The 113,600-nt window shown below is 55.0% G+C and carries 84 protein-coding genes; 50 read left to right on the top strand and 34 right to left on the bottom strand.

The genetic code is table 11. From position 1 onward, the window contains the following. Positions 1–1,221: 1,221 nt before the first annotated feature. On the bottom strand, positions 1,222–2,022 hold the full coding sequence (locus CHB83_RS20810) for an alpha/beta fold hydrolase (RefSeq protein WP_045690575.1): 801 nt from the start codon (positions 2,020–2,022) through the stop codon (positions 1,222–1,224). A gap of 872 nt (positions 2,023–2,894) precedes the next feature. After that, entirely contained in the window at positions 2,895–3,719 is an 825-nt protein-coding gene (locus CHB83_RS20800) for an alpha/beta fold hydrolase (RefSeq protein WP_055562898.1), read from the bottom strand. A gap of 376 nt (positions 3,720–4,095) precedes the next feature. Here CHB83_RS20800 and CHB83_RS23640 point away from each other — a divergent pair, with 376 nt between their 5' ends. Further along, on the top strand, positions 4,096–4,482 hold the full coding sequence (locus CHB83_RS23640) for a hypothetical protein (RefSeq protein WP_143437226.1): 387 nt from the start codon (positions 4,096–4,098) through the stop codon (positions 4,480–4,482). 149 nt (positions 4,483–4,631) lie between these two features. Here the strand turns inward: CHB83_RS23640 and CHB83_RS20795 are convergent, their stop codons facing one another. Beyond that, a complete protein-coding gene (locus CHB83_RS20795) occupies positions 4,632–5,105 on the bottom strand; it encodes a hypothetical protein (protein ID WP_089334095.1) in 474 nt (157 codons plus the stop codon). 11 nt (positions 5,106–5,116) lie between these two features. Beyond that, positions 5,117–5,860 (bottom strand): ParA family protein, encoded by a 744-nt coding sequence (locus tag CHB83_RS20790; RefSeq protein WP_089334094.1) that lies wholly within the window; start codon positions 5,858–5,860, stop codon positions 5,117–5,119. Between the two features lie 789 nt (positions 5,861–6,649). Here CHB83_RS20790 and CHB83_RS20785 point away from each other — a divergent pair. The 6 genes from CHB83_RS20785 (at position 6,650) to CHB83_RS20760 (ending at position 14,278) form a co-directional block, all read left to right on the top strand. Continuing rightward, positions 6,650–6,922, top strand: a complete 273-nt coding sequence (locus tag CHB83_RS20785; protein WP_089334093.1) for a hypothetical protein — start codon at positions 6,650–6,652, stop codon at positions 6,920–6,922. Between the two features lie 282 nt (positions 6,923–7,204). Beyond that, complete coding sequence (locus CHB83_RS20780) at positions 7,205–9,694, top strand: TonB-dependent receptor (RefSeq protein ID WP_089334092.1); 2,490 nt, start codon at positions 7,205–7,207, stop codon at positions 9,692–9,694. 135 nt (positions 9,695–9,829) lie between these two features. Beyond that, positions 9,830–10,537 carry an ABC transporter ATP-binding protein gene (locus CHB83_RS20775; protein WP_317044811.1) on the top strand — a complete coding sequence of 236 codons (708 nt, stop codon included), beginning with the start codon at positions 9,830–9,832 and terminating at the stop codon, positions 10,535–10,537. 8 nt (positions 10,538–10,545) lie between these two features. After that, complete coding sequence (locus CHB83_RS20770) at positions 10,546–11,964, top strand: ABC transporter permease (RefSeq protein ID WP_089334091.1); 1,419 nt, start codon at positions 10,546–10,548, stop codon at positions 11,962–11,964. A 4-nt stretch (positions 11,965–11,968) separates the two neighbouring features. Continuing rightward, entirely contained in the window at positions 11,969–13,351 is a 1,383-nt protein-coding gene (locus tag CHB83_RS20765) for an ABC transporter permease (RefSeq protein WP_089334090.1), read from the top strand. 39 nt (positions 13,352–13,390) lie between these two features. Beyond that, the gene (locus tag CHB83_RS20760) at positions 13,391–14,278 is read left to right on the top strand and encodes a M14 family metallopeptidase (protein ID WP_089334089.1); all 888 of its coding nucleotides are present in this window, start codon (positions 13,391–13,393) and stop codon (positions 14,276–14,278) included. Positions 14,279–14,644: 366 nt separating this feature from the next. On the opposite strand, the gene CHB83_RS20755 is transcribed toward CHB83_RS20760, so the two are convergent. Then, on the bottom strand, positions 14,645–15,868 hold the full coding sequence (locus CHB83_RS20755; RefSeq protein ID WP_045690705.1) for a replication initiation protein: 1,224 nt from the start codon (positions 15,866–15,868) through the stop codon (positions 14,645–14,647). 1,065 nt (positions 15,869–16,933) lie between these two features. On the opposite strand from CHB83_RS20755, the gene CHB83_RS20745 reads away from it, so the two are divergent. Further along, entirely contained in the window at positions 16,934–18,013 is a 1,080-nt protein-coding gene (locus CHB83_RS20745; protein ID WP_089334087.1) for an NAD(P)-dependent alcohol dehydrogenase, read from the top strand. A 109-nt stretch (positions 18,014–18,122) separates the two neighbouring features. On the opposite strand, the gene CHB83_RS20740 is transcribed toward CHB83_RS20745, so the two are convergent. Next, on the bottom strand, positions 18,123–19,355 hold the full coding sequence (locus tag CHB83_RS20740; RefSeq protein ID WP_045690308.1) for an isocitrate dehydrogenase (NADP(+)): 1,233 nt from the start codon (positions 19,353–19,355) through the stop codon (positions 18,123–18,125). Positions 19,356–19,782: 427 nt separating this feature from the next. Between CHB83_RS20740 and CHB83_RS20735 the strand changes: the two genes are divergently transcribed. Further along, the gene (locus CHB83_RS20735) at positions 19,783–20,076 is read left to right on the top strand and encodes a hypothetical protein (RefSeq protein ID WP_045690309.1); all 294 of its coding nucleotides are present in this window, start codon (positions 19,783–19,785) and stop codon (positions 20,074–20,076) included. Positions 20,077–20,216: 140 nt separating this feature from the next. On the opposite strand, the gene CHB83_RS20730 is transcribed toward CHB83_RS20735, so the two are convergent. After that, the gene (locus CHB83_RS20730; RefSeq protein WP_052695441.1) at positions 20,217–20,642 is read right to left on the bottom strand and encodes a hypothetical protein; all 426 of its coding nucleotides are present in this window, start codon (positions 20,640–20,642) and stop codon (positions 20,217–20,219) included. A gap of 594 nt (positions 20,643–21,236) precedes the next feature. On the opposite strand from CHB83_RS20730, the gene CHB83_RS20725 reads away from it, so the two are divergent. The 9 genes from CHB83_RS20725 to rpiA all read left to right on the top strand — a co-directional run bounded on the left by CHB83_RS20725 (position 21,237) and on the right by rpiA (position 35,452). After that, positions 21,237–21,755 (top strand): hypothetical protein, encoded by a 519-nt coding sequence (locus CHB83_RS20725; RefSeq protein WP_045689766.1) that lies wholly within the window; start codon positions 21,237–21,239, stop codon positions 21,753–21,755. Further along, positions 21,740–22,876, top strand: coding sequence for an HTTM domain-containing protein (locus CHB83_RS20720; protein ID WP_089334086.1), 1,137 nt, complete (start codon positions 21,740–21,742; stop codon positions 22,874–22,876). The genes CHB83_RS20725 and CHB83_RS20720 overlap by 16 nt, the downstream gene beginning before the upstream one ends. 112 nt (positions 22,877–22,988) lie before the next feature. Continuing rightward, positions 22,989–24,857: a beta-N-acetylhexosaminidase gene (locus CHB83_RS20715; protein ID WP_089334085.1), complete on the top strand. Its 1,869-nt coding sequence runs from the start codon at positions 22,989–22,991 to the stop codon at positions 24,855–24,857. A gap of 273 nt (positions 24,858–25,130) precedes the next feature. Further along, positions 25,131–26,288: an Lnb N-terminal periplasmic domain-containing protein gene (locus tag CHB83_RS20710; protein ID WP_179225589.1), complete on the top strand. Its 1,158-nt coding sequence runs from the start codon at positions 25,131–25,133 to the stop codon at positions 26,286–26,288. Positions 26,289–26,702: 414 nt separating this feature from the next. Then, positions 26,703–30,002: a SusC/RagA family TonB-linked outer membrane protein gene (locus tag CHB83_RS20705; protein ID WP_245855398.1), complete on the top strand. Its 3,300-nt coding sequence runs from the start codon at positions 26,703–26,705 to the stop codon at positions 30,000–30,002. A 15-nt stretch (positions 30,003–30,017) separates the two neighbouring features. After that, positions 30,018–31,400, top strand: a complete 1,383-nt coding sequence (locus CHB83_RS20700) for a SusD/RagB family nutrient-binding outer membrane lipoprotein (protein ID WP_089334082.1) — start codon at positions 30,018–30,020, stop codon at positions 31,398–31,400. Positions 31,401–31,838: 438 nt separating this feature from the next. After that, on the top strand, positions 31,839–34,052 hold the full coding sequence (locus tag CHB83_RS20695) for a PAS domain-containing protein (protein WP_089334081.1): 2,214 nt from the start codon (positions 31,839–31,841) through the stop codon (positions 34,050–34,052). A gap of 71 nt (positions 34,053–34,123) precedes the next feature. Then, a complete protein-coding gene (locus tag CHB83_RS20690) occupies positions 34,124–34,525 on the top strand; it encodes a response regulator (protein ID WP_045689314.1) in 402 nt (133 codons plus the stop codon). Between the two features lie 177 nt (positions 34,526–34,702). After that, positions 34,703–35,452 (top strand): ribose-5-phosphate isomerase RpiA, encoded by a 750-nt coding sequence (gene rpiA / locus CHB83_RS20685; protein ID WP_089334080.1) that lies wholly within the window; start codon positions 34,703–34,705, stop codon positions 35,450–35,452. 10 nt (positions 35,453–35,462) lie between these two features. Here rpiA and pgl read toward each other — a convergent pair whose 3' ends face one another. The 3 genes from pgl to gndA are packed head-to-tail and all read right to left on the bottom strand — an operon-like array spanning position 35,463 to position 39,261. Then, positions 35,463–36,215: a 6-phosphogluconolactonase gene (pgl, locus tag CHB83_RS20680; RefSeq protein WP_089334079.1), complete on the bottom strand. Its 753-nt coding sequence runs from the start codon at positions 36,213–36,215 to the stop codon at positions 35,463–35,465. Further along, on the bottom strand, positions 36,202–37,719 hold the full coding sequence (zwf, locus tag CHB83_RS20675) for a glucose-6-phosphate dehydrogenase (RefSeq protein WP_045689316.1): 1,518 nt from the start codon (positions 37,717–37,719) through the stop codon (positions 36,202–36,204). The genes pgl and zwf overlap by 14 nt, the downstream gene beginning before the upstream one ends. 39 nt (positions 37,720–37,758) lie before the next feature. Next, the gene (gndA, locus tag CHB83_RS20670) at positions 37,759–39,261 is read right to left on the bottom strand and encodes an NADP-dependent phosphogluconate dehydrogenase (protein WP_089334078.1); all 1,503 of its coding nucleotides are present in this window, start codon (positions 39,259–39,261) and stop codon (positions 37,759–37,761) included. Positions 39,262–39,534: 273 nt separating this feature from the next. On the opposite strand from gndA, the gene CHB83_RS20665 reads away from it, so the two are divergent. After that, a complete protein-coding gene (locus CHB83_RS20665; RefSeq protein ID WP_218823213.1) occupies positions 39,535–40,077 on the top strand; it encodes a gluconokinase in 543 nt (180 codons plus the stop codon). A 95-nt stretch (positions 40,078–40,172) separates the two neighbouring features. Here CHB83_RS20665 and CHB83_RS20660 read toward each other — a convergent pair whose 3' ends face one another. After that, positions 40,173–41,906 carry an alkaline phosphatase D family protein gene (locus CHB83_RS20660; protein ID WP_089334077.1) on the bottom strand — a complete coding sequence of 578 codons (1,734 nt, stop codon included), beginning with the start codon at positions 41,904–41,906 and terminating at the stop codon, positions 40,173–40,175. 319 nt (positions 41,907–42,225) lie between these two features. Between CHB83_RS20660 and CHB83_RS20655 the strand changes: the two genes are divergently transcribed. Beyond that, positions 42,226–44,349: a prolyl oligopeptidase family serine peptidase gene (locus CHB83_RS20655; protein ID WP_089334076.1), complete on the top strand. Its 2,124-nt coding sequence runs from the start codon at positions 42,226–42,228 to the stop codon at positions 44,347–44,349. 420 nt (positions 44,350–44,769) lie between these two features. Here CHB83_RS20655 and CHB83_RS20650 read toward each other — a convergent pair whose 3' ends face one another. After that, entirely contained in the window at positions 44,770–45,732 is a 963-nt protein-coding gene (locus CHB83_RS20650; RefSeq protein WP_089334075.1) for a tyrosine-type recombinase/integrase, read from the bottom strand. 733 nt (positions 45,733–46,465) lie between these two features. Here CHB83_RS20650 and CHB83_RS20645 point away from each other — a divergent pair. Beyond that, positions 46,466–49,102 carry a beta-mannosidase gene (locus CHB83_RS20645; protein WP_089334074.1) on the top strand — a complete coding sequence of 879 codons (2,637 nt, stop codon included), beginning with the start codon at positions 46,466–46,468 and terminating at the stop codon, positions 49,100–49,102. Between the two features lie 73 nt (positions 49,103–49,175). Next, the gene (locus CHB83_RS20640; protein WP_055562862.1) at positions 49,176–50,447 is read left to right on the top strand and encodes a sugar MFS transporter; all 1,272 of its coding nucleotides are present in this window, start codon (positions 49,176–49,178) and stop codon (positions 50,445–50,447) included. A 144-nt stretch (positions 50,448–50,591) separates the two neighbouring features. Here the strand turns inward: CHB83_RS20640 and CHB83_RS20635 are convergent, their stop codons facing one another. The 3 genes from CHB83_RS20635 to CHB83_RS20625 form a co-directional block, all read right to left on the bottom strand. Further along, positions 50,592–51,467 carry an EamA family transporter gene (locus tag CHB83_RS20635; protein ID WP_089334073.1) on the bottom strand — a complete coding sequence of 292 codons (876 nt, stop codon included), beginning with the start codon at positions 51,465–51,467 and terminating at the stop codon, positions 50,592–50,594. A 240-nt stretch (positions 51,468–51,707) separates the two neighbouring features. Continuing rightward, entirely contained in the window at positions 51,708–52,766 is a 1,059-nt protein-coding gene (locus tag CHB83_RS20630) for a LacI family DNA-binding transcriptional regulator (RefSeq protein ID WP_218823211.1), read from the bottom strand. A 43-nt stretch (positions 52,767–52,809) separates the two neighbouring features. Next, complete coding sequence (locus CHB83_RS20625; protein ID WP_089334072.1) at positions 52,810–55,089, bottom strand: GH92 family glycosyl hydrolase; 2,280 nt, start codon at positions 55,087–55,089, stop codon at positions 52,810–52,812. Between the two features lie 595 nt (positions 55,090–55,684). On the opposite strand from CHB83_RS20625, the gene CHB83_RS20620 reads away from it, so the two are divergent. From CHB83_RS20620 to CHB83_RS20595, 6 genes are all read left to right on the top strand, one after another. Then, positions 55,685–58,822: a SusC/RagA family TonB-linked outer membrane protein gene (locus tag CHB83_RS20620; protein WP_089334071.1), complete on the top strand. Its 3,138-nt coding sequence runs from the start codon at positions 55,685–55,687 to the stop codon at positions 58,820–58,822. 22 nt (positions 58,823–58,844) lie between these two features. Further along, positions 58,845–60,380, top strand: coding sequence for a RagB/SusD family nutrient uptake outer membrane protein (locus CHB83_RS20615; RefSeq protein ID WP_089334070.1), 1,536 nt, complete (start codon positions 58,845–58,847; stop codon positions 60,378–60,380). A 250-nt stretch (positions 60,381–60,630) separates the two neighbouring features. Then, the gene (locus CHB83_RS20610) at positions 60,631–61,329 is read left to right on the top strand and encodes a basic secretory protein-like protein (RefSeq protein ID WP_179225588.1); all 699 of its coding nucleotides are present in this window, start codon (positions 60,631–60,633) and stop codon (positions 61,327–61,329) included. 153 nt (positions 61,330–61,482) lie between these two features. Next, positions 61,483–63,774, top strand: coding sequence for a GH92 family glycosyl hydrolase (locus CHB83_RS20605; RefSeq protein ID WP_089334068.1), 2,292 nt, complete (start codon positions 61,483–61,485; stop codon positions 63,772–63,774). A 97-nt stretch (positions 63,775–63,871) separates the two neighbouring features. Further along, positions 63,872–65,290, top strand: a complete 1,419-nt coding sequence (locus CHB83_RS20600) for a glycoside hydrolase family 125 protein (RefSeq protein WP_089334067.1) — start codon at positions 63,872–63,874, stop codon at positions 65,288–65,290. Positions 65,291–65,406: 116 nt separating this feature from the next. Further along, entirely contained in the window at positions 65,407–66,444 is a 1,038-nt protein-coding gene (locus CHB83_RS20595; RefSeq protein ID WP_089334066.1) for a glycoside hydrolase family 43 protein, read from the top strand. A gap of 172 nt (positions 66,445–66,616) precedes the next feature. Here the strand turns inward: CHB83_RS20595 and CHB83_RS20590 are convergent, their stop codons facing one another. Then, entirely contained in the window at positions 66,617–67,522 is a 906-nt protein-coding gene (locus CHB83_RS20590; RefSeq protein WP_089334065.1) for an NAD(P)/FAD-dependent oxidoreductase, read from the bottom strand. Positions 67,523–67,590: 68 nt separating this feature from the next. Further along, on the bottom strand, positions 67,591–68,151 hold the full coding sequence (locus CHB83_RS20585; RefSeq protein WP_089334064.1) for a TetR/AcrR family transcriptional regulator: 561 nt from the start codon (positions 68,149–68,151) through the stop codon (positions 67,591–67,593). Between the two features lie 243 nt (positions 68,152–68,394). Between CHB83_RS20585 and CHB83_RS20580 the strand changes: the two genes are divergently transcribed. Together CHB83_RS20580 and CHB83_RS20575 are read left to right on the top strand one after the other, a co-directional pair. Continuing rightward, the gene (locus CHB83_RS20580) at positions 68,395–69,015 is read left to right on the top strand and encodes an alpha/beta hydrolase (protein ID WP_089334063.1); all 621 of its coding nucleotides are present in this window, start codon (positions 68,395–68,397) and stop codon (positions 69,013–69,015) included. 50 nt (positions 69,016–69,065) lie between these two features. Continuing rightward, entirely contained in the window at positions 69,066–70,001 is a 936-nt protein-coding gene (locus CHB83_RS20575; protein WP_089334062.1) for a ring-cleaving dioxygenase, read from the top strand. A gap of 97 nt (positions 70,002–70,098) precedes the next feature. Here the strand turns inward: CHB83_RS20575 and CHB83_RS20570 are convergent, their stop codons facing one another. The 6 genes from CHB83_RS20570 to CHB83_RS20545 all read right to left on the bottom strand — a co-directional run bounded on the left by CHB83_RS20570 (position 70,099) and on the right by CHB83_RS20545 (position 79,939). After that, positions 70,099–71,616, bottom strand: a complete 1,518-nt coding sequence (locus CHB83_RS20570) for an HTTM domain-containing protein (protein ID WP_143437225.1) — start codon at positions 71,614–71,616, stop codon at positions 70,099–70,101. A 372-nt stretch (positions 71,617–71,988) separates the two neighbouring features. Next, positions 71,989–72,576 (bottom strand): DUF4269 domain-containing protein, encoded by a 588-nt coding sequence (locus tag CHB83_RS20565; protein ID WP_089334060.1) that lies wholly within the window; start codon positions 72,574–72,576, stop codon positions 71,989–71,991. 116 nt (positions 72,577–72,692) lie between these two features. After that, on the bottom strand, positions 72,693–73,589 hold the full coding sequence (locus tag CHB83_RS20560) for a glycerophosphodiester phosphodiesterase (protein WP_089334059.1): 897 nt from the start codon (positions 73,587–73,589) through the stop codon (positions 72,693–72,695). 95 nt (positions 73,590–73,684) lie between these two features. Continuing rightward, positions 73,685–75,169, bottom strand: a complete 1,485-nt coding sequence (locus CHB83_RS20555; protein WP_089334058.1) for a calcineurin-like phosphoesterase C-terminal domain-containing protein — start codon at positions 75,167–75,169, stop codon at positions 73,685–73,687. A 56-nt stretch (positions 75,170–75,225) separates the two neighbouring features. Beyond that, positions 75,226–76,671 carry a SusD/RagB family nutrient-binding outer membrane lipoprotein gene (locus tag CHB83_RS20550; RefSeq protein ID WP_089334057.1) on the bottom strand — a complete coding sequence of 482 codons (1,446 nt, stop codon included), beginning with the start codon at positions 76,669–76,671 and terminating at the stop codon, positions 75,226–75,228. Between the two features lie 79 nt (positions 76,672–76,750). Beyond that, positions 76,751–79,939, bottom strand: a complete 3,189-nt coding sequence (locus tag CHB83_RS20545) for a SusC/RagA family TonB-linked outer membrane protein (RefSeq protein WP_089334056.1) — start codon at positions 79,937–79,939, stop codon at positions 76,751–76,753. A 359-nt stretch (positions 79,940–80,298) separates the two neighbouring features. Here CHB83_RS20545 and CHB83_RS24470 point away from each other — a divergent pair, with 359 nt between their 5' ends. Next, the gene (locus CHB83_RS24470) at positions 80,299–80,442 is read left to right on the top strand and encodes a chryseobasin-related MNIO class RiPP peptide (RefSeq protein WP_449404520.1); all 144 of its coding nucleotides are present in this window, start codon (positions 80,299–80,301) and stop codon (positions 80,440–80,442) included. 225 nt (positions 80,443–80,667) lie between these two features. Here CHB83_RS24470 and CHB83_RS20535 read toward each other — a convergent pair whose 3' ends face one another. Next, positions 80,668–81,903 carry a carbohydrate-binding family 9-like protein gene (locus CHB83_RS20535; protein WP_089334054.1) on the bottom strand — a complete coding sequence of 412 codons (1,236 nt, stop codon included), beginning with the start codon at positions 81,901–81,903 and terminating at the stop codon, positions 80,668–80,670. 756 nt (positions 81,904–82,659) lie between these two features. On the opposite strand from CHB83_RS20535, the gene CHB83_RS20530 reads away from it, so the two are divergent. The 8 genes from CHB83_RS20530 to CHB83_RS20495 all read left to right on the top strand — a co-directional run bounded on the left by CHB83_RS20530 (position 82,660) and on the right by CHB83_RS20495 (position 94,697). Continuing rightward, positions 82,660–83,745: an efflux RND transporter periplasmic adaptor subunit gene (locus tag CHB83_RS20530; protein ID WP_089334099.1), complete on the top strand. Its 1,086-nt coding sequence runs from the start codon at positions 82,660–82,662 to the stop codon at positions 83,743–83,745. Between the two features lie 86 nt (positions 83,746–83,831). Beyond that, a complete protein-coding gene (locus CHB83_RS20525; protein ID WP_089334053.1) occupies positions 83,832–87,020 on the top strand; it encodes an efflux RND transporter permease subunit in 3,189 nt (1,062 codons plus the stop codon). Beyond that, positions 87,013–88,461, top strand: coding sequence for a TolC family protein (locus CHB83_RS20520; protein ID WP_089334052.1), 1,449 nt, complete (start codon positions 87,013–87,015; stop codon positions 88,459–88,461). The genes CHB83_RS20525 and CHB83_RS20520 overlap by 8 nt, the downstream gene beginning before the upstream one ends. A 582-nt stretch (positions 88,462–89,043) precedes the next feature. Continuing rightward, the gene (locus CHB83_RS20515; protein WP_089334051.1) at positions 89,044–90,636 is read left to right on the top strand and encodes an FAD-dependent oxidoreductase; all 1,593 of its coding nucleotides are present in this window, start codon (positions 89,044–89,046) and stop codon (positions 90,634–90,636) included. Between the two features lie 57 nt (positions 90,637–90,693). Continuing rightward, entirely contained in the window at positions 90,694–91,272 is a 579-nt protein-coding gene (locus CHB83_RS20510; RefSeq protein WP_045690737.1) for an OsmC family protein, read from the top strand. 72 nt (positions 91,273–91,344) lie between these two features. Then, on the top strand, positions 91,345–92,571 hold the full coding sequence (locus CHB83_RS20505; RefSeq protein ID WP_089334050.1) for an FIST signal transduction protein: 1,227 nt from the start codon (positions 91,345–91,347) through the stop codon (positions 92,569–92,571). Between the two features lie 34 nt (positions 92,572–92,605). Beyond that, positions 92,606–94,126 (top strand): sensor histidine kinase, encoded by a 1,521-nt coding sequence (locus tag CHB83_RS20500; RefSeq protein ID WP_245855397.1) that lies wholly within the window; start codon positions 92,606–92,608, stop codon positions 94,124–94,126. 133 nt (positions 94,127–94,259) lie between these two features. Continuing rightward, positions 94,260–94,697, top strand: coding sequence for a BLUF domain-containing protein (locus tag CHB83_RS20495; RefSeq protein ID WP_089334049.1), 438 nt, complete (start codon positions 94,260–94,262; stop codon positions 94,695–94,697). A 125-nt stretch (positions 94,698–94,822) separates the two neighbouring features. Here CHB83_RS20495 and CHB83_RS20490 read toward each other — a convergent pair whose 3' ends face one another. The 4 genes from CHB83_RS20490 to CHB83_RS20475 form a co-directional block, all read right to left on the bottom strand. Then, positions 94,823–95,941 carry an alpha/beta hydrolase gene (locus CHB83_RS20490; RefSeq protein ID WP_089334048.1) on the bottom strand — a complete coding sequence of 373 codons (1,119 nt, stop codon included), beginning with the start codon at positions 95,939–95,941 and terminating at the stop codon, positions 94,823–94,825. Between the two features lie 176 nt (positions 95,942–96,117). Continuing rightward, positions 96,118–96,924 carry a LytR/AlgR family response regulator transcription factor gene (locus CHB83_RS20485; protein WP_089334047.1) on the bottom strand — a complete coding sequence of 269 codons (807 nt, stop codon included), beginning with the start codon at positions 96,922–96,924 and terminating at the stop codon, positions 96,118–96,120. Positions 96,925–96,945: 21 nt separating this feature from the next. After that, the gene (locus tag CHB83_RS20480) at positions 96,946–98,004 is read right to left on the bottom strand and encodes a sensor histidine kinase (protein ID WP_089334046.1); all 1,059 of its coding nucleotides are present in this window, start codon (positions 98,002–98,004) and stop codon (positions 96,946–96,948) included. Between the two features lie 179 nt (positions 98,005–98,183). Beyond that, positions 98,184–98,429 (bottom strand): DapH/DapD/GlmU-related protein, encoded by a 246-nt coding sequence (locus CHB83_RS20475; protein WP_055562828.1) that lies wholly within the window; start codon positions 98,427–98,429, stop codon positions 98,184–98,186. Between the two features lie 29 nt (positions 98,430–98,458). Here CHB83_RS20475 and CHB83_RS23935 point away from each other — a divergent pair, with 29 nt between their 5' ends. The 6 genes from CHB83_RS23935 to CHB83_RS20450 all read left to right on the top strand — a co-directional run bounded on the left by CHB83_RS23935 (position 98,459) and on the right by CHB83_RS20450 (position 103,741). Beyond that, positions 98,459–98,620, top strand: a complete 162-nt coding sequence (locus tag CHB83_RS23935) for a hypothetical protein (protein ID WP_179225587.1) — start codon at positions 98,459–98,461, stop codon at positions 98,618–98,620. 191 nt (positions 98,621–98,811) lie between these two features. After that, positions 98,812–99,363 carry a hypothetical protein gene (locus CHB83_RS20470; protein WP_089334045.1) on the top strand — a complete coding sequence of 184 codons (552 nt, stop codon included), beginning with the start codon at positions 98,812–98,814 and terminating at the stop codon, positions 99,361–99,363. A gap of 757 nt (positions 99,364–100,120) precedes the next feature. Then, positions 100,121–101,185 carry a chemotaxis protein CheB gene (locus CHB83_RS20465; RefSeq protein ID WP_089334044.1) on the top strand — a complete coding sequence of 355 codons (1,065 nt, stop codon included), beginning with the start codon at positions 100,121–100,123 and terminating at the stop codon, positions 101,183–101,185. 221 nt (positions 101,186–101,406) lie between these two features. Further along, positions 101,407–101,613: a hypothetical protein gene (locus CHB83_RS20460; protein WP_089334043.1), complete on the top strand. Its 207-nt coding sequence runs from the start codon at positions 101,407–101,409 to the stop codon at positions 101,611–101,613. A gap of 223 nt (positions 101,614–101,836) precedes the next feature. Continuing rightward, positions 101,837–102,943: a sensor histidine kinase gene (locus CHB83_RS20455; protein WP_089334042.1), complete on the top strand. Its 1,107-nt coding sequence runs from the start codon at positions 101,837–101,839 to the stop codon at positions 102,941–102,943. Positions 102,944–103,069: 126 nt separating this feature from the next. Further along, a complete protein-coding gene (locus CHB83_RS20450; RefSeq protein ID WP_055562960.1) occupies positions 103,070–103,741 on the top strand; it encodes an LEA type 2 family protein in 672 nt (223 codons plus the stop codon). Positions 103,742–103,857: 116 nt separating this feature from the next. Here the strand turns inward: CHB83_RS20450 and CHB83_RS20445 are convergent, their stop codons facing one another. Both CHB83_RS20445 and CHB83_RS20440 read right to left on the bottom strand, forming a co-directional pair. Beyond that, on the bottom strand, positions 103,858–104,697 hold the full coding sequence (locus CHB83_RS20445) for an alpha/beta hydrolase (protein ID WP_089334041.1): 840 nt from the start codon (positions 104,695–104,697) through the stop codon (positions 103,858–103,860). Between the two features lie 258 nt (positions 104,698–104,955). Beyond that, on the bottom strand, positions 104,956–106,449 hold the full coding sequence (locus CHB83_RS20440; protein WP_218823210.1) for a pectate lyase family protein: 1,494 nt from the start codon (positions 106,447–106,449) through the stop codon (positions 104,956–104,958). Positions 106,450–106,604: 155 nt separating this feature from the next. On the opposite strand from CHB83_RS20440, the gene CHB83_RS20435 reads away from it, so the two are divergent. Then, positions 106,605–107,288 (top strand): Crp/Fnr family transcriptional regulator, encoded by a 684-nt coding sequence (locus CHB83_RS20435; protein WP_245855396.1) that lies wholly within the window; start codon positions 106,605–106,607, stop codon positions 107,286–107,288. A 102-nt stretch (positions 107,289–107,390) separates the two neighbouring features. Continuing rightward, on the top strand, positions 107,391–107,780 hold the full coding sequence (locus CHB83_RS20430; RefSeq protein WP_045690693.1) for a RidA family protein: 390 nt from the start codon (positions 107,391–107,393) through the stop codon (positions 107,778–107,780). Positions 107,781–107,853: 73 nt separating this feature from the next. Here the strand turns inward: CHB83_RS20430 and CHB83_RS20425 are convergent, their stop codons facing one another. The 3 genes from CHB83_RS20425 to CHB83_RS20415 are packed head-to-tail and all read right to left on the bottom strand — an operon-like array spanning position 107,854 to position 110,433. Next, positions 107,854–108,696, bottom strand: coding sequence for an SDR family oxidoreductase (locus CHB83_RS20425; RefSeq protein WP_245855395.1), 843 nt, complete (start codon positions 108,694–108,696; stop codon positions 107,854–107,856). 43 nt (positions 108,697–108,739) lie between these two features. After that, positions 108,740–109,741 carry an NAD-dependent epimerase/dehydratase family protein gene (locus CHB83_RS20420; RefSeq protein ID WP_089334038.1) on the bottom strand — a complete coding sequence of 334 codons (1,002 nt, stop codon included), beginning with the start codon at positions 109,739–109,741 and terminating at the stop codon, positions 108,740–108,742. Further along, positions 109,741–110,433 (bottom strand): TIGR04283 family arsenosugar biosynthesis glycosyltransferase, encoded by a 693-nt coding sequence (locus CHB83_RS20415; RefSeq protein ID WP_089334037.1) that lies wholly within the window; start codon positions 110,431–110,433, stop codon positions 109,741–109,743. Before CHB83_RS20415 ends, CHB83_RS20420 begins: the two co-directional genes overlap by 1 nt. A gap of 331 nt (positions 110,434–110,764) precedes the next feature. On the opposite strand from CHB83_RS20415, the gene CHB83_RS20410 reads away from it, so the two are divergent. Both CHB83_RS20410 and CHB83_RS20405 read left to right on the top strand, forming a co-directional pair. After that, positions 110,765–111,562 carry a DUF547 domain-containing protein gene (locus CHB83_RS20410; protein ID WP_245855394.1) on the top strand — a complete coding sequence of 266 codons (798 nt, stop codon included), beginning with the start codon at positions 110,765–110,767 and terminating at the stop codon, positions 111,560–111,562. A gap of 32 nt (positions 111,563–111,594) precedes the next feature. Further along, the gene (locus tag CHB83_RS20405; protein ID WP_089334036.1) at positions 111,595–112,209 is read left to right on the top strand and encodes a DUF6134 family protein; all 615 of its coding nucleotides are present in this window, start codon (positions 111,595–111,597) and stop codon (positions 112,207–112,209) included. Between the two features lie 244 nt (positions 112,210–112,453). Here the strand turns inward: CHB83_RS20405 and CHB83_RS20400 are convergent, their stop codons facing one another. Then, positions 112,454–112,681, bottom strand: a complete 228-nt coding sequence (locus CHB83_RS20400; protein ID WP_045690690.1) for a hypothetical protein — start codon at positions 112,679–112,681, stop codon at positions 112,454–112,456. A 193-nt stretch (positions 112,682–112,874) separates the two neighbouring features. On the opposite strand from CHB83_RS20400, the gene CHB83_RS20395 reads away from it, so the two are divergent. Further along, on the top strand, positions 112,875–113,300 hold the full coding sequence (locus CHB83_RS20395; RefSeq protein ID WP_089334035.1) for a DUF1810 domain-containing protein: 426 nt from the start codon (positions 112,875–112,877) through the stop codon (positions 113,298–113,300). The last annotated feature ends 300 nt before the right edge of the window (positions 113,301–113,600 follow it).

The raw sequence follows: 113,600 nt of genomic DNA, 5'->3' as shown, positions 1-113,600 counted from the left end.
GCTAGTTTCCGGTTGAAACTAACCCTGTGCCGCGCTGAGCGTGGCGGCTGCAACTCCTTCGAGCCGTAGCGGGCTGCAAAGGTACGAAGCATTTTGCTGTTCGCAAGAAAAAGAAGGAAAATTTTTCTCTTTCTTTTCTGCTTACCCCCTTCCGATTGAAGCGGGCTGCAAAGGTACGAAGCGTTTTCGTTTGTGCAACTAGTAGTAGAAAATATTTTCTGTTCTCTTAGTTGCTGTCCCCCCTTCCTGCTGAAGCGGGCTGCAAAAGTAGAAAGGTTTTTTTACAATGCAAGCGCTGGCAAAAAATTTACGTTTTTCTTCATCGCACATCCTTCTTCTATTGCTAGCTGGATCTTGTTAACCAAGTCTTGTTGTTACAAGTTCACTGCTCCGCAAATTTTATAGTATGCCGTTTAGTAATTGTACACACCTATAGTTCGCACAAGGGGCTAGCCTAGTACACACTATATAGAGTATGGGTGCAAATCGACTATTACATTACTCTTGATGTACATTACTCTTGATGCCTGGGAGTGCCGAGATTTTATGGCAGCAGCGTTTCGTCTACTAATTGCTCATAGGACCTATGCAGTCCGCTCCCCGCACTGTTAGGCTGCGAAACCACTTTCAGAAAAGAACCTATCATACAACCAAGTCCCGATTGGGATTGGAAAGGATGCTGGCTAGTCTATGGAGATGATACAGCTTGCTGTCAAAACAACGGATGTGGACAGCTATTAACTGGATAGTACAGAGTATAGACTTTCTCGGTAAATGCTCGTGAAAGTGAATGAACTTATAGCAGAGTAGTATCTGTAATAAGCAGCGCCATATTGTAATGCGTAAGGAAAGCAGAACTATTACGGCGTAACTAAACTATCGAGGTTAGGGTAAATATAGGTATGAATACTACACCCACTTCTTACTGCCATGAACCAGCAGAGTTACTGTTGGATGACGATGTGCTCTTGAGCTTCGAGCTTGTTGAACAGCTTGAATGTGAGTTTCACCCAGCAACTGATGAGCAATCTGGGCGCTTAGCCGCTTAGTTGCTAACAGGCTAAGAGGATGTCACCTATTTTCCAAGCATCCTAATAACTAAAGGATAGAGCAAGCTGCTCGTTTCTTTCTAGCCTCTTGCATTCCGCTGGGCTTCTAAGTACTTCACTAGGTACTTTGTTGTTAGCACCACTCTCACATCCTACTGTCTCTACTGGGCTGCTATGAGGTAGCACTCAGATAACGCTCCATTGCTGAAATAGTAGCAACTGGCGCATTTAGATGAGGATAGTGCCCGGTAACATCCAGAACGGCGAGAGTACTTCCTAGCAGGTTCTTGTGTAGATATTCGCCTACTGCCGTGGGAGCAATTGAGTCCTGCGCGCACTGTACAATGAGAGTAGGCACCTTCAAATTCTGCAGATCATCTCGATAATCGGAGAAGAAGGTAGCACGGGCAAATTGGCGAGCAATTGCCGGATCCAACTGAGAGAAGCTGGCTAGGACTTCATCAACCAACTCAGTCCGCATCTCTCCTCCTACTAAGGTCGGCACAACTGCACGCGACCAAGCGAGGTAATCACGATCAAGAAAACCGACGAGTTCTTCTAAATCTGCTAACTCAAAGCCCCCTATATAGTCTCCATCATTCATATAACATGGGGAGGCGGCCAATAGAACAAGGCGGTCAAATAACTCTGGCTCCCGAATAGCGGCCAGAACGCCAATAATTCCACTTACGGAATGACCGACGTACACAACTTTTGACACATCCAGTGCGTGCAGTAAGGTTAGCAAGTCTGTTACGTAGCCATCTAGCGTACGGTAGCGCGTGAAGTCATACGCTGTCCTGTCTGACTGGCCGGCGCCCATCAGATCGAAAAGAACTACCTTATGTTTTGCCGCGAAGGCGGGAGCTACATAATGCCATATGTGCTGGTCGGTCCCAAATCCATGAGAGAATATGATAGGCTGCGTACCAGAGCCATAAGTGGAAACATTGTGGCGGCTAAGGATATCCATTAAGATAGAGAACTAGGGAAGGCAGTTACCCAGTAAGTGTAAGAAATGAACTGCCTTTGGGGGGAGGTGGGGAATAAAACTGCTGAGATTTTGAATCTGTAGCAAGCTGTTCTCAACATAGCATACCCTTCCCATTATGAGGCAACTCGGCAACTACTGTATTATCCAAATAATACAGAATAACAAGTAGCTATATCGGCCTTCGCAGGCCTATAAAACGGAATATTTTTGATATAGTGCAATTATCTCCAATGGGGCTGTACTATCACTTCCCATATTGGTTTTACCGCTATACGGAGTAACAGCCTTGCTTCTTGTTCCTAATTAGAGCAAAGTGCTCCGTTTACCTAATAGGACAGCTAGCCACACTTACAGAAGAGGCCTCCGGTGCTGCATTTGCTCTAGTGTTGATGAACATGAGTTGCTTGGGCTATACTTCCCACTGATGTCACCTGGCTACTTGAACCTACAACTAGCTGATGTCTCTGGGCTGATGCCAAGTGCACTGGTTTGCATCTACCTACTAGCGTAGTGCCTGAGAATAAAGCAACATCCTGCACTGTCGAGCGTCTTTTGCCGTATAGCCGCTCGTACTCCCACCCCTTCACATTTTTAATGGATCCGCTTCGCTATTTGGGGCCCACTACGGTTCAATGGCAGCATGGCCAGCGCTACGCTGTATCAATTATTTTTTCTCGCAGTCAATACTGCATCTACTTCGCCAATAAGCCCCAGCAGCAGTACCAAACACTTCAAGAATTACTGTCTTGCTGGGAAATCAGGGGTTTCGCCTCCAAAAACCGACGCTAAGTTCACTTCCTTCGGTGAGCTACACCGAAGGAATAGGAATTCGTTAACGCAGTTATACTCTTTTATAGTGCCATAGCAGGCAAGAAGCGCTCCATAGCCGTGAGTGTTTCCACGGGCGCGCTGAGGTGAGGGCAATGCCCAGTAGCTCGTAAGGTTACGAGTGTAGCGTCGGGTAGGTGGTGAAGTAGATAGTCTCCCACCTCCCGGGGAGCTACTACATCTTCAGAGCATTGTAATACCACGGTCGGCACAGATACTTGGCTTACCTGCGGCCGGTAATCAGACAGGAAAGATACGCGTGCAAACTGCTTGGCAATAGTAGTGTCCATGCTGCAGAAATAGCCGGCTAGGTCCTCCCCAATGGAAGGCGGGTTGCTAGGCCCCATGAGGAGATTAGCAAACATATTTGCCCAACTGTTGTAATCAGCGTCCATTAAAGTAAGTAGCTGATTTACGTCGTCCCGCTCGAATCCGCCCAAGTATCCGGCATCATTGATAAAGCAAGGAGAGGGAGACAGCATCATTACCTGCCTGAAATACGTGGGCGCTTGAATGGCCGCTAGCATTGCAATAGTAGCGCCAATAGAATGACCGATTACGACCACATCGTGCAAATCGAGAGCAGCACAAATCTCCACTACATCTTGAGCGTATCCTTCTAGAGAAGCATATTTGGTGGGATTATAGGCACTCAGATCTGACCCACCCGCCCCTACGTGGTCAAATAGGATGAGCTGGTAGTGAGCAGCCAGGGCAGGTGTAAGGTATTGCCAGATGTGTTGGGTGCAACCAAAACCATGACAAAACAGCAAGGTGGGCTTGTTATCACCAATTATGCGAATGTGGTTGCGTTGGATTACTGCTTGCGAAGTAGAGAGCTGATGCATAGCAGAAGGCTATGATAACAAAATGTGGTACGCAAAAGGCTGATAACTACAAGTGCTACCGCTAAGCGAAATAGTGCAAACTGTAGTATCTAAAAGACAAAAGTAACACGTTATTTTTCTTCTTTGTTAAGTCCAACACACTTGCAACAGTACAAGCACAACACTACTCGGCAACTACTTGGGTTATTATTTGATTAATTATCTAATTATCAATGATTTATTTAACCGTTCTATTACGTGATAAAAACGACACCTTTCCTCATAGAATTACCCACCGAGAATGAAAGATGAGGGTGTCTTGGCTTCTTAGTAGCAGAAAGTCAGTTCCTCTAGTGGCTGCCGAAACCTGTACGCCCTTGTCTACGTCTGTAGCGAGGTGAAAACGCCCAAGAAAGCCCTTGTAGCGGAGCTAACTACTGCCTTAGCTCCCATTCTCTCCCCTACTGCCGCACCGGCGGCGCTACCTAAAAGTGTAACAAGTGCTATTGACGAGCTTGCGGAAAGTATCCTGCGCTGGCGCGCTCGGGAGGCTCGGCCCACCCGTACTGGTTCCTCCCTACGACCCGCAAGTTCTGAGTCTGATGCGCTGGCCCGCTTGATGGACACGCATTTGCACGAGGAAGAAGGGTCAGAGGAACCGGTTGCTACCTTACCCGTTACTCCTACGCCTCGCCAAGCCCCTGCCGCACCTGTTGCGTCTACATCCCCTACCTCGCCCACACCAGCCCGTAAGCGGCGGCCTCGACTAGGGTCGGCTTCGTAGCTCGCTATTGTAATTAGGTGCACAAACTATCGGGCCGTAGTGGTTGGAAGAGTGTCTTACTCTTCCAACCACTACGGCCCGATAGTTACATACTCATTGTCTTACTAGGCAACAACAAACCGTTTTTAAGCTCGGTGAGAGTATATTACCTATTTGGGGATGCCCCGACGAATCCGCTGCTTACGTGTTTCTTCTTGCTGCCGAATGTGTGCTGGCCGCACCTCAATAGTGGCACCCTCAAACAATTTATCCAGGGCGTCGTGCAAGGCCTGCTTTTGCGTGTACTCGTACTGACCTGCTACGCGCTTGGTGTGGACGTAGTCCTTGAGGCGGTCAAGGTATTGTTGCCCAATAATGAACGTCTGACGAACATCGGACTCAACATCAGTAACAATAGTATCATTAGTAACACTAGTATCATCGGTAATACTGCTGACAGAAGTATTCTTGGTCTTACCTAAATCATCGGCGCTGCTGAATTTCTGCTCAGTGGTAGGATGCTGAGGAATTGCGGTAGGAACTGGACGCTCGTCCTGTTCTTCCAAGAAGTCCAGAATGTCTTTTTCTGACGTTCGTTTTTGCCCGTCTGGCTTAGCGGCAAGTTGCTTGAATGATTTGGCCATAATGCTGCGAGTTAGCGGGTAAGAATTTCCTGCACTAAGTGCTCATAATCGGCAGCGCCGGCACTATTGGGGGCATACCGAAAGATATCTTGGCTCAGATGAGGAGCTTCGCCCAAGGTGATAGTTTCGCGAATAGTGTGCTTGAGCACTAGGTCCGGGTATTTGTCGCGGATTATCTCGGCTGTTTCACGGCGCAATACCTTGCGCGGGTCAAAGCGAGTAAAGAAGATTCCACCTACCGTTAAGGCCGGATTTAAACGGCGCTTTACGCGGGTCACCATTTCCAGTACTTTCTCAAGTCCATCAGTTGCGTACATCTGCGCCTCCAGCGGAATGTAGAGGGTATCGGCGCAGGCATACGCGTTGAGGGTAATAAGACCCAGGGCGGGAGGGCAATCTAACAAGATGAAGTCGCACTTCTCCTGTAGGGGTTCTAGCAAGTCCTTCAGCAAAAACTCCCGGTCTACCTCGTCGCCCTTGACTTTCTCGAAACTAGATAATGCCGGAGCACCAGCAACCAGCCCCAGGTTTTCCTGTACTGGATAAGCCTTGATGGGGTACTCTTGAAGCAAGGCACCGTAAACGTTGAACTCGGCCCCAATTAGGCCTAAGCCATGCGTCAAATTGACCTGAGGATCTAGGTCCACTAGGAGCACTTTGTAGCCAGCACGCGCTAGCCCGGCACCGATGTTTGCCGTGGAAGTGGTCTTGCCTACTCCCCCTTTCTGGTTGGTGAAAGCGATGATCTTGCTCATACTGCAATACTACATAATCGTTATGTTATTTATGTTATAGAATCAAACTCCTGTTACCAGTGTTTTTTATGTTATTAGTGTTACTACTCTAATTTAAAAGGGTATTTTGTTGTGCAATTCGTTTATGATGAAGCTGTTATATGAATAAATTGTGTTACTAGTGTTACTAAAGACAAGAATTGTTGGCACTCTGTTATTAGTGTTACTACATAACACCTGAAATACTCTAACAACTTCCGTGCGTTTTTAGAATACAATAACAGCCTAGTTAGATAACTCTACTGCCATGCAGAGTATAACCATCTTGCACTACTCGTGCTTGCTTTAGCAACGTCCAAGCGTGCGTGATTCCGCTATACTCATGACTTCAAGTCAACCCTTAGACTTAAGAGGATATTTAGCTGATCATATCGAAATGATCGAGACATACCTCCTACTATGAACACCTCATTACGGTGGTGATGTAACACTCTTGACAGGACCTAAAGTGCATAACTCATACCCTAGTAGTAACACTAATAATATAGGTAACACCAGTATCATATACCCTATCTGACACAGCAGTTCTTGGGATGAGTAAAGCACTAAGACGTGCATTACTCACCTCCACTTACCAAGACGAACCCAATCAGTAGCTGAACATTATTTACATGCAACTTTGTGTCATAAATGTAAAAGCTTCTACATTTGTTCTTCCTGGCAAATAGTTAAGTGACGAGTAGAAAGCGGAAATATATTGCGTGGTGGCTCCTGCTACTATTCACCCGGTTACTTATACCCGAGGCTACTTTGTTGCGTCTGCATGCTCACCAGCATACCGAAACTGACGTTGTTTTCCAAGTAAAGCCACGGGAGGTTGCCAAGCTCCTTCTGTCTTCCCAACACCAGCACTGCCACGTTGAACAGTTCTACAATGTGGCGTTTCAGCCGGGTGCCGAGGTAACCGTCAATACGCCGGTGCGGGTTCTGGTATATGCTTCTTACCGGGTGCGGGCAACGGTCGCTCGCACAGCTCACCTGCTAGATGGCGCCTCCTTAAGGGGCCCTCCTTATAACGCCTAACGAACGGCAGCGGGCCGAGGGTAGGGGAGAAGTAAGTGCAGCGCGAGGTTACACGAACCCAGCAGAGTTGGGACACCCAGTGCCCGCAGGAAAAGCCTTTCGGCTGGTAGTGGTTTAGACTACTAAACCAGTAGTTGCGCCCGTCCGGTCCGCTCAAGAATCCCATTCAAGGCCTACGCATAGGCCCATTCTTATCCGCAAAGGTCGGCTAGGCAATGCGGCTCTAAGAACTCAGTAGGTTGGGCTGCACTGGCTTGGTGAAGTGCCCGACCCCATCTCATCATGCTTCATTTTTCTGCTTTGCTGCGGGCCTATATGGCCGGTGGTAGGGTAGCCCATTTCCGTATGGCGCGCATTTTTCTACTCTTACTTTTTTTGTTTCCTGGGCTGCTCTCAGCTCAAAGCACTAGTCACATTGATGGCCACATTACCAGCTCCAAGGGCGAAGGGCTGGAAGGCATTTCGGTGGTGGAACAAACCGGGCGCTTTGCCGCGCTAACCAGTGCTGACGGGCATTTCTCGCTGGACCTGCCTTTCGGCGAGTACACCCTTATCACGCGCAGCCTTAGCCACCAAGAAGCCCGGCGGACCGTGGTACTCAGTGCCAGCACGCCTACCCTAACGGTAGATTTCGTTCTGCAGCCTACTACCACTTCCCTGCAAGAAGTAGAAGTATTGGGCCGCAAGGAAACTACTTACAAGAGCGACTACAGCTTTGTGGGTACCAAAACGGCCACTCGCCCCATCGACGTGCCGCAGTCTATTTCCACGGTAACCAAGGAACTGATAGAGGACCGGCAAGCCCTGCGCCTCACGGAAGTGGTAAAGAACGTGGCGGGCGTTACGCAGTACTCGCACTACGACGACCTCACAATTCGGGGCTTCCGCAACGGCTACGAAAGTGGCTTTCGCCTATTAAATGGCTTGCGCTCCGGCTTCAGCTACGGCAACTCGTTTACCCAAGCTCCTCTAACAGTGAACCTGGAGCGTGTGGAGGTGCTGAAAGGTCCCGGCGCGGCCTTGTATGGCGATATCAACCCCGGTGGCACGGTGAATATGGTAACCAAAAAGCCCCTGGATGTGGCGCATCAGGCCCTGACGTTTTCAACGGGTAGCTTCAATACCATGCGCGCCACCGCCGACCTGACGGGGCCGCTTAATGAGCAGAAGAATGTACTGTACCGTTTCAACGCGGGCTTCGAGAAGTCGAATACCTTCCGCAACGTGAACGACACCCGCTCCGTGATGGTGGCGCCCACCGTCACCTTCTTGCCTACCGATAAGACGATCATCAATGCCGAGCTGGTGTACACCCATATCGACGGCTACCTGGACCGCGGCTTACCCATTCAGGGTGGCAACTTGTACGCCCTGCCTCGCTCGTTTACCCTGAGCCAGCCCAGCGACTATTTCCGCACGAGCACCTACTACCTCAACGCCTCACTCAATCACAAATTCACCGAGTGGCTGTCGTTCAATGCGTCCTACCTCGACTTCACCTACAACGAAAACCTGAGTGAGCACCGCACCCTGAACACCTACGCCGACGCGCCGGCCAACACGGTGATGAACCTGCGCTACTTCGACCGCCGGGCCGAGGAATACACCAAGAACCTGGCCTCCTATTTCGTGTTGAACGTGGCTACCGGCCCGGTGCAGCACAAAGTGGTGGCGGGCGTGGACTACATCCGCTTCACCACGGATCCGCAGAGTACCATGTTTGAGGCCCGGAGCAAGCTGGTGAATGGCGTGACCACTCCGTTAACCTTCGACCTGAAAAAGCCGCTCTACGAAATTCAGGACCCTACCAAGTACATCCGCCGCCCGCTGCCGCAGTTCTTCGTCGATTACATCAACTCGGTGTACCACACCACTGGCCTTTACGTGCAGGACCAGCTAGTCGTGACGCCGCGCCTGAATGTGCTGCTCGGAGCCCGCTACGAGCTATTCGCCGATGAACGGGACTATGGCAACGGGTCGGAGACTATTCCGCAGCGCCGGGTGCTACCTCGCGCTGGCCTCACCTACGCCCTGCGCGACAACTTGAACTATTTCGCCTCCTACAGCGCCGGTTTCCGACCGCTCAAGCCGGAGTTTCTGCGCTTTCCAGAGCGCTACGGCCGCAGCACGCCCTTTGATACCGAAACCAGCTACCAACTAGAAACCGGCCTGAAAGGCGAGTTCTTCAATAAAGGCCTGCTGGCTACCGCGGCCGTGTACCAGATTGTGAAGTACAACCAGTTGGTACCCACCAATGCGCTGATGCCCGATGGCACAACGATATACCGCCAGAACGACTTGGTCCGCTCACGCGGAGCGGAACTGGAGCTGGTGGGCAACCTGCTCCCAAATCTGAATCTGAACGCCAATTACGCCTTCAATAGCTCTGAGGTGCTGGATGCAGCCCTACCAGTAGAGGAAGGCCAACCCCTAGCCAACGCCCCCCGCCACTCGGCCGGCCTCTGGACCAAGTACACCTTTGTGACACCAACCCTGCGCGGATTGGGCGTGGCCGTAGGTGGCAACACCATTGGCCGCCGCCGCACCGAGAACCAGGTACAGAATACTACCACGGGGGAGCTGTACTGGGCCTACTGGCCTTCCTACACGGTACTGGACGCGGCCTTGTTCTACACCACGGGCAAGTTCAACTTCCACTTCAACGTAAATAACCTGCTCGACAAGTACTACTTCGTCGGCGGTTACGACTTCTTCCGCACCAGCCCTGGCGCTCCTCGCAACTTCATGGCAACGGTGGGCTACACCTTTTAGCGCGCAGGACCTTACCCAAGATGCACCGGGCCACGCGCAGGTGGAGCGTGCGGCCCTTGCTATTCGTCAGTAGGCAAAGTAGGAGCGCTACCGCGACTACGCTCCGCCTTGACGCTCTTTAAACTCACTCGTACTATGACTTACATTCTCGAAGCCAAGGAATTGCGCAAGCAGTACGCCGATAAGTTGGCCTTGCGCGGGCTAAACCTGCAGATTGCCCCGGGCGAAGTATTTTGCCTGCTGGGCCAGAATGGAGCGGGTAAATCCACGACCATTAACCTCTTCCTAGGCTTTGTGCAGCCCACTGCGGGCGCCGCTTTCGTCAATGGGCTGGAAGTAGCAACCAACCCGATCAAGATCAAGGAATACCTGGCCTACATTCCCGAGCAGGTAATGCTTTACCCGCACCTCACGGGCCTAGAAAACCTGGCGTTATTTAGCAGCCTGGCGGGCTATAAGTACCCGCAGTGGGAGCTTGTTCAATACCTCACCGATGCTGGCCTACCGGCGGAAGCAGTGCAACGGCGGGTGGGCACCTACTCCAAGGGCATGCGCCAGAAGGTAGGCATTGCCATTGCGGTGGCCAAGCACGCGAAGGTGCTGCTGCTCGATGAGCCTACCTCTGGCCTCGACCCCAAAGCCTCCAACGAGTTTTCGGAGTTGCTTCGCCGGCTCAGCGGACAGGGCACGGCCGTGCTTATGGCCACCCACGATATTTTCCGGGCCAAGGAAGTAGGCACGCGGGTGGGCATTATGCGGGAAGGTGAGCTGGTAGATGTGCGCCCGACCGCCACTTTAAACGCCCAGGAGTTGGAGCAGCTCTACCTCACCTTCATGAACTAGCCCCGCCGATGATGCATAGTATTGCCCAAAAAGAATTTATCAGCACCCTGCGGGACCGGCGGTTTGGGGTGCTGAGTGCCCTAGTGCTGGCCTTGCTGCTGGCAGCCACGCTGGTAGGCCGTGCCTCGTACCGTACGCTGCAACAAGAGCGCCAGCTGGCCCAAGCCACCGTCAACGAGCAGTTTCGCAACCAGCCTGCCCGGCACCCGCACCGGGTAGCTCACTACGGCTCTTTTGCGTTCCGACCTAAGTCGGGCTTGAGCTTGCTGGACGCTGGCGTCGACTCGTTTACGGGCAGCGCCGTATTTCTGGAAGCCCACCAGCAGAACAGTGTCAACTTCAGCCCAGCCCAGCAGTCGGGCTCTCTGATTCGATTTGGCGAAATGACCGTGGCCTTCGTACTCCAACTGCTGGTGCCGCTGCTCATCATTTTTCTGTGCTTTGGAGCTTTCACCCAGGAGCGGGAAACCGGCACGCTGAAACTACTGCTCAGCCAGGGCGTAACGATACGGCAAGTAGCTTGGGGCAAGATACTAGGATACAGCCAAGCCGTGGCGTTGGTTGTGGCACCGGCCTTGGCCTTGGCGGCGGTGCTGTTGTTTACGGGGGAAGAGTTTGCGTCCGGCGTTGATCTGGCGGCGCGCCTCACCTTGTTTGTCGTCAGCTATGCGGTGTATTTCTTTCTGTTCGTGGTGGGAGCCGTGGTGGTATCGGCTGGGCAGAGCAGCTCCCGCGCGGCGCTGGTTACGTTGCTAGGTTTCTGGATTCTGAGTGGCATCATCCTGCCCAAAGCCACCGCCAACTTGGGTGCTTCGCTGTACCCTACTACCACCAAGGCACAAATGGACGCCGAAGTGCACGAGCAGGCCCAGCATGGGCTCAACGGTCACGACCCGCAGGACAAGCGGGCCGCTGCCTTGAAAGCCGACCTGTTGAAAAAATACGGGGTCGATTCCGAAGACAAGCTACCGGTGAGCGTAGCCGGGCTGCAAATGGCCGCCGGAGAGGAATACTCTACCCGGGTGTATCAGCAGCACTTTGCCGCTCTGAACGCCACTTACCAACGCCAAAACCGCCTTTCCGATTGGGCTGGCCTGCTAAACCCCTACCAAGCTATTCGGCCTTTGTCGATGGGGCTGGCTGGCTCCGATTTCGCCCACTACGTGCACTTTCAGCAAGCAGCAGAATCCTACCGCTACGACTTGGTACAACGCCTGAACGGCCTGCAAGCCAGCATGGGCTACGGCGACAAGGAACGCCGGCTAGATGCCAGCACGTGGCGCGCGGTACCGGTCTTCATGTACCAGGCCCCCACGCTAGGGTGGGCCTGGCCGCACTTGTTTTTGCCCATGGCGGCCTTGCTGCTCTGGGCAGGCCTGCTGAGCTGGATAGGCCTACGGCTGATTGCTACCACTCCCGTTGCTTAATCTCATGCACCTATTCCGAATTCTGTTTTTCTACGAATGGCGGCATTTCCGGGCCGCTCGGGGGCTTGTACTGTTGTGCTGCCTGCTGCTGGCTACTGGCCTATACGGCATCTACTACGGCACCACGGAAATTGAACGCCAGCGCCAGCACTTGGCCAATCTGCCGGAGCTTACCCGCCGCAACGTGGACGAGCTTAAAGTGAAGTTTCCTGGCCCCGCCGATGCCGGCGACATTGGGTACTACCATTCTACCTTCGCCATGCACCACCCCGACCGGTGGGCCGCCCTTTCCCTGGGGCTGCGTGATGTGAATCCCTCGTACGTGAAGCTGCGCCTGCTAGGCCTCCAAAACCAGCTATATGCCACCGACAACACCAATCCCATGAAGGTGCTCAGCGGCAATTTCGACCTGGCTTTTGTGCTGGTATACCTATTGCCGCTGCTCATTATTGCCTTGTGCTTCAATTTGCTTTCTAGTGAGCGGGAAGAAGGCATTTTGGTAGTGCTGCTGGCCCAGCCGGTGCGCCCGGCGGTGGTAGTAGGGGCCAAGCTCGCGTTCCGCTTAGTGGTAGTGCTAGGGCTGGCGGGCTTGCTTTCGGTAGTCGGAATGCTGTGGGCTCAGGTGCCGCTGGATGGTCGGGTGATTATGTGGCTGAGCCTGACGGTGCTCTACTGCCTGTTCTGGTTTGGGGTGAGCCTAGTCGTGACGGCCTTGCAGCGTCCCTCAGCCGTGAATGCCGTAGCCTTGCTGGGGGTATGGCTCTTATTGGTGGTACTGGTCCCAAGCTTACTGAATTTGAGTGTAGCTACTGCCCGCCCCGTGCCCCAGGGCATTGCCCTCACTATCAAGCAGCGCGAAGAAATTCACGGCGGCTGGGACCGACCCAAAACCGAAACCATGAACCGCTTCTTCGCCCTCTACCCGCAGTGGCGCGATACGGCCACTATCCGGGAGCGGTTTGTGTGGCGCTGGTACTATGCCTTTCAGCACCTCGGCGACCTAGCCGTGGCGCCCCAGGCTGCCGCCTACGCCCACGGCCTCCAACAGCGCTACGACCTGGTAGAGCAATTAAATCTGCTCTCGCCGGCTATCAATGCCCAAACTAGCTTCAACGCCCTGGCCGGTACCGACCTGCCTACCCACCTACAATTCCAGCGCAGCGCTACCCGCTTCCACGACTCATTGCGGGCGTTTTACTACCCCTTCCTGTTTGGGAAAGTCGAATTCACGCACGCCGACTATGCCCGGGAGCCTACTCATTCCTTCACCAGCCAACCGGAGCTACCAACCCTCTACCGGGGGCTAGTGAAGCTGTTGTTGAGCGTAGCGGCTGTCTATGGACTGGGGGCCGTACTCTGGCGGGTGCGCCCCATTATCCCTCGCTAAGCCCAGCTTACCGCTTTGTTTGACTGTCATTTCCTGCTTATGCCGCTTCGTTTTTTCTTCCTGCTTTCGGCGCTGTTTTTCTTTACCCAAGTACTTGCAGTAGCACTTCCAAAGCCCTTTTTGTTTAACGGACAATCAGTAGCACCCGGGCGTAAGGTGGCTACGCTGCTTTACGTAACGGCGGGTCAAGATACCGCCGTAGTACCCGTAACGGTCTTTCATGGCCGCCGGCCGGGCCCGGTATTGGGCATCATTGCTGGGGTGCACGGCTACGAATACCCGCCTATTCTGGCGGCGCAGCAGCTAGCTCAAGAACTCGACCCTGCTCAACTGCGTGGCACGGTCATTTTGGTGCATCTAGCCAACGTATCTGGTTTCCTAGGGCGGCGCATTCAGGTAAACCCTCAGGACGAGAAGAACCTTAACCGCGTGTTTCCTGGTAAAGCGGACGGAACCATCACCGAGCGCCTGGCGTGGCGGCTGGGCAACGACGTTATGGCGCGTTGTACCCACGTCATTGATGTGCACGCCGGCGACGCCCTCGATGACTTGCGTCCCTATGCCGGCTACTACAACTACTTCGACACTCCGGCGCTATCCGAAACCGGGCGGCAAATGGCTACAGCGTTGGGGTTTCCCTACGTGGTGCAGTTCGGTAATGAAGCCAGCTTACAAGACCAAGCTGCCGTGTACTGCTCCCGCGAAGCCATCAAGCGCGGCATCCCCGCCGTTGATATTGAATGCGGCCGCTTCGGCTTGCCCGAGGTAGATGCCGTAGCGCAAATCAAACAGGCGCTCTATCGTCTGCTTGGTCATTTGGACATAATCGGCGACAAACCGCTTGCGACCACTCCGCTGCTAATCGCGCAGCGAACTACCGTCACTAGCTCTCACACGGGCTTTTTCTACCCGCAGGTAAAAGCCTGAGAGCTAATTCACAAGGGCCGCAAGCTAGGCTACCTCACCGACCTGTTCGGAACCCCGGTTGCCGATGTAGTAGCCCCCGTTGATGGGGTAGTGCTTTACATGACAGCTACCCCACCCATCAGCAAGGGAGAAAGCTTGCTAAATATTGGGCATGTGCCACTAACTACCCGCCTGTAGCCTCCAGGGCCGTAGTTACCCTAATCATGCCTTGTACCCCCCTAAAAAGGGCTAGAAAGCTGCTTGTACTTCTGTCCTCCTCTGATATTGGGCGTACGAGCAGCCTTCTAGCCCTTTTTTAATAGGGTATAGTTCGTAGGTGTGCTTCCAAAGTATGCTCGGCGCCTAAGTGCTAGGGTAGGAGAGAGGCTAGGCTTCTTTAATCAGCCACTCAATACCCTGGGCATCCTTCTCCTGGCGAAACCCTTGCGACAAGTACACCAACTCCAAATTCTCCTCGAAAGTGGTGCCCTTAGCCGTTTTCTTGTGCTGCATCACCTCAAAGGCTTCCCGAGCTTCCTGGAGCCGGATGCGAATGAGCTGGTGGGAAGACGAGGCCGGCTTGCGGCCGGACGTCTTTTGCCGCTGCTGAACCATTTTGTGGTAGTCTTCCACCAAATGCCCTTTGGTAATAGACGTGAACACAGCCCCGGCTAAGCTCTTAATCTTTCCCTGGCTACTCTTGCTGCGTTGCTGGTGCACCACGTACTGCACGTAGCCTGGCTCTATGTCGCCTTTGTCGATAAGTTCTCCAACGGCTGCAATACTACTGGCCGATACGCCTACTTCCAGCAATACCTTTTGCCATTCGGTGGTGGCCGGTAGGGAAGGGAGCAGCACTTCATTGGTCACGGGCTCGAAGCGGAAGCGAATTTCCTCCACACTGTTGCTTTTTCCCCGAATCAGGTCGTACTGGAAGGCTAGGTTCGTTTGAGCCAATTCTTGCTGAGCCCGGTCGAGGACCCGCAGCTTAAACAGCGGAAACTGCTTGTATTGGCCCTCCAGGTCGAGTACCCTCTTTAACTCATCCACGCGGATTGTGCGCGTACCAAAGCTTCCGTACTGCTTCAACAGCCAATAAATGCGGTAGGAGTGGGCACTCTTCAGCTTCAACAACTGCATGAGCTGGGCCTGGGTAAAGTTTCCCTCGTTGAGCTGGAGCAGGTGCTCCCGAACCCGATCATTAAACCGCACCACCAGGGCGCGCTCCTCGCTATTGTAGTCGGCGTAGGCCATCAGGGGGGTATTGGAGAAGCTGGGTGCCTCTTCAATACCCTGACCTGCTCGTTTCGACTTCTTCTTGCTAGGGCGCTCAATGTACAGCACGCGGGAAGCCAGTAAGGCACACATATCCTTTAGCTGCTGGTAGTCGTTGCTGCTAGGGCGACGCCCGGAAACGGCTACTACTTCCGTCACGGGAATATGGAGTTCATGAAATTCCGTGTCTTCCCGCTCAATGCGGGATAGCATGGCCATGAACAAACGCATTTCCAAAGTGGTGAGGGCAAACCGCGCGTTGACTAAGTCGTTACGCTGGACAACCAATTTGCTGTCGGGCTCGGGTTTCTCATGAGCAAAAAGATCTCCCTGCATGGCAACTGGTAAAGCGGTTCAGACAGGAAAGGTATTACAAAAAAATAAGTTGTAATAGGCATTCGTGCTTTTTGTAATAGGGTAGCCCGCATATTTCGTGCTTTTTGTAATAGGCAATTCGTGCTTTTTGTAATAACCTTTCGTGCTTTTTGTAATAGGCAATTCGTGCTTTTTGTAATAGAGTTTGCTTGCAACCATATGTTATTCAAATAGTTATGGACCCTATAATATTAGGTAATATTATAAATAAGGAAAACTACCGTTTAAAAGGGGTGGTCTTTTTTTGAGTGTTTAGGGCTAAAAATGGCGGATAGCATCGAGTTTAGATGCTGAGCTAGCGTAAGGTTGGTTAATTGGGCGGCGGCGCGGAAATTCGTGCTTTTTGTAATAGGGTTAAGAGAATAATAAATGGTTAAATCATTGCTTTACAGCAGATTGTGTGTAATATATATTTACTATTGAATACACGATATAACGGTTTGCCCTATTACAAAAAGCACGAAAGCAAGTGTACTATCTTACCTCGCTAGGCAGCCTATTACAAAAAGCACGAAAACAGTCATGCAGTTAAGCAATTAGCATGGAAGGGAGCCTAGTTGAATTCGTGCTTTTTGTAATAGGTACACGTCTTGCGAGCTGCTGTTAAATTCTAAGCGGTGCCAATGAGCGTATAGAACTTTTCCAGTAAGATGAAGTCTGCTTTAGATAAGTAGCATAGATGCAAAAACTAACAGTATATGATTATAGAACGGTTTGTACTAGGGAAAAAAGGCTGGTATTTTGCCTCAACTAGAAGGTAAATAATAGTAAAAAATTTATACCAGTTTTAGTACTATTATTTACCTTGAAGTTAGTAGAAATTGGCGTCTACCCCCTTGTAGATCAGAGGATAGCATGATGACCATTAGGAGCACGGAGCTAGCATAAAGTCATAGTTTTATAGGTAGAATGCTTCTCCCTTTAAGCTGGAAAACCGTTAGGAACATCACAACCCTAAGCAAGCCACTATTGGCCTGTTAAGTGCTGCTGTTTTTCTTTCATCCTCTTGCTCACAGCCACTCCACAATGGACGTATTCAAAACCAAAGCCTACGGTGCTACCAACTCTATTTTCAATGGTTTATCGGAAATGGAAATTGAGCGGCATGCTCCTAAAGCCGACGAAGTTCATATCGATATTTTGTACTGCGGAGTATGCCACTCCGATTTACATCAGGTGAAAAATGACTGGCACAATACCATTTACCCATGCGTACCCGGCCACGAAATCATCGGACGAGTTATTGAGGTAGGCAGTAGTGTGTCTAAGTTTCAGGTGGGCGACGTGGTAGGAGTAGGATGTATGATAGATTCTTGCGGCACTTGCCCAGCTTGCCAGGAGCAAGAAGAGAACTACTGCGAGGGTCCCGTTAGCTGGACGGCTACTTACAACGGCTACATGAAACCTCAAAACAAGGACTTCAACACCTTTGGTGGCTACTCCACCAACATTGTGGTGAAGGAGTCATTTGTGCTGCGCATTCCAGAGGCACTAGACATAAAAGCGGCGGCTCCCATTCTCTGCGCTGGCATCACTACCTACTCGCCGCTGAAATACTGGCAGGTAGGGCCCGGTCAGAGCGTGGCAGTAGTAGGGCTCGGTGGGCTGGGCCACATGGCAGTGCAGTTGGCGCGGGCCCTGGGAGCTACCGTCACGGCCATTACCACGACTAAGGAGAAACAGGCTGCTGCCGAGAAGCTGGGAGCCCACGAGGTGCTACTCTCTACTGATGCGGACGCCATGAAGGCTCATGAGTTGAAGTTCGACTTCATTCTCATTACCATTCCAGATGCGTTCGATGTGAACGAGTATGTGAAGCTAGCCAAGCGCAACGGCGTAATTACCACGGTGGGCTTGATAGGACCTTATAAAGCGCCCCTCAACAACCAAGAAGTAGCCATGCACCGCCGTTCCGTGTCGGGCTCCATCATTGGTAGCATTGCCGAAACTCAGGAGGTACTTGAGTTCTGCGCCCAGCATCAGATACTGCCCGAGGTGGAGATGATCAATATTCAGGACATCAACAAAGCCTACGACAAGATGCAGGACGAGGAAGTGCGCTTCCGCTATGTCATTGATATGGAATCACTCAAACAGGAAGCGTAGTGCATGGTCACGGCGCAAGCTTCAGCCGCTAACTGCTGGCAGTATACTTCCCAACCAAAAAGCCCATCCGAGACTCGGATGGGCTTTTTGGTTATGGAAATCCGTTGGCTTACTTGCTCAACTTGGCTTTTAGGTTCTCGTCGAGGGCTTCGAGGAATTCCTCCGTGTAGAGGTAGTCGCGGCCATGCTCCACCTTGTTGCCGTGGATGCATACAGCCAGGTCTTTAGTCATTTTGCCGCTTTCTACGGTTTCAACGCACACAGCTTCCAGTGCCTTGCAGAAGTCAATCAGCTCCTGGTTGCCGTCGAGGATACCGCGGAACTCCAGTCCGCGCGTCCAGGCGAAGATGGAAGCAATGGGGTTGGTAGAGGTAGGCTTGCCCGCTTGGTGGTCGCGGTAGTGGCGCGTCACAGTGCCGTGCGCTGCTTCCGCTTCCATCGTCTTGCCGTCGGGCGTTACCAGCGTCGAGGTCATCAGGCCCAGGGAGCCAAAGCCTTGCGCTACGGTGTCGCTCTGCACGTCGCCATCGTAGTTTTTGCAGGCCCACACGAAGTTGCCGTTCCACTTCAGGGCAGAGGCTACCATATCGTCAATCAGGCGGTGCTCGTAGGTAATGCCGGCTTCCTTGAACTTAGTCTGGTAGTCCTGCTCGTAGATTTCCTGGAAGATGTCCTTGAAACGACCATCGTACTTTTTGAGGATGGTGTTTTTGGTGGAGAGGTACAAGGGCCAGCCTTTCATCAGGGCCTGGTTGAAGCAGGCGTGGGCAAAGCCGCGGATCGACTCGTCGGTGTTATACATGGCTAGGGCCACGCCGTCGCTCTTGAAGTTGAACACTTCAAACGACTGCTCTTCGCCGCCATCCTCGGGCGTGAAAGTAATCTTGAGTTTACCCTTGCCTTTGGTTACAAAGTCTGTAGCGCGGTACTGGTCGCCGAAGGCGTGACGGCCGATGCAGATAGGAGCAGTCCAGTTTGGCACGAGGCGCGGCACGTTGCTGGTCACGATGGGCTCACGGAATACGGTGCCGTCTAGGATGTTGCGGATAGTGCCGTTGGGCGACTTCCACATCTGCTTCAGGTTGAACTCCTTTACGCGGTCTTCGTCGGGCGTAATGGTAGCACATTTGATACCTACCCCGTACTCGCGGATAGCGTTGGCCGCATCAATGGTTACCTGGTCGTTGGTTTCGTCCCGGTACTCAATGCCCAAATCGTAGTACTTGATGTCCAGTTCAAGATAAGGGGTAATGAGTTTGTCTTTGATGAACTTCCAAATGATGCGCGTCATTTCGTCGCCATCGAGTTCTACTACGGGGTTTGCTACCTTAATTTTTGTCATTACCTGTGGGGGGTCTGGTATGGGATGGTCTTTTTCGTCACTCGTGTGACCCCCAATAATACGGACTCTGGCTTGTCGAATCTAATATGCCGCTTGGTTGGCCCATGCAAAGGCCTACTAGTTCGGCCTGCCGGTCTTTGGGCAAGGCAAGCACAGGCTCGGCGGTAGGCTAGGGCGGCGTAGCTAGTAGCGCAAGCCTAGGCAAGGCTAGTGCATTTCAAATGAGCTATTTCTGCTCAATCAGTACGACTATCCGCAATGCCCTCTGCCAGCCGCCACTACGCGCGCACCTGCCCGTAGTACTAGTGGTATTCTGGGAGCGTACATTTTTCTGTGCTATGCCTGCCTCGGGCGTAGTTAGTGGGCAGGTGGGCTAACGCTACCTGCTGCTATTCGTAAAGCAGTACTGTATCCTTTCTCCTGCCTTATGAAATCTGCCTTCCTACTTGCCGCTCTTCTCGGCTGTGCAACTCTCAGCTACGCGCAAACTACTCCCAACGCAACGCCTACCGGCGCTACTACCGGCGCTAACCCCACCGTATCGGGCACCAAGAACGTAGGAGCCGACCGCGCTGACGCGCCTAAAACAACCGGCGTAGAAACCTCCACGGCCTCACCTGCTCCTAGAGGCCGTACAACGTCGTCTAGGACCAAGCGGCAGGCTCCCAAGCGCGCTACGTCAACCAAAACAACTTCGTCTAAAAGCCAGATCAACCCCTAAAAGCTAGTTGCGCAGAGTACAAGCCGCGCAAAAGGCCAAATGCTACGACGGCCCGGACTATACAGTCCGGGCCGTCGTAGCATTTGGCCTTTTGCGGCGCTGTAGAAGCACAGTGCTGACGCATTGAAAGCAGATCTAGATTATCCTTGGGTTGCTTGTTGATGAGCCTCGCGGAGCCACGCTTGGGCTTCCTCAATGGTACCAAACATGCGCATTTGCAGGCGGTTGCTAAGGCCAACGCGCATTGCTTCCGCTGAAATAGCGGCTAGCTCCTCCTGACTGATGACGTTGGCAAAGTGCGTCAGGCCTTGCGCCGTGGCGCGCGGAGCCCAATTGCTTATAATCCACTCAACGGCGTGGTCCCAGTGGCCCACTACCTGCCGGTTGTCGTTGAGTAGGTAGGCGCACTCGTGCTCACGTAGGGGGTGCAGGCAGGCATCGGCCCCACTGATAATGCCCGTATATGTCTGAGGACCAATCCAATTATTGTACACCCACGGGCCGGTGGCATCGTAGTCAATGGTTAGATAGACTTCGCCGAATCCGTTGATTAATTCTGTAGGCATGGATGGTTGCTGAGGGGGCGAGCAGGAGGCGGAAACTCCAGTAGTGCAGCTAGCTACACACCTAGAGTACGGCTAGAAATATACCTAGCCAACTGGCTTAGTACGGATTCTAGTTCTGCATGGCTAACTGTTGTGCTGAAAAGTGACAAGCCACCTTAAAGTAACCGATGGTAACACGTTTGTAATCTGCGGGTAGAGTTTATCTATGATGGGATACCTATGCGTTTCACCGCAAGGCCTTTGGACGCTAGGCGGGGCTCAATATGAGCTATGGATTTGGGCGCCGTCGTCAATACATCATCCAATTCCAGTAGGCCGATCAGGTCAGACGCTGGACAGTTCTCAATCGGGGGCGAAACCAGGCGCAGAAAACGCGAATTAAAGCCGACGAACTCGAGTCATTGCTAGTACAGAGCATACCAAAGAATATGCAGTGAGATAGTATGTATGCAAAATATAATTTTGATATTCATATATTGACTGGCAAAGTACTGCTATTGCCATGATCTATTGGCACTTACCTGTCCTGCATAGTAGTCTTCTACTGCTTCCGCGGGCCACTGCTTCTGATAAGATTACTTACTACTCATTGCTATGAAACCAATTCAAAAGGCGGCCGCAGTTGGCGTCATGTGTGCCTTCATTGGGCCCAATTTGTGCTCCATCGTTCAGGGGAAGGAGTCGTTTCCATTTACACCCGCGCCCATGTTTGCGCACTACATTGGCGACGACACGAATTTCTACGACATTGACTTTGTGGGCACAAAGGGCCAGACGGAGAAAGCACTGTACCCGGGGCTAAACAAGAACGATGCGCACGCCAGGAACTACGCCACCATGCGCTTCTTCCTCAATAAGATCTACGGGTCGGCGGAAGCCAAGTCGCCCCTGGGCTACTTTGAGCAGGACACGAAAGCGCAGTTCGAAAACCGAATGAGTACGTTCTTCACCCACTACTTTGCTACCGACCTAGCCACCGGTGCAGCACCAGTAGACACCATCCGACTAGAAATAAGCCGCTACAACCGGCGCTATAAGCTGCAAGAAAAGCATGTAGTAGGGTATTACGCAGTTCAAGCTCAAAAATTCACGCACGTATGGAAAAGCAACTAGCCTCCCGTAAGTGGACGTCAGCCTTGAACGCTTACTTCTTCGAGAAAAGCCGCTTCCAACCCCTCGGCCTGATTCGCATTGTATTGCCCATTTTGTGCGCCTACCAGGTATTTCGGGATTATGAGTGGATGCAAGGGCTAACCTTTATCAACCCGGCCCTAGACAAGCTGCACGAGCCCAGCATGCTCATCAAACTGCTGGGCCTGCCATTCCCGCTGGCCCCAGAGTACGCGCAGCCGTTTGCCGTGCTCTACTACGTGGTGGCGGGGTGCGCGGCACTAGGACTTGGTACCCGCCCGGCCTTGTTCATCTTCGGGCTGGCTACTATCTACCTTGTGGATATTGACGTTTCCCGAGGCTTTTTCAATCACGAGGCCAGCCTGATTTCGCAGGTGCTATTGGTTCTATCCGTAGCTCCGGGCTCCACCAGCTTCTCCGTTGACCGGCTACTGGGCACCCTCAGCAAGCAACCCAGCGGCCCGCAGAAGCCGTTGTGGCGGGTGCTAGCGGGGCCACCCGTGCCCGCGTGGGGCTACAAGCTCATCCTTATTCTGCTAGCCTGCACGTACTTCACAGCGGGCGTTTCCAAGGTGCGCTACGGCGGAATGGAATGGCTGGATGGTCAGACCCTAACTCATTACCTGGACGGCAGCGCTAACCCCTACACCCCCGGCAACAAGCCGATGTATATTGGCCCCCCCGATGTGCCCCAGCAGGAGAAGTGGAAGGACGGATTCGGCATCTATACTTACTCCTACGGCAACCGCCAGGGTAGCCCTTTTTGGCAGAAGGTAGGCCATTTCATTACGGCTACCCCGCTCTACATTCAGGTGTTCGCCATTGCAGCTACCTTGTTTGAGCTTTGCGCCTTCACGTTGCTGCTGAGCGGCTGGCCCCGCGTGCTGTACCTTCTCGGCGCCATTCTGATGCACAAGTCCATTGGCTTCCTAATGAACCTGCCCTTCATTGACTATCAGGCCTTGTGCTTTCTCCTTATTGACTGGCGCTGGGTGTTTGCACAGGTGCCGGCCGGAGCGAAAACCCTGGTGAAGCGCCAACTAGTGCGGGTAGTACCTGGCTTCAGGGCCGTGCCCGAGGGTGCTACTTCCGTGGCGCAGTAAGTCAGCGCGAGAAGGAATAGGAGCAGGGCAGTAAGCAGTTGACCGGCAAGATGCTTACGTTAGGGGCTCAAATTGTTCTTCCCCGGCCTCTCTACTGTCCTTCCCAACCGTCATGCCCGTTCTTTCATCGTTTGCTGCCCGCTGTGTGGGCGTATGTGGCCTAAGCCTCTTGCTGAGTAAGCCTGGCCTGGCTCAGCAGGAAGTACCCACCCAGCGCCTGGGCCTAGTGCCCTTGCCCCGCGAAGTAAAAGCCTACGCTGCTACTTATTCCTTGCCGCAAACGGTGCGCGTATTTGCTACCACCCCCGACGCGCGCAACGTGGCTACGCTGCTGCGCGGGCTGTTGGCCCCGCTCGGCAAAACGGTGGCGCTAACCACCACCAGCCAGGACGCTCACATCCGGCTGCGCACGGCCACCATGGCCAACCCCGAGGGCTACCAACTGGTAGTTGATAAAACGGGCGTGGGCATCACGGCCGCTACCGGAGCCGGGTTGCTCTACGGCAGCCAGACGTTTCTGCAACTGCTCCCCGTGCAGTCAGCAGCTACCACACCGGTACCCTACGTGCGCATCACCGACCAACCCGCGTTCCGGTGGCGGGGGGGTATGCTCGACGTTTGCCGGCACTTCTTCCCGGTAGCGTTTGTGAAGCGCTACATTGATTTTCTGGCGGCCTATAAGCTCAACACCTTTCACTGGCATCTTACTGATGACCAGGGCTGGCGCATCGAAATCAAGCGGTATCCGAAGCTAACCCAAATCAGTGCCTTCCGCAAGGAAACCCTGCTGGGAGCCCAACAGACCTTTAAAACGCCCGCCGATTTCAAGTACGATGGCCAACCCTACGGCGGCTTCTACACTCAAGAGCAAATTAAGGAAGTAGTAGCCTATGCTCAGCAGCGCTACATCACCATTGTACCCGAAATAGAAATGCCGGGGCACTCCGTGGCCATTCTAGCGGCCTACCCCGAGCTGGCCTGCAAGCCCGGCCCCTACGAAACCTGGACTCAGTGGGGCGTGAACGAAGATATTGTGTGCCCGACGGAGCCCACGTTTCAGTTTTTCGAAAACGTCCTGACGGAAGTGGCCGCCCTGTTTCCGGGCAAGTACTTCCACATCGGCGGCGATGAAGCGCCGAAAGCACGCTGGAAGGAGAGTGCGGCGGTACAGGAAATCATGAAGCGCGAGAACATCACGGATGTAGAGAAGGTGCAAGGCTGGTTTAACCGCCGCATTGAGGCCTTTTTGACTTCAAAAGGAAAGAAGCTCATCGGCTGGGACGAAATTCTGGAAGGCGGCATTGCCCCTACGGCCACCGTAATGAGTTGGCGGGGCGAGCAAGGTGGTATTGAGGCCGCCAAGCGCGGCAACGACGTGGTGATGACGCCCGCCGGATTCCTCTACCTTGATGCCGGCCAGAACCCCGTGCCGCACAGCCCCCACGAGCCGCTCATGATTGGGGGCTACGTGCCACTGGCGAAGGTATACGGCTACAACCCTTTGCCCAAGGAGCTAACCCCCGAGCAGCAGCAGCACATCCTGGGGTCCCAGGCCAACTTGTGGACGGAGTACATTACCACTCCTGAAAAAGCAGAGTACATGCTATTTCCGCGCCTGCTGGCCGTGTCTGAAGTAGCCTGGACACCCGCCGCCCAAAAAAACTACGCCGATTTTCTACCCCGCTTGGGCAAGCAGTTTGCCCGCCTAGATCAGCATAAGATCAACTACCGGGTGCCTGAGCCCCTTGGCCTGGATGCGGCCAGCATGGTCAAGCAAGATGGGAAAGCCGTTTTTACGCTCCGCTCCGTAGTGCCCGGAGCCCAAATCCGCTACACCCTCGACGGCAAGCTGCCCGACGAAACCACGGAGCTGTATACCAAGCCCATCACCGTACCGCTAAATCGCCAGCTTACCGTGCGCGCCATCACCATTGCCCCCAACGGACGAAAAAGCCCCCCGGCAGAGGTGGTTGTGAATTGATTTTAGGATACCCAGGATAGAAGTTGACAAGCACTTTCGTACTCGTTAAGAATGATGCTGGTGTGGTTTAGGCTGCGTAGGAGCTTCTTATGCGGCAACGCGTTCGGCTTGAATACATTACGTCGTCTGTATGATTACTGGCACTATGCCAACTGCGGTTTTCGGCATCATTTCCCCCATAGACTACTCCCGTCCGTTACCATGCAATGGCTAGCTTCCTGTCGGTGGTGGCTGGTATGGTGCCTGGTGTGCATAGGAAACGGGATATCCTGCTTGGCCAAGCCCGTCCGCTTGTCTGAGGCAGCTACCATTAGCTTGATAACCTGCGCGCCAGGCACTGAAACCTACGCCTTATTTGGTCATTCGGCCCTGCGCGTAGCGGATCCAGTACGGGGCCTAGACCAGGTTTACAACTACGGAACTTTCAATTTTCAAACGTCGCATTTTTACTGGCGCTTCCTGCGGGGCGATTTGCGCTATTTTCTATCTGTAGTACCCTTCAGGAACTTCCAACGAGCCTACGAGCAAGAAGGCCGGGCCGTATCGGAGCAAGTGCTGGCCTTAGAGCCCCGGGAGGTGCAACGGGCATACTCGCACCTGGAAAGTACCTTACACTCTCCGGCTAAGTACTATCAATACCAGTTTTTTGCGGATAATTGCTCCACTCGCCTCTTCGAAGTACTCAATGCCAGTGTAGATACTCCACTACGTCTGGATTCATCCCAAGTAAGCCCTGCTGCTACGTACCGTCAGCTGTTAGTATCTTACCTGCGGCCCGCTCCATGGGTGAAACTGGGTATGAACATCGGTTTAGGCTGGCCTGCTGATCGAGCTACGCACTTCCGCCAGCGCCTCTTCCTACCCTTGGAACTACAGCGCGCCCTGGCAAAAGCTACTCGAAAAGGTCGGCCATTCGTAGCCCGGCAGCACCAAGTAGTAACGGCCAGCAGCCGTACCGCTTCCCACGCCGCCTTTGCCCCAATGGGGCTACTTCTAGGCTGGATGGCGTGGAGCTTACTTATGTGGCGATGGACTCATTGCCCTACCTGGCTGCGTCGCCTTCATGTGCAAGTACTATTCGGTGCTACTGCATTGCTTGGCGGCTTACTTACTGCACTTAGCTTAGCCTCCTTGCATACACCCGTGCAAGCTAACTATCAGCTGCTATGGCTACTGCCAAGCCACCTAGTGCTGGTTGCGCGCCCGTGTTCCTGGTGGCGTACCTATATAGTCATTTCTTTAGCCCTACTTATAATCGGCAGCTTACTAACCCTTGTAACAGGATACGTGCAACTGCTACCAGAAGTGGGAGCCCTACTCGCCTTATTGGCAGGCAACCTACTATGGCTACGTACTTGGGGCAAAGGCTCAAAGCAGGAAGGCACCAACGGTTGGGAGGATTCCTTCAGCGTAGTACATAACACCGGGTAGCTTACTAGCTATAGAGCTACTATCTGTGATAGAAAAGACTTGTTGACTATAGTAAAATAGGTGCAGAGCTACACTGCCGTAGTTTGCAGCATACGTGCGCCTCTACCTTTAGAAGCACTTGCATAAGGCAGCGGGTGTGCAAGTTTTATCATTGTGCTTGCCCTTGGGGTAGTTTTCCGGAGGCACAAGCAGACCCGGAATTCATTGGCGCGTCAATCGTGATAAGCGCATTTTACTTGCTAATCACTACCCCACGTACGGCATCAACGGCTAAGCTTTTCTTCCCAGAAAAATTATAAATTATTGATTATAAGATCAAATTGACTATGTTAGCCCATACTTCTAATTTTTGTTAGAAGTGTAATATAGTTCACTATTCACCTTTACTGTTTATCCATGAATAAAGCTTTACTCATGAGTCCCATACTCATGGTTGGTCTGTTGCAGCAGGCCGTAGCACAGAATCGTCAAATTTCCGGGCGGGTTACTGATCGTAGCACAGGGCAAGGCCTTCCTGGGGTAACGGTTCTAGTGAAGGGAACTACTACTGGTGCCACCACCAACTCCGATGGAGCTTACCTTATCAATGTCCCTACCGACGCTGCTACCTTAACTTTTAGCTCTATTGGGTACGTCAACCTTGAGCGAGCAGTAGGCTCTGCTGCTACCATCGATGTAGCGCTGGCAGCTGATACCAAGCAGCTTGGGGAGGTAGTAGTTTCGGCGCTTGGCCTGGAACAAAGACGTGATGAACAAGGCACCGCAACTTCTCGCGTAAGCGGTAATGCCGTGACCCAATCGGGAGAAACGAGCGTTATCACCGGTTTGGCTGGTAAAGCCTCCGGGGTACAAATTACCCGCTCTAGCGGTGACCCAGGGGCTGGCGCTTACATCCAGATTCGAGGACAGAACACCATCACCGGTAACGTTCAGCCTTTGATAGTAGTTGATGGCACACCCATTAGCAATTCTACCTTAGGTGGTGGAGTAGACGGCGTAACGCAGCAGTCGCGCTTGAACGACATCAACCCCAATGATATTGCTTCCATTCAGGTTCTAAAAGGAGCCTCCGCGGCTGCTTTGTGGGGCTCCAGAGCTGCTAGTGGGGTACTTATTATTACCACCAAAAAAGGTAGTACGGCTGCCGGGAAGCTTAGCGTAACATATGGTGCTACCTACTCACTAGATAAGATTTCTTATCAGCACGACTTGCAGCAATCGTATGGACGTGGCTCAGGCGGGGTAGCAGCCATCGGTACAACCAACCCAACTACTGGCTTCACAGGCACCAACAACAACGCTAACTCCTGGGGAGACAAGCTTTCCTCACGGGCCGGCGGACCAGATGATGTAAATACGACCGGCGCTTACTTTCAGGCTGCTGATGGTACCCGGTATTATCCTGTTACCAAAAAGAATGACCGCACTTCCTACCTAGACAAAAACTTTGATGGAGTATTCCAGACGGGTCATTTCCTAGAGAATAACCTAAGCCTCAGTGCTGGTGATAAGGATGGGAATATTTTTATTAGTCTCTCCGACCTTAATCAAGAAGGCATTATTCGCCAAGGGAGTGACTACCGTCGCTCCACGGCGCGGGTGAATGCAGAAAAGCGCTTCAACAATATTGTGCGCTTAGGAGGCAACTTCACTTATTCAAAGATTAACTCCAACCGCATACAGCAAGGCTCCAACACGTCAGGGCTCTACTTAGGTTTTCTTCGCCAAGCCCCTGATTTCGACCAGGAAGATTTTATTGGCACGTACTTCGACGCCTCTGGAGCTCCTTTTTTGAACCGACAACGCTCTTACCGTCGCCAACTCGGGGAAACGGCTAGCCCTGCTTACAATAACGCGCTGTGGACCACCCGCGAGCAGAAAAACCCAAACGAGGTAGACCGCTTCCTGGGCACCGTAGAATTGGGGCTAGATCCGCGTCCGTGGTTAAACTTCACTGCGCGGGTAGGTGCCGATGCATATACCGATTACCGCACTAGCTTTTTCCCGAAAAACTCAGCGCAGAACAATGCCAACGGGGAGGCGACGGAACAAACTATCACCGAGACTCAATACAATGCCGACTTCTTTGGGCGGGCCTCTCACTCCTTTGGCGCCAAGTTCAGCGGTAACATCTTGGCTGGTATCAATTTTAACCAACGCCGATTCCAAAACCTGGGAGCTACGTATCGTAACTTTATCTTAGATGAGCGGCAAGGGCAGAGTTACTTCAACAACTCTACAAATGCCAACCGGATTGCTTTTGACAGCGAATCGAAGCGTCGTAACTCACGCGGCTATGCTACAATAGGGCTTGTTTTCAACGAGCAACTATTCTTGAATGGCACCGCCGCAGCGGAGGCTGCTTCTACGTTCGGCCCCCAGACAGAAAGCTTATTCTTCTATCCATCGGTCGATGTTGCCTGGCAGTTTACCAAGCTGGGACTACTGTCTGAGAACAGAATCCTGAGTTTTGGCAAGCTGCGTGCAGCCTACGGAGAGGTAGGGGTTGAGCCGGGCGTATACGTGGTAAATGACATTTACCAAGCCGCTAGCTTCACAGAGAGCTATGGCCCTTTCCTGGATGCGTCGGCCTACGCCGGTAGTTTCGCTCGCAATGATGTTCGGCGTAATCCTTTTCTAAAGCCAGAACGGAAACGCGAAGCAGAACTAGGCCTTGATCTACGCTTTATCCAAGACAGAATTAGCCTGAGTGGCACCTACTATCAAACTAAAACCGTCGATGCCATCTTCGATGTGCCAGTTGCCACTTCCTCAGGGTATTACCAGGAAACTAGCAATGCTGGTACCATCCAGAACAAAGGCATTGAAATAGATCTGGGAGCAGATATCATCAAAACCGACAACTTTGTCTGGAACGTAGGCGGCAACTGGACGCGCAATCGGAACAAGGTGCTTTCCTTAGCGGGAACGGAGTCACTGTTCCTGGCTGGCTTCACCGGAGTTTCCTCCCGCGCCGTAGAAGGCCAGCCGCTGGGCGTGCTTTGGGGTGGGCGCTACGAGCGTAACGAGGATGGCACCATTGTAACTGACACGGATGGCTTCCCGGTAAACGCCGACACCGAAGGCATTATTGGTGACCCAAATCCTAAGTGGCGCTCAGGGTTAAACACCACGCTGTCTTACAAAGGCTTGCGCTTGTTCGCCCTCCTTGAAACCTCTTTTGGTGGAGATATCTGGGCGGGTACGGAAGGGGTACTGCGTACGTTCGGCACGTCTAAGTTTACGGATGTAGAAACTACTCTTTCTGCCGTTGATGCAGCCGCTATCAAAACCTACACTGGTCAGACGGTTGCTCAAGCTTATCGGCCAAACAGTGATGGTAGCTATACTTTCCGGGGGCGGGTAGATCGTTTCGGCAATGGCCCTCAGGTTGCCCTTGATGAAAGCTGGTACACCACGGATGGTGGCGGATTTGGGGTAAATGGCGAGCAGTTCATTCAGGATGCTACCTGGACGCGTTTGCGGGAGCTAACACTGGGATACACTCTGCGCTCTGAGAAATTCCGTAGCCTGACCCGGCTGAGCAATATAGAGTTGACGCTGACAGGTCGTAATCTGTTGCTCTTCACCAAGGAGTTCAAAGGAGTTGACCCTGAAACCAACCTAACGGGCCCTACAAACGGTCGGGGCCTGGAATACTTTAATAACCCTGGCACCCGTTCCTTCCTGATCGGTCTGCGTGTAACGTATTAATTGCCTTATCTCTCGATGAAAAAGTCTTTAAAATATATTTCTGCAGCAGTAGTAGCTGTTATGTTAGGTGCCTGCCAAGATTTCGTTGAAGATCTTGACGTCGACCCAAACAGCCCAGCTTCGGCGGATGCTACCAACACTATTCAAGGAGTAATGTTGGCCGACATAGTTTTTCATGAAGGTGATGTATCGCGCACCACAGGCATGTGGGCTGGTCAGTTCACAGGTTCTGACCGCCAGTATCTGAGTACTGATATTTACAGCGTAACAGCCGGCACGTTCGATGACTTGTGGGCTACTGCGTATGTTGGTACAATCACGCAGGCTCGTTTAACTGAAGCTACGGCGGAGGCTGGTTTCAACTTGAAACTGAAAGGCGTTGCTCAGATTCTGGAAGCTCACGCCGCGGGCACTACTACCTCCTTGTGGGGGGATATCCCGTTCCGGGAGGCGGGACAACGCGCTACTTTTCCTTCGCCGAAATATGACCCGCAGGCACAGGTATATGCTGATGTGCAGGCATTGCTAGACGACGCCATTAAGAACTTGGCAGCCGGAGGCGTCATCCCAGCTACCCAGGATATCTTCTATGCGGGGAACGCAACGAAATGGACTGCCTTGGCTTACAGCTTGAAAGCACGCTACTACCTGCACACGAAAGAGTATGCGGCAGCAAAGGCTGCCGCAGCCAGAGGAATTTCGTTGGCAGCTAACGACTTCGTAGCGCCCCATGCGAATCTATCCGGAGCTCAAAACCTCTACTACCAGTTCTTGGGGAACCGTAATGGGTATCTCACTGGTGATAATGCCTATGCGCCCAAGCTGCTTGACCCCGCGCAGAAGAGCTTGATTGCGAATAACCGCAACAATGCAAAGACGGACGAAGGAGCACGCTTCTCTTATTTTTATGAGCCTGCCTCTACCCCAGCTGCTGCGGATTACGAGTTACGACAAGGACTAACGGCAACGGCAAAGGAATTCTCTGATCCTGATGCTTCCTTCCCACTGGTTACGTATTCCGAAACGCAGCTTATCATAGCCGAAACCAGTGCACGGACTGGTACTCCTGTTGATGCCTTAGCTGCTCTCAATAGACACCGTGCGGCACTCGCCGTAGCCTACCCAACTGGTAAGTACGAGCCCCTGCTGCTCTCAGACATTGCGGGCGGTGACTTGCTAAAGGAAATTCTAACGGAGCGATACGTGACCCTTATCGGACAAGCCGAGGCATTTACGGATGCTCGTCGGACGAATAACATTGTTGGAATACCCATAAAAGGAACGGGAAATACTACTCTACCACAGCGTTTCCTATATCCTCAGTCGGAGGTAAACGCCAACGCCAATGTTCCGAACCCGATTCCTGGGCTTTTTGTGAAGACGCCTGTCAACAATTAGGCAACCGTCTTCGGTCTAGGTAAGAGAGCCTGGGTCGTGGCGCTACCTATAAGCCGTAAGTATAGAGAACCCGCTTAGCCGTAGCTGAGCGGGTTCTCTATTATAGAGGATTCTGTGCTCAATGTTTACCTGAGAAGAAGGAACAAATAACACCATACATCCTTATAAGCCGCGGGAGCATCAGCATGCAACTTCCCATAGCACCTTATAGCTGACTAGCTCCAGCCCAAACAGCTATAAGGGGCTGTTCGCAACTGGTACGCCCAACTTATGCTACCCGGCATGCGTTTACCGTCGGTGAAGCCGAGCAACTCTCCGCGTCGGCACACACCGACTTACGACTAGGTCCGACCCAACGGGCAACTTCACCGCCTACCAGCGGCTACTTCCCTCGTATCTTCGTGGTTCACTGGCCCCTGCCTCTCGCCGCCGATTTTCATGTCTGATGTTTCCCTTCTGGCACCTAGTGCCTTACCTGCGCCTTTTCTGCCTGCGCTGCTCGACATGCTCTCTAACGGGGTATTGTACTACCTACCCCTACGGGATGCAACTGGGACCATCGTTGATTTTCGTTTCGGCTACTTCAACTCTGCGGCCCAGCAGTTGCTGACGCTGCCCGCCGAGCCCGCAACAACGTATCTGGAACAGTGGCCTGGGGCAACTGATTCTGGGACTTTCGCTTTTCTGCGCGACGCCATCTTATCGGATACCCCAACTCACCGCAATGAGTTCTACCCAATAGAAGACCGCACTATTTGCCTGCGCGTTCAAGCCCGCCGCCTAGATGCTGGTTTGCTAGTCACCTTCACTGAATGCCATGAGCAGTCTAGTGCGCTAGCCGAAGAAACCTTGCGCCAGAGCCGCACCCGCGAACAAGAGGCTCGTGCCGAAGCAGAGCGCCAGCGGGGAGAACTACAACGAGTGTTTGAGCAGGCGCCAGTAGCCATTGCCGTATACCGCGGCCCCACACATATCATCGAGTTTGCCAATACCAGCACCTACGCCATTTGGGGGCGGCCCTACAAAAAAGGCTTAGGAAAACCCTTGCTTGAGTTGCTACCCGAAATAACAGGGCAGGGCTTCGATGAGCTTCTGGACCAGGTTCGCACTACCGAGGAGCCCTACCGGGGCTACAGCATGCCCTCCCAAATTCAGCGGAACGGCCAACTTGAAACCGTTTATTGGGACTTCGTCTACGTACCTATGTACGACGCCGATGGCACTGCATACGGGGTGCTGACGGTAGCTATGGAGGTCACCGAGCAAGTACTGACCCGCCAACTGGCGGAAGAGAAAGAGCGGCAGACCAACTACCTCAATGAGGAGTTGCAAGCTGCCAACGAGGAAATTCTGGCGAACAACCAAGAGCTGGAGCGCACGCAGGCAGAACTTCGCCTGCTCAACGAGGACCTGGAGGCCCGAGTGCTGGAACGCACGTATGAGCTACGCCACGCCCAGGCTAACGAACGAATAGCTCAGCAGCAGGCAGAAGCACAGCATCAACTTTTGCACCGTGTCTTCGAGCAGTCGCCGATTGCGCTTTGCGTGATGCGCGGCCCCACTCACATCATAGATGTGGTGAATCCGCTAGCGGCAAGAATCATTGGGCACCCGCGCAAGCAGCTCCTGGGCCAGCCCTACGCAGATGCGGTGGCGAAAGGCCCAGCGCAAGAGTCCCTGAATTTGCTTCAGCAAGTGTGGAAAAGCGGCGAGGCTATTACACTCCAAGACTACGCTATTCGCTTAAGTAACTCTCCGAGCGAGAAAGTAGGGTACTATAATCTAGTGTACCAGCCTTTACGGGATGATCAGGGCCAGGTCGCCAGCATTGCCTGCGTAGCCATCAACGTGACCAGCCAGGTTATTGCCCGCGAGCAGGTACAGAGCCTAAACGAGGAACTGGCGGCCATTAATGAGGAATTGCAGGTAACGAATGAGGAGCTGAACGACACCAACACCCGCCTGCTGCGCACCAACGCTGACTTGGATAACTTCATCTACACCGCTTCTCACGACTTAAAGGCGCCCATTACCAACATTGAAGGTCTGCTACGACTGCTCGAAGATCTGTTGCCGGCTTCCGTGCGGGGTGATGAGCTACTTATGCCCGTGCTGACGCGCATGCAGGAATCCATTGAACGCTTTACGCGCACCATTGCCCACCTCACCGACGTGAACAAGCTGCAACTTGAGTTTGCTCATCCTGCCGCCACCACCGCCTTGTTCCCTGTCCTGAACGATGTACAACAGGATTTGCAGCCCCTTTTCGCCCAGACTGGCGGGGAAATGAGTATTGATGTGGACGGCTGCCGCACTCTGTTTATCTCCGAAAAAAACCTTCGCTCAGTACTTTACAACTTGGTGAGCAACGCCCTCAAGTACCGGCACCCAGCCCGCCCGCCCCACGTGCGCATCAGTTGCCGGCGCGAAGATGGCCGTAGTATACTGCAAGTAGAAGACAATGGCATGGGCCTGACGCCGCGCCAGCAAGGCAAACTGTTTCAACTTTTTGAGCGCCTGCACACCCACGTTGAAGGTACCGGCGTGGGCTTGTATATGGTCAAGAAAATGGTGGAAAATGCGGGTGGCACTATTATCGTGCAAAGTCAGGAAAACCAAGGCACCTCCTTCATAATGTCCTTCCCGCGGTAGGCAGCGCCGTAACTCTGCGCTAGCCCCGCCGTACCATCCGCACCTGCCTCTTATTTAGGGGTGCTATTTACATGCCACAGCTTTCGAGCATTCTCTTGGTGGACGACGACGCCACCACTAACTTTTTAAATCAAGCCCTTATCACGCGCATGGGCGTTGTACAGCACACGCTAGTTGCTGAAAACGGTGCTGAAGCCCTACAGATACTGGCCCAGACGTGCGTAGCCCCGAGTGCTAGCTGCCCGAACCTCATTTTGCTGGATATGAAAATGCCCATCATGAACGGCATCGAGTTTCTGGAGGCATACACCCAATTGCCTTTTGAGCAGCAGCAAAGCATTATAATCGTGATGCTTACTACCTCCTTGTTGTCGCAAGATCTGGAGCGGGTGCAGCAGTTGCCCGTGGCCGACGTCCTGAACAAACCCCTCACCAAGGAGAAGGTGCAAGGCCTCCTGGAAAAGTACTTTTGAGCGGCCTCGGGAGTACTTAGCTCATAGATGCGGCGCCAGCGTGACTTCGGCTGCGTGGGCTTAGGGTAGAATGCGGACAACGCGGACGGGACAGGCGCGTTATACCCTTGTCGGTGCTTGATGGGCAATGCGTGTTGCATTGCTCTTTGCTCACTGGCTGCTTCCTGCTACTTGCCCATGAAAGCTACCCCCTCACCCCAACAACTAAAGCACGAAAAACAGCTGGCTGCCGAAGCGGCTTTACGGTGGGTTCGGAGTGGGATGCTTTTGGGCCTGGGGAGTGGGAGTACTGCCGCCCTTTTTATCTCCCAGCTGGGAGCGGCAGTTCGCGCTGGTCAGTACCAAATTCAGGCCGTAGCTACTTCCCTGGCAAGTGAAGCACTAGCCCGCGAAGCCGGGATTCCGCTGGTAGAGCCCCGGCGGGGTATGCGCCTAGACTTAACCGTAGACGGCGCCGACGAACTGAATACCGAATTGCAACTCGTGAAAGGCGGCGGTGGAGCTCTCCTGCGCGAAAAAGTACTAGCCACGGCCGCCGACTACCTGCTTATTCTAGCAGACAGCACCAAGCTCGTGCCCCAGCTGGGGCGCTTCCCTTTGCCCTTGGAAGTGGTACCCTTTGCCTTACCCTGGATTTTGGATGCGGTGGCAGAGTTAGAGGGCAAGCCCGTGGTACGCATGAGCCGGCAGCAGCCCACGGAGCCCGCCCGCACCGACCAAGGCAACCTGCTAGTAGATTGCCACTTCCAATCTATTCCCGATGCGACAAGCTTAGCTCGTCACCTCCAACAGATTCCGGGATTGGTAGAACACGGCTTGTTCTTAGGCTTGGCTCGCGCGGCGCTAGTAGCGCAGGGAGAGCAGGTGCTGGTATACACGCCGGGCGCAGAGCCCCAATCCCTCCCCGGTTTTAGCGCGTTTCCGTAGTTGGCTGATTTTACTGCCTACCCGCCGGCAGTAGCGAAGCGGCGGCATCGTCGAGAAACCAGTGTAGCTGTCCGGAGGTGGGCGCAATTAGCTGAGCCGGGAACTGTGCTATATCCTGCTCGCCTGCTACTACGTGTTGCACTGCCACGGCCTTGTCGGCTCCGTACACCAGAAACGCCACCACTTGGGCCTGGTTTAGCAATGGGGCCGTTAGGGTGATGCGGTACGCCTGCTTTTCCTCCACGTACACTTCCCGGGCACCTGCTACTGACTCCGCAAGAACGGGGGTGTGAGGAAACAATGACGCGGTGTGGGAGTTGTCGCCCAGCCCTAGCAACACCAAGTCAAACCGAGCCTCACGTTGGCCGAAGAACTCGGTGATGCTTTGGGAGTAGCGTTGCGCTGCTTCTGCCGGGGCTAGTGCCGTATCCACCGCAAATACCTGCGTTGGAGCAATACCTAGCGGACCAAGTAGCGCTTCGTGGGCCATGCGGTAGTTGCTCTCGGTATCCGTGGGTGGCACGTTACGCTCATCACCGAAAAAGAAGAACACCTCCTCCCACTGTACGCGGCTGCGGTACGCGGGAGAGGCCAGCAACTCGTATAGTTTCTTAGGCGAGCTGCCGCCAGACAATGCTACCGAAAATGTGCCGTGCCCAGCAATAGCGCGCGTTGCTAGTTCCACGAAGAAGTCGGCTAGTTGCTGCAGGACTTCCTCCGGCGTCGGGAATACGTGCAGGGTGGGAACGTTATTTCTTGCCATTGTTGAGGGGTAGCGTAAACCAATGGTATCCGTCGCGGGCAATTAGGGCTTCGGCCAGTTCAGGGCCCCAGGAATCGGCCGAGTAGTTGGGGAAGCTCTGGCTGGTTCTACCCTGCCAGGCGTTCAGAATGGGCATAATCAAGTCCCAAGCCGCCTCTACCTGGTCGCCGCGCATGAACAGGGTTTGGTCGCCTAGCATGGTATCCAGCAGCAGAGTTTCGTAGGCTTCCGGGGCCTCCGTGGTATAGGTACCCTTGTAGTCGAAAACCATGTCTACGGTGTTCAACATCAAGTCCAGGCCAGGGCGCTTAGCTTGCACTTGCAAGCGAATACTCATTTCGGGCTGAATGCTGATGATAAGCCGATTCTGCTGCCAGTTTTCCGCCGTTTCGGGTGGAAAAATGCAGTGGGGCACGTCCTTGAACTGAATGGTGATGACTGAGGACGAGCGGTGCAGGCGCTTGCCAGTGCGCAGGTAGAAAGGCACGCCCTGCCAGCGCCAGTTGTCCACGAAAAACTTGACGGCCGCAAAGGTTTCCGCGTTGGAAGTGGGGTTGGCTCCGGGCTCTTCCCGGTAGCCAGGCACCTGCTGGCCCTCAATCCAGCCCGAGCCATACTGGCCCCGTACGGTTGATTCGCGCACGTCCTCGGGTGAAAACCGGCGCATGGCGCGCAGCACATCTACTTTGCGGTTGCGCACATCGTCGGCCGTGAAGTTGATGGGCGGCTCCATCGCCACCAAGCATAGGAGTTGCAGCAGGTGATTTTGAATCATGTCGCGCAGGGCGCCGGCCCCATCGTAATACCCACTTCGCTCGCCCACTCCTAGCTGCTCGGTCACGGAAATTTGCACGTGCTCGATGTAGTTACGGTTCCAGAGTGGCTCGAACAGAGCATTGGCAAAGCGGAAAGCCATGATATTCTGCACGGTTTCCTTGCCCAAGTAGTGGTCGATGCGGTAAATCTGCTGCTCACTAAAATTGCGGGCCAGCAACTGGTTTAGCTCCCGCGACGACTCCAAATCGTGCCCAAACGGCTTTTCAATAACAATGCGCGTGCGCTCCGGATCGGCCGCCAACCCATTGTGAGCAATATTTTCGGCAATAATGGGGAAGAACTCCGGCGCTACCGCCAAGTAGTAGATGACGTTGACGGGCGTGCCCCATTCCTGCTGGTAAGCCTTGATGCGCTTGTCAAACTGTTGATAGGCCGCCGCATCCTTCACGTCGGCGGCTTGGTAGACCACGTGCTCAGCAAACGGCTTCCAGCTCTCAGCGTTGGCCTTGCCACTGCGCGAAAACTGGTTGATACCGTCCAGAATACGGCCGCGGAAATCGTCGTCGGAAAGAGCCGTGCGCCCAGTGCCAATAATGGCAAACTGCTCGGGCAGCCAGCCTTCCAGAAACAGGTTGTAAAGCGCCGGGGCTAGTTTGCGGGCATTCAAATCTCCGGTGCCACCGAATATAACGAAGATGGTAGGCTGTGCTTGCGAGGTAAGGCTCATGCGGAGGTCGTCGCGTAAGTGAAGGGGCCGAGGAAGAATCTATTTATTGGGAAGCACTTGCTCCTCCCGTTTGTTTTCCTCGTCCAAATGAATGTCCTGCTTGTTGCTAGCGTCCTCGTGGGTCGGCGTCCACTGGGTGTGAAACAGGCCTTCCATACCAATCAGCTCGTAGGTATGGGCCCCGAAGTAGTCGCGCTGGGCTTGAATGAGGTTAGAAGGTAGGCGCGCTGTGCGGAAGGAATCGAAGTAGCTCACGCAGGAAGCATAAGCCGGCACGGCCAGGCCTGCCGCAATGGCTGCGCTTACTACCGTGCGGGCGCCAGGCACAGCCTGCTGCACTAGTTCCGCTACCGACTTATCCAGCAGCAGGTGTTCCAATTCGGGGGCTTGCTGGTAGGCGTTGTAAATGTCGTTGAGGAAGCCGGAGCGAATGATGCAGCCACCGCGCCAGATGCGGGCAATATTGGCTAGCTGCAGCCCGTAGGAATACTCCTGCGAGGCCTTGGAAAGCATGTGCATGCCCTGCGCGTAGGTAATCACCATGGTGAAGTAGAAGGCTTGCTCCAGGCTAGCCAACAACTGGTCTTTATCAGCTTCCAGCGTAGGCAAGGTAGGCGAGTACTGGGCAGCCAGCTTTTCGCGCAGTGCTTTGTATTTGGATAGGTTGCGCAGCGCTACGGCCGTATCAATGGTAGACAGGGGCACTTCCAGGTCCATAGCAATCTGGGAGGTCCACTTGCCAGTGCCCTTGGAGCGGGCCTCGTCACGAATATCGTCGAGCAGCAGGTGGTCGGTGTTGGGCGCCTGGAAGACGAAGATATCCTTGGTAATATCGAGCAGGAAGGATTGCAAACGGCCGGCGTTCCACTGGGCAAACACTTGCCCGATGGCCTCGTTGTCGAGGCCCAGGCCCTGCTTGAGAACTCCGTAGGTTTCTGCAATGAGCTGCATCAGGCCGTACTCAATGCCATTGTGCACCATCTTCACAAAGTGTCCGGCAGCTCCCGGCCCAATGTAAGTAACGCAGGGCTCGCCATTCACTTGGGCGGCAATGGCCTCAAACATCGGCTTCATGACTTGGTAGGCCTGCTGGTCGCCGCCGGGCATCATGCTAGGGCCAAAGCGCGCTCCTTCTTCACCGCCCGAAATGCCCATGCCGAAGAAGTGGAAACCCTCGGCCTCCAGGGCCTCGGCCCGGCGGGTGGTATCGGTAAAATAGGAGTTACCACCGTCGATGACGATGTCGCCGGGGGCCAGCAACGGGCGCAACTCATCAATCACGCTGTCTACGATTTTACCGGCGGGCACCAGTAGCATGATGGAACGAGGCGTTTGCAGGCTGTGCACGAAATCAGCTAAGTCAGCAAAGCCCTTTACGGGCAGGCCCGCGCCTTCTTCTGAGAGCAGGGTCAGCTTGCTGGCGTCTTTGTCATAGCCAGCAACGGCAAACTCATGGTCGGCCAGATTTAGCAGTAGGTTGCGGCCCATCGTGCCCAGGCCAATCATGCCAAACGAATAGGTAGTCGGCGTTGTGCTCATCATGCAGTAGTTTCGAGTAAAACCTAGGATAGATGCAGAGTGTTGGCCACCGAAACAAAATCAGCTTCTGGTCTGCGGCAACCAAAGGACCAACTGTTCAGTATCCACTACCTCAACTTAAAGTTTGGGCATAAGGTTATACGTCGTGGGCTTAGGATACGGGCTAACACTTCGTAGTTTCTGAAATGTCAGGCCGTTATCTTCCTTTTTCCGGGCCAGTAAACGGGGCGTTGCCGAACGCCACGCCGGTAGCTTCCTTGTTCCTTCTTCCTACCTATGCAGCTCAACCACGTAATTATTGTGATGGGAGTGTCCGGCTCGGGCAAATCAACCATTGGCGAGCTTCTAGCCCAGCAGATAGGCTTGCCTTTTCATGATGCCGATGACTTTCACTCGGCCGCCAACGTAGCCAAGATGGGGGCCGGCACCCCACTGCAGGATGAGGACCGCAAGGGCTGGCTGGCAGCGTTGGCCGTCGGGATTCGGCAGTGGAGCCAGAGTGCAGGCGCGGTGTTGGCTTGTTCGGCCTTGAAGGAATGGTACCGGCAGGAACTCATGACGGGCGGCCCAGTAGTATGGGTGTTTCTCGATGGCTCCGAAGAGCTGGTACGCTCCCGCCTGCAAGCGCGCCAGCATCACTACATGGGTCCCGACCTGCTAGCCTCACAGTTTGCCACTCTGGAAAAACCCACGTATGGCCTGCACCTACCCATCGATGAAACCCCACAGCAACTAGTAGATCAGATAGTTGCCTACTTACAGCGCACGGGCGAAATGCCGGATTCTAAGCACAAGCACACCCCAGGAAACGCTGAGTAAAGCTGTGACTAAAACAGGTTTATCCTCTGGTATCAAAGCAGATAGGCACGTAGTCCTTAGAAGCTTAGCAGAGTACAGTACGTGGCCGGTCGGGATTAGGCTTCGGTTGCGGTTTTGCCCAACGTAGTGGCAGTAGATTCAACCGCCAGGCTGGCTATGTATTTCCACCGGGCAACAGCTTGGCTGGTGCTAAATTCTACTTCGAGAAAGCCCCGCTGGGAAGCATCGAGGTACTGCAAATCATCAATGAGCAGTTGGTTAGCCTGCTCAAATCCTTGAATAGCCGCCTTATCGCCACCTAGCAACGTTTCAAACCCAGGCGAGGAGACGGACGAACAGGCAAACTCAACACCAGCCCGGCGCTTTCCAACCGTAGTCAGGTCGCTATACCAGGCGTTGTGGGTGTCGCCGGCCAGGGAAATAAGCTTTTTACCAGCGGCAGCGTCGAGTACCACTTCTCGTTCCGCAGGATAGCCGTCCCAGGCGTCCAGATTATACGGTAGCACGGTTTCCACTCGGGCACGCTCGGCGGCTGTTACGGTAGGGTCGCCGGCCAACAGGCGGGTCTTGATTGTGGCTAGCTGGGTCGCAATAGTTGCGTACTGCGCCAGAACGGCCGGGGTAGGGCTGTTTGCCAGTTGAGCTACTAACACCAGCAACTCCACGGGAATGTACATCTTCGCCATGAGCACTTGGGAGCCTAGCACCTGCCAGCGGGCTCCGCTACTAGCCAGCTGACTCGTGAGCCAGTTGCGCTGCTCGGCTCCTAGTATAGAGCGGCCGGGGTTCTGCCAGGCTGCCCCAAATGCCACGGCATTGAACGTGCCGGTACTACTGTAGTAGTCACCAAGGCTCAGCTGTTTGTCGCGGCCAGCCAAGCGCGTATCAAGCATGAGCAAGTTTAGTAAGCCGCCAAAGTCGAAGCTCCGGTAGATTTTCTCCTTGTTGGCTACGCGCGCCGGCAGGTACTCGTGCCACACTTGGGTAGCAATTTGCTTGCGCTGCAGGAAGTCGCCCTCGGTAGCGGGCTGGTGGTTTTGCGCGCCCTCCTTATAGGCATCGTTCGTCAGCTCGTGGTCGTCCCAAATGCAGATGAAGGGTTTGAGCTGGTGGGCCCGTTGCAGTTGCGGGTCGCTGCGATACTGGCGGTAACGGGTTCGATAGTCCGATAAACTCAGGATTTCAGTAGCAGGCTGGTGAGCCCGATTCAAGGAAGTAGTTAGCGAACTGGTACCATACTGCCCCTGGCCGTACTCGTAGATGTAGTCGCCCAGGTGCACCACAACGTCGGCGGCAGACTCCGCCACGGCCCCGTACACATTGAACAGCCCCGCTTGGTAGTTGGCGCACGATACCACAGCCAGCGTCACGCGGCTAGCCTGCCCTGCCACGGGTAGCGTACGGGTTTCGCCAGTCACGGAAGTAGCCTTGGTTTGAGCGTTCAGGAAGCGGTAGTAATACTTCTGATTGGCCGCTAAGCCAGTGACGTTCACCCACACGGTGAAGTCTGTGTCAGGGGTTGCTGGTAGGGTGCCGGTAGCTTTCACCACGGAAAAGCGGCTGTCGTCGGCCACTTCCCAGGTAATGGCCGCGGGGGCGGGCTCGTTCGTGGCCGTGGTGTAGCGGGTCCAGATGATGACGCCGTCGGCCGACGGATCAAAGCTGGCCACGCCTTCGCGGAAGCCAAAGTCTCCGCTGTAAGCAGGATTTTCAGTGTCATCGTCGCAACTAGCAAGCGTAGCGGGCAACAAGGCTATGCCGCCGGATACCAAGGCCGTTTGCTTGATAAACGCGCGGCGGTTGAGGCGGCGGAGAGCAGAATCCTTCATCGGGCGAAGCATATATGAGTGCAGCCACGAATGTAGAGGGGCCCTATGACGGGGGTATTATGGGCATATTATGGAATTGTGCCCGCCTGCTATCGGCGGCTTTCTCTGCCTTTCTACCTCAAAGCTGACCGCCCTGCTCCCTTGAGCAGGTAAGACGCAACCTTTTGCAACCCAGCTTGCCTTTCCCCTTGCTGCCTCGGCACGAGGTTGTACCTTTCTGTAACTCATGAACCTAGTATTTCACTAGTTGCCAACCCAATAAGCTTCTGCCAACAAGTTGGTTGGTGCTTCATCACGTCACCCTTACTTACTTCCCTGCATGAGAATTCTGTATGCCTCCACGGCCATGGTGGTGCTAAGCGCGCAAGCTGTGGCCCAAACGCCCCTGAAGACCCTGCCGTACCCGCAAACCAAAAAAGTAGATACCGTGACTACCTACTTCGGAACCAAGGTAGCCGACCCGTACCGCTGGCTGGAGAACGATCAGGCCGCCGATACGAAGTCGTGGGTGCAGGAGGAAAACAAGGTCACGCAGCATTATTTGGCGCAAATTCCCTTCCGTGAAACCATCCGCAAGCGCCTGGAGACGCTGTGGAACTATGAAAAATATGGTGCGCCTTACAAGGAAGGCAAGTACACGTACTTCACCAAGAATACGGGTTTGCAAAGCCAGTCGGTGCTGTACCGCCAACTAGGCAACGGTGCCCCGGAGGTTTTTCTTGACCCCAACAGCTTCTCCAAGGATGGCACTACCTCGCTAGCGGGCATCAACTTCACCAAGGACGGTAGCCTGGCTGCGTACCAGATTTCGGAAGGCGGCTCCGATTGGCGCAAGGTGATTGTGATGCGAGCCGCGGACAAGACCATTGTGGGCGACACACTCAAGGACGTAAAGTTTTCGGGGCTGGCCTGGAAAGGCAACGACGGTTTCTACTACAGCAGCTATGACAAACCTCTGGCCGGCAGCCAGTTGGCCGGCAAAACACAAATTCATAAGCTCTACTACCATAAGCTTGGCACCAAGCAAAGCACTGACAAGCTCGTATTCGGTGGGGAAAAGACGCCGCGCCGCTACATTGGGGCCAGCCTCACGGAGGACGAGCGTTTCCTGGTTATCAGCGGGGCCAATACCACCACGGGCAACGAGCTGTACATTCAGGATCTGAGTAAGGCTAATAGTCCCATTGTGCAGGTGGTAGACAATGAGAAGAATGAGGTAAGTGTGCTCGACAACGTGGGCAGCAAGCTCTATATCCAAACCAACTTGAACGCGCCCAATGGCAAGGTGGTAACCGTGGATGCAGCCAACCCCAAGTCGGCCAACTGGAAAGACCTAATTCCGGAAAGCAAGAACGTGCTGAACGCCACCACCGGGGGCGGTAAAATCTTCGCGAACTATCTGAAGGATGCCACGTCCCTTATTGAGCAGTATGATATGAGCGGCAAAAAGGAGCGGAGTATTGCGCTGCCTTCAGTGGGCTCGGCGGGCGGTTTCGGCACTAAAAAAGAGGAAAAAGAAACCTACTACACCTTCACCTCTTACATCTACCCGCCCACCATTTTCAAGTACGACATTGCAACTGGCAAGTCCACGGTGTATAAGAAAGCCGGCGTGCAGTTCGACCCCACCCAGTACGAATCGAAGCAGGTGTTTTATACCTCAAAAGACGGCACGCGCATCCCCATGATTATCACCCACAAAAAGGGGTTGGTGATGAACGGGAAGAACCCCACGATGATGTACGCCTACGGCGGCTTTAACTCCAGCGTAACGCCAGGCTTTAGCACCTCTACCATTGTACTGCTCGAAAACGGTGGTATTTATGCCGTACCCAATTTGCGCGGCGGCGGCGAGTACGGTGAGAAGTGGCACTTGGCCGGTACCAAGCTACAGAAGCAGAATGTGTTCGACGACTACATTGCCGCGGCCGAGTACCTGGTAAAAAATAACTACACGTCGAAAGACTACCTCGCTATTTCCGGCGGCTCCAACGGCGGCCTACTGGTGGGGGCCACCATGGCCCAGCGCCCCGAAATGTTCAAAGTAGCCTTCCCCGCCGTGGGCGTAATGGACATGCTGCGCTACAACCAGTTCACGGCCGGGGCCGGCTGGGCCTACGACTACGGCACAGCCCAGGACAGCAAGGAGATGTTCGAATACCTCTATAAGTACTCGCCCTACCACGCGCTGAAGCCCGCCAACTACCCCGCCACTATGGTTACTACCGCCGACCACGATGACCGGGTAGTGCCCGCGCACTCCTTTAAGTTTGCTTCTAAGCTTCAGGAGTCCCAGCAGGGTAGCGCGCCCGTGCTTATTCGGGTAGAAACCAAGGCGGGGCACGGTGCCGGCCGTTCTACAGCCCAGGTTATCAGCGAACAGGCCGACAAATGGTCTTTCATGTTCCAAAACATGAACCTCACGCCTTACCAAGCTAACTAGTTACGGGAAGCCTCAAAACAACAAACGCCGGCCGACTATCATAGAGTCGGCTGGCGTTTGTTGTTTTAAACTGGCTACATTATTACCTAGGCAATTCTGCTCACCACACGCCTACAAGGACAGAGAACTATATGACTAGTAAAGGTTGTAGCTGATGTTTATAAGCTTGAATCAGCAAGCGAAGTCCATTGGCAATTATCTGTATTACAAGCAGTTACTGCCTGCAAAGAACATCCTTCTTGCTAAGTGGGCAGACACTACTACTATACACTGGCGCTTACTCCGGTAGTACTTTCGGGCCAGATAGTGAGTTTTTTCATTAGCATCATATCCCAACGAAGAGTGTAAGGATTGATATAGACCTACTTCAAGGGGCAAGAGTGCACCTTTAGTTACCAAGCCTTAATGCAATCGGATACGCTAAAGCCCCAATTTCTGGGCGGCGTTGTGCTGGCGTACGTTATCGAGGCGGGTGTAGCGCCGAATCATCTCGGAGGTCTTGTGCTTGGTTTGGTTCATAACCTCCGAATCATCAGCCCCCGCTAGTTTGGCTACGGTAACAAAGGACGCCCGCAAGGAGTGGGCGGAAAACGTTGGCCCTAAATAGCGCTGCACAATTAAGTTCACGTGCTTATCGGTCAGCCGACGCTCGGTTAGTCGTTCGCCTTTGCGAAAGGAGACAAACACGGGCCCCGTAGAGCGGTTGAGCCGCTGCACCCAAGCTTGCAACGTGCGAATAGGACACAACTTAACATCTGGGGAATAGAAAATGGCTTTTTCCTCGGCCGCGCCGTACTGGTTGGTTTTGCTCTTCGCAAGGTTGACAATCAGGCCTTCCTCAGAAAAGAATAAGTCCTCCATATTAAGCGCCGCCAGTTCAGAGCGGCGAAACGCTCCGGAAAAGCCTAGCAGCAGAATCACCCGGTCGCGCAAGCCAGCTAGTGTTTGATCATCCATGCTCTTGACCGTGCGCTTGAAGTTAGCGAGGGTAAAAGCCGGTGCTTGTTTCTGTCGCACACCTTTGAGACGGGCAATGCCTTCCAGCAGCACCTTAAATTTCTTGTCATCCGTGGGTGATTCCAGTCCGCGCAGAGCATGGGCTTTGGCTAGGGCCGCACAATGGCGCTGAATGGTGGATACTTTTTTGCCCGTTTCTGCCAGGTGCGTCACAAATCCAGCAAGCGTATCGACCGACGCAGGTAGTGGTTCCAGTCCGTGCTCGGTGCACCAACTTCCGAAGCGCTTTAAATCCCCAGCGTAGGCTTTGGCCGTGTTAGCCGCCCCACTCAGTCCGGCCTCCACGTAGCGCGAAGTATGCTCGGCCAGGTAGGTCAGTGCCGACGATGAGTTAGCAGAAACCAAGACCGCAGAATCGTTTGCCATGTAACCTATATATAAGGAGTATTGCCCAGATTTTGGAGAACTCAAAACCAAGATAGCGTAAGGTCCGATAACTAAGACTTATCGGATCTTACGCTATCTTCTTACCTGGCCCTGCCTCTCATCCTACAGCAAGGGCGTTCTGACTAATTGCGCCTCTTATTGACCTTGTTGTTACAGCTCTTCATTGGCTATTCACATGAGTGAGTACAGCATAAGCTACTTCACTTAGGACAATTGGTACAGACAAATTCTGCGTTAATAATCTGCTGAAGCAGTATTACCGTTCGCATCCGTCATGTATACTAGAAGTAGGCTTGCTTCCATAGCTAGTACAGTGAAAAACCAGCTTTAATAGCGAAGAATGCCTTGTGGACAATTACTGTTCTATAGTGATTACTTACTTCCTATCATATAGTTCAATGCCCTACTACATGCAGCAAATAAGGGTTGTGAATTTTCTATAATAACTGGTATTTTACTTACCACAAGCAGCCTGTGAGTAAGCGACCTATACCACTTGTAGTAATCAACCGCATAGAATAAGCGTGTAGGTTATTCTAGTTTACACAGCACCCGCTGTGCTTTATTGCTAAAACATTTTAGCTTTAAGCGTAGCAATGGGTATGCACTGGTCTGGTTGCTTCGCAAGCTGGTGTTTTTCTACTCAGTTGCTGCTACATCTACAAGTCCGGGAACTACTAGCTGGTTGCCGGATAGAATTAACTGCTAGCTCATGTCCTGCTCCCAACTCTGCTTCAATGTGCGGGTGCTACTTCTGGTTTTCATACTTAGCATTAGCTCGGTTGTCGCGTGGGCAAGCCCCTTTTCACACAAGGCAGGCAACGCAGCAGAAACGGTGCCCCTACAAGCTAACTGGCGCTTTCGGCAAGTAGGGAAAGAAAGCTGGACTCCAGCGACGGTACCAGGCTGCGTACACACCGACTTACTAGCTGCCGGACAAATTCCTGACCCGCTGTACCGCGACAACGAGCTGCGGCTACAGTGGATTGGCAAGGCCGATTGGGAGTATGAAACGAGCTTCACGCTACCCCCTGCCACTTTACAACGTGCCCACCTAGACCTTGTGCTACAAGGCCTAGACACCTACGCAGAGGTACTGCTCAACGGAGTTTCTATTCTGCAAGCGAACAATATGTTCCGGGAATGGCGCCTAGCGGCCAAGCAGCACTTGCGCACAGGTGAGAACCGCCTGCTTATCCGGTTCCGCTCGCCCTTACGGGAGGTGGCAGATTTGCCCCGCAAACAAGGGTACGAGCTCTACTCCGGTAATGATGAACAATCTATGCGCGTAGTGGGCGACCAGGGCCCTCCCCTGAGCCCCTACACCCGCAAGGCCCCCTACCAGTACGGCTGGGACTGGGGCCCACGCTTTGTGACGGCGGGGGTGTGGCAGCCTGTGTATATAGAAGCTTGGGATGAAGCCCGCCTAACTAACCTGCATGTGGTGCAGCAAGTTGTAACGCCCCAAGCCGCGCAATTGGCGGTGGAAGTAGAATATGACGCCGCCCGCAGCCAAGCTGCCACGCTGCTGTTGGAAACTAGGGGACCAGATGGCCAGCTAGTTGGAACAGCCTTAGAACAAGCCCTAACGTTGACTCCGGGCCGCCATACAACTACAGCCGAAGTACGCCTCAATACACCGCAGCTGTGGTACCCCGCCGGGTACGGGGCTCAACCGCTGTATACTGTTACGGCGCGTCTCGTGCAGCAAGGTCAGCCACTTAATGCCACTACTAGGCGCATTGGGCTGCGGACGTTACAGGTGCGCCGAGAGCCGGACCAGTACGGAAAGTCCTTTGAGTTTGTAGTCAATGGCATCCCGGTTTTTGCTAAGGGTGCCAACTGGATTCCGGCCGACATTTTCCCAACGCGCGTGACGGCCCCGCGCTACCGTCAGCTTCTGCAAGCCGCCAAAGATTGCCACATGAACATGATTCGGGTGTGGGGGGGCGGCATTTACGAGCAGGACGCCTTTTATGACACGTGCGATGAGCTTGGCTTGCTAGTCTGGCAGGATTTCATGTTTGCGTGCACCTTCTACCCCGGCGACGACGCATTCATGACCAACGTACGGGAGGAAGCCACCCACCAGGTGCGGCGCCTGCGCGACCACCCCAGCCTGGCCTTGTGGGTCGGCAACAATGAAAACGAAATTGCCTGGCAAGACTGGGGAATTTCGGGGAAGCTTGGGGCGCACAAGAACGAAGTGTGGAGCAACTACTTGCAGCTATTCCGTGACCTGCTCCCAGCGGTGGTGCGGAAACAGGACCCCAGCCGCCTGTACTGGTCCTCAAGCCCCTCCGCCGATTTTGAGGACAAGGCCGGTTCCCAACGCAACGGCGACATGCACTACTGGGAAGTCTGGGCCGGTACGGCCCCGCTATCCGATTACGAAAAGCAGGTGCCGCGCTTTATGAGCGAGTATGGCTTCCAGTCTTTCCCCGAGCTAAAATCAGTGCAGCAATTTGCTTTGCCAGCCGACTACGACATTGCCTCCCCGGTGATGAAAGAACACCAGCGCAGCGCTGCTGGCAACCCGCGCCTGCTGGAATACCTGCGCCGTGATTACAAAGAGCCCAAGGACTTTGCCTCTTTTCTCTACGTAAGCCAAGTGCTGCAAGCTCAGGCTATTAAGATTGCCGCCGAACATCTGCGGCGCAACCGACCCCGCGTAATGGGTTCCCTCTACTGGCAGCTCAACGACTGCTGGGGCGTGGCCTCGTGGTCGAGTATCGACTACTACGGGCGGTGGAAGGCGCTGCAATACTATGCTAAGCGTTTTTATGAGCCGGTGCTAGTGAGCCCCCACGAAGAGGGCGACCTAGTGCGCGTGTACGTGGTATCGGACCGCACAGTGGCCGTGCCCGCTACGCTCACCGTGCGCCTACTGGATGTTACGGGCCGCACGCTCTTCCGCCAGGCCACTACCTTGCAGGTACAGCCCTTGTCCAGCCAAGTCTACTTTGAGATTCCGCGCAAAAAATTGCTGAAAGGCCATAACCAGAAGCAGGTCGTGCTAAGCTGTGCAGTGGAAACCGATGGGAAAACGCTCTCGACAAACACGTACTACTTTGCCTCGCCCAAAGAGGCCGTACTGCCTCCATCTCAAGTGACAACGCAGTGGCGCCCACAGCCCGACGGCACGTACCAGGTAACCATGCACAGCAAAGCCCTGGCCCGGCAAGTTTACCTTTCTCTCGAAGACGGCAGCGACGGCTTCTTCACTGATAACTACTTCGACCTGCTGCCCGGCGAAACAAAGGTTGTTTCCTTTCGCAGCACGGCCCCTACCTCCGTAGCGGCGCTACAGCAGGCGCTGGTCGTGCGGACCCTTGCCGATGCTTTCTAGTGAGTAGCGGGGGCCACCCGCTATCCTCTCCTTAGTATTTTCCCACCTTTCATTCTTCTTTCCTCCTTCAGTTATGGCATCCCCATCTCCCGTTCTGACCAGCCGCTCAGCCTCCCCGACGGCGTCGTCTCAGCGCTATACATCGGCGCTGAGCGCCGTGACTACCCTGTTTTTTCTGTGGGGCTTCATCACCTGCCTGAATGACATTCTGATTCCCTACCTCAAGGCTATTTTCCAACTATCATTTGCCCAGGCCAACCTGATTAACCTGTGCTTCTTCGGGGCGTACTTTCTGATGAGCATTCCCGCGGGCAAACTAGTAGCCCGATTTGGGTACAAGCGGGGCATGCTGCTAGGGTTTGTGGTAGCGGCCCTAGGGGCATTTCTGTTCTATCCGGCCGCGGCAGAACGAGCCTACGGGCTGTTCTTAGGAGCGTTGTTTGTGCTGGCCTCGGGCATTACGTTGCTGCAAGTAGCTGCCAATCCGTACGTAGCCATCCTAGGCCCTCCGGCCTCCGCCTCATCGCGCCTGACACTCACGCAGGCGTTTAACTCCTTGGGTACCACCTTGGCGCCCCTGCTAGGTAGCGCGCTGATTTTGAGCCGACTGCCGAAGCTAGACACGCCAGCCGCGGCTGCGGCCATTGACATTCATGCCGTTCAGATTCCTTACCTCGTTATTGGTGGGGCCTTATTGCTTATCAGCTTACTGCTAAGTCAAATCCACCTGCCCACAATTGAGCCAGCGGTAGAGGAAAACGAGGTAGGTGCTCCTGCACGTAGCATCTGGCAGCAAAGCCACCTTGTACTGGGGGTAGTAGGCATTTTTGCTTACGTAGGGGCCGAAGTAGCCATTGGTTCGCACATTGTGAGCTACGTGGCCCTGCCCGATGTGCTTGGTCTCGACCCCAAAGCGGCCGGTGACCAGGTGACGTTCTACTGGGGCGCCGCCATGATTGGGCGCTTCGCCGGAGCCTACCTGCTCAACAAGTTTGCCCCAACGAAACTACTGGCAGTCAACGCCGTGGGGGCCGTGGTGCTGGTGCTCATTTCCATTAGCTCAACGGGTAGCGTGGCCATGTGGTCGTTGCTGGCGGTGGGCCTGATGAATTCGCTGATGTACCCTACCATTTTCACCCTCGCCATGGCTGGCTTGGGTCGTCAGACAGAAGAAGGCTCCGGGCTGCTGTGCACGGCCATTGTGGGCGGAGCCATTGTACCCCTGTTGTTCGGCTTCATTGCCGACCACAGCAGCCTACGCATTGCTTTGCTGCTGCCCGTCATCTGCTACGTGTACATCATGTGGTACGGGCTGCGGGGCAGCCGCCGTCGGGAGGCTATATAGTCATTGGATGTCCCTAAACCCCACGGTCCCATAGCAATTTGGCGTTGCTATGGGGCCGTGGCTTATGATGTTTGCTCTGGTCTGTTTGCTACACTTTAGGGTGACGGATATAGCAACCAACCATTGAGTAGAGCATTTGCCACGTTATCCTTCACCAGGTACGGCGGGTTGTGGAGTGGGGGTAGTGAGGGTAGCACCTATGCTAGCTAGTACAATGAAGGCTACGGCTAGCCATTGCCCCACGGTGAGCTGCTCACCCAAAAGTAGCCAGCCGGAAAGGGCTGCTGCTACGGGCTCTAGGCTCATCAGAATACTGAATGTGCGGGTTGGCAGGGTCTTCAAGGCCTGTATTTCCAGCGAAAAGGGTAGCACACTTGAAAACAAGGCTAAGCCACTTCCTAGCAAGAGCAAACCAGGCGTCAGGTGCAATAAGGTGCCGCTAGCTACCCCAAATGGTAGGACAGGTAGGGTAGCGAAAATCATTCCCACGGCCACTGCTACTGGCCCTGGCAACACGGCCGCCGTGCGCTGCCCGAGCACGATGTACACCGCCCAGCACGCCCCGGCCGCCAGGGCAAATCCCATTCCTATTAAGTCGATGCCCGCGCCCGACCACGGGGCAATGAGAGCAATACCGGCGCCTGCCAGCAGTACCCATACCACATCTACCCAGCGCCGAGACCCGGTTAACGCCAACGCCAGCGGACCCACGAACTCCAGTGTCACGGCCAAGCCGAGGGGTATGCGGCTCAGGGCGCAGTAGAACAGAAAGTTCATGGCGCCCAGCGCCAGCCCGTATGGTATTACTGCCCGCCACTGCTCGGGCCGGAGCTGCCCTAACCGGGGCCGTACCACGGCCAGCAGCACCACCGCCGACAAGCCAATGCGCAGGCTAGTGGTTCCTGCGGCCCCTAGCACCGGGAATAACTGCTTGGCCAGGGCGGCTCCGCCCTGTACACTGATGATAGAAAGCAAAACGGCCGGTACCGCCGGCAGAGCAAAGCGAGAAGCCTTGGACATGATAAGTAGGTACAGGCCGCAGAAGTGCAACGGCCTCTTACCCGACAAAAGTCGGCCAACTTTGGGGCAGGAAAGCAGGATGGCGGCTACTATTTTGCAAACACGCAAGGTAGGCCAGGCCCTACCGTACCCGTTGCCCTGAAACCAATGCGGCGGTATACGGCGGCGTCTGGGCTAACTTGATATAGGTTGCCAGCTTCCGCTACGCAACCACAGCCCCATGTAAGGTCTCGCGCCGTGTTAGGCTTTGGTGCGGGAAGTTTTCGGCCGCGTTTTCTCCGGAACCCGAATAGAAGACTCGCGCACAATAAGTTGAGGTGCCAGCTGTAGTTGCGTGCTACGGCCCGTTTCCACAGGCCCTTCTAAGGCCTTTAGGAGCGTACTGATGATGCTTTCGGCCATAGCTTCTAGGGGCTGGGCCACCACGGTAATGGTAGGCGAGTACAACCGGAACAGGTCATGGTCGTCAAACGACACGATGGCCATGTGCTCTGGAATGCGGCGCCCCAGGCGGCTGAGGGCTTCCAAACCGTACACTCCCAAATAGTTGGTGGCAAACAACAGGGCATTGCACTCGGGGTTGGCCTGGCAGAATGCCTGTATCTGCGCAATAATCTGCTCGCGCTCCTGCTGAAACGCTATTTCCAGCACCAGTTCTGGTAAGTGCAGTTCTTGCATGGCTTGGGCGTACCCTTGTAAGCGGGCTTGCATCTGCGCCTGCCCCGCCTGTAGCGTCACCATACCCACCGACGTAAATCCCTGGTTTAGCAAGTGCTGGGTGGCCTCGTACATTCCTTGGGCGCCGTCTACTACCACCGCATTAGCCAGCACCCCGGCCAGCTCCCGGTCGAAGAGGACGAGGGGCTTTCCGCTGCGCACAAGGGCGCGCACGTCGGTTTCCACCCCGTCGGGTAGGGCTAGGATGTAGCCGTCCACGTGGCGCTCCTGAAACATGGTGAGCAGGTCCCGCGTCTTGGCCGTGTCATCGTTGGTGCTGCAGTAAATAATGCGGTAGCCCCGGGCCAAGATCTTTTTCTCGATTAGGCCGGCTACGGTGGCGAAGAACGGGTTGGCAATATCCTCCACCACCAAGCCAATGACGTGGGTTTTGCCCGTGCGTAAGCTCTTGGCTAGCTGGTTGGGTTTGTAGCCCACCTCTTCCACGTACTTGAGCACCTTTTCGGCCAGCACATCACTGATGCGCTTTTCCTTGGCCTTGCCGTTGAGCACCAACGAGACGGTCGCAATGGACACGTCCAAGTGCTTGGCGATGTCGTGAATTAGGATTTTCTTTTTCAACTTCAATTCGTTTGCGGGCGCCGAGCGCTTCAGCTCCAGAACATTACGGATATACTTCCCGGGGGCGAGTGGCAGGAGCCGTACCAAACGCCCGGTTTGGCTGCGGCCCCATAGTTAATTCCAGCGTACCGCCCGCCACAATATCGCGGTGCAGCAGGTAGCTGTTGGGGTAGCTCTTGCCGTTTAAGCGAACGGACTGAATGTACTGGTTTTGCGGGCCATTATTTTTAACGTCAATGAGAAAGGTTTTGCCTTTGGGCAGGCGCAAGGTGGCTTTGTCCACAATAGGGCTGCCTAGTACGTAAGCGCCACTGCTGGGGCTGACGGGGTAGAAGCCCATAGCCGATAAAATATACCAAGCCGACATCTGCCCGCAGTCCTCGTTGCCGCTGATGCCATCGGGCTTGTCTTTGTACATCTCGCGCAGCACTTGTCGCACCTTTTCCGCCGTTTTCCACTGTTGTCCGGCGTAAGGGTACAAGTAAATGGTGGCGTGGCTAGGCTCGTTGCCGTGGGCATACATACCAATCAGGCCCGAAATATCGGGAGAAGCGCTTTCCCCTAAGCTACCCTGTACAACAAACAAGCTGTCGAGCTTCTGAGTGAAAGCAGCATCACTACCGAATAGTTTAATCAGGCCCGGTACATCGTGGGGCACCAGCCAGGTGTATTGCCAGGCATTGCCCTCGGTGTAATTGTTTTGGCGGTGGATTGACTGGATAGGGTCGAAGGGCACCTGGAACTTGCCATCGGACGTAAGGCCACGCATAAAGCGGGTGTGAGGGTCGTAGTATTTCTGGTAGTACTTGGCGCGGGCGCTGTACGTAGCGTAGTCGTCCTGGCGGCCCAGTTTTTTAGCCACCTGAGCAATGCTCCAGTCGTCGATGGCATATTCCATAGCCTTGGCCACCGATTCACTTTCCTTATCGGCCGGAATGAAGCCCAGCTCCTTTAAGTAGCGCACGCCCTGGTCGTTGCGGGTGCTGGAGGCTTTCATAGCGGCTAGCACTTGGTTGCCATCGAGGCCGGGGGTGCCTTTCAGGTAAGCTTCGGCCAGAGCGGGCACGGCACTGTAGCCTACCATGGTATTGGTTTCGCTCGCCATCAGATGCCAGATGGGTAGTTTGCCCTGCTGCCGCTGAATGGCCAGCATAGACTGCATCATATCTCCTACCCGCTCGGGCTGGGTGAGCAGGAACAGAGAGTGCTCGGTGCGGTAGGTATCCCACAGCGAAAAGGTGGTATAGTTTACGAAGGGCGCCTTGGGGTACACTTTCTTATCCGTGCCCCGGTAGTCCCCGTTCACATCGTTGAACAAAGCCGGTGCAAACAGCGCGTGGTACATGGAAGTGTAAAAAATGCGCCGCGCAGCCGGGTCGCGGGTTTCAATGGTCACCTTGCCCAGCTCCCGGTTCCACTGCGCATCGGCGGTACGTTGTACCTGCGTGAAGTCCCAGCCCGGAATTTCGGCCTGAATGTTAGCCAGAGCATTCTGACTGCTCACGGGCGAGATACCCACTTTCAGCAGAAGGGTGCCCGGGGTTTTGGGGAAGTTGAACAAGCCTTTGATAGCCAGGCCCTGCCCCTGTTTCCCGGTGAGTTGTTGGGCTTCGTTGTATACCGCAAACTGCGGAATGGGCACCGACGTCTTGATGGCAAAGTATAGGCGCTGGTCGTTGGCCCACCCTTTCGAGAAGCGGTAGCCCACGTACGTCTGCGGATCTATCTGCTCTATATAGGTGTCAGTGGCTTTGTCATCAATGCCCTCTTTCAAGTCAATGATGATGTGGGCCGGCTTGGGGCCCGCGGGGAAAGTGTACTTGTGCATTCCTACCCGGGCCGTGCTGGTTAGCTCCGCCCGAATCCCGTAGTCGTCTAGCGTTACGGCGTAGTAGCCGGGCTTGGCCGTTTCGCGCTGGTGAGAGAAGCGTGACAAATAGCCTTGGTGCGGCGCCTGCTGCCGCCCTTTATCGGTTTGCACGGCCCCGGTGTAGGGCATAATGAGCACGTCGCCCAAATCAGAAGCTCCCGTTCCGCTCAAGTGGGTGTGTGAAAAGCCGGTAATCAGGCTATCGGAATAATGATAGCCCGAGCACCAGTCCCACCCCTTAAAGATGTTCTGTGGCCCCACTTGCACAGCCCCGAATGGCACATTGGCACCTAGAAATACGTGCCCGTGCCCGCCCGTGCCAATCAGGGGGTCGACATGCGAGGTTAGGCTTTGGGCGAAGACGAGGCGGGCACTCAACAGCAGGAAGGACACTAGTAGTCGCACGCACCAGGAAGCGGCCTTTGGGGGCCAATGCAAGGAAAAAGCTACCATAAGAAGGTAAAAGAAGGAATGGATGGGACTCGGCAGGCGGGAGCAGAAGTGCTCCGATACATGTACCTCTGTGGGTGAAGGCACCCAGGAAAGGCCCGTAAAACGAAGGGCGACAGGCAGCGCGTTTTAGCAAATATGCTAAAATGTTTAAGCAAACTTTGGTTTATCAAGATAAATCCTTCATCTTTTCGCCAGATACGCCCTCATCAAGGTCTGCTTACCTATCAGGAGGCAGATTTTTTCGCAGTTAGCCACGAAGGATTTTCGTGTGTTTAACTTGATTTCGTTGCCAGCATCTGTGCGTTTGACAATGGTGGTCTATTTAGTAAACTTCTCTAATACAGAATTTTACTCACAAAATAGCTCTGCTACTAGGTTGGTCTGCTTCCCTCTCAGCGTGTAGTACCCTTGTGTTTTTTCTGCTTTTCCTCATGGTTTATTTTTCCACGAGCCATCCTTAGTATACCTGTATGCTAAAACGTTTAATCTAACTATTATCCCTTTAGGTCAATCTATTCTACTACGCGGTTTCCTTCCTGCACTTCCCACCCGCCTCCCTGCGGCTACATGTTTTTCATCCCACAATCTCATCCCTATGCTCACTTCTCTAGCTATCCGAAACTGGCGTGGTGCCCCCTTGCTCCTTCTGGGTTCCGCTACGGCCCTTCCCCTCACGCCGGCCTGGGCCCGCAGTGATATGAAGGCTACTGCGGCCCGCGTGGACGTAACAGTGCAGGGCCGCGTAACGGACGACAAAGGAGCGCCCTTGCCCGGCGCGACTATTATTGTAAAGGGTGCTAGTGGATTAGGAGCTAGTTCTGACGCTGAAGGCAACTTCTCCTTGACCTTGCCCACGGGCAATGAAACCTTGGTCGTTTCCTCCATTGGCTTTGTGGCCCAGGAAATCAGCGTAGAAGGTCGTACCACACTTACTATCAAGCTAGTAACAGATAACAAGGCCCTGGACGAGGTAGTGGTAGTAGGCTACGGAACCCAGCGCCGCTCCGACGTGACCGGGGCCGTAGGCAGCGTGAAAAGCAGTGAGATTCTAGAGCGCCCGGTGGTAAACGTGGCGCAAAGCCTGCAAGGCCGCGTTACGGGCGTCGATGTGTCGCTGAACTCCGGGCAACCGGGCAGCAGCCCTACCATCCGCGTGCGGGGATATTCCTCCATCACGGCGGGCAACACCCCGCTGTATGTAGTAGATGGCATTTTCTGGGAAGCTGGCATTACGGCTCTCAACCCAGCCGATATTGAAAGCATTGAGGTGCTCAAGGATGCTTCAGCTACGGCCATCTACGGGTCGCGGGGGAGCAGCGGAGTAATCATCGTTACGACCAAGCGCGGCCGCAAAGGCGGACAGATCAGCTACGACAACTTCTTTAGTGTAAGCAAGATAGCGCGCAAGCTTGATGTACTCAACGCCCAAGAGTTTCTGGCGGCCGAGGACTTGGCTTACCAAAACGTGCAGAAGTTCGACCCCGCTGGTTGGGCGGCGGGCAAGTACACCAACCGGGACCCGCGCATTAAGCGCAGAGCCCTGGTGGGCAAGCTCTTCGACGACCAGCTGAACCCGCTCTACGACGTGGACTGGCAGGATGAGGTTACCCAAACGGCGGTAAGCCAAAGTCATAACCTCGGCTTCACGGGCGGCGGCGACCAGACTACCTACGGACTGTTTCTAAACTATACCAACGCCAACGGCACCATCAAAAACACCTACCAGAAGCGGTATTCGGCCCGTTTGGTGGTAGATAACCAAGTGAAAAAGTGGCTGAAAGTGGGCGCCACGGTCAACTACTCCAACATTGAGGACCGCATCGGCAACAACTTCGTGGGGGGCAACAACGTCCCGCGCATGATGATTGAGATGATTCCCATCGTGCCCATTCAGTACCCCGACGGTACCTATGGCAAGCGGCAGGACTACCCCGATATGGAGGGCGGCGACAACCCGGTGGCCCTTACCCGCGAGGATATCCAAATCAACCGCAACCAGATCTTTGCCGGCAACGCCTTTTTCAACATCACATTCATGCCGGGCCTGGACTTCCGTTCCGTAGCCGGGGCCAACATCACCTCCTCCCTAAACCCCTCCTTTGGCAGCAACTTGGTGCAGCTGCGGGGAGGCACGCAAAACGTGGCCGGCATCAGCGCCGTGGACAACAAGCTGCTGCAGTGGCAGAACTACCTGACCTACAACAAGCAGTTCAATGAGCTGCACTCAATCAACCTAGTAGCTGGTACTGAAACGCGGCGCGAGCGATACTTTGCCGAATCGGTAGAAACCCGCGGCCTACCCGACAATGCCTACCTCTATTACAACCTAGGCACGGGAGCTACGCCGTCGCCGCCTGCCTCTAGCTTCGATGCCGCACAATTTCTCTCCTTCTTTGGCCGCGCCAACTATAGCTTTAAGGACCGCTACCTCCTTACGGCTACGTACCGCATAGATGGAGCATCTCGCTTTGGGGCCAATAATAAGTATGTGCAGACTCCATCGGCGGCATTGGCTTGGCGCGTTTCGCAGGAAGATTTCTTGCGCGACAACTCCGTTATTTCCGACCTGAAGCTGCGCTTTGGCTTCGGCCGCACTGCCAACAGCAGCATTGGCAACTACCAGTCGCAGGCCCGATTGGGTACGAATAGTTACATTTTTAACGGGGTGCGGGCCACGGGCACGACCATTAGTACCTTAGCTAACCCCGACTTGCAGTGGGAAGAGGCCATGCAGTACGACTTGGGCCTGAACCTGAGCTTGTGGCAAAACCGGGTGGCCTTCGAGGCAGATGTGTACCGCCGCAACACCGACCGCTTGCTGCTGGCGGCCCCCGTACCTCGCACCAGCGGCTACGGCAGCATCACTACCAACATCGGCGGTATCCGCAACGAGGGGCTGGAACTGGGGCTGAACACGGTGAACGTGGACAGCAAGAACTTCACCTGGTCAACGGTCTTCAATATCTCCTTTCTCAAGAACCGAGTGCTAGCCCTCGGCTCGGCAAACGACGACATTTTCCCCGGCCCCAACTTCCTCAACGAAACCAACGTGCTGCGCGTGGGCCAGCCCGTAGGCTCCCTTTTCGGATTGGAGCGTGAGGGTACATGGAGCTCGGCCGAGGCCGATGAAGCCCGGCGCTACAACCGCCTGCCCGGCGACTTGAAGTTCAAGGACCAAAACAACGACGGCCAGATAAACGACAGAGACCGTGTGATTTTGGGCAAGAGCATTCCTACTGGCTACGGTACGTTTAGCAACACCTTGCGCTACCTCAACGTGGACCTGACGGTGGATTTGCAGTTTACTTACGGCAACGACGTGATGGACCTAACCCACCACTCGGCGCTGGACCGCACAGGCCAGGCCAACAGCTACACCCGCGCCGTTACGGAAGCCTGGACGCCGGATAACCAGAACACCAGCATTGCGCAGGTGCGCCCCTCCTACCTCTCCTACGACTCCCGTATTGACTCATACAAAGTACAGGATGGCTCTTTCATCCGGGGCCGCAACTTGGTGCTGGGGTACACCTTCCCTTCCTCTACGCTAGAAGCCATCAAGCTGAGCCGCCTGCGCCTGTACGTATCGGCCCAGAACTTCTTCCTGCTGACCAAATACAAAGGGTACGACCCGGAGACGTCGACCTACACCAACGCTTTCGCGCAGGGTATTCAATTCTTTGACTACCCCAAGGCGCGCACTGTTACGGCTGGCCTAAACGTCTCCTTCTAATTCCCACTCCACTGCCTTTGTTATGCTACCGACCTTTCGAAACTTTACCAAAACGGCGCTGTGCGCAGGCTTGCTCTTAGCGGCCACCGGCTGCCAAGACTTCCTTGAGGAAGATAACCGCTCTACCCTCACCCAAGAAAACTACTTCACTTCGGCGGCCCAAGCGCAGTCGGCCATTGATGGTCTGTACAACCGCCTACGCATCATGAACGCCGAAACCGGCTACGGCGAATCGGTGTGGATTGGGGTGGAGCTAATGGCCCTGCACGCAACGACGCTGGGGCAGAGCTTCAACAACAACCAGATTATCAACCAGAGCATTGATCCTTCCAACCCCTACTTTTCATCGGTGTGGAACAATGCCTACAACGGCATTGGGGCGGCCAACCTGGCCATTGCCCGCATTCCGGCCATTGAGATGGATGAGGCCAGGAAGAAGTCGTTGCTGGGCGAGGCCTACTTTATTCGGGCCTTTCTGTATTACCACTTGGTGCGCTTGTACGGAGATGTGCCCTTACTGACCTTGCCTATTGATGCCTCCAGCCCCGACCTATACCCGGAGCGCGACCCCCAGGCCGAGGTGTATGACCTCATCATCAGTGACCTGCAAACGGCCGAAGCGGCTGGTCTACCCGCTGTAGACCGCACCGGGCGCATTTCTACCGGCGCGGTAAAGTCCTTGCTGGCCAGCGTGTACCTGACCACCGCGGGCTACCCCCTGCGTATTCAGGCAAATTATCAGAAAGCCGCCGACAAGGCCGCCGAGGTAATTGACGCCAACAGCTACCCGCTCTTTGTTACGAAGACGGTAAAAACCAAGGTGGACTCGGCGGTGTACATCAACCTGCACAACAATGCCGGCAAAAACCAGGGCGAGCTGATTTTGCAGGCTCAGTATGCCTTTGGTATTGCCACCAACCAGATCAGCCACTACGTGATTCCCTACTTCGTGGGCATCTCGAAGTACAACGACGAGTACGGTTCGGTGGTACCCACGCCCGCCTTCTACGCGAGCTACGAGCCCGGCGACCTGCGCGCCAAAGAGCGTCAGTTTTTCTTTTCTAGCTACCCATCCAGCAAGAACCCCAACCAGATCGTCGACTTCAAAACGCAGGCCCTGTACAAGTACTTTCACGTGGAAAGCGCCACGGGCAATGGGCAATCGGACGAGAACTGGACGCTGCTGCGCATGCCCGAGGTGATGCTGATTTACGCCGAGGCCATCAACGAAGCCAGCGCCGCCACGCCCAAAGCCTACGAGCAGATTAATGCCATTCGGCGGCGGGCTATGCTTCCGGAACTGAGCGGCCTGAGCAAGGACCAGTTCCGCGAGGCCGTGTGGCGCGAGCGGTACCACGAGCTAGCCTACGAGAACAAGGCCTACTTTGACATGCAGCGCACGCGCAAAGCGTACGACGTGGTCAACAACCGCTTTGTGGACGTAGTCGGCTTCAAGGGCGAGGTAGGCCCCGCCTTCCAGGAGAAATACTTGCTGTGGGGCATTCCTTCGGCCGAAATCAACAATAACAAGAAGCTAACCCAGAATCCTGGGTGGTAATATGGTAATGCCAGGCCAAGGCTTGAGGCCGGTGAGCGGTAGTTCTGGGAATTACTACCGATTGCAGGATTCCCCTGGCCTGGCGTTTTACTACCGGGTGCTTATTCACCTCAAATAAGTGCTCGGTAGTATCTACCGTGTTGCACAACGCAAGTCATTAGCTTGCAGCGCTTCTGATACGCAATACCCTCTTTTTTACTGCACCCATAACCGGCCCATGCTAAGTAGTATTCCGTTCGCGCTATGTGCTTTGCTTCTATCGTTGTTGGCAGGTAACCGGGGCAATATTTTTCTGAGTACCCCCTTGGGCCCAGCAGAGCGGACATTCTACGAAAAAGAGACCATTATCCGCAAGGGCTACACGCTTACCTTCATTTCCAAGGACTCCGCGTTCAGCACTGCCACGAAGCAAAAGATGATTACTACCTTTTTCGAGGTGTACCCCCTGGAGGCCAAACGGTTCAACCCGCAAACGCGCAAGCAGATTACCTTCATTGTTGACCCGGCCTACGCGGGCGTAGCCGCCACCGACGCCGGCGTAGCTACCTACAGCCCCAAGTGGCTGCGCGAGCACCCCGAGGACCTGGACGTAGTAACCCACGAAGTGATGCACGTAGTGCAGGCCTACCCGCCTAACTCGGTGGGCTGGCTCACGGAAGGCATTGCCGATTATGTCCGCTACACTTACGGGGTGAACAATGTACAGGCGAAGTGGGTGCTGCCTGCCTATAAGGCGGGGCAGAGCTACACCAACAGCTACCGAATTACGGCCCGGTTCTTTGTGTGGCTGGAAAAGAACGTGCGCTCTACCCTCATCAACGAGTTGGATGCGGCGGCGCGTGCTCACACCTACACCCCCGATATCTGGAAGCAAAAAACTGGCAAGACCCTGGATGAACTCTGGACGCTCTACGCCGAGAATCCGGCCCTGGAACTCACCTACCGCTAGGGCCTGCGCCTCGCCGGGTGGTACTACGGCCGTGCTGCTCTGCATTTTCTGGAAAACCAGGCGCTAACTATTCCGCGGCAAGTAGTATCCTTACCACCGACCCGCCACCCTTGCGCGTTGCTTTCCCTGCGTTTCTTCACCTTTCCCAACCGAATGTCTAAACGTCTTCCCGCGCTTGCAGCTCTTTTTCTGCTGGCGGCCCCTCTAGCCCCGGCGCAAGTAGCAACCACCACCCAAGACCCCGTGCAGTGGGTAAACCCGCTGATTGGCACTGACTCTAAGCCTAGCCTCTCCAACGGCAATACCTACCCTGCGGTAGCCCTGCCCTGGGGCATGAACTTCTGGATGCCGCAGACTGGCAAGATGGGCAACGGCTGGGCCTACCAGTACTCGGCCGACAAGATGCGAGGCTTCAAGCAAACGCACCAGCCCTCACCCTGGATGAACGACTACGGGCAATTTGCTCTCATGCCTATCACCGGCAAGCGCGTGTTTGATGAGGATGAACGGGCCAGCTGGTTTTCGCACAAGGCCGAAGTAGCCGAGCCCAACTACTACCGCGTGTACCTGGCCGACCACGACGTGGTAACGGAAATTGCGCCTACGGAGCGTGCCGCCCGTTTCCGCTTCACCTTCCCCAAGACGGATAGCGCCTACGTAGTGCTCGACGCGCTAGATAAGGGCTCTTACGTAAAGGTGCTGCCAGAGCAGCGCAAAATCATTGGCTACACCACCCGCAACAGCGGCGGCGTACCCAAAAACTTCAAGAATTTCTTTGTGCTGGAGTTCGACCACGACTTTACCAGCACGGCCCTCTACCAGGATAAGAAGCTGGCAAGTGGGGTGATGGAAGTGACGGCCAATCACGCCGGCGCCGTAGTAGGCTTCAAAACGCGCAAAGGGGAACAGGTAAATGCCCGGGTTGCCTCCTCGTTTATCAGCCCCGAGCAGGCCGAGCTGAACCTGCGCGAAATTGGCACCAACAACTTCGACGCCATCCGCCAGCAAGGACGCACGGCCTGGAACAAGGCCCTCGGTCGCATCGACATTGAGGGCGGCACACCTGACCAGCGCCGCACGTTCTACTCCTGCCTCTACCGCTCCTTGCTGTTTCCGCGCAAGCTGTATGAGCTAGACGCTACGGGCAAGGTGATGCACTACAGCCCCTTCAACGGGGAAGTGCTGCCGGGCTACATGTACACCGATACTGGCTTCTGGGACACCTTTCGGGCCCTGTTTCCCTTCCTCAACCTGCTCTACCCCGATGTAAACACCGAGATTCAGCAGGGCCTAGCCAATGATTATAAGGAAGGAGGCTGGCTCCCAGAATGGGCTAGCCCCGGTTTGCGCAACGTGATGGTGGGCAACAACTCCGCCTCGGTGGTAGCTGATGCCTACCTAAAAGGAATTCGGGGCCAGGACATGAACGTGCTGTACGAAGCCCTGACCCACGGCGCCAATAACGCCGGGCCAATGTCGGCCGTGGGGCGCGCGGGAGTAGAGTACTACAACAAGCTGGGCTACGTGCCCTACGACGTAAAGATCAACGAAAACGCGGCCCGCACCCTGGAGTACGCCTACGATGATTTTACCATCTACCAATTGGCGAAAGCGCTGAAGCGGCCCAAAAAGGAAATCAACCTGTACGCCAAGCGCAGCCAGAACTACCGCAACCTGTTCGATAAAGAAACGGGCCTGATGCGAGGCAAAAACCAGGATGGCACCTTCCAAAAACCCTTTAACCCTTTCAAGTGGGGCGACGCCTTCACCGAAGGCAACAGCTGGCACTACACCTGGTCGGTGTTTCATGATGTGCAGGGACTAGTGGATTTGATGGGTGGTAAGGAGAAGTTTGTGGCCCAGCTAGACACCGTCTTTACCCTGCCCCCCGTGTTCGACGACTCCTATTACGGGCAGGTAATCCACGAAATCCGGGAGATGCAGATTGCCAACATGGGCAACTACGCCCACGGCAACCAGCCTATTCAGCACATGCCTTACCTGTATAACTACGCCGGACAGCCCTGGAAAACGCAGTACTGGGTGCGCGAGGTAATGAACCGCATGTACTTACCTACTTCCGACGGCTACTGCGGCGACGAAGACAACGGCCAGACGTCGGCGTGGTACGTTTTCTCGGCGCTGGGTTTCTACCCCGTCTGCCCTGGCACCGACCAGTACGTGCTGGGTGCGCCCCTCTTCCCCAAGGCTACCTTGCACTTACCCTCGGGCAAGGACATCGTGCTCAATGCCAGCAACAACTCCAGCGAGAACCGCTACGTGAACCAGCTGACGATGAACGGCCAGACATACGATAAGAACTACCTCAGCCATGAGGAACTGCTGAAAGGCGCTACCCTCGACTTTGATATGAGCGCGACGCCCAACAAGAGCCGCGGTACCAAAGCCGATGCCGCTCCCTTCTCCGTGTCGAAAGCCAAGTAACCCGCCGCGCGGCTGCTCGGGGCACTGGTCACCTACCGGGGTGGCTGGGCCGCCCAGGCAGCCGCGTAGTGCCTCCCACCTCCATCCTACCCACCGCATGAACCGCAGATCCTTCGTCCAGGGTGTTTCCCTGCTTACCGCCAGCGTATTTTTCAAGCAGTACTCCTTCGCTAGTGCAGCCCCCGCCTTTCCGGTGGTGCGGCCGGCGGCGGAGAAACGGCGCTTTCGAAGCCGCTCGGTAGAAGCGGCCATTGTGGAGTTCAACAAGAAGGTAAAGGACAAGGAACTGGGGTGGCTGTTCGCTAACTGCTTCCCCAGCACCCTGGATACCACCGTCACCCACACTACCCTGCAGGGCCGCCCCGATACGTACGTTATCACCGGCGACATTGACGCCATGTGGCTGCGCGACAGTTCGGCCCAGGTGTGGCCCTACTTGCAGTTTGTGAATAAAGACGCTGAGCTGCGGCAGCTGATTGCGGGCGTCATCAACCGGCAGACGCGCTGCGTTATCAAGGACCCTTATGCCAACGCGTTCTATGGCGATGACACCAAGGTAGGCGAGTGGAAGTCGGACCTGACGAAAATGCAGCCGGGCGTGCACGAGCGGAAGTGGGAAATTGACTCGCTGTGCTACCCCATCCGGCTGGCTTACCATTACTGGAAAACCACCAACGACGCAGCCCCCTTTGATGCGCAGTGGCAGCAGGCCATCAAAAAAACGTTGCAGACATTCCGGGAGCAACAGCGCAAGGAAGGCCTGGGGCCCTACAAGTTTCAGCGTCAGACGGCTACTTCTACCGATACCCAGCCCATGAGTGGCTACGGCTACCCCGTGCGGCCCGTGGGACTGATCTGTTCCTCCTTCCGCCCCAGCGACGACGCTTCCCTCTACTCCTTTCTCGTACCCAGCAACTTCTTCGCGGTGGTAAGCTTGCGCCAGGCCAGTGAGATGATGACGGCCCTGGCCAAGGATGCCGCCACGGCGCAGGAGCTAACGGCCCTGGCCAACGAAGTAGAAGCCGCCTTGCGTCAGTACGCCGTGGTGAAGCACCCCCAGCACGGCGACCTATACGCCTATGAGGTGGACGGCTTCGGCAGCCATGTGCTCATGGACGACGCCAACGTACCCAGCCTGGTAGCCCTGCCCTACCTGGGCGCCGTGCCCATCACCGACCCCGTGTACCAGAATACCCGCAAGTTTTTGCTTTCCACTGCCAACCCCTTCTTTTTCAAGGGTACCGCCGCCGAGGGCATTGGCGGGCCGCACGTGGGGCAAGACATGATTTGGCCCATTGCCATTACCACCCGCGGCCTCACCAGCACCAACGACGCCGAAATCAGGGACTGCGTGCAGAGTCTGAAGGCCACCCACGCAGGCACGGGCTACATGCACGAGTCCTTTCACAAGGACGACGCCAGCAAGTTTACCCGCTCGTGGTTTGCCTGGGCCAATACCATCTTTGGTGAGTTTCTGTGGAAAGTGTACCAGGAGAAGCCCCAGCTGCTAGCTTAGGGCACCTCCTTCGCCTTGGTGTCCTACCCACCTACGCTCACCCTTGCCCGTGGCGCGGGCTTTGGGTATAAATAACTGCTGAACCTGTCCTGCACGCGGCTTGCTCGCGCCCGAATATGAAAACTCCCATAAGAAAAGCCCTCCTGCTTAGCGCGCTGGCTAGCCTGTTTCTGGCCCCGGCTGTGGTAGCCCAAAAAGCTTCTGCTCCGGCCAAAAAACCAGCCAACGCTGCGAGGCTCAAGACCACTAAAACCACCTCGGGCAATCCGGTATTTCCGGGGTGGTACGCCGATCCGGAGGGCGCCATCTTCGGCAAGCAATACTGGGTGTACCCCACGTATTCTGCCCCCTATGAGCAGCAGGTGTTCATGGATGCCTTCTCCTCGCCTGACCTGGTTAACTGGACCAAGCACCCGCGCATCATCGACACGACCCGCGTGAACTGGGCTCAGAAGGCCATGTGGGCCCCCTCGGTAATTGAGAAGGGCGGCAAGTACTTTCTGTTCTTTGGCGCCAACGACGTGCACGAAGGCGAAGTAGGCGGCATTGGCGTGGCCGTAGCCAACCGGCCGGAAGGTCCGTTTGCCGACTACTTGGGCAAGCCCCTGATTGGCAACATTCACAACGGCGCCCAGCCCATCGACCAGTTCGTGTTTCACGACCAGGATGGGCAGTACTACCTGATCTACGGAGGATGGTCGCACTGCAACATTGCGCGGCTAAAGGACGATTTCACGGGCTTCACCCCCTTCCCCGATGGCACTACGTTCAAGGAAATTACGCCCCAGAACTATGTGGAAGGACCGTTCATGTTTCGCAAAGACGGCAAATACTACTTCATGTGGTCGGAGGGTGGCTGGGGTGGACCCAACTACTCCGTGGCCTACGCCGTGGCCGACTCGCCCCTGGGACCGTTCAAACGCGTTGGTAAAATTCTACAGCAAGACCCACAAGTCGCCACCGGAGCGGGCCACCACTCGGTGCTACACGCTCCCAACACTGATACCTGGTACATCGTCTACCACCGCCGCCCCCTCGGCGAAACCGACGCCAACCACCGCGTTACCTGCATCGACCAGCTCACCTTCGACGCACAAGGCCTGATAAAGCCCGTGAAAATTACGGCGGCTGGCGTGAGTAAGCAGCCGTTGTAACAGTTGGTCTACCTTCTCAACTGTGGAGAGGTACAACTACTGATAAGAGGCCTTGGACTACCCGCCCTATTCTTATAGGTTACTGGCAAGGTACTTCCAAGGCCTCTTCAGCCGGTTAGCTACTTTTCTTTCCCAAAAGTGCCTACAAACGGATTATTAAGAAGTTAAAGGATTATAGCGCATCGAGCATTTCACGGCTAAGCATGGCGCCTGCCAAGGTGCCGGCAGCTACAGCCACGCTTACCGTGCGTATGGGCGTAGTGGCGTCGCCGGCGGCGTACACTCCGGGGACGTTGGTTTTCTGCAGGGTATCAACGGCTAGGTGGCCCTGCTCGGTGAGCGTGCAGCCCAGTTCTTGAGGTAGAAGGCAGTGCTGGGTGAAGGCTGGCCGGGCGTATAGCGCGCGTAGTGCCACCTGGCGGCCACCGGCTAGCACTACGTGCGTTAGGTAGCCACTCTGGTGCACAATCTGCTCTACGGGTGCTTCTTCTACCGCAATGCCGCGCTCCGACAACCGCTGGCGGTGTTCGGGCTGAATAGTTGATGGGCCGTTGGTGAAAACCGTCAAGGTGGGAGTCCAATTCAGCAGTAGCCGCACCTGCTCCACGGCCATGTCACCATTGAGCAGGATGCCGGTGGGCTGGTCGCGGTACTCGTAGCCGTGGCAGTAAGGGCAGTGAATTACCGAGATGCCCCAGCTTTCGGCAAAACCAGGAATGGCGGGCATCTGGTCGTGCACACCGGTAGCAAAGAGTAGTTTACGGGCCCGAACCGTCGCTCCCGAGGCTGTTGTTACCCGGAAGTCATTGTCTGCGCCCGTGGCGGCAACGGCCACCTCCCGGCACAACTGCACAGTTGGGTAAGCTAGGACCTGTGCCAACGCCTGCGCCGCAATAGCTGCCGGCGTGCTACCATCTTGAGTTAAGAAATTATGTGAGTGCGGGGTCTGACGGTTGCACGGCAGGCCGCTGTCCAGAATCAACACGTTGCGCCGGGCCCGCCCCAACGACATGGCAGCCGCCAGCCCTGCGTAACTGCCGCCTACTATCACTGCGTCCAGTACTTCTTGGTCTTCCATAGCAACAAATTTTTGTCTCTTACAAGGGTATATTTTCTCAAAAGTGAGACACTGCGAAGCAAAAAAAATCACACCCCAATGCCTTTGCTAAATGAAAACCAAGCAAATTCCTTTAAGCTATTGGGGGCCACGGCCCCAGCAGTAGCCGCATTGACGGTGGCAACTACCACCCCATTGAACAGAGCCATTACCCAGGCCGTAGTCAGATGCAGGCTGATAGCGCCCTGTTCCTGCAATTGGGTAATCACATTACGAAAGCGGCTACAAACGGAATCGTAGGCAGCACAATCAGCATTGAGGGGGGTATGGTGGTGCTCGGGTCGGGAGTGCAGCTTGTTGAAGAGGGCATACTTAGCACCGCAGTCTACTCCGGCGTACAGCATGTATTCTAGCTGCTTGCGCGGCTCGGCGGAGCTGTTCAACGCCTGCAACATGGCCTGCTGGCAACTCCGACGCATTTCCTGCGCGCACGAGGCCAGTAGCTCCTCGCGGCCGGTGAAGTAGCGGTGCAACGTCCGCCGGGTAACGTCGGCTTGCTCCGCAACGTGCTCCAGCGGGGCCGAATAGTCCTCGTTGAACACGAGAATAGCGGCTTCGATGATGCGGTGCTGAGTTTGCGACGCTGACATGGCGCAAACTTACGCATAAAGTCTCACATTTGAGACATAGTTAATAATATGACTCAGCAACTCTGTTTTCTTGACTTCAATGAAGCCGAGCCTTAAGCTACGCCGTGTGGCTTGATGACAACCAAGCCCACATACCCCAATGTGCAGGGTTTACCCAGCGTCGGGCGCTGGTAGAGAAGCACTCTTTGCGTATACTGCCGGGTAAGATTTTCCGTCGACAGCTAATTCCCGTAGGAGGTATTTATGCATCAAGAACCACTTCGAACGGGCGGGCAGCCCGTTGCTACGGCCACTAAGGGCCTCATTATGCTACACGGTCGGGGCGGTAGTGCAGCCGATATTTTGTCGCTAGCTGCGCACCTGCACTTACCAGGGTTTGCATTGCTGGCCCCGCAGGCCACCCAGAACACGTGGTACCCGAATTCCTTTTTGGCCCCGGTGGCGCAGAATGAGCCTTGGCTGACAGATGCCCTGGCCGCTGTAGGCCGCACCGTGGCCCACGCTCAGGCTGCTGGCATTACCGCCGATAACCTGTACTTTCTGGGCTTCTCGCAGGGGGCTTGCCTTACCTTAGAGTACGTAGCTCGCCATGCTACCCGGTACGGGGGCGTGGTTGCCTTCACGGGTGGCTTGATTGGCGACCAGCTTCGGCCTGAGGGCTACCAGGGCGACTTTGCAGGCACTCCCGTCTTCATTGGCACCAGCGACCCTGACTTTCACGTACCGGTGGAACGCGTGCGGGCCTCCACGGCCCTACTGACGGCGCTGGGCGCGCACGTAACCGAAAAGGTATACCCGAATATGGGGCATACCATCACGCAAGAAGAACTCAACCTAGCCAATAGCTTAGTCTTTGGCCGGTAAGGCCCAGCCAGCAGTACGCTGCTTACCTCTTACCCTTTACCTTACTCTACATGGAACCTCGCATTCTAGGCCTGCACCACGTTACGGCCATTGCTGGCAACGCTCAGCGCAACTTTGATTTCTACACCAAAGTTCTGGGGCTGCGCTTCCTTAAGAAAACCGTGAATTTCGACGACCCTGGCACGTACCACTTCTACTTCGGCGACGAAACCGGTTCAGCGGGTACTATCCTCACGTTTTTTCCCTGGTTGAACATCACGCCGGGCCGGCGTGGCCTGGGGCAGGCTACGGAGGTAGGCTACTCGGTACCGGCCGGCAGCTTTGAGTTCTGGATGAAGCGCTTCGACGAGCACGGCGTGACGTACAACAAGCCCAGCGAGAAGTTTGGGGAGCAGTACCTTACCTTCCTCGACCCCGACGGCCTGAAACTGGAGCTGATTGTATCCAAGACCGACGACCCGCGCACCCCCTGGACAACCTCCGAAGTAGGTGCGGCAGTAGCTACCAGAGGGTTTCACACCGTTACGCTCACCCTGGCTAGCATCAAGGGCACGGCCGAAATCCTGACGGACGTGTTTGGCTATACGCTGCTGGAGCAACACGTGAATCGGTACCGCTACGTGACCGATACGGTGCAAGGCGCCGCCTACATCGACCTGGTGGAAGTACCGGGGGAAGCGCGGAGCGTTACGGCCGGCGGCTCGGTGCACCACATTGCCTTTCGCGTGAAAGACGACGAAGCCGAGCTGTACATTCGCAAGAAGCTGATCGAGAAAGGCCTGCAACCTACTCCGCAAATTGACCGCGACTATTTCCACTCGGTGTACTTCCGCGAGCCGGGCGGGGTACTGTTTGAAATTGCTACCGAAAACCCTGGCTTCACTGTGGACGAACCCTTGGCCGAACTTGGCACCGGCCTCAAGCTGCCCAAACAGCACGAGCACCTGCGGGCCCGCTTAGAGGCGGTACTCCCTCCCATCGGCTAGGCGCAATAAATCCAAACGCCCAGACGCCCGGCGCATTCAACAGAGTTGAGCGCGCCGGGCGTCTGGGTGTCTCTTGGTCAGTGAGCGTGCGGCTACCCTAATGTTTGCACAGGCACGCTCCTTTGTTGACGGCCCGGAACCGCACAAACTTGTTTACCAGCCAGGGGTAAGGTTTCAGCAACTCCGGCTGGGTGCTAACCCCATTCACTACCCGCACCGTTTGCAACACCCCGTTCCGGGTGTACTGGGCGTAGAAGTCCTGTTTAGCGGTGCTGGTGATGCTGCGCAGCTTGAAGTAAGTAATTAGCTCCTGCTGGTCGGCAAAGGCTTGGAGCGCCGCTAGGTTCGTTGCTTTTATGTCAATCAGATCATTCTGCACATCCGTGAGGTAGGCCACTTTGCGGATCAGCACATGGTTGCTGACGCCGCCCTCCGTTCTCAAGTTGCTAAACATGGAAAAGCTTTTCTCCGTCTTTAGCCCAAGGTAGGGATTGAGGCCATTGAAGATCAGCACCGCGGGTACCAGCCAAAAAGCCGCCGTTTGCACCCGCAATAGTGGCCCCATACGCTCATTGCCCGCGGTGAAGCCACGCATCATCAGCAAGTAGCCCGCTATCAGCAGGGCACCCCACACAAGACATACCAACAGGCCTACGGCGTGGGTAGTCGCCCCAGCTGCTACCAAGCCGAGTATGCCTAAGATCAGCAGTACCCGGCAGGCAAATGCCACCTTTTGGGTAGCCTTGCCAAACCAAGACGTAGCTAGCTGTTGCACCTTGCCGGGCAAGCTCATGGGCACAAACAGCAGATAGCTGGCAAACAGTAAGCCCGAAAAGCTAAATAGTCCTTGAGCGGGATGGATAGCCAGGAAATAATGGAACCCCATTCCCAGCAGGATACCCGCCAAACGGGTGCGCCGGAAGCAGAGCAACACGGGAATAGCCGTTTCAACCACAAGGGTACCAACAACGGCCCCCCACTGAGTAAAGGTATTGATGGGGATAAAGGGTAGGCGGTGGCCGTACCCCTTCAGCAACACCGTACTACAGCTGATGTCGATATTGAAATAGTCCCAGTTCAACTTATGCAGTACGGCGAAGAAATACAGCACCACCAAGCTAAGGCGGACAAAAGGCGCAAAGGCATTAAACAGCCCCACGCGCACTAGCGGCGTTTGCAACATCTCCCGCGTGCCGCCCGCCCGGAAGTGGCGGAACAGCGCCCAACCCAGCGCACTCAGAATTCCTAGGTTAACAATAAACTCGAAGAGAATGTGGTTAGGCTCTTGGGGCATCCAGGTCAGCGTATTGCACAAGCTCATGCTGACCATGACGAGAAACAAGCCCACGGAGCGCGGGTTGAGAATAACTAAGGAAGCAGCCACAATAAGGGCATAGCTGAACGGAAACTCACTGGTGAACCGCTCGGAGAACGATAGGCAGTGAAGCAGCGAGGCCATAGCCCACCCGAAACAGAACAGGCACAGCCGGTCGAACGACACCGGTGAGTCCGAATGGTACGCTAGACTGGGCTGGCGTACTTGGCTTTCGGAAAGGAATAGGTCTTGCCGGTTCCGTAATGGTACAATAGGTTTGGGAGTAGGGATTGTTTGCATAGGAGCACGGAGTGATATTGACTTGATAAGGCGAATATATAAATTTAACCTAATTTTAATCCTATAGCATAAAAGAGTGTCTAAGTTAATAAATCATGTATTAGATCAAAATTATCAAACTATAGTTATAAAAACCGGTTTTTGAGCAGCTAAGGCGTTTTTGCTGCTTAGTGCGCCCCCAAATGATTTATTTGTGGCACGCATCTTTTTATTACAAAACAAGCTATAAATATTTCCACTCTTACTGCCTAGCTACGCTTGCTTACAGTCTCAGTGGGTAGCTGAACACTCACAGTAAATCGTGTACCAGGACGAATTGCACCTTACCGGTATCGAGCACGAGGGCTCTGCGTAGTGCTTTTACTGCTGCGGCTAGTACCCGCGCGAAATAGGGTGGCGCGCAACGTAGGCTTGCAATTCCGCGGGCGTTTGGTTTTCTAAGGTCAGAAGTGCCTCATATGGGTTGCCAGATATATGTAGCAACGCCGCAAAGGCTGGCTCCGTTTTCATTCCTTGGTGCTTAAGGCGCCGGATTTCTTGCCGCCACACTTCGCCGCCGGCTACCAATATGGCGTGCTCCACCACCATATGGCGGTACCCTGCCTGCTGGCAAGTAGGCTGCGCTTGCCCAAATACTTCCAATTCGGTGCCTTGGTAACTGAAGTTGACAACTACAGAATCGACGCCATTGACGATGTGCTGGCTGATGCGGAAACCGGGTAGCTGCCCGTACTGGGTGCTGAGCAGGTGGCGGAACCGCTCTTGAGTTGCCGGTGCTACTTCGCACAGCACATCCAAGTCGCTGGCAGACGTGTCAATCGCCAAAGGGATGGTGCCCGCCAGCACGGGGTCGAAATCGGCTAGTAGCGGCCACATTGCCAAGGCCTGCAAAACAGCGTACGCGTGCTGCTGCCGGGCATTGCCGGCTTGCAGATATCGTAGGTCTTTCCAATCGATCATACCAGTGCAGCAAAGATAGATCAGCTACCTTGAGTGGCCTCAACTATACAGCGCGGTTCTAATCGTTAGGAATGGTTACTTAGCCCCCGGCCGCTTAGCTACTATTACGGTTTGAGCTACTTCCTACGGTTCAGTACCTCAGCAAACAAATCGGGGTAGTCCGTAATGATGCCATCCACACCAAGGCGAGTCAGGCGCTGTATGTCGGCGGCCGAGTTAACGGTCCAGGGGATTAGACGGAGGCCCTGTGCGTGGCTGGCTTGCACCAATTGGGGCGTGACTAGTTGATGCTGGGGGCTGTAGATGCTAGGCCGGAAGCTCAGTCGGCGCAAGTTGGCCTCTAGCCCATCGGTATTAGCTACTAGCAAGGCCGTGCGCCACGTAGGCTCGGCTTGGTGCACTAGCTCTAGGGTGCGCGGGTCAAACGACTGCACAATAACGCGGGGGCCAACACCTTTTTCGCGCACTACTGCCAGTAGCTTCGCCACAAATTCGGCCGGTGCTGGGTGCAAGGTTCCGTCGCCGGCCGGGGTAGTTTTGGTTTCGATATTGTAATGCGGCGCGGGTAGCTTTTTCCGACGCGCATACGCCTCCACGGAGTCTATTACCTCTGCCAGCAGGGGCTTGTAGGCCAGCATTTTCTGCTGGCGCGGAAAGTGCGAATTGCCCTGGCTACCCACATCATAGCGACGGATGGTGGCATAGGGCAAGGCGTAGAGCCGGTGCTGGTCTTGCTCGGCCTTGGTAATGCGCTGGCCCGCGGGCGTCAGGGCATAATCGGGGTTCATGGTCGGGTCGTGGGAGAGCAGCACCTGCCCGTCTTGGCTAATGAGCACATCCATTTCCAGAGTAGTCACTCCTAGGTCAAGGGCGCGGCGCATGGCCGGAATCGTATTCTCGGGCATCAACCCCCGGCCGCCACGGTGGCCTTGCCGGTCGAAGAAGGTAGACGTTTGGGCCAGGGCCGCCGAGGTGGCAAGGCCGACTAAGAAAGTAGCAAGCAGTTTTAGCACCGGACAGGAATGGGCTAGAACGCCCGTTAGATTGCAAGAAAACGAGGCTGCCAGCGCGGTTGTCCGCGCTGGCAGCTCTAGTAGCGTAACGTACGTTACGCCGTCAGGGTATCGGTGTATACTTGCCCGAACCGGTCCGTAACTTCAATGCGTACCTGCCGGGTCTGGGCCCCCACTTCGGCCACAAACAGGTGTTCGGTGGTGGTGGGCTCTACCCATTTGTGCTTAGCGGGCAGTTGCGCTCCGGCATGCAGCTGCACCGAAAGCGGGTCGTGGCCGGTGTGCTGCTGCATGGGCGTCCGGCGCGCGTCATCTTCGATGCACACCACCTTCCAGCTAGGGTCCCAGTTCCACACGTTCACGAGCACCGCGTTGGGCCGGTCGGGCAGGACGCCCTTGGGATAAACGCGAAACTGGTGGTCCCGCGCCTTGCCAATGGACTTGTAGTACCACTTGATTTCTGGGCCGTTTACTTCGTACACGCCATAGCCCCCGGGGGTACCATCGGTGCAAATGGGCCCCGTCCACCAGGCTCCGCACACAGTGCCGTGCACATGCTCGGTTACATTATCGGCGGTTTGCAGCACCTCGTTGAAGTGGGTATGACCCGAGAGAATGTGCACTTTGAAAGGCTGCAGCAGGCGGTACAACTCCTTGCGGTTGCTTACCACCCCGCCCATGGACTCTTCCTTTTGCTTGTCGCGCAGGTGCTGGCGGGTATAGGGCGGAATGTGCAAACTCACTACTATTGTGCTGCCGGGCTTCACGTGGGCCAGGTCCTGCTCCAGCCAGGCAAGTTGGAGCTCCGTAAGGTAACCGATGTACTTCTTGGCAGCCCCGATGAAAAACACGTCATCCAGCACCACGTAGTGAATTTCGCCGCGGTTAAAGGAGTAGTAGGTGGGCCCGAACCGCTGGCGGAAGGTCGCCGAGGAGCCTTCGTCGGTGCGGGCCGTCAGGTCCATGTCGTGGTTGCCAATAACCTGAAAGAAAGGGATTCCCGTTGTAGCTACCCCTTGCTGGTAGTCATCAAACAGCTCGAAATGGTCCCAAACCAAGTCGCCGCACCCAATGCCGTGAAACAGCGTTTGGGGGCCATAGCTGGCAATGAGCTGCTGAGTATCGGGCACGGCCGTAGCTTTAAATTCTTCGGCGTCGGCCTTGGAAATCATTTGGGGGTCGGCCCACAGAATGAAGTTGTGCTTGGTATCGTCCTGGGGCAGCTTTACTAATTCAAAATCGGCCCGAAAGCGGCCCCGTGCCACCTCCTTGCGCCGGTAGAAGCGAGCTATTCCCTTCTCCTGCGGAAAGGCGTAGCCCCGTGGCACCGACACGTGCACAAATTCGGTGGTGGCGTTGCTGTCGATGGCGTAATTACCCTTGCTATCGGTGAGGGTCACAGTGAGACCATCCGTTACGGCCACACCCGCTAGGCCCTGCCCACCGGCGTGCACGCGCCCGGCCAGGCGCTGTACCGAAAGATTGGGGGCTGCTTGGCTGAAGCCCAGCGTGGGCTGTAGGGTAATACCAAGGCCCGTGAGCCCTAAAGATTTGAGAAAGGAACGTCGTTGCTGAAGCACAGGAAGGAAATTTCAGGGAATAGGTCAGCGCAAGGCAGGGCAATACCGGGGGTACCTTACCGCTCCCACCATACTTTCGTGTTCACGTCATCGGAGCCCATGCGCTCCACGGCGGCGCGGTAGTTGGTGGCGTTGTTGGTTTGCACGATGAGCGGATACTTGAAACGCGTGGGCATGATGCCGCCGTTCTGCAAGTCCTGGCCGTGAGGCAGCACCGGTAAGCCCGTGCGGCGATACTCAAACCACTGCTGGTAATCGGTAAAAAACAGGGCGTAGTACTTCTGCAGCATAATACGCTCCAGGGTGCCGTTGTAGGCCACCGCGGTATTCTGGAAATACGTGGCCGGTACTACTGCACCCCACTGCTCTATGGCAGCGCGCACGCCCCGCTCGTAGTGGGGGCGAGCATCGGTGGCGATATAGCCCCGCTGAGCAGCCTCAGCCTTAATGAACTCTACTTCGGCGTAGGTCATCAGCACCGAGGGCATGGGGGCGGCTACGGTGGCCGTTACCAGGGCAATGTTGAAGTTGGAGGGTACGTACTGAAATTGCGCATCACTACCGCCATAAGCACTCGGAATGCCCTTATAGCCGATGGTGCTCCGCCCGTCCTTGGTGCGAGCCAGGGTGTTGAACTTGGCTAGGCGGGGGTCGCTCCACGTATTCAGGTTGTCGATAAAGAACTCGGCGGCGGCCCGGCCCGTGGTAAAGTCGATGGCCCTACCCCAAGGGGAGATATTGGGCGCAATACCCGTAATCTTCAGCACGGCCGACTCACTGTTTTGCGTGAATACCGGATACTTGGTTGGGTCATTGATCATGGCCGCCAGCCGGGTGGCGGTGTTCATCTCCGGCCGCTTGGAAAGGCGCAACAGCAAGCGCATTCGGAGGGAATTGCAGAACCGGCGCCAGCTAGCCACGTTGTTCTCATAAAGCAAATCGGAGCCGTAGCTCATCGGCTTACTCGTGTCGAAAAGGAGGTTAGCTTCCTCCAGGTCGGCAAGCAGCTGCGAGTAGATTTCCTGTTGCGCATCGAACTTGGGGTACAGCACTCCGGCCTCGCCCTGGCTGGCTTCGGTCATGGGCACATCGCCAAAGCAGTCGGTAAGGTTAGAATACACCCAAGCGTTGAGCGTCATAGCTACGGCCTGGTAGTTAGGGTCTTGAGCGGCTACGGCGGCGGCGCGCATCTCCCGAACATTGGCCAGCCAGCGGTAGTACGTGGTCCAGGTAGAATTGCCGGCGCCTTCACTCACCACGTAGCGGTGCACGCCCCCCGATACGCTTGGGAAAGGCAAGGCCACCTGCATAATATCGAAGGTAAACGCCTCGGCCCGGCTAGTGTTGAAGGCGGCCAACTCGTACACAGTGGGGTTTAGCAGCGTGCCCGGGCTTATTCTCTCAATGCGGTTAGGGTCGGTGTTGAGTTCTTCAAACCCATCGGTGCACGAACTCAGGCTGCCGCCCAAACCCAGGAGCAGGAGTGCTAGGTATATTTTCATTGCAAAGTCAGAATCAGTAAGGGGTAGCCAGCGTCAGGGCAAGCGCTTGCGAGTGCTCAGGTTCCTGCTTTCCTCTCGGCTATAGTTGCAGGGTGATGTTTACACCCATGGTGCGCGTAGAGGGTAGCTGGCCAATTTCCACACCGGGCAGAATAGTACCGCCGTTCAGGGCCGCCGTCTCCGGGTCGAACATGGGAAACTTGGTCCACATGGCTAGGTCACGACCGTAGAGGCCGATGGTAGCGCCAGTGAAGGCTTTGGTGCGGGAAAGCAGGGCGGCGGGCAGATTAAACTCAATGCGCGCTTCGCGCAGCTTCAGGTAGGAAGCATCAAACGAATTGCTCTCGATGTTGGCGCGGCGGTAGTACTCGGCGTAATAAGCAGCCGGAATGACCTTGGTGGTGTTCGGTGAGTAGGTACCATCGGCATTTGCCACTACCCCGTCGCCGATGATGTAGCCTTCCTCGCGCCCCGGCAGGGTAGATTTCAGCTTACCCTGCTCGCTCATTTTGTGGTGCGTCTGCGAGTAAATAATGCCGCCATACTGCCCGTCGAACAGCACGCTCAGCCGAAAATTCTTGTAGGACACCTCGTTCAGAAAGCCGCCCTTCCAGTCGGCGTACGCCCGCCCGATGTACTTGATGTTGGCGGGCTGTACTGGCAGGCCGTCTTTGTTGTAGATGATTTTGCCGTCGGGCGAGTAGTCGAAGCCGTAGCCATATATGTCGCCGGTAGTGCCGCCTACCGTAGCCAGTAGGGTAGCCGTGCCGCCTGTTCCAATCACCTGTTGGTCTTCCAGGCCCCCGGCCAGGCTGAGCACTTTATTGCGGTTGCGAGACCAGGTAACGGTGCTTTTCCACTTGAAGGCGTTGTTGTCAACAGGGCGAGCGTTGAGCACAACTTCCACGCCCCGGTTGCGCACGGCGCCCGCGTTCAGCAGGGCGCGGCTGTAGCCCGTGGTAGGGTCAATGGGCACTTCCAGAATTTGGTTGCGGGTAGTGTTCTGGTACACCGTCACATCGGCTCCCAGGCGGCCCTGAAACATCAAGTACTCCAAACCGGCTTCGTAACTGACGGTTTGCTCCGGCTTTAGGTTCTTGTTGTAGAGGGTAGTAGCCACCGAGCCTGCCCCAGCAAAGTCGCTGCGGTTGTAGTACTTGTTGTTGCCATAAGGGTCGGTGTCGTTGCCCACTTTCGCGGCCGAAAGCCGAAGCTTAGCCAGCGAAATAGAGGCCGGCATGGGCAGCAGCTCGTTTAGAATAAAGCTAGTGCTTACCGAAGGATAGGAAAACGGCAGGTTTTCCACCGGCAGGGAGCTGGACCAATCGTTACGCCCAGTCAGGTCCACGAAGATCTTATCGTCGTACGACACCGTAGCCAAGGCATAATTGCTGTTGATGTCCTTCTCGTACGCGTTGAGACCTAATAGCGGGCTGCTCAGGCCGTTGGCTAGCTTGTACACGCCCGGAATTACCAAATCGCGCACTGCGGCATCGGTGCTGCGGTTGCGGCGGCGCATAGCATTACCACCCACGGAGGCCCGCACGTCAAAGTGGGTGTTGAACTGCCGGTGGTAGGTTAGTAGAAAGTCAGTGTTGACTTCGTAGTTGCTGATATCCTGCTGTTTGTAGTAGCCTTTCTGAAAGTTAGCCGTGCTGTACGGGCGGCGCATTTCGCGTCGTTCCTGGGTCATGGCCAGGCCCGAACGCACCAGCAGGCTTAGGCTCTTCGTGAAATCATACGTAGCCGAAATATTGCCCACGGTGGTGCGCGTGGTCGAGGCATTAATCATCTCGTAGGCAATCAGGTACGGGTTGTCGATAAACGAGCTGAACGGGTGTACCTGGTCTACTTGGTCGTAGCCGTTTTTCCAGATGGTACGGTACGCGTCGAGCGGCACGTTTGGGTTCTGGAAAATCATGAAGTACGACAACGACTGGTTGTTGTAGCCGGTGGCGGGTAGGTTGTCGCTCGTGCGGTTAGTGAAGTTCACTTTGCCCGCCAGCTTTAGTTTGGAGGCCACGGTGTGGTTGACGCTCAAGGCGGCCGTCAGCCGTTCGTAGCCCGTATTGGGCATAATCCACTGGTTTTTGGAGTGCGTGACGGAAGCCCGCGCCGAGCTGGTTTCATTGCCACCTTCTAGCGCCACGCTGTTGGTAAACGTAGAGCCGGTACGGTAAAATCCTTTGATGTTGTCTTTGTAGGGCACCCACGGCACGCGCTCCGCCGATTGGGCTTGGGTCGCCGGATCGTACTGATAGTAGAGCTGTCCGGCAAACTTTGGCCCGAAGGCGCTGCTTGTGCTGCCCGTGTTGGCACCGTCGGGAGAAGCTCCGTAGGAGTAGTACATCTCGCCATTGGCGTTAAACGAGCGGCCCGTGCCCTGCCCGTACTCATACTGGTAATCGGGCCATTTCAGCACAGTATTGATACTTGAATTGCTGTTCACGGTCACACCCAAGCCTTTTTTCTTGCGAGAGCCGGTTTTGGTAGTGATGATGAGCGCCCCGTTGGCCGCCCGGCTGCCGTAGAGGGCCGTTGCGCTGGCACCTTTCAGTACCGTAATACTGGCAATATCATCGGGGTTGATGTCGGCAATACCGTTGCCAAAATCTACGGGCACATCGTTGCCGGAGCCCGCCCCGTAGGCGCTACCTACGCCCGAGCTGGTAAGGCCGCTGTTCATGGGAATGCCATCCAGCACCACCAAGGCATTGTTGCCGTTAGGATTCAAAGAATTGTCGCCGCGCAGGGAGATGCGCGTTGAGTTCACCGGCCCCGAGCCCGTCGAGACCAAGTTTAGCCCCGCCACTTTGCCCGAGAGGGCCTGCGCGAAGTTGTTAGGCCGCGCTTCCAGCAAGGCTTCCCCACTTACTGTTTGCGTAGCGTAGCCCAACGACTTCTGCTCCCGCGTGATGTTGAGCGCCGTCACAACCACCTCATTCAGCTGCTTGGCGTCGGCGGCTAGGCGCACATTCAGCGTTGTTTTTCCACTTACTGCTACTTCTTGTGTGCTGTAGCCGATGTAGGTCACCAGCAGTACAGCATCAGGAGCCGCAGTGAGTGTATAGCGTCCTTCTGTGTCAGTAGTAGCACCCGTAGTGGTTCCTTTCACTACCACCGTTGCCCCCGGCAACCCCTCTCCTTTCTCATCCGTAACGAAACCTGAGATGGACTGGCTTTGTGCAGCAGTAGTATGGCTCAGAAAAAGCAAGGCAGTACCCGTCGCGCTGAGCCGTAGGACTCGCGCTAAACCACTTGTGGACATGAAATGGGGCAGATTTGTTTGTGGCAAAACTACCCGGCCCCGTTTATGGGAATGTTACCACACAAACACCAAATGTTTATCTATCCACCTGCTGAACAGCCCCGATTTTTGCTAGCTAACAGCAGTCTTTATTCGGAATAGTACTATTACTTAACACTACCGTGTCATCCTAATCAGGCATGCTACATGGTTTACTTCACATTCATCAGTTCAGGTTAAGTACGCTTTCTGTAAGCAGGCTACGGTCTATGTATCCAGAAGCTAAGACACTAGATATTACTGAATGCAACCCTTAGGGGAACAGAAGACTCCTATACACAAAACAACCATATCCACTCTTTGCACTACCCGCTACCGTTATGAAACTATCGAAAGCAGTACTTGGCGCCCTCCTGGTTAGTATAGCTCTTCAAGCTACCAGCTGTTCCAAAAGTGATGCGCCCAGCCCCAAGGAGGAGAAAGAAGGTACTGCTCCATCCAAGCCAGAGCCCTGCCTGCTGTAAAAAGCAGGCACCGAATTCTACAGTAGGTAGTGCTTCGGCTTCCTGATGCTGAAACGCCCGGTGCATTTGCACTGGGCGTTTCAATGTTAGCCCGGTATGCGCCCGTTTTACCTGTGCAAACCTAGGTAGCAGAAGGCGTAGCTGAGAACATCCAATTGCAGAGCTTACCGCTTTTGCTCCTACCAAAGCAGTTACACCGGAGGGAGCTAGCGGCAGGGCTGCCGATTATTTAGCCCCCGGAGCTTCTAGTAGTCCTTCGTCGTTGATACTCCAGGCGGTAGTGCCCGCGGCACTAATGGTAGCCGTAAACTGCTTGGCCGTAGCCATGAGTTGGAGCTGATTGGCTCGGGCTTCAATAGTAGGTTGGGGCTCTATGCCTAGGTCGTTTAATGTAGTTGCGTACCGGCCCGTTTTCTCGTGGTAGCGCTGCTGCCGGTAGTACACCAGCCATAAGTAGCGCTTTTGCTTTTCACCGTAGGGCAGTTGGAATGTGGTAGCGGGGATGCGCGAAAACTGCAAGTACCCCCAACGCTCGGGGTAGTGCATGTTAATCACGCCCTGCGGCGACCATACCCAGTTGTGCTCGGGCAAGTTGGTGCCCTTGGCATCTGTAAGCTTATCATTTCGGCCATCCACAGGCCACGTATCCCATTCTACTCGTGAGAAGTTGATGCGCCATAGCGCGCCCTCCTTGGGTTGCTGCCAAGGGTAGCCCATGCGCAAAGACTGCAAGGGAATGGCCATTTCTACGGTCCAGCCGGTGTCCGTGTCCTGGGAGTGGTTTAGGGTGCCTTGCACCTGCACGCCGGAGCGCAGGCCAGCAGCGTCCCAGCTCACCAAGGCGTCGCCCCTGTTCCGGTAGGGCTTGGGCAGAAACAACTCGAACGTTTTGTTCAGGGCATTTACTTCAATCTCGAAATACTGGTGGGTATTGTTATCGGGGTCAATGAAGACCTCGAAGTCGTTGTCCTTGAAGATGATGTCGTCGTGGTGGGTTTGCGTGGCCCATACCTGCGGCTCTTGCAAGGTAGCCGCAACAAACAGCGTCGAATCGTTCCACAGCATCTTCACCTTGGTTGACCAAGTTGGGCGCGGCTTTCGGTTGCCTTCAATATCGACGAACTCGGTTGTCCAAGCAGCTTGCTGCCACGCACTTTCCTGCAGGTTGCCGTCCATAGTCAGCGCCTGCGTGGTATGCTGCACCACGTAGCCCTGGGGCGTCGTGAACAGCTCTTCCAAGCCCTGAAAAGCCTTTTGCGCTTGGGCTGGCCCAGTGAGTAGCAGCAGTAGCGCCAGACTAGCCCAGCTTTTGCTACCCCAGGCAAGCGGCCCAACCACCCCAACACGGTCAGGGCGTGGCGAGGGCAAGGTAGCGGCTCTTGGCAACTTCTTGCCTTCCAGGCATTGACCATACCAGCCTACGCAGGGCCGCCGTACTGAACTACGTAAGGAAACTTGCATGCGGGCAAGTTACAGGCTCACGCCTAAAGCACTCTATGTAGGACGAGAAATGAGATGATCAGATAGTAGTACATCTAGGGTTCAAGTCAGGTAACCGTTCGTGTAGCTCACCTTAATAATCTACTGCTTTTACAAATCATTGCTGATTTAGTAACACTAGTAATATAGTGTTATGCGAATAACATTCTACCCTATTTGTAGCCTTAGATGGCGTTTTATGAGTTTTTATCATCATACTGCCTTACAAGGAAGGGCAACAAAATCGGGCTGCAAAGCATGCTTTCTAGGGCACGAGTAGCCTACTGGCAAGGAGCATCATCAGGGTTCAACAACACCGATGCGCGTTGCAAAAAGAGCTTTCCTTCATAACGTCTTCATCTCGAGGTGAGTGTTTTGTGCCACTAAGCATCCAACACCAACCATGCAGCGCGGCACTTCCTTTGGCTTTTGCCATCCTCCCCCAGGCCACACCAGGTCTTTCTGTTGGCCGTCCGGAGGCAGCCGCGGCATCCTCAAACTCGGCGGTCAAGCATGCAAGAACACCGAATAGGCTGCTTCGCCCCGCCACAGAACATCGGGGTTACGCTTTACCAGCCCTCCTACTGCCAACGGGCTAACCAGCCAAAAACGAAGCCCCCACCACGACTTGGCTTACGCTTTCATTGCACCGCTGAACCAAGCCAACGTGCTCCGGTGCTCACGCCAAACAACATTTTCTAGGATCACCAATCCCCAGTCATGGTATATAAGGTTTTTATGAACAGAGTATTTCTGCTCGTGCTAATGAGCTGCAGCAGCTTGTACTGCTTAACAGGCTGCTCAGAAAAAAAGAAGGAAAAAGAAGAGAAGGTCAAGCTTTTGGTGACCAGCCCCCTGGCCAAGGACACGACAATTACCAAAGAGTACGTGGCCCAGATTCACTCCATTCAGCACATTGAGCTACGGGCGCTGGAAAAGGGCTACCTCCAAAAGATTTTCGTGGACGAGGGGCAGACAGTGCGGCAAGGTCAGGTCATGTTCCAGATTACCCCCCTGATCTACCAGGCCGAGCTGAAAAAGTCACAGGCCGAGGCCAACTACGTGGGGCTGGAGTACCAGAACACTAAGAAGCTGGCCGATAACAATGTAGTATCAAAAAGTGAGCTGGCGCTGGCCCAGGCCAAGTTTGATAAAGCCAATGCCGAAGTTGGCTTGGCCCAAACCCACTTGCAGTTCACCACCATCAAAGCGCCTTTCACGGGCATCATGGACCACTTTCAGGCCCGACTGGGCAGCTTGGTGGATGAAGGCGACTTGCTGACCACGCTTTCCGACAACAGCAAGATGTGGGTGTACTTCAACGTGCCCGAAGCCGAGTACCTGGCCTACAAAGCCCACGCCCAGGCCAACAACCAGGAGGTACAGCTGCTGATGGCCAACAACGAGGTGTTTAACCAGCCCGGCGTGGTGCAAACCATTGAGGCCGACTTCAACAACGAAACCGGCAACATTGCCTTCCGGGCTACTTTCCCGAACCCCAAAGGCCTACTACGCAATGGTGAAACGGGTAGCATCCTCATGTCGGTGCCGCTTAAGCACGCCCTCATTATCCCGCAGAAAGCCACGTTTGAGGTGCTCGAAAAGAAGTTCGTGTACGTGGTAGACGACAAGAAGCAGGTGCACCAGAAGGAAATTACGGTGGCCTCGGAAATGCCCGACCTCTACGTGGTGTCCAGCGGCCTGGCCAGCACCGATAAAATCCTGCTGGAAGGCATCCGAAAAGTAAAGGACGGCGACAAAATCAGGTACTCCTACCAAGAGCCGAAGTCGGTTGTCGCCCACCTGAAAACCTACTCTGAATAAAGCTATTCGCTGTGAACTGCTGGCTGTTAGCGCGTGATGTTGCTAACGGCTAACAGCTAACAGCTAGTAGCCAACAGCTAATATCCATGTTCAGTAGATTCCTTCGCCGCCCCGTGTTTGCCATCGTTATATCGGTGGTAATCCTATTCCTGGGTATTCTGGCTATTAAGACCCTTCCGAACTCGCAGTTCCCGGAGATTTCGCCGCCAATGGTAATGGTAAGCACGGCGTATCCGGGCGCCAGCGCCAAGGTGCTCACCGAGTCGGTGCTCATTCCGCTGGAGCAGGCCATCAACGGCGTACCCGGCATGAAGTACATGACTTCCGACGCCGTTTCGGCCGGGGAAGCCAACATTCAGATTGTGTTCAACTTGGGCACCGACCCCGAGCAGGCAGTAGTAAACGTAAACACCCGTATTGCGCAGATTCTGAACCGCTTGCCGGTGCTGGTGCAGCGCGAAGGCGTGGTAGTAAACCGCGTGGTGCCGAACATGCTGATGTATGTGAACCTCTACAGCAAGGACAAGAATACCGACATGCGGTACTTGTTCAACTACGCCGGGGTGAACATGCTGCCCGAAATTCAGCGCATCGATGGTATTGGCCGGGCCAGCATTCTGGGTAGCCGCCAGTACGCCATGCGCGTGTGGCTGAAGCCGGACCGGATGCGGGCCTACAACCTTTCCGTGGACGACGTGATGGAGGCCCTCAATGACCAGAGCGTAATTGGCTCACCCGGCCGTATTGGCCGCTCCGACGGTAAAGAAGCCTCGGCGCTGGAATACGTGCTGACCTACAAGGGCCGCTTCAACGACGTGGAGGAGTATAAGAACGTGATTATCAAGGCCAACTCCAATGGCGAAACGCTACGCCTCAAAGACGTAGCCAACGTGGAGCTGGGCTCGGAATTTTACGACATCTACTCCAACCTCGATGGCTACCCTTCGGCGGCCATCATGCTGAAGCAGACCTACGGCTCGAACGCCAGTGACGTAATCAAAAGCGTTAAATCCAAGCTGGAGGAACTGAAGAAGACTATGCCGCCCGGCATGGACTACAAAATCAGTTACGACGTATCGAGCTTCCTCGACGCCTCCACCGAAAACGTAATCCACACCCTGCGCGACGCCTTTATTCTGGTGGCCTTGGTGGTGTTCCTGTTCCTCGGTGACTGGCGCTCCACGCTCATCCCAATTATTGCGGTGCCGGTGTCGTTGGTGGGTGCGTTCATTGCCATGCAGGCTTTCGGCATGACCATCAACATGATAACGCTCTTTGCCTTGGTACTGGCTATCGGTATCGTGGTCGATGACGCCATTGTGGTGGTGGAAGCCGTGCACGCCAAGATGGAAGAAAAGCACCTTTCGCCCTACGGCGCGGTGCGCGAGGTAGTAGGCGAAATCAGCGGCGCCATCATTGCCATTACCATTCTGATGACGGCAGTATTCGTGCCGGTGGCTTTCATGAGCGGCCCGGTGGGTATTTTCTACCGCCAGTTCTCGATTACGATGGCCTCGTCTATCGTCATTTCCGGTATCGTGGCCCTGACCTTGACGCCGGTGCTGTGCGCCATGATTCTGAAGAACAACCACGGCCAGCCCCGCAAGAAAACGCCTATCAACCGCTTCATCGACTGGTTTAACCGCGGCTTCGAGCGCCTAACCGGCCGCTACACCAACATCCTGGAGAAGGTAGTGGACCGCCGCGTACTCACCTTCCTGATTCTGGCTGGTTTCGGGGTGGGCATCTTCGGTATTTCCTCCACGCTGCCATCGGGCTTCATTCCGGCCGAAGACCAGGGCATGCTCTACGCCATTATTCAAACGCCGCCCGGCTCCACGCTGGAACGCACCAATGCCCTTTCGCAACAGCTCTCGAAGCTAGCCGAGAAGGTGCCTGGTATCGAAAGTGTTTCGTCGCTGGCTGGTTATGAGGTGCTTACCGAAGGCCGTGGCTCCAACGCCGGTACGCTGCTCATCAGCCTCAAGCCCTGGGAAGAGCGCAAAGAGTCGGTGCACGAAATTGTGGAAAGCCTGGAGAAGAAAGCGCAGGAGATTCCCGGCGCGACCATCGAATTCTTCGAGCCGCCAGCAGTACCGGGCTACGGCGCCGCAGGTGGTTTCCAGCTCCAATTGCTCGACAAAACCAGTACCGGCGACTACAAAGCCCTGGAAAAAGTGAACGAGGACTTCATGGCCGAGCTAAAAAAGCGCAAAGAGCTAGCCGGCCTGTTCACGTTCTTCTCGGCCAACTATCCGCAGTACGAATTGCAGATCGACAACCAGCTGGCCATGCAGAAAGGCGTGAGCATCGGCAACGCCATGAACACGCTGAGCGTGATGGTAGGCTCCACCTACGAGCTGGGTTTCATCAAGTATCAACGCTTCTTCAAGGTGTTCGTGCAGGCCTCGCCCGAGTACCGCCGCCTGCCCAAGGACATCCTGGATTTGTGGGTGAAAAACGACAAGGGCGAAATGGTGCCGCTGTCGGCCTTCATGAAGATTGTGAAGGGCCAGGGCGCCAACGAAATCAACCGCTACAACATGTACCCTACGGCCTCCATCCGCGGCGACGCGGCGCCCGGCTTCAGCTCGGGTGAGGCCATCAAGGCGGTGCAGGAAGTAGCCGCCAAAACCCTGCCCCGCGGCTACGACATCGACTGGGGCGGCCTCTCGAAAGACGAGGTGAGCCGCGGAAACGAAGCCATTTACATCTTCCTGGTGGTGCTGGCCTTCGTGTACCTGGTGCTGGCCGCGCAGTATGAAAGCTTCCTGCTGCCGCTGGCCGTTATTTTCTCGCTGCCGGCCGGGGTGTTCGGCTCCTTCCTACTGATTAAAACCATGGGCCTGGCCAACAACATCTATGCGCAGGTAGGCCTGGTCATGCTGGTGGGTTTGCTGGGTAAGAACGCCGTGCTGATTGTGGAATTTGCGGTGCAGAAGCACGAGGAAGGTATGTCGGTGCGCGACGCGGCCATTGAAGGGGCGAAGGTGCGTTTCCGCCCGATTCTGATGACGTCCTTCGCCTTTATTGCTGGCTTGATTCCGCTGGTAATAGCCCACGGTGCCGGTGCTATTGGCAACCGCACCATCGGTACTTCGGCCCTCGGGGGCATGCTGTTCGGTACCATTTTCGGGGTCGTGCTGGTCCCTGGCTTGTACTACATCTTCGGTACGCTGTCGGAGGGCCGCAAGCTGATTGGGGACGAAAACGAACACCCGCTGTCGGAGTTCGAGCCGCACGTTTTAGTTGAAGAAATAGAAGCTCATGCTTAAGAAACGCATTTATCAGTGCCTCAGCGCCGCCAGCTTAATGCTGGCGGTTGCGGGGTGCGCTACCCCCAGACTGGCGGAGAAAGCCGTGAACCGCACCGTGCCGGCCAGCTATAGCAACGACCAAGGCACCAACGCACCGGGCGCTACCGCTGCGACCCAAACGCAGTGGAAGGAGTTTTTTACTGACCCCAACCTGACGGCCCTGATTGACACGGCCCTGCGTAACAACCAGGAGCTGAACATTGCCTTACAGGAAATTCAGATTGCCCGCAACGAAGTCCAAATCCGCAAAGGCGAGTACCTTCCCTTTGTAGGACTAGGTGCCAAGGCCGAAGCTGAGCGCCCAGGCCGGTACACCTTGCGGGGGGCTACGGAAGAGGAAATCAACATCCAACCCGAAAAGCGCAACCCCGACCCGTTGGCCAACTACCAGATTGGTGCCTTCGCCAGCTGGGAGGTAGATATTTGGCACAAGCTGCGCAACGCCCGCAAATCGGCGGCGTTACGCTACCTGGCTACTGTGGAGGGCCGGAACTTCACGGTGACCAACCTGATTGCCGAAATTGCCAACTCCTACTATGAGCTGCTGGCCCTCGACAATCAGCTAACCATTGTGCGGCAGAACATTGAAATTCAAACCAATGCCCTGAAGCTGGTACGGCTCCAGAAGGAATCGGCCAGAGTGACGGAGCTGGCAGTGCAGCGCTTTGAGGCCCAGGTGCATAACACGCGCAGCTTGCAGTACAACATTCAGCAGCGCATTGTAGAAACGGAAAACCGCATCAATTTTCTGGTGGGCCGCTATCCGCAGCCCATCACCCGCAACGATGCTTCGTTCAACGACTTGGTGCCGACGACCATTCAGGCAGGCATTCCTGCACAGCTACTGCAAAACCGCCCCGATATCCGGCAGGCGGAGCAGCAATTGGCAGCCGCTAAGCTAGACGTGCAGGTAGCGCGGGCCAACTTTTACCCGGCGTTGCGCATTACGGGGTCGGCTGGATTTGAAGCGTTCAAGCCGGGTTTGCTCTTTACTACGCCCGAATCTATGCTGTACTCCCTGGCGGGTGATTTGGTGGCGCCCTTGGTCAACCGCAACGGGATAAAAGCCGTGTACGGCAGCGCCAACGCTGTGCAAACCCAGGCTGCCTACCAGTATGAGCGGACCATCTTGAACGCCTACGTGGAGGTAGCCAACCAGCTTGCCAACATCAGCAACCTGGAAAAAAGCTACAACGAGAAAGCCCTGGAAGTGCAGGCCCTGAACCAGTCTACCACGATTTCTAACAGCCTGTTCAGCTCGGCCCGCGCCGACTACACCGAGGTGCTGTTCACCCAGCGCGACGCCCTGGAATCGAAGTTCGACCTGATCGAAACCAAAACCCAGCAGCTAAATGCCATGGTCAATGTGTACCGGGCTTTGGGTGGTGGCTGGCAGTAGGTAGTCGGGTAATAGCCTAGAAACAAGCGTACCCGCTGCCCTACCAGGGTAGGGTTTACCAGTTAGGCGCGCTACCCAAAACCTGACCCTGGGTTAACTACTCGCAAAAGAGCGTCTGCTGATATCCGGCAGGCGCTCTTTTGGTAGTGAGCGTGGGCACTAACCTCCGCGCCGGGTTGTGCAGGAAACAAATACCACCCGGTTGCGGCGGCTTTTTCTGCTTGAAAACAGATGTAGGGACGTTGGCACGAAGAAAAGCGGGTAGTGGCCTCGGCAGAATAGCGTAATTTCTAGAATAGCAGTTGAGCTCTATGCTACTGATGCCGTACCGGTCCATTGCTAGTCCTGCTTCTCCTATCTACTGTCTGATAATTGCTTACTGCGTAAAAAATAAGCTACTGATCAGCTACCACGAGAAGCTGGCACTTGGTTACGTTATATAAAAATACAGCTCAGCAGTGCTGTTTCAGGCTTTCATTACTTTATAATAATATTTATATTATTTTTAACTATTATGATATATAACAGCATATTAATCAGTTACTTTACTCCGCATCCTATACTCCATTTAGCTAACCTAGTATGGCTATTTCTACTGCTTCCCTAGACCCATCCGCTCGGATTGCCATCATTGGTGGGGGCATCAGTGGTATGGTCGCTGCCAAGACCTTAAGCGAGTTAGGGTATCATAACAATTACGTTTTTGAGGCGCAAAGCGAACTGGGAGGCAACTCCAGTACCCAAGCCGTGCAGCTAGGAGCCGACACGCGTTGGGCCGATATGGGCGTGAACGATTACAACACGAAGACCTATCTGAATATTTACCGCCTCATTTGTGAGCTGGGCGCCGTGACTGCCCCGCTTGATGACACGACTAGCTACTCGAATAGCGACGGCACCGTGAGCTACACCGTGGATGGGCTACCCAATACCAGCCTACCCTACCCCGATATGAGTCCAGAGGCCTACCAGCAGTTTCAGCAGGATATTGAGTTTTTCTGGACCAGTGTGTACTACGTGGCCAATGACCCCTTCTTTGAGCAAAAGACGGTGGCCGACTACCTCGCCCAGCCGTACAACCCCAACAATCCGCAGCCCAGGCCATACAACTACGGTCCCGATTTTGGGGCCTACTACCTGTTGCCCCGAGTGAATGGCATGTACTTCGCGCCCACTGCTGGCCCGCAAAACATGCCCATTGTCCTGGTGACGCACTATTACGTGCTACAAGAAGGCTTCAACCAGTACGGCTCCCCCAACCCCGACCGGCGCTACTTTGTGGGTGGTACCCGCCAGCTGGTGGACCGCATTCAGGACTGGCTGCTGAATGACTACGACCTATATGCCACCGACCGCAACTCTGATGAGCAACAGGGACTAGGCAAGTTCATGTTGGGGGAGCAAGTAACGGTCAGCGGCGGCGGGCCTGCGGGCTACCACGTAAACTGGACTAGCGCAACCTCCGGGGCTACAAATACGGTAGGGCCATTTGCCAGCGTCATTTTGGCGGTGCATGCCGATGCAGCCTACCAGTGTCTTAGCCAGCTTAACAGCCAAGACCAGCCCAACTTGCCGGCGGTGCTGCAAAACCTGAGTGGCTACCAATACGAGGCCTGCACGGCCTACATCCACACCGATGCGCGCGTGCTGCCGGCCGATGTGAATGCCTGGCGCTCCTTCAACATTCATATTTACGAGTACCCCGGCGCTTACCCCTATTCCACTCCCTACACCATTTCCTACCTGGAGAATCGGCACCAGAACGACGCGCTAAACCTTAGCTACCGCCTCGAACCGTATTCGCCCCAGTTTTTTACCACGCTCAACCCACCCGTTGACCTGCTACCCCGCTACATATTACAAAGCCCCACGGGCCAGCCAGCCATCAAAACGTTTTACCACAACGTGGCAACGATGGATACCATCGGGCTGCAGCGCGAACTAGCTCAGCTGCAAGAAGCGGGGGCGCTGAACGGCATTTATTTTACGGGGGGCTACACCTTGGGGGTGGGGCTGCACGAAGAGTGCTGGATTTCGGCCAATCATGCGGCCCGGCGAGCCGTGGGCATCTCCGTGCCTGCCACCCACGCAACGTACGGCTCGGCCCACCCCGATAAAGACGCCCCCACCGACCACGCTCCCCACTACCTACGCCATGCCTTGCGCGCCCGCTGAGTTCGGCACTCACCTGGGCTACTCGTTTTCTCACGCTTGCCTTTTACCTCCTATACCATGGATTTAGCTACCGATACGTTGCCCAACGGTGTCAACCTCGCCAACATTGGCTCCTTGATTGATGCCATTACTACCTCCCCGGCCTTGGCCGATGTCGTCTTCAAAGCCCGCTCTCAGTGGCAAGGCGGCACCCGCACGGAAGTAACCGTGGACGAGGTGCACTCCAACAATGCCAACATCAGCTCCCCCGACCGGCAGTTCAAGCTATACGTTGACGAACCGCCTTACCTGGGCGGCAACGACTCGGCCCCCAACCCGGTTGAAACAGTAGCGGCGGGCCTCTGCGGCTGCCTCACGGCCGGTATTGCGTCAAATGCCGCCTTGTTTGGTACCGAGCTAGAGAAAATTCAGGTAGAGGTAGACGTGCGCTTTGACGTGCATGGCGTGCTGGGCCTCAACAAGGCAGCGCCCAACGGAGCCATTGGCCTGCACTATAAGGTGACGCTTAAGGCCAAAGACCCGTTGCTGGCTGACAAGCTCATTCGGTCAAAGGAAACGATTGACCGCAAGTCGCCGGTGAAGCAGACCCTGGAGCTGCCCCTGCACATCACCACCGAAGTTGTGATTGAACAATAACCTCATGGGCCGATAGCCTCAACGGGTGCTAGCTTGTCCCTCTTGAGCTATTGGCTGCTTTCCTCTTTGGCTATGCCTACGCACACGGGCAGCGGATTTAGTGAGTGTACCGACTCGTTTCAGGCGGGTGCCGAGGCCGCAGCGGCAGCCTTGGCGCAGGCGGGCGTATCTGCCTGTGCGCTAGCTATTCTAATGACCACCTCCCGCCACAATCCCCATCAGTTTTTGGCGGGGGTGCGCGCCGTGCTGGGCCCGCAAACGCAGGTGCTAGGCAGCTACGCCGTGGGCGTCATCACCAATACCTGCCTGGGCTACGACGGCTACCAGTGCGGGGTAGCCGTCGTAGCCTCCGATACTATTCGGGTCAACCTATTTTTAGAAGAGCACTTAGCCAACAACGAGTACGCCTGCGGGCATGCTCTGGCTCAGCAGGTGCTAGGCCAAGCATACGATAGCCCGCCCAACCTGCTCTTTTTCTATGATTCGGTTAACCGAACTACGGGGCGCTTCCGCATGAACATGGGCACCCCGCTACTGGCCGGCATGAGCGACGCCTTGGGGGGCCAGTGGCCGGCCGCCGCCGGAGCCGGCACCATGGGCGACATGCAGTTTCGGGAGTCGTTTCAGTGGTTTAATGACCGCATCCTCAGCTGTTCAGCCACGGCCCTGGTGCTTTCGGGCGGTGGAGTAAGGCTGCATCAGGTAATCATGCACGGCTGCCGCCCCGCCTCCGCCTACCACACCGTCACGAAAGCTGAGGGGCCAATTATTCTGGAAATTGACCACCGCCCGGCCACCGAACTACTGGCCGATCTGGTGGGCGGAGATTCAGGGTTGACGTTTGAAGACTACGGCTGGTTTATCACGCTGGGCGTGAACAAAGGCGACAAATGGGGGCCATTTCGGGAGCAGGACTATGCCAACCGTATGTGCGTGGGCGTAGACCGGAAGCGCAATGCCCTGGTGATGGTGGAGCCGGACTTGGTGGAAGGCTCGGAGATTCAGCTAATGCGCCGGGCCTTCGATTTTGAGTATATCTACACCGAAACCCGCAACCTACTTGCCGCCATTGCTGCCGATGGCCGCCGCCCCTTGCTTGCCTTTTACATTGACTGCGCCGGCCGCGCCGGGGCCTACTCCGGCAACGACCAGGAAGAAGCCCGCGAGGTACAGAAAGCCTTGGGCACCATCCCCTTGTTGGGCTTTTACTCCGGGGTAGAAATTGCCCAGCTGCCGTCCGGCAACGTGGTACCTCTCGACTGGACGGGCGTACTCTGCATCTGGAGCGAGGTCGTCTAGTCAATGCACCATCTTACGTGCTAGCCCTTAGCGTATGGAAACAGCTGACAACGAACTACCTATCACCCCGCCAACTAGTGTTGATGAGTTGCAGCGGGCCCTGGCCTACTACCAGCGGCGGGTAGATGAGCTGGGCGGCGCCAACGTACAGGCCGATGCGGTTATCTCGGCGGTGAAGTCGGACCTGCGGGTTAAAAATGACGGCTTCAATTTGCTGGCGGAACTACAGGAGTCCATCGACGCGCAGATGCCCATAGAGGAAATGATTGACAAGACCTTGGTGGGCATCAATCTGCGCCTGCGCATGGACCGCTCCCTGTTCCTGGTCCGGGCCACCAATGACGGCCACTTTGTTCCCCGCTTTGGGCTAGGCTTTGATGCAAACCTGACTCAGGGCTTTCCAACTCTGCTTTTCGACTTTTCCGCGGTATTGACGGGTAAGGACAGTTACTTGTTGGTCAACAAGGCTACTGCCATCACCCCGCTGATTGAACACCTGCGTGAGCACCTAGAAACCCCGTTCTTCGTGGCGCTACCTGTAGTTATTGGCCGGGAGATGGTAGGGGTGCTCCTGGCCGGGCGGTACAAGGAAATCAAGCCATTCGCGCCGCCAGTCAGCCAATCGGAAGCCACCATTATGCGGGCTATTGCCGGGCTAGTTTCGGTGTCCTGGGCCAATGCCAACCACTTCCTCATTCTGGACCAGCAGGTGCAGCAGCGCACCAGCGAGTTACAGAACTCCCTTACGGAGCTACGCCGCACCCAAACCCAACTTATTCAGCAGGAAAAGATGGCTAGCCTGGGTGAGCTAATGGCCGGTATTGCCCACGAGCTTCAGAACCCGCTAAACTTCGTCAACAACTTCTCGGAGCTGAGCACCGAGCTACTGACCGAAATTCAAGAAGCGCAGGAAGCCGGCCACTTGGAGGAGGCCACAATGCTAGCCACTGATTTGGCCCAGAACCTAAGCAAGATTCATCAGTACGGGCAACGGGCGGCGGGCATTGTGCATGGCATGCTGAAGCACAGCCGTACCAGCACCGGGCAGCGACGAGCCATTGACCTCAATCCCCTGGTAGATGAAACCTTACGCTTGGCCTATCACAGCTTACAAACCAAGCACCGCAGCTTCTCGGCGGTGCTCAAAGCAGAGCTAGCCCCAAACCTGGGTGCGGTAGTTGTGGTGCCGCAGGATATTAGTAGGGTGCTCGTCAACTTGTTCGCCAATGCCTTTTACGCCGTGCACCAGCGGCAGCAGAGCGGCGAACAGGGCTATGTACCCACGGTGCGGGTACTCACCACGCAAGTCGGCAACGAAGTAGTAGTACAGGTGCACGACAATGGCCCCGGCATTGCAGAAGCCGTGAAAGCCAAAATCTTCCAGCCTTTTTTTACTACCAAGCCTCCTGGCGAGGGCACGGGCCTAGGTTTGTCTTTGAGCTATGACATCGTAACGCAAGGCCATGGTGGGGTACTTACCGTAGAAAGCCAGCAGGGAGAGGGGGCTACTTTTTGCTTGGTTCTGCCAATGGCTCCTTCGGGTGCCGTTGAGTAGTCAGGTACCCCGTCATATGTAGCCGCCACAACACCTACTACACTACTTACCCAACCCTCGTTTCTGGACTAACTACGCTTGTCTTCTCTTTGGGTGAGTGCTATACTTGAAGCTTTTTAGATCCCCCTCGTATATGCACCACATAGTTTATGTCAGCTCGGCAACGGTGCCGATGCCGGAAGCAGAGTTAGAAGCCTATCTACAGCGCTGGCGCGCCAATAATGAACGGGATAATATTACGGGGGTGCTACTTTACAGCCAGCATGAGCAGCGCTTTATGCAGCTCGTGGAAGGACAGGAAGAGGACTTGCACCGCTTGTTAGAGCTGATTGAGAAAGACCAACGGCATCACAACTTGCTGAAGCTCTCCGACGGACCAATTCCGGCGCGGGCCTTCCGCTCTTGGCTGATGGGCTTCAAAGTCCTGGACACGGCTATCTTCAATCAGCTTACGGGCTACATTGATCCGGAGAGCAAGGCGTATCAGCAGGCCCTGCAAGGCAGCCAGGACGAGCTCATCCACAGCTTGCTAGCTCATTTTCCTTCCGAGCAATCACCAGAACTATCCTGAATTGACGCCGGTACTGCCAGTATGCTCAGGTACGGGCCTTGAGACGCATAACGCAGTTTGCCTCCCCAAGTCTTGGAAAGCACCAAAACCAGGGGAGGCAAACGGTATTCAGCGGGCAGCTTTTCTTACTGGAAGCTCTTTTTCAGCTCCGATGCGGCCAGGCTTTGAGCATCCTTGGCTTCGGGTACCACGGTTGCCATACCAAAGAATTCGTGGGTTACACCCTCGTATACCTTCGTCGTTACCGACACGCCAGCGCTCCTCAGCTTAGTAGCGTACTCCTGCCCTTCGCTTTGCAAGGGGTCAATTTCAGCATTGATAACCGTAGCCGGCGGCAAACCCTGCAGGTTGGTTGAGTTCACCAGCGAAATCAGCGGGTTCGTGCCATCCCCAGGCGACATCAGATACTTGTCGAAAAACCACTCCATGAGGGGCTTACTCAGGGGCTTTGCGGCGGCGTACTGCGTGTAGGAAGGCGTGTTCATGTCGTAGCGCGCAATTGGGTACACCAGCAGCTGATGCACGGGCAGCGGCACACTGGCCGTTTTAGCCATCATGCACACGGCAGCGGCCAAATTGCCGCCGGCGCTTTCGCCGGCCACGGCAATGCGCTGCGCGTTAATTTTTAAGGTAGTCGCATTGTCGCGCACCCAGCGGTAGGCGGCAAAGGCATCGTTATGGGCCGTGGGAAACTTAAACTCAGGCGCTTTCCGGTACTGTACCGATACCACAACCGCCCCAGTCTGCTCGGAGAGGGCACGCGCGGAGGGGTCGTACGTATTTAGGTTGGCAATAACCCAGCCCCCACCTTGGTAATAGACGATGCCCGGCATGGTAGCGGTGGCATTTTTAGGCGTGTAGATGCGCACTCGAATAGTGCCCCCGGCAACAGGGATGCGCTGCCCCGTGGTGTCTACCATGGGGGTAGGCGCAGGAATGCGGAAGTTTTTCATGACGGCCATGGCCGCATCCGTAGCCGAAGGCGCCAGCCGGGCCTGCTGGGGCGTGAGCGTATTAAGCGCTACGCCTTTCGACAAGCTATCCAGCGCCTCAATGACCGTTTGCATTTCGGGCTTGATGGTGGGGCCCCACGCTGGTTTTGGCCCCTTGGGGCGGATTCCGGTGGTAGGAGATGAGTTGTCATCGTCGTCGCAGGCAGTAAAGGACAGCGCCAGAAGCAAAGCTAGGCTATGCAGTATGGGGCGGCTGGGTAAACGAAAAAGGGGAGTGCGGGTGGTTTTCATAGCTCAATGAGTATCACGAACAAGTTTCGAAGTACCCGGGCATACGGCTCCCAGCCCAAAGTAAATAGCAAGTGGGACCAGATGGCCTATTTCTGGGACGAGCTGCCCGAAACGCAACACACTTTTGCGCAAGCATAACGCTGCTTCAAGGTCTCACCGCTCCACAGTTAAAGCTATTACCGCGCGAAACCTTGCAGAAACCGCTGCACCGTCTCGCTGTAGCTGCGGGAGGAAGTCAGGTGCGTATCATCGAGCAGGGTAATGAGGTACTCTCCGTGCGCCCAAGGCCGCAGTTCCTTGATGAAGGTACAGTTCACGATAAGGGAACGGTGGATGCGCAGAAACTTGCCCGGCACAAGTTGGCGCTCCAGGTGGTTTAGCGTGGAGCGCAGGGAGTGCTCCTGCCCTGCCGTGTGCAACGTGACGTAGTTGCCCTGCGCTTCCAGGTACTGCACTTGCTCGGCGGCCACGAAGTAGAGGCGTCCATTGTTTTTGATCAAAAACTGTTCGGGTCTCGCTACTTCTAGTGCCGTATCAGGTGAGGGCCGCGGCAGGGCAACCTCACGTGCCAACGTTTGTAGCTGCTGGTAGAGCTGGAGGGAAGTGCGCTGCTGTACCAACTCGCGCACGTGAGCCAAGCAGCGGCCAAATCGGTCCGGATCGATAGGCTTGAGCAAGTAATCTACTGCATGCGCCTCAAAGGCTTGTAGCGTGTACCGGTCATAAGCCGTTACGAACACGATGAGTGGTAGGCCCTGCGCCGGCAGGTGTTGTAGCACCTGCAAGCCGCTCAGGTCTGGCATCTGCACATCCAAGAACACTAGGTCGAGGGGAAAGGCTGGATCAGTGAGCCGCGCCAGAGCTTCCGTGCCATTGCGGCACTCGCCCACCAGAGCACAATCTGGTGCTAGCTCCAGCAACTGGGCAATTCGCCGCCGCGCGAGGGGTTCATCATCCACAATCAGAGTACGAATACGCTCCACAGAATCTAGTTGAAGGCTGAATTAGGCGTGAGGAACAAAAGGAAACTCGATGCGCACGGCGTAGCCCTGCTGGGGCGCCGTATGAATGGCCAGCGAACAGCGCGACCCGTAGAGGGCACGCAGGCGCTCTTCGCTATTGCGCAAGCCAACGCCCCGGGAATCTGCCTGAGCCGTGCCGCGCCCATTGTCGCGCACTTGCAGTACAAGCTGCCCCTGCTGCCGGTCTGCCTGAATGTGAATGGCAGCCCCTTCTTCGGCCGTCAGCCCATGTTTTACTGCATTTTCTATGAGCGGCTGTAGCAGCAGGTTGGGAACGAGGGCGGGAAGCGTATCAGGAGCTAGCTGGTAGGTGATGGTGAGCCGATCTGAGAATCGAATCTGCTCCATTTCTAAGTAGAGCTCGGCAAAGTGAAGCTCCTGGGCCAGGGTTACTTGGTGCTCGTCGGTGTTATCGAGCACCAGGCGTAAAAACTCGCCTAGCTTGGCCGTCATGCGCTGGGCCGTTCGGGGCTCATCGTCGATGAGGGTAGCAATGGAGTTCAGTGTATTGAAGAGGAAATGGGGTTGCAGCTGCATTTTCAGGGCCTGCAACTGCGCCTGGACGAGCTGCATTTCCAGGTGCGCCGCATCGAGGGTGCGGCGCTCGTAGCGCGCATAAAATTCCAGGGCGTACGCCACGCACAGCAGCATCCAGTACGCCGGAAGCCAGATGTTAATGCCCGACAGGATGGTAGTCCAGGTCAGCATAAGGTTGGGGGCCCCGCTTACTACAAGCACACTCAGGTACAGAGCGCGGAACAGCACGGTAAGCACTACGCTGGCGCCGGCGTGCACCAGGGCAGATGCCACCCACCCGCGCCGACCGGCCGTTAGGTCGAAGCGCGTAGCCAACCAAAAGATGCCGGGTGTAAACAACAGCCAGATCAGCCCATACAGCAAGGGCCCAAGTACGGCTGTGCGCCAGGGTACAGGACGGGCACCAGGAAGCGCTTGTGCGTACACCACTACTACCATGAAAGCGGTGAATAACCCCCAGGCCAGGGCAACACGCAACCAATTAATTCTTTCCAGCTTGAGCATAGGATCTGGCCCTAATGGGCCTCTTCCCAACGGAAACGCGGCGCCACGGGTTGGGTAAGGTCCAGGTCAGCACCAGCCGCAGGTAGCGCTTGCCGGCGGCGGCTATATTCCCCCATTGTCCCGGCCGGTTGTGCCTCTCAGGTTGAGCGCTAGCGACCATGCTACTGGGCAAGGGTAGGCTAGGGCGCTACCGGCGAATGAAGCTTGCAAACAACCCGGGCGGATGTACCAACTACGAGGCTGTAGGGCTCAACGTCTTTGGTAACCACACTGCCTGCTCCTACCACGGGGTTTACCCCAATCTTCACGCCCAGTAGCATTACTGCGCCGGTTCCAATCACGCAGTTGTGGCCGATTGCGCAGTTTAAGTTGATAAGAACGCCTTCTTCCAGAGTAATATCGGCGGTAAGTACGGTGCCCGTCATAATGGTGCCGCCTACCCCCAGCGCAAAAGATGTGTCAGTACACCATCAGTCGCGCCTGCGCCGACCTACCGGCCCTAGTGGTCTCTCCCTGGCTCTACGCCCACAAGTTCGTTCTCGATCAGGACGCCTCCTTGCTGGGCCTCCTAGATCAAGCCAACTACTTTAATCCTGAGCCTTGGTCGGCATCCTAAACACTATGCTTAGAGTATGCCTACTGCCTAGGCATCTCGGTCAACCAACCCTTTTTTTACTGAGGTTCCTACTAAGGCTCGTACCTGCCCATTGTGTTTAACCCTGTGGGCCAAGCTCATTGTAACCTTCCACAGATCAGGCAGTAGGAATACGTATTCTTTCTTCTTCGCACTTCCATCACTCCTTCTGTATGAGCACTACGCCGCAACCCGACGACGAACTTCAAAGCACGACCAATGCGGCCCAGTTGGGCCCCGATCAGGGCCCAGTAACTACGCCGGAAAATGACCCGCGTGATATGTCTACGGTACTCGCAAACCCCGAAAGCGGAGAGGGACCGGATACGTCCCGTTCTTCGGAAGCAGCCGAAACTGGCGCGGGCAGCCCAACCATGCAGCGCGGGTCGGAGTTTGATGAGCAGCGGCGGGAGGGTGCCGTAGGAACCGGTGACAATTCTGCCGCAGTAGGGCCTGGTGAAGGCATGGGGCGCGCGGGATTTAATGGGGATGAAGACCGGGGCTACGACCAAAGCGGCCACCGGGGCGGCCTCGGGAGCAGCGGGGGCCGAGAAGATCTAACCGACCGCAACTTGGACACCGCTCAGAACCCATTTATTGGTGGCTACAGCGGCGGAACCACCTCAACGCCCGATGATGCTATCCGCCAGCGCATTGGCATGAACAGCCACAACCCCACTGACGATTCGGCCGCACAGGACAGTAGTAATTCTGCAAACACTTAAGCACGCACCCCATAAAATAAAGGCGGCTCTACTGACAACTACCTTGCTTCAATTGTCAGTAGAGCCGCCTTATTTGCTTTAGCTCAACCATACAATGCAACTATATTGGTAATATTATATTCTTAATTTGTATTAAAATATGATTATTGTATTTTATATATTAAGTCGGTTAAGTTTAAGCTTGCTTAACAACTTAACAAGCCTATGGACAAGCCTTCTACCCCCCAGAAACTACAGGCCCACGAAAAGGGAGCAGTATACGTTACCATTTGTCTGACTCAAGTATTAGTGGCCGTGCTGTACACGATGTTTGGTTAATCAGGTTGGATCATTGCGCAATGCTCCGCTTAATACCACAAGTAGATTTGAAGTAGGCTGCTGCATATACAAGAGGTAGCGCCTATTCTGCAAGGATATATCATTTCCAAGGCCCCTGTTTTCAGCTATGCCAAGTTGCAGCTGAAAACAGGGGCCTTGCGTGTAGTAGGGCGCATTGCCGGAAGTGTACAGGAACTCATGAGTTGTTCTGGGCTTGCTCTCGGCAGCTACCCGCCTTGCTACTATAAAGTGCGCACACGCCGCGCCTTAGGATACTCTTTTTTAACTCTATGGTGACCGTTGCGTAGAAACATAACGATAGAGAAGCGTCCGTTCGGCGCCTGCTTCAGGCGCTGGTACCCTAGTAGAGACCCGCCGACATTAGCTAGCAGTCTGGCCTGTTTGCTTCTCTTATGTTATTTCACTTGCAGCGAACGATATGGCCCCGCACCCACAGAAAAGTGCCCGCAAACACCTGCGGGATATCGTCGTTATTGGGGCCTCGGCCGGTGGCGTGATGGCCCTATTAGAACTGGTCAGGATGTTGCCGGCCGACTTTCCAGCTTCTATTCTGGTAGTGCAGCACTTGGCTGCCGACTCGCCGAGTATGCTGCCGCAGCTACTCAGCCACGCGTCTTCCTTGCCCGCCGTCCACCCTCGCAACGGAGAAACCATCGCGCCCGGTACCATTTACGTTGCCCCTCCCAACCACCACTTACTCCTTGAGGATGACACAGTACTGGTAACTAAGGGCCCCAAAGAAAACCGCTTCCGCCCCTCCATTGATGCGCTGTTTCGCTCGGCGGCCTACGAATATGGCTCCCGCGTTATTGGGGTAGTACTCACCGGCTACCTCGATGATGGCACCTCCGGACTGTGGTCTATTCAGCGCCTGGGCGGCGTAACGGTCGTGCAGGACCCGCTCGACGCCGTGACGCCTGCTATGCCTCAAAATGCGCTGGAGTACGTGGCGGCCGATCATGTGGTGCCGCTGGCAGAGCTAGGGGCCTTATTAGTGAAGCTGACAATGGAACCAGTCGCCGGTACTCCTCGCCTATCGGCACCAGAGCAAGACCTACTGGGCTTGGAAATTCAGATTGCGAAGGTGGACAACGCGTTTGAAATGGGCATCATCGACCGGGGAGAGCCAACCCAGTTTACCTGCCCCGACTGCCACGGGGTAATGACCCAACTAGTGGAAGGCCAACTCATTCGCTACCGTTGCCATACCGGCCACGCCTACACCCTCAATTCTTTGCTATCGGAAGTTACCCAGTCGGTAGAAAACCTGCTGTACCAGTCCATGCGCGGTTTAGAAGAAACCAAACTGTTGCTGCAACGCCTAGGAGAGCGATTTACGGTAGAAAAGCAGCCCCACGTTGCCCAAGTGTTCTTTCGCAAGTCGGAGCAAATTGGCAAACAGGCCCGTGTGATTCACAAGTCCATTCTAAAGCACGAGGCGCTCAGCGGCGACTTACAATTTGAACGTAAGAAAACAGACTGACTGCCCTGTACAGCGTGAGTTACCCCCGATGGCACGAACAATTACTGGCCCTACCCCAAGGAAAAGGTTTGGGCAAGGAAGTATGGGTAGCGGTACGTAGACAGGCCGCTTTAACTACTACTCGGTAACTAGCTGATCCGTAGGTGCAATAAGTACCACCAATCCACCGAAAGATACCAGCTTTTGCCGCCAGATTGGCATATGATTCGCTCCCGTAGGGTATGTCTACGATGAATACCACCCAGCTTCCCAAACACACCCGACAGAAGCTAGTTTCGTTTGCCCGGCTTTTGGTGCAAGGCACGCCATTGGAGCCAATGGCGTACGAACAACAGTTATTACAGCAATTTATTGACGGGGAGGTGAGCATTGACGAAATGAGCTACCGCTTAGATCAGTACGCGGCCGCCAACGCGAGTGTAGACTAAAACGGAGGTAGGCAGTCTTCGTCTTGCTAGCGCCATCACAGTCGACGGATACAAGGCAGGAACTGGTGTAATGACAAAGCCTGGCTGCCTACATCGGCGGCCGTCCAAAAGGCCAGGTGGTGGAGCCTATACAGTTGGTTTCTTGGTCGAAAAAACGCTACGCTTAGTCGAAAACGCTAGGTAACGGAGGCGCAATTCAGCTAAAAGCTCCCACCTTGCCTGCATGCAACATACTCCCTCGTCACGGCGGCGCAGTCGGTTTCCGCTGGTCTTTGAGTTCCTGATCTGGAGCCTGTATGTGGGCTGCTATAAGTATGCACAGTACTTAGGCGAGGCGGTACCTCTTTCCTTGACTACCAAGGAAAACTTCCCCTACCCCCAGCTCATCCTATTTGCACTGGTGGCCACGCTGTACATAGTGCCCTACTACCGCTGGCTGGTACCTACTCTGCTACAGCGACGGCGCTACGTGGTGCTCACCTTGGTTTCCTTGCTATACCTGTGGTGGGCTATCAAGCTGAACGCCGTATTAGCCACCGTACTGTTTCGGCCGGTAGCCGGCACGGGCCTACTCCTCGATTTCTATACTTCCTACCACCACCTGAACCTGCAGCAACTCCCCCGCCTTGCCAATGCTCAGATAACCCTGCTGTTCACTGATTGGCTGGCTTTCAGCTGCGTGGCTTTCGTCCGATTAGCCTTCCAACAGGAGGCGCGGCGCCACCAGGTAGAAAAAGACCATTTGGCCCTGCAGCTGGAGCAGTTGAAAACCCAGCTGCAGCCACACTTCCTGTTTAACACGCTCAACAGCATATACGGCCTAAGCTTAGCCGGCTCGCCGGATACGCCGCGCTTTATTCTGTTGCTTTCCGAATTGATGCGCTACGTGCTCTACGACAGTGGTAGGGCGAGTATTTCGCTGACGGAAGAAATAGTGTTTCTAGAGAATTACTTCGAGCTGGAACAACGCAAGTATCCCGGCGCCCGCATCCAGTTTGCCACGCTCGATAGCACCACAGTGCCGCCGCAGGTTCCCCCATTGCTGCTCCTTCCCCTGGTAGAGAACAGCTTTAAGCATGGGCGCCACCACCACACCGAGCATGCCGGCGTGGAAGCAACCCTCACAACCAGGCCCGGCCAGCTCTGTTTCACCATTGAAAACGATATGCTGCCGGAGGCTCCTCGGGCTACGGCACGCCGCACTGGGGGCATCGGACTACAGAATATTCAGCAGCGCCTACAGCTGTATTATCCGGGAGGCTATGAATTGCAGCTTTCGCAGCCAAACGGCCGCTACCGGGCAGAGCTGACGATTACCCTTCCCCAGTAGCCGCCTGCATTGGGTACAAGGGCGCCTTTTTGGTTGAGCATAAGATGGGCAATAACAACTATTTGGGCGGTAATGGGGTAAGCAGGAATCTTCCTTCCTCCCACTGTACTTCTCCCACCCACTTCCATGCAAAGCACTACCTTTTCTACCCTATCTCGCTCATGGGCTTCAGCGGCCTTGGTGTTCACAGTACTGGGGTTGAGCCAGTGCGGCATCAGTGAGCAAGTGCAGCAAGCCAAGGCCTTCAAAGGCGCCCAAATTCGGCTGGCATCCGTTGAACAGGCCACCGTAGCGGGAGTAGACGTTACTCACCTTCGGCAGCCTGGCGACCTCACTACCTTGGACAAAGCCCGCATTGCCGCCGCCTACGCCACTGGCTCGTTGCCCCTACGGATGCGGGTAAATCTAGAAGTGCGTAACCCCAACGCGGAAACCGCGGCGCTCAACGCCTTCGACTACATTGCGCTGCTCGATGACAAGCAGGTAGCCACGGGCCGCAGTACGGAACGCATTGAGGTAGCTCCCAACGGCGTAGCCACGGCTCCCGTTACGTTGGAAAGCAATTTGCGCGATGCTTTGGGTGAACAGTCGGGGGAGGCACTAGCCAGTATGGTACTCGGCCTCGGCGACCATGATCGGCAGCCCATGCGCCTCACGCTTCGCCTAAAACCCACTTTTGTCACCAGCTCAGGTCGTACCATTTCGCCGGGCGGCTACATCACGGTGAATAAAGAATTTACAGCCTTCGATGTGCTAGATGCCGTTGACCGTCGCGACTCCCTTAAGCAGCGCCCGTAGCTTGCAACAACCCAACGCAGGTAGTGGCGCCAAGCGCGTAACAGGTATATTACCACTTGGCTGGCATGTGAGAACAGAACTGTCAAGTTGACCAGAATGAAAGCTTTGTGCGTCTGTTACTTGCTGGACGACGCTTTAGGCTTGAATACCGTTCGGAAAGCCTGTAGCGCTGCCGGGTGGTAGATAGTAGCGTGCGTTTCTTCGGGCATATCCTTGTGGTACCAGATGAAATTGCCCGTAGCCGCATGCTGTAGCGCTTGGTTGAAGCGATGCGTGGAGGTTTCCCCTAGAACGTCGCTGCTGAAAGCTACATACAGCGTTTTGGCCGGGCCAGCGTACGAGTGCAAGCGGCTGTCGGCCTCGCTTGCCAGCTTCCCGTTGTTCCACCACAAACTAGGGTCAAACGCCAGGTACGTGTCAAACAGGTTGGGTTCCTGTACAAGCGTTTCTACTACAAATAAGCCCGCCAATGATTCGCCTACTATGGCGGTTTCGGCGGTGGTGCGGTAACGTTGACGTATGGCGGGCATCAGTTCGGCGCGTATAAACTGCCGAAAAGCGGCAGACCCGCCCACCTTAGGCGCTATTTTCCGGTCCTCGGCGTTGGTGGTTGGCCCAGTCATATCACGTCGCCGGGCAGTGTTTTCAATGCCAACCAGAATGAAGGGGCGTATACTACCATTGCCGGTCAATACTTGTAGTAGCCCTGCTACATGCAGAAAATCTTCTGCCAAGCCGCCATCGGGCATGTACAGTACGGGCAGCCTCACCGTGGCAGAATCTGCATAGACCGGCGGCAAATACACATTGATGCGGCGGCTTTCTCCAAGCGTGGCCGAGGACAAGGTGAATGTCTGTCCAATGCTCACCGGCGAGGCACGCTCTTGCGCTACCACCTGGCCGGCCGCCAAACTACACAGAAAAGTAAGAAACAGGAATCGAAAAACGACTTTCAACGGGCTACGCAGTTATTTGTGGATGTTGCCCTATCAATTCTGCTCTGCTACTAGTAGAAGGCTTGGATGCGTGCTGCTGGCCTAGCGCGGCTCCAACGTAGCCTGTTGAGCCCAATTGCTAGAGGAAAGGTCAATACTAGCAAGAAAATCCGGCAGTGCATCCCGAAGCAGTAGCAGTTTCCGTTTTCTAGATTAAGGGCTATTGCTTTACACTAGCGAAACTGGCCATGCGGCTATAACACCCCAGGAAAGGCAGCGCTAGCGAGAACGGGTAGCGGCGCTCTTTGATGCCGGGCCAGGGGCGGTAGTCAACTTACCGTTTACCAACTCATTAAGGTACTCCTCTAGGTAGGTATACCCACTGCGGGCGATGCTGTTGCCGTCGCGCTCATTCGCGGCGTTAAGGCCGTGAGCTTTTTCCCAGGTATCCGGCATGCCGTCATGGTCGGTATCAGCAGGAGCCGGGCCGCTGCGGTATACAGGCCAGCCGCCTACGTCTTCCTGAGAGTCGATGATGCCCTGGTGGAGGCCGTACGTGGCGCTGCCGCCGGGGCTACTGCCGGTGGCCGTACCCGTGCGAGTTTCCTTCACAATGCGCGCGTCTACCGCGTCGCGCACGGGCACTGTGGCTCCGGCGCCAGCCAGTACCGTTCGGTACGCTGCCTCAGCCGGTTGGGTAGTGATTGGCGCCAAGTTGGGCGTTTCAGTACGTTGTTTGAAGCGGGCAAAGTTGGCGGCCGTTTCCGGGTAATGATGCAGCCGAATGCCAGTCCAGTTGTTGGCCGTAACGGCGGGGTAGCCCTCAACATAGTTGCCGGCTGCGTACACCGTGGCAACAGGCTGCTCCGGTTTGTTGGATGCGTAGGCTTGGGTGATGTCAAAAATGACAGCCGCCCGTGTTGCGGGCGTGGCCGGGCCACCTTTATAATAGTTGTTGACTAGATTTAGCTGCCCACTACCACCCGGAATGAGCAGCTCGTTTCCGTAAGCCGCCTGCATGTTGCCCCAGTTGTAGATAACGTTATTGCGGTAGTCTACCACGGCTGTTGTGTCGTGGGCCCGGGCCCCGTTGAAGCGAATGGCCCGGCTATGATGGTGGGCAATCAGGTTGTGATGGTAGGAAGCATATTGCCCACCCCACACGCCTGCGTAGCCATGGTCGCCTTTGCCATTAAACGACGAATTCAAGCTTTCACTGATTAGGCACCACTGTACGGTCGAATACTTGTTGTCGTAGAACGTAGCCGCCTCCTCAATTGACCAGCTAAAGGAGCAGTGGTCAACAATGAAGTTGCGGCAGTTCTCCATATTCAGGCCGTAGACGCCCGATACGTTGGCCCCCGATGTGTTGCCGGGTCGGGAGCGGAGGTAGCGCACAATGATGTTAGAACCGTTTAGCTTAAAGGTGTAGTTTTTCAGGCAGATACCGTCGCCTGGGGCGGTTTGGCCCGCAATGGTGACGTTGGAGCGTTTGGGTTTGAGAGCCGATTTCAACTCAATTATGCCCCCGACGCGAAATACAATGGTAATCGGCTGGCCGGGGTATTGGGTGAAGGCCTCTCGGAAACTACCCGGCCCTCCGTCGTTAAGCGTGGTCACTTCTACCACCTTTCCTCCACGGCCGCCAGTAGCCAGGCGGCCAAACCCTTCGGCACCGGGGAAAGCTACCAGTTGCGCGCGGGCGGGCAGGGCAGCTGCGCTCAAAATGAGACCAACGAACAGCCCGCAGGCACGAAATGCACGACTAGACATGGTAAGAGCAGGTGAGAAAGCGAAGCGGTTTAACATCTTGGAAGCAGCGCGCACGGTGCCAGCTGCCTACGGCTATGTGCTGGCAAAGGCCAACCTAAGCGGAAGCTACAATGTACGCGGCGGGCCGGGGCACTAGACTGTACCATCTTGGCGGGTTGCTGGCCAGAGTTAACCAGTTTGCACTGCTACCGAACACTACAGTTTGGCAATCAGCTCAGACAGACAAACCGCATCGTAGCACGAACCCTATCTTTGGCCGTCAGATTCTCGCACATATGCTAGACAAGCTACGCGAACATATAGAAAAGGTAGTGCCGCTCACTGATGACGAATTTGCTCTCGTAAGCACGCATTTTACCCTCAGGAGGTACAAAAAGCACCAGTCTCTTATTCAAGAAGGCGACGTGGTGCAGTACGCCTATTTTGTGGTTTCCGGGTTGCTGAAGCTAGTCTATACGGATGCTTCGGGAAAGGAACACATTGTCTCTTTTGCAATGGAAGACTGGTGGGAAAGTGATTTTGGCGCCTACTATACTCAAACTAGAGCCACTATGTCGCTGGATTGCATTGAGGATGCCAGCGTGATTTGCCTACCGCTCGACAACTACCACCAGCTCTGCGCCAGTCTTCCGAAGATGGCGCATTTCTTCCTCACCAAATCGACTTTGGGGCATATTGGAGCGCAGCAGCGTATTTTATCGTTGCTTACTGCTACTGCTAAAGAGCGCTACGAGCAGGTACTGCAGCGCTTCCCTGGTTTGGTTCAGCGGGTGCCTAAAACGCTACTTGCCGCTTACTTGGGTGTTTCGCGCGAGACCCTTAGCCGGCTCTCCGCTTAGTGTGAGGTAGGTCACACTGGATTTGTGCGGTAGGTCACGCTCGTTTCCTAAGCTTGTTGGCAGTTTTGCAGCGCACATCTCACACCGCAAAAAGGCAAGCATATGAAAAAACAAATCACTAACCCGTGGCAGTGGCAGGATAAGCGCAGCTATGCGCAAGCCGTTGAGGTTACGCAGGTAGAAGGCACGCTCTACTGCTCTGGACAGGCGGCAGTAGATGCCAATGGCCAATCCAGTACCAGCGACATGGAGGCGCAGCTTGTTCAGGCTATCCAAAACCTGGAGCAGGTTATTACGGAGGCCGGGTACGAATGCCGTGGGATTGTACGATTGAATATTTACACAACTTCCACCGCCGAGCTTTTCACTTGCTTCGGTGTTTTTCAAGCGTGGATTGCCAAGCACGGTATCCAGCAAGCCTCCACAGTATTTGAGGTGCAGAGTTTGTTTGAAACGCTGAAAGTTGAGCTGGAAGCCACAGTAGTAAAGTAACTACTAACCAGTTGTTTCGCCTTTCCAATCTAACCGAGGTTAACCTTGCAAGACTTGGAGTAAGCCCCCATACCTACTCGTAGAAATGGCGGAGCCGGCGAATGGTGGTGAGCACAATCCAGTCGCCGAGGCGAGGTAGGTAGGTGTGTACTAGCACAATAAGCCGGCCTAGTGCGGAAATAACTGTGCGCTGCCGCCGCCGCCGAATGTGTCCTAAGATGATGCTGGCTACCTCAGCCTGAGATTTTTGCCAACGCGGAGGGCGATGAGCAATAGGTACCGGCTGCCCATCGGCGTCAAGAACGCGTTTGTCGGCGTCGTTTTGCGTGAAGCCAATATGAACTACTCCAACGTGAATACCCGTATGGTTCAACTCTAACCGTAGGGTATGGGCTAGGTTAGAAATGGCAGCCTTGCCAGCACAATAGGCCGAGCCGCTAGGCATCCCATTCAAGGCCGAAATGGACGAGATAAACGTGACGCTACCCCGCGTTTGAATTAGGTAGGGTAATGCAGCTTTTAGTGGGTATACCGCCCCGTACACATTGCTGTCGAGCACTTGCCGGAACACATCGGGTGCCATATCAGCAAAGTAAGCTCGCTGGGAAATACTGGCATTCGTAATAAGAATATCTATCTGTCCGAAAGCCTGAATAGCAGTATCTACTAAAGCTTCACAAGATGTGAAGTCCGTCACGTCGGCCACGCAGCTGACTACGGTGTAGCCTGCCTGCTCAAATTCCTGGTGGGTCTGGGCGAGCCGCTCGGCCATGCGGCCATTCAGTACGACAGCACTGCCCTGCTGGCAGAGGAGCCGGGCCGTTTCCCGCCCAATACCCGACTCGGAGCCGGTAACAATGGCTACTTTGCCCATGAAGGAGCCGCTACCTCCGTCAGAAGGGGGCCGCGCAACCATTTGCTTCGTGGTAGAACGTGATGCCGCGCTTGGTAATGCAGTATCACGCATAGTTGTGGTCTTTAAACCATTGAAAAGCTTCCGCAATAGCTATTCTTAGGTCGGTTTGGGGTAAGCCGAGTTCGGCACGGGCCTTTTGCACATTGAAATAATGTCCGTCATTGGCTACAGCCGCCATAGCCGAATTTAGTTGAGCAGGCCGACCCGTAAGCCTTGCTTTTAAGTCGCAGATAGTGCCGTAGAGGTAAGATATCCGGGCTGGCAGCAGCCACCGTGGGGCTGGCACACCTAGCACTTGGGCCATTAAAGCAAAGGCTTCCTGGTAGCTCAGGTTCTGGTTGCCCAGGATGTAGGACTCTCCGGCCTGGCCCTGCGTGAGGGCATTGATAGTAGCTACGGCTACATCCCGTACGTGTACGTAGTTCTTGCCGCCGGGAGGGTAACCTGGCAGCTTACCCCGGTAAAGCTCCAGCAACAAGGCATTGGAGGTAGGCTTAGCATCGCCTGGGCCGAGCATGAAAGTAGGATGTACCAGAACGGCGGGCAGTTCCTCATTGGCCACGGCGCGCAACACGCTATTGGTAGCAGCCAGCTTGCTATCCATATAGTCTAGTCCATACTGGTACCCAGCGTAGGGCCGGGTTTCATCGCCCGGATGCTGGCGAGTACCGAAACCAAAGACGTTGGCGGTGCCCACGTACACGAACCGGCTTATTCCCGCTGCACGGGCCAAATTGAGCATGGTTTCGGTGCCTTGCAAGTTAACAGTCCACACAGCGGGGTTTCGAGCTGGGTTAACCTGGGCCAGAGCAGCGGCGTGAATAATGGCCGCGCACCCATCAGTATAGCCCGCCATGGTAGCTGGCTGGCAGACGTCGCCTACTACAACGTCAACTGGCAATGATGTCAAGGGTGGCAATGCCAACGTATTTACAGGCCGGGCAGACCGCACTAAGGCCCGCACTTGGTAGCCACGTGCAAGGAGTTGCTGCACCAAATGGCGTCCCAAAAAGCCGTCGGCACCAGTTACAAGTACAGTAGGCATCAGCGGTAGTTAAGCATAGCCTTATAGGTGCGAGCAATGCGGGTAGGGGCTACTTTCAGGAAGAATAAGGAGAAGGCTGTCAGGTTGGCTAGCTGCACCCGCAACCAACTGTTGGTTTCGTACTTGCGCGCCGAAACTATCACATCTTTAGGTACAATTAGGAAACGTGCCTGCCGCCGAATGCGCTGGATGATGTCAAAGTCCTCCATGATAACATACTGTTCATCAAACCCCTGTAGGCGCTGAAACAGGTCGCGGGTGATAAACAAAGTCTGGTCTCCACCCCGACTCATAATTCCTTGAAAACGAGTTCCGAAACTATTGATGCGAAGCAGTGGATGAGGCGAAGCAAATCGAAAACGGTAGCAGCCTGCCTCGTAGCCCTGGGCCACCGCTTGCTCAATGGTTGAAACGTAGTCTGGATGAATTCCTACATCAGCGTGCACAAAATATAGGATGTTGCCGGTAGCCTGCTGAGCCCCGTAATTCATCTGGGCTGCACGGCCAGCACTGGGCGCGCATAGCACTGTAGCGCCCGCCTGCTGGGCTAGCTCGGCAGTACCATCCGGACTATTGGCATCTACCACCAGCACCTCTACCTCCTGCCCAGGATCGTACTGCCGTAGTTGGCGAATTAAGCTGCTAATAGTGGCTGCTTCGTTATAGGTGGGGATAATAACGCTAAGACGCATAGGGAAGAAGTTGAGAAGCGGAAGTACCCCACTTTTCAGATGGCAGAAAGGAAGACGTGGGCAGAGGATTTCACTGATAGCAAGGTAAAGTTCATGCTACTGTTTCCCTAGAACTGCATAGCTGCTCATATCTTAGGTATGTCTCCGAATCATAGCCAACACCTCTAGAGTGCGAACTATCCAGTTAAACCGAACAGGTGGAGTAGCAAATACTGGCACACGATACAGGGGACATTGTCACTTTACGAAAAGCCAATGGGTAGAAGATTGCCCAGGCTTCAATCTTTGCTGCCCCATGCCCACGTATATGCTCATGCATAAGCGCCTACCCATGAAAATTCCTGCCTTGTATTTTTCCTGTATTGCCGCTGCAGTAGTAGCTGTGTTACCCTCCTTTTCCCGGCCAGCAACTTCGGCACCGCATTCAGCTGCGCGAGCCGTTGCTACTGCCCCAGTGGACCACAGCACCTTTGATAAGCTGCTTAAAAAGTACGTCAACGCACAAGGGCTAGTCAACTATAAGGGTTGGAAAACCGATCAGGCAGCTTTCAACCAATACTTGCAGTTCCTAAGCAAAAACCCACCGACGGCTACTTGGAGCAAGGCAGAGCAAATGGCATACTGGATTAATGCGTACAATGCCTACACGATCCGCTTGGTGCTCGACCACTACCCTTTGCAGAGCATCAAAGACATTGGCACTAAGATTCAGATTCCTTTCGTGACCACACCCTGGGCTTCGAAGTTCTTCTCGATAGGAGGTACCAAGATGAGCCTGGACAACATCGAGCACGGCACTTTACGCAAGAAATTCAATGATCCACGCATTCACTTTGCGCTAGTGTGCGCTTCCATCTCATGCCCGCGGCTGCGCAATGAAGCATACACGGCCGCCAAGCTAGATAGTCAGTTAGAAGACCAAGGCCGGGACTTCTTGCGCGACCCTACCAAAAACAAGCCAGGTAAGGCTACGGCGCAGCTTTCTAAGTACTTCGACTGGTATAAAGGTGATTGGACCGAAAACGGGCAGACGGTAGCGAGTTGGGTAAACAAGTATGCAACAACCAAGATGGATAACGCCACTCAAATTAGCTACTTGGATTACAACTGGAGCCTAAATGCGCAGTAGACACTTCCCCGCAGTTTCCTAAACCGGCAGCAATGAAATATGTGGCGACCTGGTTACTAGTATGCGCCCTACTGCTCGAAACGAAGGCTCAAACCAGGCCTGTACAAAGCCCAGAAATTCGGCGTTATGCTATTGAAGTAGCAGGGCTACGTGTAGGCACCATGACTGCTACCCGACAGAGAGTAGGCCAAGAAGTAGTGTCAACACTCACTAGTGATGTGCAGGTCAACTTTCTACTGTACCACCTCACGGTCTACTATCAGGTTGTTAACCATGTTTGGAGTGGGCAACTTCGTCTCTCTACTGTTACGGCGCATACTAATCAAGGTGACTTTTCCTCGCGTACCGAGTGGAAGCATGACCATTACAACATTATAGCTGATCAGTATAAGCACAAATACCACGCAACGGAAAAGCAACCTATTACTTACACTGTAACTGACCTGTTTTTTGAGGAGCCAAAGAAGCACTCTAGCGCTTTTGCCGAATACTTCGGCGACTACTTTACACTGAGTTCCTCAGGTCCAGCAGTTTATAGAGCCTTCCGCGACGGGCGCGAGGATGAATACCGATATGCTGATGGCCAACTAATAACCATCATTAAGAAGAACCCACTCAAGAACTTCGTCATTCGGTTTCTACCGTAAGGCAAACCTGAACTTCTTTGTTGTGAGAAGAACTGAATGGCATACGTCAATTAACTGGTTAGCAGCTTACAACGGCCGTATAGTACCGCTCTTGTTATCGGCTAAAGCAGTTCAACGAAACATTATTTCCATAGCCTTAGCAGCTATTGAAACCTCACCTGAACAGCTGCAATCCTCTATTGTAATAAAATTTCAGCTTGATTATAAGCTATTTATGCCCGTAAGAATATAGTTACTCAATAGCCTATTCATGGCAGAGAATACTTTTAACGCCTAGCATGTCAAGCGGAGCATAGATATACAAATCACCTAAGGCCCACACCGGCATGTTGAGTTGTGCCATTGCTTCCCGTACCTGTTCTGCGGTCGTGGTAGAGGGAACATCCTCCACCAAGAGAGTACGCAAATGTTGAGCTGCAATGATTTGAGCAGAAAAAGGCAACTCGATATAAGGGATACTTTCGTCGCTCATAGAGAAAAGGAATAAGACACAAGTAACAAACTTACAAACTCTTAGCTAAAAAGGCGCACAGAGAATCGCTTAAAGAAGGCGACCATTACTTGCTACAGAAAGCTTAAGCCTACGGATTATGGCAAGTATATTTAATTGAAATACCAGCGCAGACGTATAGCGAAGCATTGTTCAACTAGGTCACACAACTTCTATGAAATCAGAAAGCCGATTACAACGCTTCCTTGACGCGCAAGAATCGTCGTATCCCATTGCTCTAACTGAAATTCAAAGAGGTAAAAAGCAGAGCCATTGGATGTGGTATATCTTTCCACAGATCAAAGGCTTAGGATTCAGTTCAACTTCGGCTTACTACGCCATAGAAGATTTAGCTGAGGCCGAGGCCTACCTTAACCACCCAGTGCTTGGCAGTCGGCTTGTACATATTAGCGAAGCCCTACTTGCTTTGAATAATCACGACGCCACTCGAATTCTTGGTAATCCTGATGATCTAAAGCTTAAATCATCAATGACTTTGTTTGCTAATCTTCCCGTCACCCACTCAGTGTTCCAAAAAGTGCTGGACGCTTTCTACAAAGGTGAACAAGACACTAAAACCTTAAAAATATTGGGCAAATAAAGGCTAAACGCAGCCCCGCCTAAGCAAAGACGGGGCGGTGGGGCGCTGCGTACAATGAAAGCTAGTCCCTAAGCCCCCGGCTGGTAGTGTTAACGCTAGATAGGCTTGTTGAGCAAAATAGATAAAAGAGCCTCCCGGCTGGGAAGGCCCTAAACGGGACGAGCCCCCGGCGCATCCCCCTCCTCCCGCTACGGGGAAGTTGGGCGACGCAGCCGGGGGCTCGTCCGCAAAAACAGTAAGGTTGGCGGCGACCTACTCTCCCGCCGGTGAAGGCAGTACCATGGGCGCTCCGGGGCTTAA

It is taken from the genome of Hymenobacter mucosus (genome assembly GCF_900188255.1).
GTDB classification, from domain to species: Bacteria; Bacteroidota; Bacteroidia; order Cytophagales; family Hymenobacteraceae; genus Hymenobacter; species Hymenobacter mucosus.
The sequence above is the reverse complement of the archived record's forward strand: the minus strand, read 5'-3'. Positions and strand labels throughout refer to the sequence as shown.

Excerpts from the sequence above, each read along its gene's own strand:
- CHB83_RS23935 (WP_179225587.1), top strand. The coding sequence starts at position 98,459 with ATGTGTCAGTACACCATCAGTCGCGCCTGCGCCGACCTACCGGCCCTA.
- CHB83_RS20715 (WP_089334085.1), top strand. The coding sequence starts at position 22,989 with ATGCCCGTTCTTTCATCGTTTGCTGCCCGCTGTGTGGGCGTATGTGGC.
- CHB83_RS20425 (WP_245855395.1), bottom strand. The coding sequence starts at position 108,696 with ATGGTTGCGCGGCCCCCTTCTGACGGAGGTAGCGGCTCCTTCATGGGC.
- CHB83_RS20535 (WP_089334054.1), bottom strand. The coding sequence starts at position 81,903 with ATGCAAGTTTCCTTACGTAGTTCAGTACGGCGGCCCTGCGTAGGCTGG.
- CHB83_RS20525 (WP_089334053.1), top strand. The coding sequence starts at position 83,832 with ATGTTCAGTAGATTCCTTCGCCGCCCCGTGTTTGCCATCGTTATATCG.
- CHB83_RS20495 (WP_089334049.1), top strand. The coding sequence starts at position 94,260 with ATGCACCACATAGTTTATGTCAGCTCGGCAACGGTGCCGATGCCGGAA.
- CHB83_RS20655 (WP_089334076.1), top strand. The coding sequence starts at position 42,226 with ATGAGAATTCTGTATGCCTCCACGGCCATGGTGGTGCTAAGCGCGCAA.
- CHB83_RS20795 (WP_089334095.1), bottom strand. The coding sequence starts at position 5,105 with ATGGCCAAATCATTCAAGCAACTTGCCGCTAAGCCAGACGGGCAAAAA.
- CHB83_RS20775 (WP_317044811.1), top strand. The coding sequence starts at position 9,830 with ATGACTTACATTCTCGAAGCCAAGGAATTGCGCAAGCAGTACGCCGAT.
- CHB83_RS20510 (WP_045690737.1), top strand. The coding sequence starts at position 90,694 with ATGGATTTAGCTACCGATACGTTGCCCAACGGTGTCAACCTCGCCAAC.
- CHB83_RS20430 (WP_045690693.1), top strand. The coding sequence starts at position 107,391 with ATGAAAAAACAAATCACTAACCCGTGGCAGTGGCAGGATAAGCGCAGC.
- CHB83_RS20810 (WP_045690575.1), bottom strand. The coding sequence starts at position 2,022 with ATGGATATCCTTAGCCGCCACAATGTTTCCACTTATGGCTCTGGTACG.
- CHB83_RS20635 (WP_089334073.1), bottom strand. The coding sequence starts at position 51,467 with ATGTCCAAGGCTTCTCGCTTTGCTCTGCCGGCGGTACCGGCCGTTTTG.
- CHB83_RS20520 (WP_089334052.1), top strand. The coding sequence starts at position 87,013 with ATGCTTAAGAAACGCATTTATCAGTGCCTCAGCGCCGCCAGCTTAATG.
- CHB83_RS20690 (WP_045689314.1), top strand. The coding sequence starts at position 34,124 with ATGCCACAGCTTTCGAGCATTCTCTTGGTGGACGACGACGCCACCACT.
- CHB83_RS20455 (WP_089334042.1), top strand. The coding sequence starts at position 101,837 with ATGCAACATACTCCCTCGTCACGGCGGCGCAGTCGGTTTCCGCTGGTC.
- CHB83_RS20545 (WP_089334056.1), bottom strand. The coding sequence starts at position 79,939 with ATGTCCACAAGTGGTTTAGCGCGAGTCCTACGGCTCAGCGCGACGGGT.
- CHB83_RS20395 (WP_089334035.1), top strand. The coding sequence starts at position 112,875 with ATGAAATCAGAAAGCCGATTACAACGCTTCCTTGACGCGCAAGAATCG.
- CHB83_RS20515 (WP_089334051.1), top strand. The coding sequence starts at position 89,044 with ATGGCTATTTCTACTGCTTCCCTAGACCCATCCGCTCGGATTGCCATC.
- CHB83_RS20505 (WP_089334050.1), top strand. The coding sequence starts at position 91,345 with ATGCCTACGCACACGGGCAGCGGATTTAGTGAGTGTACCGACTCGTTT.
- CHB83_RS20410 (WP_245855394.1), top strand. The coding sequence starts at position 110,765 with ATGAAAATTCCTGCCTTGTATTTTTCCTGTATTGCCGCTGCAGTAGTA.
- CHB83_RS20500 (WP_245855397.1), top strand. The coding sequence starts at position 92,606 with ATGGAAACAGCTGACAACGAACTACCTATCACCCCGCCAACTAGTGTT.
- CHB83_RS20600 (WP_089334067.1), top strand. The coding sequence starts at position 63,872 with ATGAACCGCAGATCCTTCGTCCAGGGTGTTTCCCTGCTTACCGCCAGC.
- CHB83_RS20745 (WP_089334087.1), top strand. The coding sequence starts at position 16,934 with ATGGACGTATTCAAAACCAAAGCCTACGGTGCTACCAACTCTATTTTC.
- gndA (WP_089334078.1), bottom strand. The coding sequence starts at position 39,261 with ATGATGAGCACAACGCCGACTACCTATTCGTTTGGCATGATTGGCCTG.
- CHB83_RS20735 (WP_045690309.1), top strand. The coding sequence starts at position 19,783 with ATGAAATCTGCCTTCCTACTTGCCGCTCTTCTCGGCTGTGCAACTCTC.
- CHB83_RS20585 (WP_089334064.1), bottom strand. The coding sequence starts at position 68,151 with ATGTCAGCGTCGCAAACTCAGCACCGCATCATCGAAGCCGCTATTCTC.
- CHB83_RS20790 (WP_089334094.1), bottom strand. The coding sequence starts at position 5,860 with ATGAGCAAGATCATCGCTTTCACCAACCAGAAAGGGGGAGTAGGCAAG.
- CHB83_RS20550 (WP_089334057.1), bottom strand. The coding sequence starts at position 76,671 with ATGAAAATATACCTAGCACTCCTGCTCCTGGGTTTGGGCGGCAGCCTG.
- CHB83_RS20770 (WP_089334091.1), top strand. The coding sequence starts at position 10,546 with ATGATGCATAGTATTGCCCAAAAAGAATTTATCAGCACCCTGCGGGAC.
- CHB83_RS20605 (WP_089334068.1), top strand. The coding sequence starts at position 61,483 with ATGTCTAAACGTCTTCCCGCGCTTGCAGCTCTTTTTCTGCTGGCGGCC.
- CHB83_RS20480 (WP_089334046.1), bottom strand. The coding sequence starts at position 98,004 with ATGCTCAAGCTGGAAAGAATTAATTGGTTGCGTGTTGCCCTGGCCTGG.
- CHB83_RS20575 (WP_089334062.1), top strand. The coding sequence starts at position 69,066 with ATGGAACCTCGCATTCTAGGCCTGCACCACGTTACGGCCATTGCTGGC.
- CHB83_RS20780 (WP_089334092.1), top strand. The coding sequence starts at position 7,205 with ATGCTTCATTTTTCTGCTTTGCTGCGGGCCTATATGGCCGGTGGTAGG.
- CHB83_RS24470 (WP_449404520.1), top strand. The coding sequence starts at position 80,299 with ATGAAACTATCGAAAGCAGTACTTGGCGCCCTCCTGGTTAGTATAGCT.
- CHB83_RS20700 (WP_089334082.1), top strand. The coding sequence starts at position 30,018 with ATGAAAAAGTCTTTAAAATATATTTCTGCAGCAGTAGTAGCTGTTATG.
- CHB83_RS20640 (WP_055562862.1), top strand. The coding sequence starts at position 49,176 with ATGGCATCCCCATCTCCCGTTCTGACCAGCCGCTCAGCCTCCCCGACG.
- CHB83_RS20625 (WP_089334072.1), bottom strand. The coding sequence starts at position 55,089 with ATGGTAGCTTTTTCCTTGCATTGGCCCCCAAAGGCCGCTTCCTGGTGC.
- rpiA (WP_089334080.1), top strand. The coding sequence starts at position 34,703 with ATGAAAGCTACCCCCTCACCCCAACAACTAAAGCACGAAAAACAGCTG.
- CHB83_RS20730 (WP_052695441.1), bottom strand. The coding sequence starts at position 20,642 with ATGCCTACAGAATTAATCAACGGATTCGGCGAAGTCTATCTAACCATT.
- pgl (WP_089334079.1), bottom strand. The coding sequence starts at position 36,215 with ATGGCAAGAAATAACGTTCCCACCCTGCACGTATTCCCGACGCCGGAG.
- CHB83_RS20565 (WP_089334060.1), bottom strand. The coding sequence starts at position 72,576 with ATGATCGATTGGAAAGACCTACGATATCTGCAAGCCGGCAATGCCCGG.
- CHB83_RS20440 (WP_218823210.1), bottom strand. The coding sequence starts at position 106,449 with ATGTCTAGTCGTGCATTTCGTGCCTGCGGGCTGTTCGTTGGTCTCATT.
- CHB83_RS20420 (WP_089334038.1), bottom strand. The coding sequence starts at position 109,741 with ATGCCTACTGTACTTGTAACTGGTGCCGACGGCTTTTTGGGACGCCAT.
- CHB83_RS20800 (WP_055562898.1), bottom strand. The coding sequence starts at position 3,719 with ATGCATCAGCTCTCTACTTCGCAAGCAGTAATCCAACGCAACCACATT.
- CHB83_RS20760 (WP_089334089.1), top strand. The coding sequence starts at position 13,391 with ATGCCGCTTCGTTTTTTCTTCCTGCTTTCGGCGCTGTTTTTCTTTACC.
- CHB83_RS20465 (WP_089334044.1), top strand. The coding sequence starts at position 100,121 with ATGGCCCCGCACCCACAGAAAAGTGCCCGCAAACACCTGCGGGATATC.
- CHB83_RS20765 (WP_089334090.1), top strand. The coding sequence starts at position 11,969 with ATGCACCTATTCCGAATTCTGTTTTTCTACGAATGGCGGCATTTCCGG.
- CHB83_RS20400 (WP_045690690.1), bottom strand. The coding sequence starts at position 112,681 with ATGAGCGACGAAAGTATCCCTTATATCGAGTTGCCTTTTTCTGCTCAA.
- CHB83_RS20475 (WP_055562828.1), bottom strand. The coding sequence starts at position 98,429 with ATGACGGGCACCGTACTTACCGCCGATATTACTCTGGAAGAAGGCGTT.
- CHB83_RS20450 (WP_055562960.1), top strand. The coding sequence starts at position 103,070 with ATGCAAAGCACTACCTTTTCTACCCTATCTCGCTCATGGGCTTCAGCG.
- zwf (WP_045689316.1), bottom strand. The coding sequence starts at position 37,719 with ATGAGCCTTACCTCGCAAGCACAGCCTACCATCTTCGTTATATTCGGT.
- CHB83_RS20490 (WP_089334048.1), bottom strand. The coding sequence starts at position 95,941 with ATGAAAACCACCCGCACTCCCCTTTTTCGTTTACCCAGCCGCCCCATA.
- CHB83_RS20705 (WP_245855398.1), top strand. The coding sequence starts at position 26,703 with ATGAGTCCCATACTCATGGTTGGTCTGTTGCAGCAGGCCGTAGCACAG.
- CHB83_RS20595 (WP_089334066.1), top strand. The coding sequence starts at position 65,407 with ATGAAAACTCCCATAAGAAAAGCCCTCCTGCTTAGCGCGCTGGCTAGC.
- CHB83_RS20405 (WP_089334036.1), top strand. The coding sequence starts at position 111,595 with ATGAAATATGTGGCGACCTGGTTACTAGTATGCGCCCTACTGCTCGAA.
- CHB83_RS20645 (WP_089334074.1), top strand. The coding sequence starts at position 46,466 with ATGTCCTGCTCCCAACTCTGCTTCAATGTGCGGGTGCTACTTCTGGTT.
- CHB83_RS20580 (WP_089334063.1), top strand. The coding sequence starts at position 68,395 with ATGCATCAAGAACCACTTCGAACGGGCGGGCAGCCCGTTGCTACGGCC.
- CHB83_RS20615 (WP_089334070.1), top strand. The coding sequence starts at position 58,845 with ATGCTACCGACCTTTCGAAACTTTACCAAAACGGCGCTGTGCGCAGGC.
- CHB83_RS20740 (WP_045690308.1), bottom strand. The coding sequence starts at position 19,355 with ATGACAAAAATTAAGGTAGCAAACCCCGTAGTAGAACTCGATGGCGAC.
- CHB83_RS20755 (WP_045690705.1), bottom strand. The coding sequence starts at position 15,868 with ATGCAGGGAGATCTTTTTGCTCATGAGAAACCCGAGCCCGACAGCAAA.
- CHB83_RS20620 (WP_089334071.1), top strand. The coding sequence starts at position 55,685 with ATGCTCACTTCTCTAGCTATCCGAAACTGGCGTGGTGCCCCCTTGCTC.
- CHB83_RS20720 (WP_089334086.1), top strand. The coding sequence starts at position 21,740 with ATGGAAAAGCAACTAGCCTCCCGTAAGTGGACGTCAGCCTTGAACGCT.
- CHB83_RS20530 (WP_089334099.1), top strand. The coding sequence starts at position 82,660 with ATGAACAGAGTATTTCTGCTCGTGCTAATGAGCTGCAGCAGCTTGTAC.
- CHB83_RS20650 (WP_089334075.1), bottom strand. The coding sequence starts at position 45,732 with ATGGCAAACGATTCTGCGGTCTTGGTTTCTGCTAACTCATCGTCGGCA.
- CHB83_RS20725 (WP_045689766.1), top strand. The coding sequence starts at position 21,237 with ATGAAACCAATTCAAAAGGCGGCCGCAGTTGGCGTCATGTGTGCCTTC.
- CHB83_RS20460 (WP_089334043.1), top strand. The coding sequence starts at position 101,407 with ATGTCTACGATGAATACCACCCAGCTTCCCAAACACACCCGACAGAAG.
- CHB83_RS20660 (WP_089334077.1), bottom strand. The coding sequence starts at position 41,906 with ATGAAGGATTCTGCTCTCCGCCGCCTCAACCGCCGCGCGTTTATCAAG.
- CHB83_RS20470 (WP_089334045.1), top strand. The coding sequence starts at position 98,812 with ATGAGCACTACGCCGCAACCCGACGACGAACTTCAAAGCACGACCAAT.
- CHB83_RS20590 (WP_089334065.1), bottom strand. The coding sequence starts at position 67,522 with ATGGAAGACCAAGAAGTACTGGACGCAGTGATAGTAGGCGGCAGTTAC.
- CHB83_RS20570 (WP_143437225.1), bottom strand. The coding sequence starts at position 71,616 with ATGCAAACAATCCCTACTCCCAAACCTATTGTACCATTACGGAACCGG.
- CHB83_RS20665 (WP_218823213.1), top strand. The coding sequence starts at position 39,535 with ATGCAGCTCAACCACGTAATTATTGTGATGGGAGTGTCCGGCTCGGGC.
- CHB83_RS20415 (WP_089334037.1), bottom strand. The coding sequence starts at position 110,433 with ATGCGTCTTAGCGTTATTATCCCCACCTATAACGAAGCAGCCACTATT.
- CHB83_RS20695 (WP_089334081.1), top strand. The coding sequence starts at position 31,839 with ATGTCTGATGTTTCCCTTCTGGCACCTAGTGCCTTACCTGCGCCTTTT.